100 protein-coding genes, 1 tRNA gene, 1 pseudogene and 1 other annotated feature are annotated in these 98795 nt (G+C 39.4%); of the genes and pseudogenes, 85 read left to right on the forward strand and 17 right to left on the reverse strand.

What is annotated here, in order from left to right; translation table 11 throughout:
* The 11 genes from D8793_RS07570 to D8793_RS07620 form a co-directional block, all read left to right on the forward strand.
* Nucleotides 1-917 (forward strand): HNH endonuclease (locus D8793_RS07570; RefSeq protein WP_221765966.1); only part of this gene is annotated, 917 nt, incomplete at its 5' end.
* Nucleotides 914-2614: an AAA family ATPase gene (locus D8793_RS07575; protein WP_125372177.1), complete on the forward strand. Its 1701-nt coding sequence runs from the start codon at nt 914-916 to the stop codon at nt 2612-2614. The genes D8793_RS07570 and D8793_RS07575, both read left to right, overlap by 4 nt.
* 66 nt (nt 2615-2680) lie before the next feature.
* Nucleotides 2681-3535: a metallophosphoesterase family protein gene (locus D8793_RS07580; RefSeq protein ID WP_125372179.1), complete on the forward strand. Its 855-nt coding sequence runs from the start codon at nt 2681-2683 to the stop codon at nt 3533-3535.
* A 36-nt stretch (nt 3536-3571) separates the two neighbouring features.
* Nucleotides 3572-4003, forward strand: a complete 432-nt coding sequence (locus D8793_RS07585; protein WP_125372181.1) for an SMI1/KNR4 family protein — start codon at nt 3572-3574, stop codon at nt 4001-4003.
* Between the two features lie 121 nt (nt 4004-4124).
* Nucleotides 4125-4571: a hypothetical protein gene (locus tag D8793_RS07590; RefSeq protein WP_125372183.1), complete on the forward strand. Its 447-nt coding sequence runs from the start codon at nt 4125-4127 to the stop codon at nt 4569-4571.
* Nucleotides 4572-4580: 9 nt separating this feature from the next.
* Complete coding sequence (locus D8793_RS07595; RefSeq protein ID WP_125386887.1) at nt 4581-5027, forward strand: hypothetical protein; 447 nt, start codon at nt 4581-4583, stop codon at nt 5025-5027.
* Between the two features lie 116 nt (nt 5028-5143).
* Nucleotides 5144-6739, forward strand: a complete 1596-nt coding sequence (locus D8793_RS07600; RefSeq protein WP_125372187.1) for a hypothetical protein — start codon at nt 5144-5146, stop codon at nt 6737-6739.
* A 220-nt stretch (nt 6740-6959) separates the two neighbouring features.
* The gene (locus D8793_RS07605) at nt 6960-7565 is read left to right on the forward strand and encodes a nitroreductase family protein (protein ID WP_125372189.1); all 606 of its coding nucleotides are present in this window, start codon (nt 6960-6962) and stop codon (nt 7563-7565) included.
* Between the two features lie 47 nt (nt 7566-7612).
* Nucleotides 7613-9013 (forward strand): dipeptidase PepV, encoded by a 1401-nt coding sequence (gene pepV, locus D8793_RS07610; protein WP_125372191.1) that lies wholly within the window; start codon nt 7613-7615, stop codon nt 9011-9013.
* A gap of 55 nt (nt 9014-9068) precedes the next feature.
* Nucleotides 9069-9653: a uracil-DNA glycosylase family protein gene (locus tag D8793_RS07615; protein ID WP_125372239.1), complete on the forward strand. Its 585-nt coding sequence runs from the start codon at nt 9069-9071 to the stop codon at nt 9651-9653.
* 12 nt (nt 9654-9665) lie between these two features.
* Nucleotides 9666-10154 carry a prolyl-tRNA synthetase associated domain-containing protein gene (locus D8793_RS07620; protein WP_125372198.1) on the forward strand — a complete coding sequence of 163 codons (489 nt, stop codon included), beginning with the start codon at nt 9666-9668 and terminating at the stop codon, nt 10152-10154.
* 151 nt (nt 10155-10305) lie between these two features.
* Here the strand turns inward: D8793_RS07620 and D8793_RS07625 are convergent, their stop codons facing one another.
* Nucleotides 10306-10725: a DUF6556 family protein gene (locus tag D8793_RS07625; RefSeq protein ID WP_061422777.1), complete on the reverse strand. Its 420-nt coding sequence runs from the start codon at nt 10723-10725 to the stop codon at nt 10306-10308.
* 166 nt (nt 10726-10891) lie between these two features.
* Nucleotides 10892-13525 (reverse strand): pyruvate, phosphate dikinase, encoded by a 2634-nt coding sequence (gene ppdK, locus D8793_RS07630; protein WP_125372200.1) that lies wholly within the window; start codon nt 13523-13525, stop codon nt 10892-10894.
* Nucleotides 13526-13709: 184 nt separating this feature from the next.
* Between ppdK and D8793_RS07635 the strand changes: the two genes are divergently transcribed.
* The 12 genes from D8793_RS07635 to D8793_RS07690 all read left to right on the forward strand — a co-directional run bounded on the left by D8793_RS07635 (nt 13710) and on the right by D8793_RS07690 (nt 24068).
* A complete protein-coding gene (locus D8793_RS07635) occupies nt 13710-14345 on the forward strand; it encodes a CBS domain-containing protein (protein ID WP_125372204.1) in 636 nt (211 codons plus the stop codon).
* A 5-nt stretch (nt 14346-14350) separates the two neighbouring features.
* Nucleotides 14351-15181: a pyruvate, water dikinase regulatory protein gene (locus D8793_RS07640; RefSeq protein ID WP_185761065.1), complete on the forward strand. Its 831-nt coding sequence runs from the start codon at nt 14351-14353 to the stop codon at nt 15179-15181.
* Between the two features lie 120 nt (nt 15182-15301).
* The gene (locus D8793_RS07645) at nt 15302-16444 is read left to right on the forward strand and encodes a cysteine desulfurase family protein (RefSeq protein WP_125372208.1); all 1143 of its coding nucleotides are present in this window, start codon (nt 15302-15304) and stop codon (nt 16442-16444) included.
* A gap of 3 nt (nt 16445-16447) precedes the next feature.
* On the forward strand, nt 16448-17662 hold the full coding sequence (gene thiI, locus D8793_RS07650) for a tRNA uracil 4-sulfurtransferase ThiI (protein WP_125372210.1): 1215 nt from the start codon (nt 16448-16450) through the stop codon (nt 17660-17662).
* Between the two features lie 76 nt (nt 17663-17738).
* Complete coding sequence (locus tag D8793_RS07655) at nt 17739-18338, forward strand: hypothetical protein (RefSeq protein WP_125372213.1); 600 nt, start codon at nt 17739-17741, stop codon at nt 18336-18338.
* Nucleotides 18339-18443: 105 nt separating this feature from the next.
* Nucleotides 18444-18531: a sequence feature (ribosomal protein L21 leader region), on the forward strand.
* 35 nt (nt 18532-18566) lie between these two features.
* A complete protein-coding gene (gene rplU / locus D8793_RS07660) occupies nt 18567-18881 on the forward strand; it encodes a 50S ribosomal protein L21 (RefSeq protein ID WP_005591928.1) in 315 nt (104 codons plus the stop codon).
* A 15-nt stretch (nt 18882-18896) separates the two neighbouring features.
* Nucleotides 18897-19241, forward strand: coding sequence for a ribosomal-processing cysteine protease Prp (locus D8793_RS07665; RefSeq protein ID WP_005590407.1), 345 nt, complete (start codon nt 18897-18899; stop codon nt 19239-19241).
* 17 nt (nt 19242-19258) lie between these two features.
* A complete protein-coding gene (gene rpmA, locus D8793_RS07670) occupies nt 19259-19552 on the forward strand; it encodes a 50S ribosomal protein L27 (RefSeq protein ID WP_005590406.1) in 294 nt (97 codons plus the stop codon).
* Between the two features lie 161 nt (nt 19553-19713).
* Nucleotides 19714-21696: an NACHT domain-containing protein gene (locus tag D8793_RS07675; protein ID WP_125372215.1), complete on the forward strand. Its 1983-nt coding sequence runs from the start codon at nt 19714-19716 to the stop codon at nt 21694-21696.
* Between the two features lie 103 nt (nt 21697-21799).
* Nucleotides 21800-22105 (forward strand): rhodanese-like domain-containing protein, encoded by a 306-nt coding sequence (locus D8793_RS07680; protein WP_125372218.1) that lies wholly within the window; start codon nt 21800-21802, stop codon nt 22103-22105.
* A gap of 20 nt (nt 22106-22125) precedes the next feature.
* Nucleotides 22126-23778, forward strand: coding sequence for an FAD-dependent oxidoreductase (locus D8793_RS07685; RefSeq protein ID WP_125372220.1), 1653 nt, complete (start codon nt 22126-22128; stop codon nt 23776-23778).
* On the forward strand, nt 23775-24068 hold the full coding sequence (locus D8793_RS07690) for a rhodanese-like domain-containing protein (protein WP_125372222.1): 294 nt from the start codon (nt 23775-23777) through the stop codon (nt 24066-24068). The genes D8793_RS07685 and D8793_RS07690 overlap by 4 nt, the downstream gene beginning before the upstream one ends.
* 201 nt (nt 24069-24269) lie before the next feature.
* On the opposite strand, the gene D8793_RS07700 is transcribed toward D8793_RS07690, so the two are convergent.
* Nucleotides 24270-24524 (reverse strand): metal-sensitive transcriptional regulator, encoded by a 255-nt coding sequence (locus D8793_RS07700; protein WP_005590397.1) that lies wholly within the window; start codon nt 24522-24524, stop codon nt 24270-24272.
* 270 nt (nt 24525-24794) lie between these two features.
* On the opposite strand from D8793_RS07700, the gene D8793_RS07705 reads away from it, so the two are divergent.
* The 3 genes and pseudogenes from D8793_RS07705 (at nt 24795) to D8793_RS07715 (ending at nt 27427) form a co-directional block, all read left to right on the forward strand.
* On the forward strand, nt 24795-26759 hold the full coding sequence (locus D8793_RS07705) for a peptide ABC transporter substrate-binding protein (RefSeq protein WP_125372224.1): 1965 nt from the start codon (nt 24795-24797) through the stop codon (nt 26757-26759).
* A 123-nt stretch (nt 26760-26882) separates the two neighbouring features.
* Nucleotides 26883-26954, forward strand: a tRNA-Arg gene (locus D8793_RS07710).
* A gap of 57 nt (nt 26955-27011) precedes the next feature.
* Nucleotides 27012-27427 (forward strand): annotated as a pseudogene (locus D8793_RS07715) (NUDIX hydrolase).
* 47 nt (nt 27428-27474) lie between these two features.
* Here D8793_RS07715 and D8793_RS07720 read toward each other — a convergent pair.
* Complete coding sequence (locus D8793_RS07720; protein ID WP_005591942.1) at nt 27475-28461, reverse strand: L-lactate dehydrogenase; 987 nt, start codon at nt 28459-28461, stop codon at nt 27475-27477.
* A 206-nt stretch (nt 28462-28667) separates the two neighbouring features.
* Between D8793_RS07720 and gyrA the strand changes: the two genes are divergently transcribed.
* The 12 genes from gyrA (at nt 28668) to radC (ending at nt 38593) form a co-directional block, all read left to right on the forward strand.
* The gene (gyrA, locus tag D8793_RS07725) at nt 28668-31118 is read left to right on the forward strand and encodes a DNA gyrase subunit A (RefSeq protein WP_221760778.1); all 2451 of its coding nucleotides are present in this window, start codon (nt 28668-28670) and stop codon (nt 31116-31118) included.
* A 13-nt stretch (nt 31119-31131) separates the two neighbouring features.
* Entirely contained in the window at nt 31132-31872 is a 741-nt protein-coding gene (locus D8793_RS07730; protein WP_125372231.1) for a class A sortase, read from the forward strand.
* Between the two features lie 751 nt (nt 31873-32623).
* Nucleotides 32624-33040, forward strand: a complete 417-nt coding sequence (locus tag D8793_RS07740; protein WP_125383846.1) for a ubiquitin carboxyl-hydrolase — start codon at nt 32624-32626, stop codon at nt 33038-33040.
* A gap of 85 nt (nt 33041-33125) precedes the next feature.
* Nucleotides 33126-33542 carry a ubiquitin carboxyl-hydrolase gene (locus tag D8793_RS07745; RefSeq protein ID WP_125383847.1) on the forward strand — a complete coding sequence of 139 codons (417 nt, stop codon included), beginning with the start codon at nt 33126-33128 and terminating at the stop codon, nt 33540-33542.
* 286 nt (nt 33543-33828) lie between these two features.
* A complete protein-coding gene (locus tag D8793_RS07750) occupies nt 33829-34254 on the forward strand; it encodes a ubiquitin carboxyl-hydrolase (RefSeq protein WP_125371919.1) in 426 nt (141 codons plus the stop codon).
* Nucleotides 34255-34491: 237 nt separating this feature from the next.
* A complete protein-coding gene (locus D8793_RS07755; protein WP_125371921.1) occupies nt 34492-34908 on the forward strand; it encodes a ubiquitin carboxyl-hydrolase in 417 nt (138 codons plus the stop codon).
* A gap of 315 nt (nt 34909-35223) precedes the next feature.
* Entirely contained in the window at nt 35224-35652 is a 429-nt protein-coding gene (locus D8793_RS07760; protein ID WP_125371923.1) for a ubiquitin carboxyl-hydrolase, read from the forward strand.
* Complete coding sequence (locus tag D8793_RS07765; protein ID WP_260471107.1) at nt 35649-36896, forward strand: lipase; 1248 nt, start codon at nt 35649-35651, stop codon at nt 36894-36896. Before D8793_RS07760 ends, D8793_RS07765 begins: the two co-directional genes overlap by 4 nt.
* Entirely contained in the window at nt 36881-37048 is a 168-nt protein-coding gene (locus tag D8793_RS12205) for a hypothetical protein (RefSeq protein ID WP_260471108.1), read from the forward strand. Before D8793_RS07765 ends, D8793_RS12205 begins: the two co-directional genes overlap by 16 nt.
* Nucleotides 37030-37443: a hypothetical protein gene (locus tag D8793_RS07770; RefSeq protein WP_125371924.1), complete on the forward strand. Its 414-nt coding sequence runs from the start codon at nt 37030-37032 to the stop codon at nt 37441-37443. Before D8793_RS12205 ends, D8793_RS07770 begins: the two co-directional genes overlap by 19 nt.
* A 17-nt stretch (nt 37444-37460) precedes the next feature.
* Nucleotides 37461-37775 (forward strand): hypothetical protein, encoded by a 315-nt coding sequence (locus D8793_RS07775; protein WP_015605011.1) that lies wholly within the window; start codon nt 37461-37463, stop codon nt 37773-37775.
* Nucleotides 37776-37909: 134 nt separating this feature from the next.
* On the forward strand, nt 37910-38593 hold the full coding sequence (gene radC / locus D8793_RS07780; RefSeq protein WP_045497468.1) for a RadC family protein: 684 nt from the start codon (nt 37910-37912) through the stop codon (nt 38591-38593).
* On the opposite strand, the gene D8793_RS07785 is transcribed toward radC, so the two are convergent.
* From D8793_RS07785 to D8793_RS07810, 6 genes are all read right to left on the reverse strand, one after another.
* Nucleotides 38590-39282, reverse strand: a complete 693-nt coding sequence (locus D8793_RS07785) for a gamma-glutamyl-gamma-aminobutyrate hydrolase family protein (protein ID WP_125371926.1) — start codon at nt 39280-39282, stop codon at nt 38590-38592. The genes radC and D8793_RS07785 overlap by 4 nt on opposite strands.
* A 24-nt stretch (nt 39283-39306) precedes the next feature.
* Complete coding sequence (locus tag D8793_RS07790) at nt 39307-39954, reverse strand: redox-sensing transcriptional repressor Rex (RefSeq protein WP_005590387.1); 648 nt, start codon at nt 39952-39954, stop codon at nt 39307-39309.
* Nucleotides 39955-40087: 133 nt separating this feature from the next.
* Nucleotides 40088-40435: a DUF1831 domain-containing protein gene (locus D8793_RS07795; RefSeq protein WP_125371928.1), complete on the reverse strand. Its 348-nt coding sequence runs from the start codon at nt 40433-40435 to the stop codon at nt 40088-40090.
* A 1-nt stretch (nt 40436) separates the two neighbouring features.
* Nucleotides 40437-41549: a cysteine desulfurase family protein gene (locus D8793_RS07800; protein ID WP_125371930.1), complete on the reverse strand. Its 1113-nt coding sequence runs from the start codon at nt 41547-41549 to the stop codon at nt 40437-40439.
* 11 nt (nt 41550-41560) lie between these two features.
* Nucleotides 41561-42517, reverse strand: a complete 957-nt coding sequence (locus D8793_RS07805) for a ribose-phosphate diphosphokinase (RefSeq protein ID WP_081105361.1) — start codon at nt 42515-42517, stop codon at nt 41561-41563.
* Between the two features lie 78 nt (nt 42518-42595).
* Nucleotides 42596-43156, reverse strand: coding sequence for a CYTH domain-containing protein (locus tag D8793_RS07810; protein WP_125371932.1), 561 nt, complete (start codon nt 43154-43156; stop codon nt 42596-42598).
* A gap of 95 nt (nt 43157-43251) precedes the next feature.
* On the opposite strand from D8793_RS07810, the gene yjbM reads away from it, so the two are divergent.
* From yjbM to mutY, 5 genes are read left to right on the forward strand one after another with little or no spacing between them, the layout of a single operon-like run.
* A complete protein-coding gene (gene yjbM, locus D8793_RS07815; protein WP_125371934.1) occupies nt 43252-43923 on the forward strand; it encodes a GTP diphosphokinase in 672 nt (223 codons plus the stop codon).
* Nucleotides 43907-44725 carry an NAD kinase gene (locus D8793_RS07820; RefSeq protein ID WP_005590379.1) on the forward strand — a complete coding sequence of 273 codons (819 nt, stop codon included), beginning with the start codon at nt 43907-43909 and terminating at the stop codon, nt 44723-44725. The genes yjbM and D8793_RS07820 overlap by 17 nt, the downstream gene beginning before the upstream one ends.
* On the forward strand, nt 44722-45615 hold the full coding sequence (locus D8793_RS07825; protein WP_125371936.1) for an RluA family pseudouridine synthase: 894 nt from the start codon (nt 44722-44724) through the stop codon (nt 45613-45615). Before D8793_RS07820 ends, D8793_RS07825 begins: the two co-directional genes overlap by 4 nt.
* 19 nt (nt 45616-45634) lie before the next feature.
* On the forward strand, nt 45635-46609 hold the full coding sequence (pta, locus tag D8793_RS07830; protein WP_125371938.1) for a phosphate acetyltransferase: 975 nt from the start codon (nt 45635-45637) through the stop codon (nt 46607-46609).
* Nucleotides 46610-46665: 56 nt separating this feature from the next.
* Nucleotides 46666-47829, forward strand: coding sequence for an A/G-specific adenine glycosylase (gene mutY / locus D8793_RS07835; RefSeq protein WP_125371940.1), 1164 nt, complete (start codon nt 46666-46668; stop codon nt 47827-47829).
* Between the two features lie 790 nt (nt 47830-48619).
* Here the strand turns inward: mutY and D8793_RS07845 are convergent.
* The 5 genes from D8793_RS07845 to D8793_RS07865 all read right to left on the reverse strand — a co-directional run bounded on the left by D8793_RS07845 (nt 48620) and on the right by D8793_RS07865 (nt 52777).
* Nucleotides 48620-48967 (reverse strand): DUF6568 family protein, encoded by a 348-nt coding sequence (locus D8793_RS07845; protein ID WP_125371944.1) that lies wholly within the window; start codon nt 48965-48967, stop codon nt 48620-48622.
* 111 nt (nt 48968-49078) lie between these two features.
* Entirely contained in the window at nt 49079-50797 is a 1719-nt protein-coding gene (locus D8793_RS07850) for a phospho-sugar mutase (protein WP_125371946.1), read from the reverse strand.
* 192 nt (nt 50798-50989) lie between these two features.
* Complete coding sequence (locus D8793_RS07855; RefSeq protein WP_125371948.1) at nt 50990-51553, reverse strand: ECF transporter S component; 564 nt, start codon at nt 51551-51553, stop codon at nt 50990-50992.
* Nucleotides 51537-52088, reverse strand: a complete 552-nt coding sequence (gene coaC / locus D8793_RS07860; RefSeq protein ID WP_125371950.1) for a phosphopantothenoylcysteine decarboxylase — start codon at nt 52086-52088, stop codon at nt 51537-51539. Before coaC ends, D8793_RS07855 begins: the two co-directional genes overlap by 17 nt.
* Entirely contained in the window at nt 52085-52777 is a 693-nt protein-coding gene (locus D8793_RS07865; protein ID WP_125371952.1) for a phosphopantothenate--cysteine ligase, read from the reverse strand. The genes coaC and D8793_RS07865 overlap by 4 nt, the downstream gene beginning before the upstream one ends.
* A 207-nt stretch (nt 52778-52984) precedes the next feature.
* Here D8793_RS07865 and D8793_RS07870 point away from each other — a divergent pair, with 207 nt between their 5' ends.
* The 38 genes from D8793_RS07870 to D8793_RS08055 all read left to right on the forward strand — a co-directional run bounded on the left by D8793_RS07870 (nt 52985) and on the right by D8793_RS08055 (nt 91055).
* Entirely contained in the window at nt 52985-54655 is a 1671-nt protein-coding gene (locus tag D8793_RS07870; protein ID WP_125371954.1) for a formate--tetrahydrofolate ligase, read from the forward strand.
* A gap of 133 nt (nt 54656-54788) precedes the next feature.
* Nucleotides 54789-55331, forward strand: coding sequence for a hypothetical protein (locus D8793_RS07875; protein WP_125371956.1), 543 nt, complete (start codon nt 54789-54791; stop codon nt 55329-55331).
* Complete coding sequence (locus D8793_RS07880) at nt 55328-55939, forward strand: DUF5052 family protein (RefSeq protein WP_125371958.1); 612 nt, start codon at nt 55328-55330, stop codon at nt 55937-55939. The genes D8793_RS07875 and D8793_RS07880 overlap by 4 nt, the downstream gene beginning before the upstream one ends.
* Nucleotides 55940-55942: 3 nt before the next feature.
* Complete coding sequence (locus D8793_RS07885) at nt 55943-56596, forward strand: DNA alkylation repair protein (RefSeq protein ID WP_125371960.1); 654 nt, start codon at nt 55943-55945, stop codon at nt 56594-56596.
* A gap of 198 nt (nt 56597-56794) precedes the next feature.
* Nucleotides 56795-56920, forward strand: coding sequence for a hypothetical protein (locus D8793_RS12210; RefSeq protein WP_260471109.1), 126 nt, complete (start codon nt 56795-56797; stop codon nt 56918-56920).
* On the forward strand, nt 56910-57173 hold the full coding sequence (locus tag D8793_RS12215) for a hypothetical protein (RefSeq protein ID WP_260471111.1): 264 nt from the start codon (nt 56910-56912) through the stop codon (nt 57171-57173). Before D8793_RS12210 ends, D8793_RS12215 begins: the two co-directional genes overlap by 11 nt.
* Nucleotides 57174-57258: 85 nt before the next feature.
* On the forward strand, nt 57259-58335 hold the full coding sequence (locus D8793_RS07900; protein ID WP_125371964.1) for an aspartate-semialdehyde dehydrogenase: 1077 nt from the start codon (nt 57259-57261) through the stop codon (nt 58333-58335).
* A gap of 79 nt (nt 58336-58414) precedes the next feature.
* The gene (gene dapA, locus D8793_RS07905; protein WP_005590358.1) at nt 58415-59350 is read left to right on the forward strand and encodes a 4-hydroxy-tetrahydrodipicolinate synthase; all 936 of its coding nucleotides are present in this window, start codon (nt 58415-58417) and stop codon (nt 59348-59350) included.
* Nucleotides 59351-59404: 54 nt separating this feature from the next.
* The gene (locus D8793_RS07910; protein WP_125371966.1) at nt 59405-60004 is read left to right on the forward strand and encodes a hypothetical protein; all 600 of its coding nucleotides are present in this window, start codon (nt 59405-59407) and stop codon (nt 60002-60004) included.
* Between the two features lie 238 nt (nt 60005-60242).
* Nucleotides 60243-60743, forward strand: coding sequence for a GNAT family N-acetyltransferase (locus tag D8793_RS07915; protein WP_125371968.1), 501 nt, complete (start codon nt 60243-60245; stop codon nt 60741-60743).
* Nucleotides 60744-60757: 14 nt separating this feature from the next.
* On the forward strand, nt 60758-61096 hold the full coding sequence (locus D8793_RS07920; RefSeq protein ID WP_015604984.1) for an ATP cone domain-containing protein: 339 nt from the start codon (nt 60758-60760) through the stop codon (nt 61094-61096).
* Nucleotides 61097-61399: 303 nt separating this feature from the next.
* Nucleotides 61400-62608, forward strand: coding sequence for an acyl-CoA dehydrogenase FadE (gene fadE, locus D8793_RS07925; RefSeq protein WP_005590354.1), 1209 nt, complete (start codon nt 61400-61402; stop codon nt 62606-62608).
* A 94-nt stretch (nt 62609-62702) separates the two neighbouring features.
* Nucleotides 62703-63551, forward strand: a complete 849-nt coding sequence (locus D8793_RS07930; protein WP_048764395.1) for a 3-hydroxybutyryl-CoA dehydrogenase — start codon at nt 62703-62705, stop codon at nt 63549-63551.
* Between the two features lie 17 nt (nt 63552-63568).
* A complete protein-coding gene (locus D8793_RS07935; RefSeq protein WP_045497409.1) occupies nt 63569-64747 on the forward strand; it encodes an acetyl-CoA C-acetyltransferase in 1179 nt (392 codons plus the stop codon).
* 283 nt (nt 64748-65030) lie between these two features.
* Nucleotides 65031-65810, forward strand: a complete 780-nt coding sequence (locus tag D8793_RS07940; RefSeq protein WP_125371970.1) for an enoyl-CoA hydratase/isomerase family protein — start codon at nt 65031-65033, stop codon at nt 65808-65810.
* Between the two features lie 16 nt (nt 65811-65826).
* Nucleotides 65827-66552, forward strand: coding sequence for a CoA transferase subunit A (locus D8793_RS07945; RefSeq protein WP_125371972.1), 726 nt, complete (start codon nt 65827-65829; stop codon nt 66550-66552).
* A 1-nt stretch (nt 66553) separates the two neighbouring features.
* Entirely contained in the window at nt 66554-67207 is a 654-nt protein-coding gene (locus D8793_RS07950) for a 3-oxoacid CoA-transferase subunit B (RefSeq protein ID WP_125371975.1), read from the forward strand.
* Nucleotides 67208-67391: 184 nt separating this feature from the next.
* The gene (locus D8793_RS07955) at nt 67392-68306 is read left to right on the forward strand and encodes a LysR family transcriptional regulator (RefSeq protein ID WP_185761060.1); all 915 of its coding nucleotides are present in this window, start codon (nt 67392-67394) and stop codon (nt 68304-68306) included.
* 12 nt (nt 68307-68318) lie between these two features.
* The gene (locus tag D8793_RS07960; RefSeq protein WP_125371979.1) at nt 68319-69431 is read left to right on the forward strand and encodes an acyl-CoA dehydrogenase family protein; all 1113 of its coding nucleotides are present in this window, start codon (nt 68319-68321) and stop codon (nt 69429-69431) included.
* Nucleotides 69432-69434: 3 nt separating this feature from the next.
* Nucleotides 69435-70349 carry an MBL fold metallo-hydrolase gene (locus tag D8793_RS07965; RefSeq protein WP_048764406.1) on the forward strand — a complete coding sequence of 305 codons (915 nt, stop codon included), beginning with the start codon at nt 69435-69437 and terminating at the stop codon, nt 70347-70349.
* Between the two features lie 105 nt (nt 70350-70454).
* Nucleotides 70455-71306 carry a ribosome biogenesis GTPase YlqF gene (gene ylqF, locus D8793_RS07970; RefSeq protein ID WP_125371981.1) on the forward strand — a complete coding sequence of 284 codons (852 nt, stop codon included), beginning with the start codon at nt 70455-70457 and terminating at the stop codon, nt 71304-71306.
* Complete coding sequence (gene rnhB / locus D8793_RS07975; protein WP_125371983.1) at nt 71293-72060, forward strand: ribonuclease HII; 768 nt, start codon at nt 71293-71295, stop codon at nt 72058-72060. The genes ylqF and rnhB overlap by 14 nt, the downstream gene beginning before the upstream one ends.
* Before the next feature lie 28 nt (nt 72061-72088).
* On the forward strand, nt 72089-72652 hold the full coding sequence (locus tag D8793_RS07980) for a sugar O-acetyltransferase (RefSeq protein ID WP_125371985.1): 564 nt from the start codon (nt 72089-72091) through the stop codon (nt 72650-72652).
* Nucleotides 72653-72757: 105 nt separating this feature from the next.
* Nucleotides 72758-73600, forward strand: coding sequence for a DNA-processing protein DprA (gene dprA / locus D8793_RS07985; RefSeq protein ID WP_125371987.1), 843 nt, complete (start codon nt 72758-72760; stop codon nt 73598-73600).
* Nucleotides 73601-73684: 84 nt separating this feature from the next.
* Nucleotides 73685-75778, forward strand: a complete 2094-nt coding sequence (gene topA, locus D8793_RS07990) for a type I DNA topoisomerase (RefSeq protein ID WP_125371989.1) — start codon at nt 73685-73687, stop codon at nt 75776-75778.
* A gap of 39 nt (nt 75779-75817) precedes the next feature.
* Nucleotides 75818-76318 (forward strand): phosphoribosylanthranilate isomerase, encoded by a 501-nt coding sequence (locus D8793_RS07995; RefSeq protein ID WP_125371991.1) that lies wholly within the window; start codon nt 75818-75820, stop codon nt 76316-76318.
* A complete protein-coding gene (locus D8793_RS08000) occupies nt 76315-77250 on the forward strand; it encodes a hypothetical protein (RefSeq protein WP_125371992.1) in 936 nt (311 codons plus the stop codon). Before D8793_RS07995 ends, D8793_RS08000 begins: the two co-directional genes overlap by 4 nt.
* Nucleotides 77251-77350: 100 nt before the next feature.
* Nucleotides 77351-78685 carry a methylenetetrahydrofolate--tRNA-(uracil(54)-C(5))-methyltransferase (FADH(2)-oxidizing) TrmFO gene (gene trmFO / locus D8793_RS08005; RefSeq protein ID WP_125383852.1) on the forward strand — a complete coding sequence of 445 codons (1335 nt, stop codon included), beginning with the start codon at nt 77351-77353 and terminating at the stop codon, nt 78683-78685.
* Between the two features lie 115 nt (nt 78686-78800).
* Entirely contained in the window at nt 78801-79625 is an 825-nt protein-coding gene (locus tag D8793_RS08010; protein WP_125371996.1) for an alpha/beta hydrolase, read from the forward strand.
* A 26-nt stretch (nt 79626-79651) separates the two neighbouring features.
* Nucleotides 79652-80392 (forward strand): esterase family protein, encoded by a 741-nt coding sequence (locus tag D8793_RS08015; RefSeq protein WP_125371998.1) that lies wholly within the window; start codon nt 79652-79654, stop codon nt 80390-80392.
* A gap of 27 nt (nt 80393-80419) precedes the next feature.
* On the forward strand, nt 80420-81586 hold the full coding sequence (locus tag D8793_RS08020; protein ID WP_125372000.1) for an ATP-grasp domain-containing protein: 1167 nt from the start codon (nt 80420-80422) through the stop codon (nt 81584-81586).
* A 393-nt stretch (nt 81587-81979) separates the two neighbouring features.
* On the forward strand, nt 81980-82948 hold the full coding sequence (locus tag D8793_RS08025) for a thiamine pyrophosphate-dependent dehydrogenase E1 component subunit alpha (RefSeq protein WP_125372002.1): 969 nt from the start codon (nt 81980-81982) through the stop codon (nt 82946-82948).
* Nucleotides 82949-82967: 19 nt separating this feature from the next.
* Complete coding sequence (locus tag D8793_RS08030; RefSeq protein WP_125372004.1) at nt 82968-83960, forward strand: alpha-ketoacid dehydrogenase subunit beta; 993 nt, start codon at nt 82968-82970, stop codon at nt 83958-83960.
* A gap of 448 nt (nt 83961-84408) precedes the next feature.
* A complete protein-coding gene (locus D8793_RS08035; RefSeq protein WP_125372006.1) occupies nt 84409-85452 on the forward strand; it encodes a dihydrolipoamide acetyltransferase in 1044 nt (347 codons plus the stop codon).
* Nucleotides 85453-85499: 47 nt separating this feature from the next.
* Nucleotides 85500-87203, forward strand: a complete 1704-nt coding sequence (gene lpdA, locus D8793_RS08040) for a dihydrolipoyl dehydrogenase (protein ID WP_125372008.1) — start codon at nt 85500-85502, stop codon at nt 87201-87203.
* Between the two features lie 59 nt (nt 87204-87262).
* Nucleotides 87263-88252: a lipoate--protein ligase gene (gene lplA / locus D8793_RS08045; RefSeq protein WP_061453648.1), complete on the forward strand. Its 990-nt coding sequence runs from the start codon at nt 87263-87265 to the stop codon at nt 88250-88252.
* A 159-nt stretch (nt 88253-88411) separates the two neighbouring features.
* Complete coding sequence (locus D8793_RS08050; RefSeq protein WP_125386891.1) at nt 88412-90421, forward strand: DUF1430 domain-containing protein; 2010 nt, start codon at nt 88412-88414, stop codon at nt 90419-90421.
* A gap of 1 nt (nt 90422) precedes the next feature.
* Nucleotides 90423-91055 (forward strand): ABC transporter ATP-binding protein, encoded by a 633-nt coding sequence (locus D8793_RS08055; protein WP_125372012.1) that lies wholly within the window; start codon nt 90423-90425, stop codon nt 91053-91055.
* A gap of 79 nt (nt 91056-91134) precedes the next feature.
* On the opposite strand, the gene xerS is transcribed toward D8793_RS08055, so the two are convergent.
* Nucleotides 91135-92205 (reverse strand): tyrosine recombinase XerS, encoded by a 1071-nt coding sequence (gene xerS / locus D8793_RS08060; RefSeq protein WP_125372014.1) that lies wholly within the window; start codon nt 92203-92205, stop codon nt 91135-91137.
* Nucleotides 92206-92418: 213 nt separating this feature from the next.
* Here xerS and D8793_RS12040 point away from each other — a divergent pair, with 213 nt between their 5' ends.
* The 3 genes from D8793_RS12040 (at nt 92419) to D8793_RS08070 (ending at nt 95139) form a co-directional block, all read left to right on the forward strand.
* A complete protein-coding gene (locus tag D8793_RS12040) occupies nt 92419-92760 on the forward strand; it encodes a S24 family peptidase (protein WP_221760779.1) in 342 nt (113 codons plus the stop codon).
* 69 nt (nt 92761-92829) lie between these two features.
* Nucleotides 92830-92961, forward strand: coding sequence for a S24/S26 family peptidase (locus D8793_RS12220; RefSeq protein WP_260471110.1), 132 nt, complete (start codon nt 92830-92832; stop codon nt 92959-92961).
* A 141-nt stretch (nt 92962-93102) separates the two neighbouring features.
* Nucleotides 93103-95139 carry an AlwI family type II restriction endonuclease gene (locus D8793_RS08070; protein WP_125372016.1) on the forward strand — a complete coding sequence of 679 codons (2037 nt, stop codon included), beginning with the start codon at nt 93103-93105 and terminating at the stop codon, nt 95137-95139.
* A 152-nt stretch (nt 95140-95291) separates the two neighbouring features.
* Here D8793_RS08070 and D8793_RS08075 read toward each other — a convergent pair whose 3' ends face one another.
* A complete protein-coding gene (locus D8793_RS08075; protein ID WP_125383856.1) occupies nt 95292-97427 on the reverse strand; it encodes a Dam family site-specific DNA-(adenine-N6)-methyltransferase in 2136 nt (711 codons plus the stop codon).
* Between the two features lie 170 nt (nt 97428-97597).
* Between D8793_RS08075 and D8793_RS08080 the strand changes: the two genes are divergently transcribed.
* On the forward strand, nt 97598-98795 hold a 1198-nt coding region (locus D8793_RS08080), incomplete at its 3' end, for an AlwI family type II restriction endonuclease (RefSeq protein ID WP_125386893.1).

A 98795-nucleotide genomic window follows, 5' to 3' on the forward strand; every position in this document is an offset into this window, starting at 1 on the left:
TAAGGGATACAAAAGAATTTATCAAGTTGATTAAAAATAATTTGGAATATGAATTTTTAGAAGCTCTTAAAGAAAGTTTTCCAGATAAAGTAGATTTTTTTATTGAAATGATAATCTCACAGAAATCGTTTAATGATTTAGCGAAAAATCATATATTTGATGGTATTTACACAATAAAATTAAACAAAAGTTTGTGTAACTATGCTATTGAGAAGTATAAAGAAAAGTTAGAATACCGCTATAATCAAATAAATAAAAAAACTTTGGTGAGAATAACAGGCATAACTGTTTGTCCATATTGTAATCGTAATTTTATTAATGTAACCGAGGAGGCTAATACAAGTCAGTTAGACCATTTTTTCCCTAAGAATGAATATCCTCTATTCGCTTTATGTTTTTATAATCTGATTCCTTCTTGTTATGGTTGCAATAATAAAAAGAGTACGAGTAAATTTTGTATCTCTCCCTATGATGAAAGTATAACTGATATTGATGAATTGTTGAAATTTTCTTTTAATATAAAGTCTTCAGATTTTATTAATAATTCAGAAAGTATTGATATTATAATCAAGGATGACATATTGGAGGAGGAGTTAAAACAATTAGAAAGCAAGGATAAATTAAGTGTCAGACAGAAATTATTGAAGGATAAATATGTGATTGATACAAGAAATCTATACAAACTACATGCGGATATAGTTCAAGAGTTGCTATGGAAGCATGAAATTTATAATAAAGATTATAAATCAGGTTTATATCAAATATTTGCGGATTCAGGTAAATATTTTTCAGATTCTGAAATAGATAGAATGATAGTTGGTTATTATACAGACAAAGAAAATTATGGGAAAAGACCACTTTCAAAAATGGTTACGGATATTAGTAAAGAAATTGGATTAATAGGAGAAAAAGAATGAAATTAATTGCTTTGGTGATTAAACAGTATGATAAGCTTTTTAAGAATCAAATTTTCAATTTTTCAGACGAATATAAAGTTGATTTTAACTTTGAAACGAATGAACTTAAAATTGATAAAAATCCAGAGTATATTGAAAACTTTTATGGAGAGTCTATTTATAATATTTCACCAATAGTTGGGATAAATGGTGTGGGAAAAAGCACTATTTTAAATCTGATAGGCTATTATCATCGTGCGGAAGATCAAAATAAAGATATAAATCAATTTTTCTATGTGTATTTAGATACAAATGGAAAGTTTTATCTAAGAGATAAAAATTATGATTTATCGTCAATTACTATAGAAGGTCTAGCAACAGATCAAGTTGATATAAATGGATACTGTGATGCTCAAAAGAGAGATAAGTTGATTTATATCATGAACGAAGATAGACGTCCAATTGGAAGTTACGGAGGTTACCCATTATTAGAAACTAGCTTAAAACAATCTTTCGAATGGTATATTTTGAATGGTATCTTTGAAGCTTATGAAGAATTATATTCCCGAAACTTAGTATCTTCATCATATAAATTTAGTTTTGAAGTTAATAAGTATGATATTCCAGATAAATATTTAAATGGTTGGGAAAAGAGAAAGTTTTTCTCCTGTCTCATTTTGAAAACGATTGTGAATATTTGTGATGAGTTTAACTATTGCTTAAGCGATGAAGAAATTGAAAGATACTCTATAGATGGTAATTATCAGACCTTATTTGATAAAATGAAAAAAGAAACAGAAGAAGAAAAGAAAGACTTTCTAAATTCATTAGTCAATTTTCTAAACTATTTAGAACAATTTATTAATGAGTACAAGATAAAAGAATACAGTGATATTGTGGGAAGTCAGATAGTTGAGATTGAATATGGAGGAGGGAATTTTGATAATCGACTCGAATTTGAAAAACTATATCTAGACTATGAAAAACTATATCTAGACTATGAAAATCTAAAAAAACAGGCAATACCTTTGAAGGGCGATGGTTTTAAAGCAATATATGAATTTTATTATAATATGTCTACTGGTGAAGTAAATATATTAAAAGTGATGAGTTATGTGAAGTGGTTACAAATGAATTCCTCTCAAGGGACATGTCAATTAGTAGTGGATGAATTAGAATCGGGTATGCACCTTGAATGGTCTAGAAGCTTAATAAACTTTTTAGCCAACTATATAAATGAAATCAACAAAGTAGGAGGAATGAACTTCCAACTCATCTTCACAACTCATTCCCCTTACATGCTTTCGGATATTAAACCAGGAAATGTGATTATGCTTGAAAAGAATCAAGAAACTGGATATTCAGAAGGTAAAGTTCTTCAAAACACTTTCGCTAAGAATATCCAAGAAATCATGAAGGAAAATTTGATTGATAACATTTATGGTGATTTTGCCTTAGCAAAGATTAATTCTATGATTGATAGACTAAACGGAGAAGAGAAACAGGAAGGAAATGAAGAAGAACTATTAAAAGAAATTCATTTGATTAGCGAGCCTATTCTTCGTAATAAATTATTAGAGATGTATGATAAGAAATACAATACCTCAGAATTTAGTATTGAAAAACAACTACAGAAGTTGAATCTGAATGAGGAACAACGCCAACAGGTCAGAGCAATGATTGAAGCAAATATAAGTGGTGCCAATACGGATAAATAAGTTTGTAAAAAAATAGTTTGAATTATCAATACAATCATTTGAAAATGAACAATAGAAAGTAATAATATGAAACACAGAATCGCGATTTTATCTGATATACACGGGAATACCACGGCCTTGAAGGCAGTTCTGTCAGATGCTAAAAGACAGGAAGCGACAGAATATTGGCTTCTAGGGGATATTTTTCTCCCTGGTCCGGGGGAAAATGACTTGCTAGCCTTGTTAAAAGACCTGCCTATCACAGCGGCTGTTCGAGGAAACTGGGATGATTGTGTCCTAGAGGCCTTAGATGGGCAATATGGCTTAGAAGACCTACAGGAAGTCCAGCTCTTGCGTATGACCCAGTTTTTAATGGAGCGAATGGATCCTGAAACGATTGTCTGGCTACGAAGCTTACCTTTGCTAGAAAAGAAAGAAGTTGACGGACTGCGTTTTTCGCTCTCACATAATTTGCCTGCCAAAAACTATGGGAGTGACCTACTGGTTGACAATGATACGGACAAATTTGACCGGCTACTGGATGAGGAGACAGATGTGGCAGTTTACGGTCATGTCCACAAGCAGTTGCTTCGCTATGGCAGCCAAGGGCAACAGATTATCAACCCAGGTTCAATTGGCATGCCCTATTTTGATTGGTCGGCCTTGAAAAATCACCGTGCTCAGTATGCCTTGCTAGAAGTTGAAGACGGGGAACTGGTGAATATCCAATTCCGAAAAGTCGCCTATGACTACGAAGCAGAGTTAGAATTAGCCAAAGAAAAAGCTCTCCCTTTCATCGAAATGTACGAAGAATTACGACGTGAAGATAATTACCAAGGGCATAATCGAGAACTATTGGCTCACTTAAATGACAAGTATGGTTACGTAGAGGATGTTAGGCAATTTTTTCAGATAAGTGAACCAAAAGAAAATGGAAGTTGAAGAGAGATGGCATTGAATTTGGAAGGACGAGCTTAGATGTTTGAGAAGATTAAATTAGATCCGTTGAACCAGTTTTATCCAGTGAATCTAGATAAGATTAGGGATAGTGAATCAAAGCTGGGCATTCAAATCCCTGAGCTCCTACAAGAATTTTATGCAGAAGTCGGATATGGCTTTCTAAAAAGCAAGGTGGACAATATAAATCGTATCATGGATCCAGAGTCAGTATTAGACTTTAGATTGAAGCAGCATGATTTTGAGTTTTATCCAGATATTGAAATCTACAATCAATTTGAGGATGATAAATTAGTTTTCTTTGAAGGCAATGAAGTAGCACTTCTATCTATCGGATTTGCTACTGAAAATAAAGGGAAAATCTACTATTATGATAAGGAAATTGCTCTTAATTTAGTAGAGCTTCTAGACCGGCTTATGGAAGATGATACCTTCTATTATGACTTGATATAGCTGGATTTTTTTGGCGAACAGAAATCAATACCGATTCTATAATCGTGTTGAAGAAGTCGAGCGCTTTATGAATAGTGTCCACTAACTTGAAAAGCTAAAAGAATTAGATAGGATGAATACAATGACACAATTTGAAGACAAATTTATGGAAGTTCAGGCTAGCATGATTTCGTTAGCACTGGAATATGTACAAGATCAGGCAGAGAAAGTATATATTTATTGCATTTCTGAAGAAGCATTACTTTCTTTTGATGTTTTTTATAAAATTAATGGAGTTTTTGTCGAATTACACAGGGTTAACACTGTTTTGGATACTAAAGTAGATGATTCTGATAATATGATGTTTTCAGTATTACGATACGGTAATGAAGATATACAAAAATTGATTGATGTTTGCCAAGAATATAATCGTGAACATCCAACTGAAATGTGGTTAATTTATGATGCTCAGAAAAATAGTCTTGACAGTCGTTATAGCTATGAAGGACGTTATGACAAGGATGAAGAATTGCTTCCACGTCTAGAGTTTGAAAAATGGTTTGAGGAAGTAAAAAGCAAGCAATTGTAGGAGAATAAGATGACACAATTTGAAGATAAATTTATGGAAATTCAGATTGACATGGTTTCATTAGNTATGGAATATGTCCAAAATCAAGCAGATAAAATTTTTATTTATTGCGTTGCGGATGGTTTTTATAGCTTTGATGTATTTTTTAAAACTAATAATCATTATCTGGATAGAGATGAGATTGCGAGTTACCTTCCTAATGAAATAGATAGTTCAGATGAAATTCAGTTTAGTCTATTAACAATAGGGGCACAAGATATAGAAAGAATGGTGAAGATTTGCCAAGAATATGGTCGCGAGCACCCAACTGAAATGTGGTTGATTTATGATGCACAGAAAAACAGCCTTGACAGTCGCTATAGCTATGAAGGGCGTTATGACAAGGACGAAGAATTGCTTCCACGTCTAGAGTTTGAAAAATGGTTTGAGGAAGTGAAGAAAAGCACTCAAGCTTAATGCTTACGACAATCTCAAGCTGAATGATAGAAAAGCAGAGGCAAAATGCTTTCCATGCGACCAAGTGTGTGAGGGGGCTGTTTTGAAAAGTAAAACAAAAAGAAAGTTGAAGACAGATGGGGCTGAATTTTGACAAGCATAAAGAACATTTGGAGAAGGATATTCGTGCAGAGCTCCAAAAAAAATTTGGATCTAATTTTGAAATAGAAGGCATCTCTGATATTGTCTTGAGTTCATATTGTCCGACTTTTCTCTTTAAAATCAATCTAGAAAATTATAAAGAAAAGTTGGATATTTTAGTAGACGGCAGCGATTTACACTTGAAGTGGGGTGAAAAACCTACATACGGGATACAATACAAGTATCTCCCAGAAACGTTGGGGGAAGGACTGGGAAGAATAAAAACCTACCTAGATCAACCAGAACAGATTTTTCTGGAACCTCTTACTCCTGAAAATGATTATCTGAAGATACGAGCTATTGAAGCGATGATTGAAAATATTTTCGATGGGAAAACGGAAACGGATAAGTGGGAAAAACCTGTCGAAAAGGGCGAAGATTATCGAGTCATTATTACAAGCATACTACCTAGCTACAAAGCTTCTTTTACTCTGGAGCTGCTAGAACAAGATTTCATTGTGAGAGATATTGTCCCCTTAGATGCTAGTGTAGGAAGTCAGGAATTGTTGCTTGATTGTCCAGTCCAGTTAAATTCCTATAATTTATCATCTTTTCTAAGCAAGTGTAAGACTTATTTAGAAGAACATTTAGAAAAAGACAAAACTGGCATGAGTCTTTCTACGGCTTCTATGTCTGATTTGGAGCTGATTTTAAAGGCTCCTCTGAGTCTGGATACGGTTGATACAAAGGTTTTAGAAATACAGAAAATGATAGAAGAGCTGTTTTTAGGTAAGATTGAATTTGACAAAACGACGAAGGAAATGGAAGGCGACTACCTTTATAGGGCTTATTTCTTTGTAAGATCTAGATTTTATCGAGTTTCTTTCACGATTACGTTGATTGGACAGCACTTTTACATCATGGTGTCACTTCCAGATCATCCAGAACTAAGAAAGAAATGGCCGTTACGCGGGTATCCCTACAAACTAACCGAAGCAAATCTGAGGCTAGTCTTAAAAGAAGTGGTGGCGTATGGTCTAAAACATAAGCCACAGACTGAAAATGAGGTGGTTCAGGAGATTCAAGCAAGTCAAGAAGTAACTGAACCTACAGCAAAAATTCAGACTCAAGAGAGAGAAGCTAAAGACGGTGGCAAAGAGCAGGCAGATAAACGGGCTTACTTAGGATTGAGAAAGCTCTGGAAACTGCAGGTCTTTATTTTCTTTATCTTGATGATTATAGCTTTTGGTTTAGAGGTTTATATGGCTAGGTCAGGCTATAAAGCCTTCAAAATGAGGATTCAGTTTAGTTGGGTATCTATGCATAGTTTTTCGTTTCTCTTTCTTAGCATGTATGGTTTTTTGACACTCTATCCCAATGGGATGAAGATAAATGAATTTTTGCAGCAGTATCCTCGTTGGAAAGGTTTCCCGACCAAAGGAGTCTCTCTTCCAGAAAAAGAGACTTTGTGGACGATATTTGTCTTGTTGCTGGTTCTACTGTTTGCAGCTATTGATTTTTCCGTGCGGAAACCTGAACCAAAAGTTGAAATTCCTGAGTTAAATCAAGAACTATATAGAGGCTTTGAGTAGTAAAGAAACTCAAGTTGTAGTGATTTGAAAAAGTGCTGAAGAGAGTCAAGTAGTCAGAATGGAGAAAACGTAACTTCTACAAGGGAATAATCTTATCAAGTGGCAAGGGCAGAAAGCTTTATTTGATAGAGAATGAAAGAATCCATTGTGAAAAACCTCTGCAAGCTCTTTCAATTTGTGGTAAAATAAGAGTAACAGAAATTAGAAAAGGAAACCAATTATGAAATTTCTTGAATTAAACAAAAAGCGTCATGCGACTAAGCATTTCAATGACAAACCGGTGGATCCTAAGGATGTCCGTACAGCTATTGAAATTGCGACCTTGGCACCAAGTGCTCATAATAGTCAGCCGTGGAAGTTTGTAGTAGTACGAGAGCGAAATGAAGCTTTAGCGGGTATTACTTTTGGCTCTAACCAAGATCAAATCAAGGAAGCTCCAGTGACAATTGCCCTCTTTACAGATACGGATTTGGCTAAGCGGGCACGCAAGATCGCGCGTGTCGCTGGGGTAAGAAATTTTTCTGATGAGCAGCTGCAATTTTATATGCAAAATTTGCCAGCTGAGTTTGCTCGCTATAATGATCAGCAAAAGAGTGATTACTTGGCCCTTAATGCGGGTTTGGTTGCTATGAACCTTGTTTTGGCCTTGACTGACCAAGGTATTGGCTCAAATATCATCCTAGGCTTTGATAAAGCAAAAGTTAACCAAGTTTTGGAGATTGATGAGCGTTTCCGTCCAGAACTCTTAATTACTGTTGGTTATACAGATGACAAGCTAGAGCCTAGCTATCGTTTACCAGTTGACGAGATTATCGAAAAGCGTTAATAAAGTAAAAAATAGTTTGAATCGAAGTGTTTTATAGAGGTGAGAAAATGACAATTGATTTTAAAGCAGAAGTTGAAAAACGTAGAGAAGCTCTGTTGGCGGACCTGTTCAGCCTTTTAGAGATTAATTCAGAGCGGGATGATTCTAAGGCAGATAAGGAGCATCCTTTTGGATCTGGTCCTGTAAAGGCCTTGCATAAATTCTTGGAAATTGCTGAACGTGATGGTTACCCGACTCAAAATGTGGACAATTATGCTGGTCACTTTACTTTTGGTCAAGGAGAAGAAGAACTGGGAATCTTTGCCCATATGGATGTGGTACCTGCTGGAAGTGGTTGGGATACAGACCCTTATACACCGACGATTAAGGATGGCCGTCTCTATGCTCGTGGTTCTAGTGATGACAAGGGACCAACTATGGCATGTTACTACGGTTTGAAAATCATCAAGGAATTGGGCTTGCCTGTTTCTAAGCGCGTGCGCTTTGTAGCGGGGACAGATGAAGAGTCTGGCTGGAAAGACATGGAGTATTACTTTGCTCATGTAGGCCTGCCTGAGCCTGATTTCGGCTTCTCGCCAGACGCTGAATTTCCGATTATCAATGGTGAAAAAGGAAATATCACAGAGTACCTGCATTTTGCTGGTGAAAATGCTGGCGCAGCACGCCTGCATAGCTTTACTGGTGGCTTGCGGGAGAACATGGTTCCTGAGTCTGGTACAGCTGTCTTGTCAGGTCACTTGCCAAATCTAGTTGATACATTGGAGAGGTTTGCTAAGGAAAATGGATTAGACTTTACTTGTGAAGAACTAGCTGGTGACCAAGTCACTGTGACCATTATCGGTAAGTCTGCTCACGGTGCTTCTCCTCAGTCTGGTGTCAATGGTGCAACTTATTTAGCCAAATTCCTAACGCAGTTTGACTTTGCGGGTCCTGCTAAGGATTACCTAGATGTGGCTGGAAATATTCTCCTAAATGACCATGAGGGTAAGAACTTGAAGATTGCTCATGTGGATGAGAAGATGGGAGCTCTGTCAATGAATGCGGGCGTTTTCCGTTTTGACGAAAACAAGGCTGACAATACAATTGCCCTCAATATTCGCTATCCTAAGGGAACTAGTCCAGAAGCCATTCAAAATGTTTTAGAACAGTTGCCGGTGACTAAAGTGACCTTGTCTGAGCATGGACATACTCCTCACTATGTACCGATGGAAGATCCGTTGGTGCAGACCTTGTTAGCTGTTTATGAAAAACAAACTGGACTGAAGGGTCATGAGCAAGTTATCGGTGGTGGTACCTTTGGACGCCTCTTGAAACGTGGTGTTGCTTATGGTGCGATGTTCCCAGACTATATCGATACTATGCACCAAGCCAATGAATTTATCGATGTGGAAGATCTATTCCGCGCGGCTGCTATCTATGCGGAAGCTATCTACGAATTGATCAAATAAGATAAGAACTCATTTGGCTATGCCAGGTGAGTTTCTTTTCAAGGAAGGAAATATGATGCGGACAATAGAAGATATTACTAAGGCCATTATAGCTGACCCACAGAATAAAGCTTTCACAGAGCAGGGCATTAATCCACTCTTTGCGGCGCCTAAGAATGCTCGGATTAACATTGTTGGTCAAGCACCGGGACTGAAAACTCAGCAGGCAGGGCTTTACTGGAAGGACAAGAGTGGTGACCGCTTGAGAGAATGGCTGGGTGTCGATGAAGAGACTTTTTATCATTCTGGCTACTTTGCGGTTTTGCCCATGGATTTTTATTTTCCGGGACATGGGAAGTCTGGAGATTTACCACCTCGTAAGGACTTTGCGGAAAAATGGCATCAGCCTATTTTAGAGCTTTTGCCAGATATTGAGCTGACCATTTTGATTGGTCAGTTTGCACAGAAATATTATCTGCATCAAAAAGGAAATGTCAAACTGACCGAGACGGTCCAGCATTATCAAGACTACCTACCCGATTTTTTTCCCTTGGTTCATCCATCGCCCCGCAACCAAATTTGGATGGCGAAAAATCCTTGGTTTGAGGCAGAAGTGGTGCCAGAATTGCAAGCATTAGTACAAAAGATTATTCATCAATAAAGGAGGAAAACTATGGATGCTTATCAACAAGTCGCTAACAAGTTGCAAGAGTTGGGGATCCCCTTTGATGTGGTGGAGCACCCACCTGCATTTACCACAGAGCAAGCCGACTCCTATATCGAAGGAATCGAGGGGGTTCGGACTAAGACCATGTTTTTGACCAATAAGAAGAAAACTCAATATTATCTGTTGATTATGGATGATCAAAAGAGTCTAGATATGGACTTGTTTAAAGACTTGGTCTCAGCCAACCGCATTCGCATGGCTTCAGCGGATTCTCTCTTTGAAAAAATGCAGCTACCACCAGGAACGGTATCGCCTTTTGGCCTTCTGAATAATCCTGAGCGGGATATTCAAGTTTATTTTGATAAGGACATTGTATCAGAGGATATCATGACTTTCCATCCCAATACCAATGAAAAGACGATTTTTCTCGCAACCCGAGATCTTTTTAAGTTCTTGACTCATCTGGGCTATGATTATCAAATTTTGGAACTTTGATTTCTGGAAAAGCTGTGGGGCTTCTTGGCCTTGCAGCATTTTTCTTGACACAAAAACGTTAGGAAAATTATTATTCTTCTCAAAGATAAAGAGAGAAATGGAAAAAAGCCTGAGTAAAATTCAGGCTTTCTTGGATAGATTGGATAAAGTTTTAGTTGGATGCTTGAGTGCTGGACTCTGTTGTTGTATGCTGGTCTTGGCTTGTCGAACTGCTGTCAGTGGAAGGAGTTGTATGGCTCGTATTCGTTTCTGCGCTTGAGGAGCTTGATGATGTTTCGGTCTCAGTAGCAGCAGAAGTTTCTGTTGGAGTCGAGCTAACAGATGTCGATTCCTTTTCTACTTCCTTGATAATGGTAGTAGTCGTTGTCGAGTTGCCTGTATCAGTTTTTGATTTTGAGTCATTGTTGTTCATAAGGTTCATGATGGTAAAGCAAGCAATGACGATTGAAAGAAGACTGGCAATTGTAGCAATAGTCTTTTGTAGGGCGGAAAAGCCAGTTTTGATATGCTGACTAGCTGGTTTTCGATTTGAAGTGCTGTTATTTTTTTCTTTGCGAGAATAGTTTTCCATGTAAAAGTCGCTCCTTTTCGTTCTTAATTTATTATACGTCTTTTATTTAGAAAAGTCTTCCAAAAATCTGAATTTTTTAAATGAAAACGCACACAAAAGAATGAAGGACAACAGCTCTAAAAGGCGGAGAGATAAGCCTCTTAGAGCTGTTTGTTTTATTAAAATGTTAGAGCTGCTTTGGAGTTGTTTCAGAGGCAAGGGCAGCTTGGGCTACAGCTAGCCGAGCTGCTGGGATTCGATAAGGGGAGCAGGAGACATAAGTGACTCCGATTTCTTGTAAGAAAGGAATGGAAGTCGGATCACCGCCAACTTCGCCACAAACTCCGATGGACAAGGTTGGATCTACTTGGCGAGCTTTTTCAATCGCCAATTTCATCAATTGGCCGACACCTTCTTGGTCAAGGCTTTGGAAGGGATCCTGGGTGAGCAACTTTTTCTCTTTATAATCATTGAGGAATTTTCCGATATCATCCCTTGAAAAGCCAAAAGTCATCTGCGTCAAGTCATTGGTTCCAAAGCTGAAGAAGTCGGCTTCTTGAGCCAGCTGATCAGCAATGAAGCAGGCTCTTGGCAGTTCGATCATGGTACCAATGTCATATGGGAATGGAGAGCATTGATGCTTTTTGAAAATCCATTCGATATGCTTGATGAGCAGCTCTTTAAGATAGACAAGCTCTGATTTTGTAGCAATCAGCGGAATCATAATTTCAGGACGAACTGGATTTCCTTCTTGCTGCAGTCGAATGGCGCTGCTAAAGATAGCTTCTATTTGCATCTTATAGATATCTGGCAAGGTAATTCCCAAGCGACAGCCGCGATGGCCTAGCATAGGATTTGTTTCTTGCAATTGCGTGATTTTTCTTTCTAGTTGACTAGCTTTTTTATTGAGCTTTTCAGCCAGCAGGGCAATCTCTAGTTGGTCTTTAGGGAGAAATTCGTGCATTGGAGGATCCAGTAGGCGAACAATCATGGGCTTTTCGCCAACAGTCTGGAACATCTGATAGAAGTCTTCGGCTTGGTAATCGAGTAGATGGGCAAGTGCCTCCCGTCTTTCTATCTCATTTTCGGCCAGAATTAATTTCCTCATTTGCAAGATTCTTTCCTCACCGAAAAACATATGCTCGGTTCTTGCTAGTCCAATGCCTTGCGCTCCGAAGCTAATAGCGGTTTGCAAATCTTGAATCGTTTCAGCATTGGCGCGGACTGTAAGTTTAGCTACTTCATCAGCCCAAGTCAGGAAGAGCTGCAGATCCTGATCATTTTCTACAGAGACCGTCGGGATTTGCCCCAGATAAAGAAAACCAGTCCGACCATCTACGGATAGAATATCTCCTTCATTGAGCAAGATATCTCCGCACTGGATGGTCTTACTATCTTCTTGGACAAGTAGATTTCCACATCCTGCTACACAGCAGGTTCCCATTCCTCGGGCGACAACTGCCGCGTGTGAGGTCATTCCACCTTGGCTAGTGACGATTGCTTGGCTGACAATCATTCCTTCTATGTCTTCGGGAGAAGTTTCTTGGCGGACCAGCACAACTTTTTCGCCAGCTTCATGTAGTTCTTTGGCTCGCTTGGCAGTAAAGACAATTTTTCCTGTTGCAGCACCGGGACTGGCTGGCAATCCTTGCGCTAAAATTGTCGATTGCTGGAGCTTATTTTCATCAAAGACTGGGTGAATCAGTTGATTGATATGAGTAGGGCTAATCCGACGAATGGCCTCGCACTTTTCTATTTTGCCTTCTTCTACTAATTGCAGAGCGATTTTCAAAGCAGCCTTGACTGTTCGCTTACCATTGCGGGTTTGCAGGATATAGAGCTTGCCCTTTTCGATTGTAAATTCGATATCCTGCATATCTTTGTAGTGATCTTCAAGGATGTAGGCATATTCTTGAAAAGCAGCATAGGCTTCTGGCATCTTTTCTTGCAGATGTTGAATGGGCTCGGGTGTGCGAATACCAGCCACGACATCCTCTCCTTGGGCATTTAAAAGAAATTCGCCAAAGAGGCCCTTTTGACCAGTTGCTGGATTTCGAGTGAAGACGACTCCAGTTCCGCTTTCTTGATCAAAGTTGCCAAAGACCATGACTTGAATATTAACGGCGGTTCCTAAATCTTCTGGAATCTGATTGAGCTTGCGATAGACTTGGGCCCGTGGGTTATTCCAGGAGCGGAAAACGGCCTTGATAGCAGCGAAGAGTTGTTCCTTAGGATTTTGAGGAAAAGTCTGATAATGTTCACGGTAGAGTTGCTTGTACTGATCGATGAGAGCTTGGTGCTCTTCCAAACTAAAGTCGTTGGCAATCTTACCAGCATTCTTCTCAAAATAGGAGAGCAACTGATCGAAGTCCTCTTTTGGAATTTGGAAAACGACATCTGCATACATCTGGAGCAGCCTGCGATAGCAATTATAGGCAAAAGCCATATTGGTTTTGGAAGCCAAGGTTTGGGTTCGCAAGTCATTTAATCCTAAGTTTAAAATCGTATCCATCATGCCAGGCATAGAAAACTTAGCACCACTACGCACAGAGACTAGCAGTTGCTCCTCTTCGTTCCCTGAAAAGTATTGTCCGGTTTTTTGCTCCAGTTCAGAAATAGCCTGCAAAACATTCTCTCTTAATGTTTCTTCAAAAAAGGAGGGCTTATTTAAAAAATGCATACAGGCTTCCGTCGTAATGGTGAATCCTGGCGGAACTGGCAGTCCTAAATTAGTCATTTCAGCCAGATTGGCCCCTTTGCCACCCAAAAGAGCATTTTGCTCGGCTCGTCCTTCCTCAAAGGAATAAATCCATTTCGTCATATCTTACCTCCAAATAGACAAAAATGTGTCATATATATCTTGTTTATATTCTAATATACATCACATATATTTGTCAATGGAAAAGATCGTTATATTTCATTGATATAAGATAAAAATATGATATAATATTACAGAAAAAGATGAAAAATAGAGTATTCTATCTCTAAAAAGGAGACATATTGCATTGGAATTATCAGCACGCCAAAAGCAGATTGTTGACATTGTCAAGAAAGAGCAGCCAGTCAGCGGAGAAAAGATTTCAGAACTGATGGAGATTTCTAGAGCAACTTTACGCTCAGACCTGTCCTTTTTGACGCTGGTTGGCATTTTAAAAGCGACGCCAAAGGTCGGCTATACTTATTCAGGAAATGATTTAGAAACCTTATTTTTCTTTGACACTTTCCGCAAGAAAGCGGAAGATATTATGGTTTCTCCCGTTTTGGTGTCTCAAGACACTTTCATCCAGGATGCGGTGATAAGGCTCTTTATGTATGACGTGGATGTTCTTTATGTCATTGATGAAAAGAAGCTACTCTTAGGAATTGTCTCGCGCAAGGATTTGCTACGAGCGGCTTTATCCAGTAGTATCGGAACAACGCCTATTGCAGTTTGTATGACGCGGATGCCTCATCTTAGAACCTGCCATAAGGATATGAATATACTAGAGGTGGCCGCTCTTTTGCAGGATTTTGCCATTGACTCCCTGCCTGTGGTAGAGAAAGATAATGAGCGCAAGATTTTAGGAACGGTGACTAAGACAGCTCTGCTGAACTATATCATTCAGGAAGCGCGCCAAGCGGAAGTAAAGAGACAGGAGTAGTGACAATGAAGAAAGAAATTATTGTATATAGCATTTCGGATTCTTTAGGAGGAACCTCGCAGCGACTCTTGTCAGCTGTAAGTGCGCAGTATCCAGATTTGATATTTAATAATAGCTACCGTTTTCCTTTTATAGATAAGGAGCAAGAATTGCTGGAAATTTTGCAAGATGCTTTAAAAGATGATGCCTTGGTCATCAGTACCTTGGTAAATGGAGAATTAGCTAGACTAGCTAGAGAATTTAGTCAAAACCATAATCTGGCCTACATTGATCTCATGCATCCTTTCTTTGAAATCATAGGAGAAAAGACTGGGATTAGCCCGATTGAGATACCAGGAACCTTGCACCGTTTGGATACGGAATATTTTAATAAAATATCAGCGATTGAGTTTGCTGTAAAGCATGATGATGGAAAATCTCCGCAAGGATTTTTGGAGTCGGATATAGTTCTACTAGGGGTTTCACGGACTTCAAAAACTCCTCTCAGCATTTTTTTGGCCAATAAGGGCTACAAAGTTTCCAATTTGCCTTTGATTCCAGAAGTTCCGCTTCCTCAAATTTTAGACAAGGTGGATGAGCATAGGATGATCGGTCTGGTCTGTGAGCCAGAAAAATTAGTCAAAATTCGTAGCAACCGTCTTAATTCGTTGGGCTTGTCCCACTCGACCAGTTACACAGATTTGGAAAAGATTTATCAGGAATTAGACTATTCCAAAGAAGTCTTTAGAAAATATCAGACGGAGGTCATCAATATTACAGATAAATCAATTGAAGAAACAGCTTTCCTGATTGAAGATTATTTAAAAAAGTTAGATATAATGAGTGAGGCAAAGTAATCGTCTTCAGGGCTGGTTCCTAAATTTATCAGGTAGGAACTGCGCCCTTTTCTTGTTCCTAGGCTCGTTTCGTGTTACAATAGGAGTATTGATTTTTACTGATAAAAACAGAGGAAAAAGATGATTTATTTAGATAATTCAGCGACAACCAAGCCCTATCCAGAGGCGCTGGCTACCTATACAGAAGTGGCTTCTAAAATCTGGGGCAATCCATCCAGTCTGCACAGTTTAGGTAGTCAGGCCACCCGTCTCTTAGAAGCTTCTCGCCGGCAAATAGCAGAGCTTTTAGGTAAGTCTTCGTCGGAGATTTTTTTTACGTCTGGAGGGACAGAAGGGGATAACTGGGTGCTTAAGGGAGTTGCTTTTGAAAAGATTCCTTTTGGCAAACACATTATCGTATCTAACATCGAGCATCCGGCGGTTAAAGAATCAGCCCTCTGGTTGCAGAGTCAGGGATTTGAAGTCGATTTTGCTCCAGTTGATAAGGCAGGTTTTGTTGAGGTAGACAAGCTAGCGGAGCTGATTCGACCAGACACCACTCTGATCTCGATCATGGCTGTCAATAATGAAATCGGCAGTATTCAGCCCATTCAGAAAATATCCGAACTGCTAGCAGACAAGCCGACTATTTCCTTTCACGTGGACGCTGTGCAGGCTGTTACGAAGATTCCGACAGGTGCTTATCTGACGGATCGCGTGGATTTTGCAACATTCTCCAGTCATAAATTTCACGGCCTTCGGGGCGTAGGCTTTGTCTATATCAAGTCTGGCAAGAAAATCATCCCGCTCTTGACTGGTGGCGGCCAGGAGTCGGATAAGCGATCAACGACGGAAAACTTAGCCGGCATTGCAGCCACAGCCAAGGCTCTGCGTTTATCCATGGAAAAGCAAGAAGTATTTGCCCAGCGGACGGCTCAGATGAAGAAGATTCTCCTTGAAGAGCTGCAGAAGTATCCAGATGTGGTGGTCTTCTCAGACATGGAAAATTTTGCGCCTCATATTCTGACCTTTGGTATCAAGGGAGTACGAGGTGAAGTCGTCGTCCATGCGTTTGAAGACTACGAGATCTATATCTCGACGACCAGCGCTTGCTCTTCTAAGGCTGGTAAGCCAGCAGGTACGCTGATTGCTATGGGGGTCGAAAAGTCTCTCGCTCAAACTGCTGTCCGTATCAGTTTGGATGCTGACAACGATATGAGCCAGATGGAGCAGTTCTTGACAACTTTTAAAATCATTTACGAAAAGACCAGAAAAGTAAGGTAAACAATGCAATATTCAGAAATTATGGTGCGCTATGGTGAGCTTTCTACCAAGGGCAAGAACCGCATGCGCTTTATCAACAAACTCAAACGTAATATTCAGGCTGTTTTGTCAGTCTATCCGCAGGTCCATGTCAAGGCTGACCGTGACCGGACCCATGTCTATCTGCACGGAACAGACTATCAGCCTGTCGCTGAGTCGCTCAAGCAGATTTTTGGGATTCAGAATTTCTCGCCATCTTATAAAATCGAAAAATCGGTACCAGCCCTAATCGAAGCTGTTCAAACCATAATGAAGGAAGTTTATCAAGAGGGCATGACCTTTAAAATTTCCAGCAAGCGCAGTGATCACAGTTTTGAACTGGATAGCCGCGAGCTTAATCAGACACTTGGGGATGCTGTTTTTGAGGCCATCCCAAATGTTCAGGTCAAGATGAAAGCGCCGGATATTGATCTTCGCGTTGAGATTCGTGAAGAAGCGGCTTATATCTCTTATGAGACGATTCGTGGTGCTGGGGGACTGCCAGTTGGCACTTCAGGAAAAGGCATGCTTATGCTGTCTGGTGGGATTGACTCACCAGTGGCTGGTTATCTGGCTCTCAAGCGCGGTGTGGATATCGAGGCGGTTCACTTTGCTAGTCCGCCTTACACCAGTCCAGGCGCGTTGAAAAAAGCTCAAGATTTGACGCGAAAACTGACCAAGTTTGGTGGCAATATCCAGTTTATCGAAGTTCCTTTTACGGAGATTCAGGAGGAGATTAAAGCTAAGGCTCCAGAAGCTTACCTGATGACACTGACTCGTCGCTTTATGATGCGTATTACAGATCGGATTCGTGAGGAGCGGGGCGCTCAAGTCATTATCAATGGAGAAAGTCTAGGTCAGGTGGCCAGTCAAACCATCGAGAGTATGCAGGCTATCAACGCTGTAACCAATACACCGGTTATCCGTCCTGTTGTGACGATGGATAAGCTGGAAATAATTGAGATTGCGGAAAAAATCGATACTTTCCAAATCTCTATCCAGCCCTTTGAAGACTGCTGTACTATTTTTGCGCCTGACCGGCCTAAAACCAATCCAAAAATCAAGAATGCTGAGCAGTACGAAGCTCGTCTAGATGTTGAAGGCTTGGTAGAACGCGCTGTTGCAGGCATCATGATTACAGAAATCAGACCACAGGCAGAGACTGATGAAGTTGACGAGCTAATTGAGGACTTGTTATAAGAGTTTACGGAGTATCTTTCTGCTAAAAGAATCTGGAAGCTATTTCCATTGATACTGAAGATAAAAGGGGATATTTATGAACGAGTGGGATTATTTCTTGAGTGGGCTCATGCGAGCATTGTCTTGGAAAGATGGACAAGATAATGCTTTGCTGTTTGGAATTCCCAGTTGGACTTATTTTATTGGTCTCTTAGTTCATTTCCAGATTTTCCTAAGCTTGTATGCTCTCTTATTTTGGGGATATCATAAAGATATTAAGGAAGCTGGCTCTGTCAAGAAGGCTATGAGAAATAAATGGAATACCATACGTCAAAGCCAAAAAAGTAAGGGCAGAGCTATTTTTGTCACAATAATTGGCGTTCTTCTTATGTTTTTTATCTTTCCTGCTTATGAAGGCTATCGAATTGCCAATGGTATTTGGCGCTATCATTACTTTACTAATCAGATAACCGAGCTAAAATCGGCTTTAGTGACTGGTGTTGATACCGAGACCGGAGGAAGTAAGTCTACCTATTCTCGTATTACCTTTACTATTAACGTTGATGGAAAAGAGCGAGAGGTCAATGTTTCAGATAGTAATAAAAGTCTTGCCAGATCAGCTAAAAAACATTTGAAGCCTCCGATAGCTATTGAGGTTTATGTCAATCAAGAAGGGCAGATTGTATATTTTAAATAAATGGAAGTACAGAATGAGGATATTTAGTGGAAAATCCGTTTTCATTAAATAAAATTACTTGCAAAAGGTTAGTAGAAGTGCTATACTAAGAATGTTGACTATGCACGGCCTGTGCAACCGCTCGAACATCGTTGCCCACATAGTGAGTATAAAGTGGTTCGTCCCACGATGCTAGGCGAGTCTTCACAAAAATACGGGGAAACCCCAAAAAATCATAGGAGGTGCATAATGAGCACATACGCAATCATTAAAACTGGCGGAAAACAAGTTAAAGTTGAAGTTGGTCAAGCTATCTACGTTGAAAAATTGGATGTTGAAGCTGGTCAAGAAGTGACTTTTAACGAAGTTGTTCTTGTTGGTGGTGATAAAACTGTTGTCGGAACTCCACTTGTTTCTGGAGCTACTGTAGTTGGAACTGTTGAAAAACAAGGAAAACAAAAGAAAGTCGTTACTTTCAAGTACAAACCTAAAAAAGGTAGCCACCGCAAACAAGGTCACCGTCAACCTTACACTAAAGTTGTCATCAACGCAATCAACGCTTAATTTACAGGAGAACACATGATACAGGCAGTCTTTGAGAAAGCCGAAGATGGCGAGCTGAGGAGTGCGGAAATTACTGGACACGCCGGAAGTGGCGAATACGGCTTTGATGTCGTGTGTGCATCGGTTTCTACGCTTGCCATAAATTTCATCAATTCAATTGAAAAATTTGCAGGCTATGAACCAATCCTAGAATTAAACGAAGAAGAAGGCGGATATTTACGAGTAGAGATCCCTATGGATATTCCGCCGCATCAGAGAGAAATGACTCAGCTTTTCTTTGAATCATTTTTCTTGGGAATGGCAAACTTATCGGAGAACTCTTCTGAGTTCGTCCAAACCAGAGTTATCACAGAAAACTAACACGGAGGAAAAACACTATGTTAAAAATGAATCTTGCAAGCTTGCAACTTTTCGCCCACAAAAAAGGTGGAGGTTCAACGTCAAACGGACGTGATTCACAAGCAAAACGTCTTGGAGCTAAAGCAGCTGACGGACAAACTGTAACTGGAGGATCTATCCTTTACCGTCAACGCGGTACACACATCTACCCAGGTGTTAACGTTGGCCGCGGTGGAGACGATACATTATTCGCAAAAGTTGAAGGTGTAGTACGCTTTGAACGTAAAGGTCGCGATAAGAAACAAGTATCAGTTTACCCAATTGCGAAATAATTCATTATTGATAAAAATCCCTGTCTCAAGATTGGGATTTTTATTTTTGGAAAAAATGGAATCGTTTCCTTTTGTGAAATCATTTTAAAAGAAATTGTTGTTACATGCAATGTTTTTTTTGTATAATAGAGTTGTTATAAGGATATTCTAAGGAGGGCAATATGGGATTTCTAAGCGGACCTATTTCAGCTTTGTTAAATAATACGTTGATTCAATTAAAAGATGAATTGGTGGACTTTGGTGTAGATAATTGGGAAAAATTTGAAACTGGATTTAATAAAAGTTTTACCTCCTATTTTGAGGGTTCATTTAAGAGAGTGAAGAATATTCCATTTGTGCTAAGCGGTACAAATAATATCGATTTGCTTTCTATTTTTCAGCCCACTTATCTAAAATCAGAAATAAATGATGTGAGATGTTATACTGCTGATTTAGATAATATTTTAAAAGAATCGGATAATGCTTGGATTTATGGATATGGTGGCATTGGTAAGTCAACCATGCTGAAGTACTTTTTTCTTAAGGAGATTGAAAAAGCTACGAGCAATAATAATCAAAGAATTCCCATTTATATTGAATTGAGGAAATATAATTTTGATTCGAAGAAAAGAAGGGAATTTTTAAATTTTATATATGAAGAAGCTAAAGTATTAGGGTTTGATTTAGAATTTAAGTATTTTGAATATATGGCAGAAAAAGGGCGCTTTATTTTTCTTTTGGATGCTTTTGATGAAATATCTTCAAATAATATGGAACAAGCTGCGACAGAGATAGAAGAATTAGCCACTAAATATTCTAATAATCCAATCTTTGTGACTAGCCGAAAATTACCTTTTAATCATATAAATAATGCCTCTTTATTTCATCCCTACGAAACGAATGGCTTAAGTAAAGACGAAGCGATAGCCTTAATAAGGCGTATCAGTAAATTGCCTATAGCAGAGTTAAAAGAAGAGGTGTTTGAACGGTTTATCAAGAGTTTGGAAGAACAGTTATATGATGAATATCTATCATTTGCAGAAAATCCAATATTGCTTTTTTTGATGCTACAAATGTTTGAAAGAAATGCAAGTTTTCCGACTGAAAAAGCTACATTTATCAAAGATTCTTACCGACTGCTCTATAAAGAACATGATCATTCAAAATTAGTTGCTCTAACTAGAGAGTTTAAAACCGACTTACCTGAGTCTACGATGATGCGAGTGATTTCTTATCTCTGTTTTCTCACTTATTTTGAAAATAATGGAGGGAAATCAGAGTTTACAGAAAGTGAGATTCTTTCTTTGCTAAATAGGGTATTAAATAACGAAGGCTTATCTTTGACAAGGGCAGAAGATTTGCTTGCTGATTTGATAACTTGTCTATGTATCATACATAAAGAGGGACAATCTTACTATTTTGTTCATAATATTTTCCAAGAATTTTACGCTGCCAACTATTTATATGATTTGGATAATGAAGTTCAAGAACAATTTTTTAAAGATAATTTTCTTGCTGAAGATATGAATCTTCGTTTGATTGAAACTACTATAGAATATTATGCTGAATTGGATAAAGAATTTAATAAGAAAAAGTTAAACTACAATCTCTTTCTGCCTGTTTTAGAAGAATTAAAATGTAGAAATGAAGGAAGAAACTTTGTTGAATTGGATACGATTTCATACAGAGTGAGACTATCTCCTAAAGGTGAGGGGGACATTATTTTCTATGATCTGAGTTTTTATGTTTTAGATTATTTTATGGATTATACTAAAATAGGTTATTTGTCAGTGCAAGATAAAAATCTGCCTTTGCCTGTGCAATTACCTAAATTTAAAATCAGAGAGCTACCTTTTATATATTCCGAAAATTATAGTAATTTAACGGATGAAGAGTATTTTCAACTGCGTGCTAAAATTGATAATGAACTCCAAAACGTAAAATTAAAAAGTGAAGCAATGGAACTTATGGAAAAGTATAAGCTAGACTTGATTAATTTCTCTATTGACTATAGTACGATTTGTAAAGACGCTGCATGGTATGAAGTCTTCAAAAAAAGTAGTGCTTATGAATGTTTAAATTTCATTGAAGACTGGGTAACAAAGACAAGAACCGAAAAAGAAGCGGACAAAAGAAAAATCCCAATTTTGAATTTTAAAAAATAAATCGGCAATATCTGCTGATTTATTTAGTTTTGAAATCGTTTCCTTGACATTTTCTCTTCTTAGTGTTTTAATATACCCTATAGGGGTATAAAGGAGAAAAAATATGTTTCATTTTTTTACAAAGATAGATAGTATTTCAACGGATGAGTTGGAGAAGCGGTTGAAGTCCAATATCCAACTAATTGACGTACGGACGCCATCCGAATTCCGTAGAGGACATATCAAAGAGGCTCAGAATGTTCCTTTGAGCCAAATTGGTCAATTTGCACCAGCAAAAAAGGAGACGATTTACGTCATCTGCCATTCAGGCATGCGGAGCAAGATGGCAGCGAAAAAGCTGAAGAAAAAGGGCTATGATGTCATCAATGTCCGCGGTGGTATGAGCGCTTGGACAGGTAAAACCATTTAAGTAGAAGGGGTTATTAAATAATGAAAATTATTATCATTGGTGGAGTTGCAGGCGGTATGTCTGCGGCAACACGTTTAAGACGGCTGATGGAAGATGCTGAAATTGTGATTTTTGAAAAAGGTCCTTTTGTATCTTTTGCGAACTGCGGCCTGCCTTATTATATTTCTGGTGAAATTGCTGAGCGAGATGCTCTCTTGGTTCAAACACCTGAAAGTCTCAAGGCACGCTTTAACTTGGATGTGCGACCTTCTCATGAGGTGGTGAAGATTTCACCTGAAGAGCACACGGTGACGGTAGCTCATGACGGTTCAGAGTTCACAGAGCAATATGACAAGTTGATTCTTTCACCGGGAGCGAAGCCTTTTATTCCTGAGATTGAAGGACTTTCAGAAGCAACTAATGTATTCACTTTGCGCAATGTTCCAGACTTGGATCAGATCATGTTAGCCTTGGATGAAGAGCCGCAAGAGGCTGTTGTCATCGGTGCTGGATTTATCGGTCTGGAAACGGCTGAAAATCTACGCAAGCATGGCTTGAATGTAACAATCGTAGAAAAAGCGCCGCATGTTTTGCCACCACTTGATGAGGAAATGGCAGCTTTTGTTCAAGCAGAATTAGTCGATAAGGGAGTGAAGGTCATCACTTCTCAGTCAGCTACTCGCTTCGAAGAAAATGGCAAAGTAATCGTCTTGGAAGATGGTCAAAAATTGGCTTCAGATGTGACCATTCTCTCTGTCGGGGTCCAGCCTGAAAATAGCTTAGCCAAGGCAGCAGGCATTGAGACAGGTCTTCGTGGGGGAATCTTAGTTGATGAACATTATGAGACGAGTCAGAAAGATATCTTTGCAGTCGGCGATGCTATCCTTGTCAAGCAGGAAATCACTGGTGAAGATGCCCTGATTGCCCTAGCTTCGCCTGCTAATCGACAAGGACGTCAGGTGGCAGATGTGCTTGCTGGCTTGGAGCGGAAGAATAAGGGAAGCATTGGCACAGCTATTGTGCGTGTCTTTGACATGACAGCCGCTTCGACAGGCCTGAACGAGCGTTTCCTTCAGCAAAATCACTTGCCTTATCAAGCGATTCATGTCAGTGGTAAGGATCATGCAGGCTACTATCCAGGTGCGACTGACTTGACCTTGAAATTGCTCTTTGAGCCAAAAACTGGAAAAATCTATGGTGCTCAAGGTGTGGGCGAAAAAGGCGTTGATAAGCGGATTGATATTCTGTCGACAGTTATCAAGGGCAATCTCACGATTTTTGATTTGCCAGAGCTGGAGTTCACCTATGCACCACCTTTTGGCTCAGCCAAGGATCCGGTCAATATGCTGGGCTATGCAGCGATGAATCTAGCGGAAGGCTTGAGTGAAAATATCCAATGGCACCAGCTGGAAGACGAGTTAGCAAGCGGAAAAGTCTTTTTAGATGTCCGGACACTTAATGAGTTTCAGCAAGGACGCCTGAAGGCGGACAAGACAGTCCATATTCCTCTGAATGAACTCAGAGAACGCTTGGCTGAGCTGGATAAGGAAGAAGAATATATCGTAAGCTGCCACAGCGGTCTGCGCAGCTATATTGCCGAGCGAATCTTAAAACAAGCAGGATTTGCAGTGAAAAATCTAGACGGAGCTTATGCTTTGTACAAAATGGTAAAACCAGAAGGAGTAGAAAAATGAAAACTATATCAGCAGCTGACTTAGAAAAGCAGTATCAATCTGAAAAATTGGCTATCGTAGATGTGCGCGAAAGGCATGAATTTCAAGCGGGTCATATCCCAAATGCTGGAAATCTTCCGCTCAGTGAGTTGGAAACTGGCTATAAAAAGCTGGATCCTGACTACAAATACTATGTCATTTGCCAAGGAGGAGCGCGTTCGGCGACTGCTTGCCAATTTCTTGCCATGCAGGGCTTTGATGTGACCAACGTATCAGGTGGCATGAACGCTTGGTCTGGAGAGATGGAATAAAAGATAAAAAGAGAGTGGGACAGAAATCGGTAATTCGTTAGAATTCGATTTCGTCGTCCCACCTCCGCACAGTTGAGTAGGGCTGTAAAAGCTGATGAAATCAGCCTAGTAGAGCCCACTCAACCACTGCGTCTTGCTCGACAATCCAAAGACAATTGAGAGGCTAGGACTTTTGTCCCAGCCTCTTTTTTTCTGTTCTTCTTATTTTCGATTTACCAGAAAATGAATAGCTTTCTCTATTCTTTCCCTTTGTTTTTTCGGATCATCAGCTGGATTTTCTAGGCAATCCGTTAAATTCTCAGTGATAACCATCTCAATAACACGGTCAACGCTGGAGCGGACGGCTAATAACTGTGTGAGAATATCTGAACATTCCCTGTCCTCTTCAATCATTTTTTGAATGCCTCTTAACTGGCCTTCAGAGCGTTTGAGGCGGGTAATATAATTAGAATTCACTGTGATTTNCTCGTTTGTTTACATTGAGTTTATTATATGCTTAATCTGTATATTTGTCAATTGGATTGGTTGGAGGTAGTTTTCAGAAATTTTCCATAATCACTCTCTGATTATTCTATTTACTTTTTATCAGAATTCTGGTATAATAGCTTATGTTATAAAATATAACATAGAAATTGAACTAAGAGAATACTAAATAAAATAAGGGCTTATCTTTATTTCCGATCCTCTTATTCTTAGACTTTTCTCTCAATTTTTGGAGGTGTATTTATGAAAGTATCAAAAATGCTTTTAGCTACTGGAGTGGTACTCAGTGCAGGAGTATTCTTGTCAGCATGTGGCAAATCTTCATCCAGCACAACTACATATTCTTATGTTTATGCCAGTGATCCAGATAGCTTGAACTACCTGACCACTAACCGTGCAACTACATCAGACGTTATTACAAACCTTGTGGATGGTCTCTTGGAAAATGATGAATATGGAAATCTAGTTCCTTCTCTTGCAGAATCATGGACAGTTTCTCAAGATGGCCTGACTTACACATATAAGCTTCGTAAGGATGCTAAGTGGTTCAATGTTGATGGCGAAGAAGTCGCAAGTGTGAAAGCTCAAGACTTTGTGACTGGACTTAAATATGTGGCTGACCAGAAGTCTGAAGCCCTTTACCTGATTCAAGACTCGATTAGTGGCTTGGATGCCTATGTCAAAGGCGACGAAAAAGACTTTTCAAAAGTCGGAGTGAAGGCAGTAGATGATTATACTGTTCAATACACGCTGACACGCCCAGAGCCTTATTGGAACTCTAAAACTACGAATAATATCTTGTTCCCTGTCAATGAAGAATTTTTGAAGTCTAAAGGAAAAGATTTTGGTTCTGTTGATCCATCAAGTATTCTTTACAACGGTCCTTTCCTTTTGAAATCTTTGACTTCTAAATCGTCTATGGAATTCGTTAAAAATCCAAATTATTATGATAAAGACAAGGTCAGTCTAGAACATGTTAAATTAACCTACTATGATGGATCGGACCAAGAATCTTTAATTCGCAACTTCAGTGATGGTGCTTATAGTGGTGCTCGTCTCTATCCGAATACTTCAGGATACGCAGCAGTTAAAAAGAAATATGCGTATAATATCCTTTATAGCCCACAGGATGCGACCTCATATTACTTTAATTTCAACTTCAACCGTCAATCTTACAATCACACTTCCAAAACAAGTGATGCTCAAAAGAATGCAACAAAAGAAGCAGTTTTAAATAAGGACTTCCGTCAGGCCGTCAATTTTGCCCTTGACCGGACTTCTTATGGTGCGCAAAGTAATGGTAAAGATGGAGCTACCAAGCTGTTGAGAAATACGCTTGTCCCTCCAACATTTGTTCAAATTGGCGATCAAACTTTTGGCCAAGTAGTTGCTTCTAAATTAGTGAATTATGGTACAGAATGGGAAAATATCGATCTGACAGATGCTCAAGATGCTTATTATAATCCAGAAAAAGCTAAGGCAAGATTTGCTAAAGCTAAGGAAGCTTTAGAGTCTAAGGGAGTTCAATTCCCAATCCATTTAGACCTTCCTGTAGACCAGGCTGACAAGGTGGGTATCCAATGGGCAAGTTCAGTAAAACAATCAATTGAATCAACCTTGGGTGCAGAAAATGTAGTGATTGACCTGCAGAAGATTAGTGTGGATGATTTGAACAACATCACCTATTTTGCAAATACTGCAGCTCAAAAGGACTATGACTTCTATACAGGGGGCTGGTCAGCTGACTATCAAGACCCATCTACCTACTTAGATACTCTAAATGTAAATAATGGCGCTAGCTTGCAAAACTTTGGTTTTGAGCCAGGTCAAGATATGGACAAGATGAAAGAGTTGGGCTTGGACACTTATACTAAGATGTTGGAAGAAGCAAATGCTGAAACAACAGATGTGAAAGTTCGCTATGAAAAATATGCGGATGCACAAGCTTGGTTGCTTGATAGTGGGATTATCATGCCGACCATTTCAGGAGGCGGTAGTCCTTCTGTAAGTAAGTCCAAACCTTTCAGTCGTGCCTATTCACTCGTTGGAATCAAGGGATCTCCCTTCAACTTTAAATATACGAAGCTCAGAAGTGAGATTGTAACGACCAAAGAATATGAAGAAGCTAAGAAGAAATGGCAAGAAAAAACGTTGGAATCTAACAAAAAAGCCCAAGAAGAGCTAGCAGATCATATTGAAAAGAAATAAGAGATTAAAAGATTAACTTTCAAAGAAAGTTAATCTTTTTGATTTGATCTAGATTAGAAATTTCGTAAAAGGAGCCATTTAGACTTGTTTTTTTGTGAAAAATTGGTTATAATGAATGAGTTGCCACCCTTAGTGTAATGGATATCACGTAAGATTCCGGTTCTTGAGATGGGAGTTCGATTCTCTCAGGGTGGATGACTGAAGCTCGGACTCGTGAGAGTCCTTTTTTGTTTTCTAAGAGAGGAGACAGCTATAGTGGTGAAGTTAATCGCTCATACCTTGATTGAGAAAGACGGAAAGTATCTGCTGATCAAACGCTCTAAAATAAAGCGCGGCCTTCCTAATGTTTATCCATGCCATTGGGTATTCCTGGCGGAAGCGTAGAAGAGAACGAACTACCCAGAGAAGCAGCTCTACGTGAGGCTATGGAAGAGGTTAATCAAAAGATTCGGATTGATAAGATCATTCATGAAGATAGTCAGTTTGACTCAAGAAAAAATGCTGTTTTTACACGCTTGGTTTATGAGGCTAAGATTATGGAGCAGCGCGATATCCTATTGGATCCAGAAGAGCATACAGACTTTATTTGGCTTTCTTCTTTGGAGGACTTAGAGGGAGAGCTGATTGTTCCTTATTTAATTGATATTTTTGCCGATAGATCCACATAAAACAACAAAAAAACATCCCCTTTTTTATCAGGAGATGTTTTTTCTGATTAGTTTTTAGATGCTTCTTGGAATTCTGGATTTTTCCAAGCTTCGTCAATAATTGCTTGCAATTCTTTAGCAGATGCTTGCATTTTTTGAGTTTCTGCATCGTTCAATGGGATATTTACTGGACGAACGATACCGTGTGCACCAACAACTGCTGGTTGACCGATGAAGACATCTTTCACACCGTATTGGCCTTCTTGGAAGACTGAAAGTGGAAGTACAGCATTTTCATCGTCAAGGATAGCTTTTGTGATACGAGCAAGGGCTACAGCGATACCGTAGTATGTAGCACCTTTCTTGTTAATGATTGTGTAAGCAGCATCACGAACACCTTCGAACAATTCGATCAATTCAGACTCTTGAACATTTTGAGTATCTTTAAGGAATTCTTCAAGGTTTACACCTGCGATGTTTGCATGTGACCAAACAGCAAATTCTGAATCGCCGTGCTCACCCATGATGTAGGCGTGAACTGAACGAGCGTCAACATCCAATTTTTCAGCAAGTGCTTGACGGAAACGGGCTGAGTCAAGTGAAGTACCTGAACCGATAACGCGTTCTTTAGGGAAGCCTGAGAATTTCCAAGTTGAATAAGTCAAAACGTCAACTGGGTTAGCAGCAACAAGGAAGATACCATCGAAACCTGATTCAACAACTTGTGTTACGATTGATTTGTTGATGGCAAGGTTTTTACCAACGAGGTCAAGACGAGTTTCACCTGGTTTTTGAGGCGCACCCGCAGTGATAACAACAAGGTCAGCGTCTGCACAGTCAGAGTATTGAGCTGCGTAGATCTTTTTAGGTGAAGTGAAGGCAAGGGCGTGGCTAAGGTCAAGCGCATCACCTACAGCTTTTTCGTGTAATTGTGGAATTTCGATAATTCCAAGCTCTTGTGCAATTCCTTGGTTAACAAGCGCGAAAGCGTAAGATGAACCTACGGCACCGTCACCAACAAGGATGACTTTTTTATGTTGTTTAGTAGCAGTCATTTCTAAACATCTCCTTATTATTTTTGGGGTTTTCCCCATACAATTACATTCTACCACTTTTGATACAGTTTGTCACGGCTCACCGTGGGATTTTGACCCCTAAATGGCTATGTAAACGTTTTTATATTCGGTTTTAAATACTGAATATATAGCAAAAATGTGGTATAATGAGATAGTGATTTAATATTGAAATGAGGCATTTTTTAATGCAAGATAGAAACTTAGTAGATGTCAATTTGACCAGCGAAATGAAGACCAGTTTCATCGATTATGCAATGAGTGTTATCGTGGCTAGGGCTCTTCCAGATGTTCGCGATGGTCTTAAGCCGGTTCATCGCCGGATTCTTTATGGCATGAATGAGCTAGGCGTTACGCCTGATAAGCCTCACAAGAAATCAGCTCGTATCACAGGGGATGTCATGGGTAAATATCACCCGCATGGTGACTCCTCTATTTATGAAGCAATGGTGCGGATGGCACAATGGTGGAGCTATCGTTACATGCTGGTAGACGGCCATGGAAACTTCGGTTCGATGGACGGAGACGGGGCCGCTGCCCAGCGTTATACAGAAGCACGTATGAGCAAGATTGCTCTGGAGATGCTTCGTGATATTAATAAAAACACTGTTGACTATATTGACAACTATGATGCCAGCGAGAGAGAACCGGTAGTTCTTCCTGCTCGCTTCCCTAACTTACTCGTAAATGGAGCGACAGGGATTGCTGTTGGGATGGCGACTAATATTCCGCCACATAATCTTGGTGAGTCTATTGATGCGGTTAAGCTGGTCATGGACAATCCGGAAGCAACGACTCGGGATATTATGGAAGTCCTGCCTGGTCCAGATTTTCCTACAGGTGCACTGGTTATGGGTAAGTCTGGTATTCACCGGGCTTATGAAACGGGGAAGGGTTCGATTGTTCTTCGTTCTCGCACTGAAATCGAAGAGATGAAAAATGGCCGTGAGCGAATTGTCGTAACCGAGTTTCCTTATATGGTGAATAAGACTAAGGTCCATGAGCATATTGTTCGTTTGGTGCAGGAAAAACGCATTGACGGTATCACAGCTGTTCGTGATGAGTCCAACCGTGAAGGGGTCCGTTTTGTCATTGAGGTTCGTCGTGATGCTTCTGCTCATGTCATTCTAAATAACCTTTTCAAGTTGACTCAGATGCAGACCAATTTCAGCTTCAATATGCTGGCCATTCAAAATGGTGTGCCGAAGATTCTGTCTCTGCGTGAGATTTTGTTGGCCTACATTGAACACCAAAAAGAAGTGGTGACTCGACGGACGGCTTTTGATAAAGAAAAGGCGGAAGCGCGAGCTCACATCTTGGCTGGTTTGCTGATTGCGCTGGATCACATTGATGAAGTGATTCGCATTATCCGTAATAGCGAAACGGACGCAGAAGCCCAGGCTGAATTGATGGCTAAGTTTGAACTTTCTGAGCGCCAGAGTCAGGCTATCCTTGACATGCGTCTGCGTCGTCTGACTGGTTTGGAACGTGATAAGATTCAGTCAGAATACGACGAACTGATTGATTTGATTGCGGACTTGGCTGATATCTTAGCCAAGCCAGAGCGAGTTGTCGCTATTATCAAGGAAGAGTTAGACGAGGTCAAACGTAAATTTGCTGATGTCCGCAGAACTGAGCTGATGGTGGGAGAAGTTCTTTCTCTTGAAGATGAAGATTTGATTGAGGAAGCGGATGTTTTAATTACCCTATCTAATAAGGGCTATATCAAACGTCTGAATCAGGCAGAATTCACTGCTCAGAAACGTGGTGGCCGCGGTGTTCAAGGAACGGGTGTTAAAGATGATGACTTCGTCAAAGAGCTGGTTTCAACGAGTACCCACGATAGATTGCTCTTCTTTACCAATAAAGGCCGAGTTTATCGGCTCAAAGGATATGAAATCCCTGAGTACGGCCGTACAGCTAAGGGCTTGCCAGTGGTCAATCTCTTGAAACTGGATGAAGGAGAGACTATTCAGACCATTATTAATGTCCAGCAAGACAGTAGCGATCATTCCTACCTCTTCTTTACGACCCGTCTAGGTGTGGTTAAACGAACCAGCGTAACAGAGTTTGCTAATATCCGTCAGAACGGTCTTAAGGCTTTGAATTTGAAGGATGAAGACGAGTTAATCAATGTTTTTCTGACGGACGGTGCTGCAGACGTTATCATTGGTACTAAGTTTGGTTATTCTGTCCGCTTCAATGAGACAGCTGTTCGGAGCATGAGCCGTAGTGCGACTGGTGTTCGTGGGGTCAATCTGCGGGACGGCGACCAGGTCGTTGGAGCAGGTGTGATTACTGAGGGCGATGAAGTGCTTGTTATCACTGAAAAAGGCTATGGTAAGCGAACTCTTGCCAGTGAATATCCAACCAAGGGACGTGGTGGTAAAGGGATTAAAACAGCCAATATCACTGATAAGAACGGCCCTCTCGCTGGTCTGATGACCGTCACTGGCGAAGAAGATTTGATGATTATCACCAATACAGGTGTCATTATCCGAACAAGCGTGGCCAATATTTCTCAGACAGGTCGTTCAACTATGGGAGTGAAGGTTATGCGTCTGGATCAAAATGCACAGATTGTTACCTTTACAACGGTTGCGCCTGACGCAAAAGACGATGAGGAAGAAGTAGAATAAGAGGAGAATGAATATGAAAAAATCTAAGAAGAAATTCAAGCTCAGAAATTTCATCATTAACTGTGCGGTTTTCCTTTTATTTCTGGTTGCCTTAGCGCTGATTTTCAATTCTTCTATCCGAAATATGATCATGGTTTGGCACACAAATCAATACCAGGTTAGCAAGGTTTCCAAGGAAGAAATCAAGCAAAATAAGGCAGTCGAGTCGAGTTTTGAGTTTAGCGAAGTTCAATCTCTTTCGACAGAAGCGGTGATCAATGCTCAGTGGCAGGCTCAAAAACTACCAGTTATCGGTGGCATTTCGATTCCTGAAGTGTCGATGAATCTGCCAATTTTCAAAGGTTTGGATAACGTTGGACTATACTATGGCGCTGGCACTATGAAAGAAAATCAACAAATGGGACAAGGAAATTATGCCTTGGCCAGCCACCATGTCTTTGGAATTACTGGAGCTAGTGATATGCTCTTTTCGCCTCTAGATCGTGCCAAAATAGGGATGAAAATCTATATCACGGATAAGGATAAGATCTATACCTATACGATTTCTAGTATAGAAAGTGTTGCACCAGAGCGCGTGGATGTCATCAATGACACAGATGGAGTTGCTGAAATCACTTTAGTCACATGTGAGGATGCAGCAGCAACCAGTCGAACCATTGTTAAAGGAACGCTTGAAAGTACGATTGATTATGACAAAGCACCAAAAGATATTTTAGATGCTTTTAGTCGATCTTATAATCAAATGCAGCTATAATAAGAAATATTGTAAAACGAAGTAACTTTTGTTACTTCGTTTTTTGATTGATGAAACTAAAATGATATACGAACAGATACTAGAACGCTTTCAAAGAATATGCCTTCTTTATTAGATTGTGCTATACTTATGTTAGTATGGTACTCTTTTAGTCAAGAAAGGAAATTATCATGAAAATATATAAATCATTTTTAATATTTTTTATAGCATTTATATGTTTAGGAAGTATCACTGCCTGTAGCCAGTCCAAAACAGCAGAAAAGAAGTTTGATTTCATAATGACAGCAGAAGATAAAAAGAGACTTCATAAAGAAGAAGAGCAAATTGCTTTGTATTTGGTGAATCATTATGAAGATGTGAAAAAAATAGAATTTGTAAATTTTTATAAAGGTGGTTTTGGGACGGGGGATTCTATATCTGTTAAGATAAATTCAAATAATTATATAAAACCAATTACTTTAGGAGATCCAAGTGGCGAGTATATTATTAGCTATAATCCTGAGAACTTTCATCTGANTGAAAAGAATCCGCCAACTCAATTAGATAATCTAAAAAATATTGAGATTAAATATTATGAGGAGATAGAAAGGTGATCTCCATTTCAGATAAAAATCATAATAAATTAGCAAAAGAGGCTTACAACTTGAACCAAAGAACGAACAAATTTGCTTGATATATGATTGTTTTTATTAAAATATGCTATAGGTAGCATAGTTGAAGATTTTGAGATTTATAAAGAAAAGGAGTATTTATGAAAATATCTAAGTTACTTTTGATAGTATTTATTGGGTTTCTAGGGATAGGAACACTCAGTGCCTGTAGTCAGCAGAAAAAAACAGGACGGAAAGAGAAAGTTACTATGACAAAAGAAGAAAAAAAGGAACTTCGTAAAGAGGAAGAGAAAATAGCTTTCTATTTGGTGAATCATTACGAGGATGTGAAAAAGATTAAGTTTGATAAATTTCACAGGGGAGGATTTGGGATAGCAGATTCAATAAGTGTTATTGTCAATGATGATAGTTATATAAAACCAATTATATTTAACGATGATAGTGAAAGATATTCTGTTGATTATGATCCGAGTGATTTTCATTTAATAAAAAAGAAAAATTCTACGGAATTAACCAGTCTTGATGGGATTGAAGTGATATATTATGAGGAAAAGTAAATTGATTATAGAAAGATAATATAATTGAGTTATGAAATCGTCAATTTCAAGTTATTGATGACGCTGCATAAAGGAAGGAGTATTTATGAAAATATCTAAGTTACTTTTGATAGTATTTATTGGGTTTCTAGGGATAGGAACACTCAGTGCCTGTAGTCAGCAGAAAAAAACAGGACAGAAAGAGAAAGTTACATTGACAGAAGAAGAGAAAAAAGAAGTTCAAAAACAAGAAAAAAATCTAGCTTTGTTTTTAGTGAATAACTATGAAGGGATTAATAAAATTGAGTTCACAGATGTCTCTAGAAAAGAATTTGCCCAGTCTAGAAGTGTTTTTCTAAAAGTGAATGATAATATTAGTATTAGTTCGTTTTTAGATGACAATTATGATAATGGTTATAGTTTAGTCTATAAAAAAGGTGAGAAGACTTTAATGAAAAAGGAAAAACCGACTGATTTTGAGACACTTGAAGGAATTGAAGTAATATATAATTTAGGTACATAATATGTCGAAAATTACTGAAAAAGATTATAAAGAATTAGCACGTAATGTGTATAAATTTTATCTAGAAGAATATAAAAGTGAACAGTAGATACAAATTGGAGATCCAACTGATATAAACGATCGAAATCCCAAGTTATTCTATGATAGTATGTAAGATTTGGTTCGATCTATCTTGAAAAGTTTTGCATATTATATAAATGCTCGCTTTATTTATGATTTTTTGGCTACATTATAGCCAGATTAGTATGGTTAAGAATTTTGAACTCTATAAAGGAAAGGAATATTTATGAAAATATCTAAGTTACTTTTGATAGTATTTATTGGATTTCTAGGGTTGGGAATACTCAGTGCCTGTAGTCAACATAAAAACGGTCAGAAGGAGGAAGTAACATTGACAGCAGAAGAGAAAAAAATAATCAGAAAACAAGAAGAGGCTCTTGCTTTATTTTTGGTCAATAATTTTGAGGATATTAAAAAAATAGAATTTATAAGTATAGTAAAGGGTGGTTTTGGAACTTCTGATGTGGCATATATGAAAATTAACGATAAACTTCTTGTGGATTCTAGTCTGCAGGACACATATGATATTCATCATTATTCTTTAGGTTATCATCAAAGTTCAAAATTTTTAGTAAGAAAAGAAGTTCCTTCTTCATTTTCGAATATAGATGAGCTGAAAGAGAGAGTGATTTATTATGAGGGAAGAAAATGAATAGTGTAACTGATGAAGTTTACAAATAAATAGCAAAAAAGTTTTACAAATTAGCTCCTAAAAACAATGAAGATTCGCAAAGAAATTAGGTCAAATTTTTTATGTCAACAGTTGAATACCGAGTCATTAATGCTTCTGTAGATGTAAACGCCTGCTTGTTCTATAATCATTTTGCTATAATATACCTATGTTAGTATAGTTGAAGATTGTATGTTCTATAAAATAAGGAAATATTATATGAAAATACTTAAGTTACTTTTGATAGTATTTATTGGATTTTTGGGGTTGGGAACTCTCAGTGCCTGTAGTCAACAGAAAAAAAACGGACAGAAGGAGATGGTTACATTGACGACAGAGGAAAAAAAGAAACTTCGTAAAGAAGAAGAGAAAATCGCTTTGTACCTGGTAAATCATTATCAAGATGTGAAAAAAATAGAATTTGTAAATTTTCATAAAGGTGGTTTTGGGACGGGTGATACAATCACTATAAAGGTCAATGATAGTAGTTATATTTTACCAACAGAGTTAGAAAGTAAAGATGGATATTATTCAATAGGATATGATCCAAAAGACTTTCATTTGATAGAGAAGAAACCTCCAACACAGTTAACTAGTTTAGACGGAGTAGATGTTAGTTATTACGAAGATTATTAAATTGCGCGTTGACTGATAAAGATTACAACATAATATCTAAAAAAGTCTATAATTTGGATCCGAAAGAATATAAAGCAGAAGAACAATTTAGTGTGGGAAAGGAATCTGACGTTAACGGTCGAAATTCCGAGTCATTGATGCTATTGGTTACTCTATTGAGTTAAACTATAATAGTATGTAAAATTTAGTNTCATCCATAATAAAAGTGATAAAAAATGTAAACGCTTGCTTGGTTTATATTCTTTTTGATATAATATATTATAATCGTGTTAGGATAGTTGATGATCTTGTGTTTTATAAAGGAAAGGAGTATTTATGAAAATATCTAAGTTGCTTTTGATAGTATTTATTGGATTTCTAGGTTTGGGAACACTCGGTGCCTGTAGCCAGCAGAAAAAAACAGAACAGAAGGAGGAAGTAACATTGACAGCAGAAGAGAAAAAGATAATTAGAAAACAAGAAGAGGCTCTTGCTTTATTTTTGGTCAATAATTTTGAAGATGTTTATAAAATAGAGTTTGAAAGTATTTCAAAAGGCGGATTTGGTAGACCTAGATTCATTTATTTCTCGGTAAACGATAAAATAGAAGTTTCAACAGACTTAAAAGATAGTTACGATATACAGAATTATGGCTTGATCTATCATAATAGCTCAGAGGAACTGAAACGTAAGGAAGTTCCAACTAGTTATACAAAATTATCGGAAACCCAAATAAATGTTATACATTATGGAGAGAAGAAATGAACATAACGGATGCGGATTATAATAAAATTGCAACATATGTTTACGATATTGACCCAGTAGATAATCCGGATAAGCAATTATCAGTTGGAGAAACGATTAACGTTAATGGTCGAAAATTCCGAGTCATTGATGCTATTGGGAACTCTGCTGAACCAACGGATAATAGTATGCAAGCTATGGCTGTTGCTCCTGTTGATGATCAAGGGAACGTAGACTACAGTCAGGTAGTGGTTTCTTATGTTGGCACCAATTTTGGAGACAAAAAAGATGTTCTCAATGACCTTGAAAATCTAGGTATGGGTTTTACGGATAAAATGATAACAGGTCTCCCCTCGATTTCAGGGATGGGCAAAGGCATTCTAGAAGGACATTTTAACGATAGTGTTAAAAAGGAAGTTGTCGAAAACATTGTAGATGTTCAGTCAAAAACAGCATTAGAGTTTGCCCAGCGAGTAGAGAAAAAGGTTCGTAAAGAAAATCCCAATGCCATTATAACAACGAATGGTCATTCTTTGGGAGAGTCTATGGCACTTTATACTGCCTTAAAAATGGGATGGAATAATGTTGGCTTTAATGGTCCAGATATTCATAATATTGTTTCGGAAGAAGAAATAGCCTATATGCAGGCGCATCCAGAGCAATTTCGTAATTTTAGAAATCCAAATGATATGTTTTTGGGGAACATTTTGGGGAATAAAACAGGCGTTGCCATTTATGTCAATATGACAGATGCTAGTTTTGTTGATGAATCTTTACGAATTTTACAAGATGATAAACTTTCTTGGAAAGAAAAGGCAGATAAGATCTATAGTCTAGGGGATAAATATCATAGTTATAATACTTGGAGATTTAATAATAAAGGTCAACTCATTGATGAAAATGGCAATGTTGTGACCAATACTGCAAAAGGAAATGCGAATGCCCTCATCCTAGAAACAAAAACGAGAATGTTGCGGTATTATGGCATGAAAAGCTTACTTACAGAAAGCGGAGGTGGCTTAAGTAGCAACGAACGAATTTTTCTAGACAGTGAGCAGGCTACCATTGGTGCAAATGCTCTTGTTAATGCTGCTCAGCAAGTTTTGGATCAGATTAAGATTGAGAAACAAAGAGGAGTAGAAGAAGTTGAGTCTTTATTTGAAACGACCAAGTCTCCGTTTATGGTCAGTAGTCTCAGTCCTGATGAGATTAGATCGGCTTTTGCAGCTGGTGGTGTCACACATGTAGTGTGGTCGGAAATGTAGAAATCTCTCTACAAAATAAGCTCAACAAAGCGAGTCAAATATTAGATGAAATGACTAAATTGAAAGATAAAATTGCAGCTGGTATAAACAAAAAACTCGAAGAAGACATAGCTTTAGCAGGGGAATTCAATCAATGGAGAAATTTGAAGTAGCACAACGTGAAGTCGAAAAGAAAACTAAAGAATTAGAAGAATTGGAAGAGCGGCATCGAGAAAAGTTGCAAGAATTTGAGGAAAGAAATGATTATTTTCAAACTGCGCGTCGTGCCATACAAAATATTCTTGATGAAAAGTACGAAGAAACGTTACATTATTTGAAATCTACTGATGCGGATCAGGATTTTTATAGGATTCTTAATAGAGAGATGGAATCTTACCAAATGTTATCGGAAGATGCCTTGACGGAGGCGCAAAAAATATTGGAATTAGAATCTTTAAAAGAGAGTGATAATTTCCGACGAGAAAGACGATATCTAGATGATAAGTTAGAGGAGGCTTATCTGCGTAGGAGAATAGCCGCAGATGACAATAATAAAACTAGAGAGTAAAAGGAAGTGATGCTAAAATGGCAACAACATTGACTGAGGATATTACAGGTGTATTTACTGTAGGAAATTTCGATGATTTAGGAACTCGTCTGCTTGCTATTCAAAAACAGATTGAAAAATCTTTGATAACAAATGTTTATGCTCCACATATTCTTAGTAAAAGTGATGGTATTAAGACCAAATCTAAGGAAGCGATTAGTAAAGTTGCAAAGGAAGGAAAGTTGGCTATCAAGGGGATTAATGATACTTTAGATAGTGCCATCAAGGGACAATGGTCTACATCCGTTAGAGAGGCTGTTACAACAGCAAGCAACAAATATGATAAGATTTAGCAATTAATAATAAATAGCCTAAATAAATGAACTCGCCTAATCGATAGATTTTGTGTCTAACCTTTTGGTATGTAGTTCATTTATTTAGGTTCTTTTTTTTACTTAATAGCGAATTAATAAGTAAGGAGGTTGATATGTATCGTATTTCATTGCAGGATGACATAAGTATGATGCCGCGTGAACGGCTGATAAGAGAAGGAGCGGATAAACTTAGTAATCAGGAATTGTTATCTATATTTTTGCGAACAGGCAGCAAAAAAGAAACTGTCTTTCAAGTTTCTCAAAGGATTTTATCATCGATTTCTAGTTTGAATGATTTGAAATATCTGACTTTGCAAGAATTGCAGACAATTTCAGGAATTGGCCCTGTGAAGGCTGTTGAGTTGCAAGCCATTATTGAGCTTGGCTGCCGTATCAATAAGGCTGAAGTTCTGGAGAGGGAGCAAATCCTTGGAAGTCAAAAACTGGCTCGTAAAATGCAGGTAGAATTGGGAGATAAAAAGCAGGAATGTTTAGTCGCTATTTATCTAAATAGTCAAAATCAGATCATCCATCAGCAGACAATCTTTGTAGGAACGGTAACTAGAAGTATTGCTGAGCCGCGCGAGATTTTGCATTATGCGCTCAAACACTTGGCGACATCTATTATACTTGTGCACAATCATCCTTCTGGAGTGACTTTACCAAGTAAGAATGACGACGAAGTTACCAAACACATGAAAGAAGCTTGTGAGCTAATGGGGTTGGTTCTTTTAGATCATTTAATTGTTTCAAAAAATGATTATTATAGTTATCGTGAAAAAACGGATTTGATCTAAAGTTTGTGAACCACATAATCAAACAAGGCTAAATCCCCCGTTCTTGTGGGAAATAGAAATTCTGGATGCCACTGTACACCAAGAAATGGACTTCCATCAGTTGAGGTAACAGCCTCAATGACCTTATCCCGAGGATCGTAGGCTATGACTTCTAGATTTTTCGCTAGATCCTTGATACTTTGATGATGGAATGAGTTGATTTGACAAGTAGGTCCGTATAATTCATGGAGGATGGAGCCATTTTTAGTGACCATAGTCTGTGTGGTGTATTGAGCAGTGCTATCTTGCCAGTGATTCTCGATGTCTTGGTGAAGTGTGCCACCCATAGCAACATTGTAAAGCTGAGTACCACGACAGACGCCAAAAATAGGCTTGTTTTGCTTCCGTGCTTCTCGGATGAGAGCTAGTTCAAATAGATCCCTTTGAAGCAGATAATCATCACTTTCGATAGTCTGTTCTTCTCCGTAGAAATGAGGCTTGACATTTTGTCCACCGGTAAGGATCAGTTTATCGATCATAGTGATATAGGTGTGAGCTAAGGCTTCATCACCAATTGGCAAGATAATTGGGATTCCTCCAACTTTATTGACTCCCTCGATAAAGCCAGTTGAAGTATAACTAATATGAATAAATTGATCGTTAGGAATATCCCTTTGGTTTCCTGTTATACCGATAATCGGTTTTTTCATAAAGTGTCTGTTTCCTTTCTTACCTTACTCATCATCTTTTCTCATGAAGTAGAGTAAGGTTTGGAGTTCGCTGGTTAGGTCCACATATTGTACAACCACATCTTTGGGGACAGATAGGTGCACTGGGGAGAAGCAAAGAATTCCCTTGATACCAGCATCAACCAAGACGGATGCGACTTCTTGTGCCTTAACGCTCGGAACTGTCAGAATGGCAGTCTTTACGTTTCCTTCTTGGACCTTTTCTTTTATTTGAGAAATTCCATAAATAGGAATTCCATCATTTGTGGTGGTCCCGACGTCAGAATAATCATCTGTATCAAAGGCCATTACAATCTTCATTTTATTCCGTTCATGAAAGCGGTAGTGTAAAAGAGCACGGCCCATATTTCCGACACCAACAATCATGACATTTGTAATCGAGTTGTCGTTGAGAAGATTGGCAAAGAAATTCATTAGTTTCTTGACATCGTAGCCAAAACCTCTACGACCTAACTCACCGAAGTAAGAAAAGTCACGCCGAACAGTCGCAGAGTCGATTCCAATCGCCTCTGCGATTTGTTTTGAATTGGCCTTTTCAATATTTTCTGCATTAAATCGTTTGAAAATCCGGTAGTAGAGGGAGAGCCGTTTAGCAGTAGCACGTGGAATAGAATTGCTTTTTTCAGTTTTCACAAAATCACGACCTTTCTATCTTCTATTCTATAGAAAGCTTGTGAAAAAATCAACTAATTTGATGAACAAAATATTATTATACTAATAAAGATAGATAAAATAATAGAAATAAGCAAAATTCTTAGAATTTCGCTTATTGGGGTGTTTTTTCAAAAATATCTCTTTCAACTAAACTATCCATCAAGAAATAGAATTTTTGCTGAATAATATGGTGTTTTTCTGATTTGAAGATATTAACTAATCTTAGACCAGACTTGTCCGTAATATTGATTTTAACTCCGCTTAGATCTTTATTGATGATAATCTTAAGCAAGAATCCATCGCCACTATTGGGAACCGCTTCAAGTAAACGAGAAAGCTCGTAATTACCAACTTTTGTTTCAGCAAATGTATTGTCCCGTAAGGTAAATTTCTTAACATTTGGATGGAGTGAGTAGGTGAAGTCGCAGTTTGCTAAGCTAACAGATGTTTGAAAAGCCATCTTATCCTCCTAGTATTTCTTTTAGTTTTTGACTGAATAGTTTGATTTCTTGGATGCTAGTTTGATCTGATACACTGATGCGAATGGATTCTTTTAGGCGCTCAGAGTTAGAGCCATATAAGGCTTGAAGGACATGGCTGGGCTGAACAGCACCAGCTGTACAAGCAGAGCCAGTCGAGATTGAAAAGCCATTAAGGTCCATTTGAAGCAAGATAAGATCATTCTTTCGGTTTGGAAATCCGATATTGATAACATAAGGCAGGCTAGGCTGACTTTCGTTTAGGTAGTAGTCTATATCCGCTATGTTGTTCAGTAAAGTATCTTTTAACTGCTGGGCATGCTCAAGATTTTCCTCTAAGTGGGCAACATTTTCAGAAAGGGCAGTTGCCATCCCGACAATAGAAACGAGGTTTTCTGTACCCGCTCGATGCTTGTTTTCTTGATCACCGCCATGCATGAAATTATCAAAATCCATCTGGTCAGCATAGAGAAATCCCACCCCTTTTGGACCATGGAATTTATGAGCTGAGGCACTCAGGAAATTGATTCCCCATTCTTCAGGATAGATGGGGAGCTTGCCGACGGCTTGGACTGCATCAACGTGAAAGGCAGCAGGATGCTCCTTTAGTAATTCCCCAATTTCTTGAATCGGCAAAATATAGCCTGTTTCATTGTTGACAGCCATTACTGAGACAAGGATAGTATCTGGTCTGAGGGCATTCTTGATATCTTCAGTTCGGATTTGCCCATCTACTGGCTGAATAATAGTGACTTCAAAACCAAAGTGCTCCACCAAGTATTCAACGGGCTCTAAAACAGCATGGTGTTCAATGGCCGTAGTGATAATATGCTTGCCTTGATTCTGATGACGCAGGGCATAGCCCTTAATAGCAGTGTTATTGCTTTCAGTACCACCTGAGGTGAAGAGGATATTTTTGCTTTGTGTGTGTAGAACCTTGGCAATATCTTCGCGAGCCTGTCTGAGCAGCTTATTGGCTTCTCGACCGTGGCTGTGGGTACTGGATGGATTGCCGAAGATTGTCATTGCCTGAGTCATAGTCTCAATTGCAGCAGGTGACAAGGCAGTCGTAGCAGCATTATCTAAATAAATCACAAATTTATCCCTTATTTCTTTTGAAAAGCAAAAAGTGGGCTGACTGGTTTTCTCTCTTGAATACGCACGATAGCATCGCCAATCAACTCGCTAGCTGTAATATAGTGAACATTCTTCGGAGTCTTTTCTTTCGTATCAACAGAGTCAGTCACCAAGATTTCTCGGATAGGAACACTGTCTAGTAAGTCTGCAGCTTCATCTGCAAATAAACCATGACTTGAGACAGCATAGATTTCGACAGCACCTTCACGTTCAACGATTTTAGCAGCTTCTGAGAAGGTACGACCGGTATTCAAGATATCGTCAATCAAAATAGCTTTTTTACCTTCAACTTCACCGATGATATAGCCTTCAGAGCGTCCTGCTTCATCTTCACCATAGTCGATGATGGCGATTGGAGCGTCAAGATATTCTGCCAAGCTACGAGCGCGTTTCACGCCAGAATTTTTCGGGCTAACGACGACAACATCCTCGCCAGTTAATCCCATATTGCAATAATGTTCGGCAAACAATGGAATGGTGAAGAGATTGTCAACAGGAATATCAAAGAAGCCTTGTACTTGGACAGCGTGAAGGTCAAGTGAGATGACTCTATCTACGCCAGCTCCAACGAGCATGTTGGCCACGAGTTTTGCAGTGATTGGCTCGCGAGGAGCGGCCGTCCGATCTTGGCGGGCATAACCAAAATAGGGCATAACCACAGTTACGGTATTGGCACTTGCTCGTTTACAAGCATCAACCATAATCAATAACTCCATCAAGTGATTATTGACTGGGAAGCTGGTAGACTGGATGATATAGATATCATAGCCACGAACACTCTCCTCAATGTTAATCTGAATCTCGCCATCAGAGAATTGGCGGGAAGAAAGCTTGCCTAAAGGTACTCCGGCAGCTTCAGCAATCTTCTCAGCAATTGAGTGATTGGAATTGAGGGAGAAAAGCTTCATATTTTTTTTGTCTGACATTAGAATGACCATCCTCTTTTTGTCTCTTTAGATTTATAAATATTATTTTACCAAAAAAATGAGATTATTTCAGCATTTTTAAAAGTTTTCGGCAAATCTGGCAATCTTACTTTTACCAGGCTTGTATTGGATTTGATTTTCTTTTAAAAAGTCTTTGAACTTTTGTTCTCCCTCTTCAATATCGTTGATCTCTAATTCTAACTCGAAATCTTTTTTACCAAAGTAACGACTTTCGTCCAAGGCAAAAAGGCCGATTGCATCTTGTTTTTCATATCGAATATTTTCAAGTGTTCCGAGTATTGTTAGTTTGTCAACTGGGATTCCCTTTTCTTGCAGTTTGTCTAGGATTTCTCCCTGAGGAAATTGCAAATTTTCTGTAATTTCCTTAAATTCATCTTCGGACAAGGCTTGGTTGTATTCGAAATTTCCAAGTTCTTGAGGAATTTTCAGAGTAAACTCAGCAGCGTCAGGAGTGGTTCGGACTCGCAGGGCCATACGAGCTTCACGAAGAGCAAAGTCAGCCAAATCAATATAATAGTTGATTTGGAAAATTGGCTGGACATGATCAAAGAAGGTCAGAAGTCGTTTATGTTCGTCTTCTGTTAGCATTGTTTTGTATTCAATTTCTAAATGGTTCATTTTTTAATCCTTTTCTTTATCTGAAAGCGATTTTATGTTATAATAACAACTGTGTTTATTTTATACAAAAAACGAATAGATGACAAGGTATGTATATGACAATAGATTGGGAAGATTTTCTGGATCCATATATTCAGGCGGTTGGTGAGTTGAAAATAAAGCTTCGTGGCATTCGCAAACAGTATCGCAAACAGCAACGACATTCACCGATCGAGTTTGTAACTGGTCGCGTAAAACATATTGAAAGCATCAAGGAAAAAATGGAACTTCGAGGGATAACTGAGGAAAACTTAGCCCAAGAGATGCAGGATATTGCTGGTTTGCGTGTCATGGTTCAATTTGTAGATGATGTGGATGAAGTTTTAGAAGTTTTGCGAAATCGGACAGATATGCGTATCGTTCAGGAGCGTGATTACATCAAAAACAAAAAAGATAGTGGTTACCGTAGCTACCATGCCATTGTTGAATATCCAGTAGATACGATTAATGGAAATAAAGTTATCTTGGCAGAAATTCAGATTCGTACCTTGTCCATGAACTTTTGGGCAACGATTGAGCACTCTTTAAACTATAAGTATAAAGGAGAATTCCCAGAGGAAATCAAACGGCGCTTGGAGATAACGGCCAATCTGGCCTACCAGCTAGATGAAGAGATGGGAGCCATTCGCGATGCCATCCAAGAAGCACAAGCACTCTTTGATCCTCTGCACCGCAAGCTAAATGACGGTGTTGGAAATAGTGACGATACAGATGAAGAATACAGGTAAAAAAATAGCGATAATCCGCAATCGCAAAAGGCAGAGTGAGGAAGTTTTTCAAACTCTGATGCAAAAATTGCGGAAAGCAGGCTTTATCCTGACACCCAAAAATCCAGATATCGTGATTTCTGTCGGTGGTGATGGGATGCTGCTATCAGCCTTTCACAAGTATGAAGAGCAGCTGGATAAGGTGCGCTTTGTCGGTGTCCATACCGGACATTTGGGTTTTTATACAGATTACCGAGACTTTGAAATCGATAAATTAGTGGAAAATCTGAAATTAGACACAGGTGCCAAGGTCTCTTATCCGATTTTAAATGTCAAGCTGACCTTTGAAAATGGGGAAACGCGGACGATTCGCGCACTCAATGAAGCAACGATTAAACGTTCCGACAGAACCATGGTAGTTGATGTGGTCATCAATAATGTCCATTTTGAGCGTTTTAGAGGCGACGGGATTTCTGTCTCAACGCCTACTGGAAGCACAGCCTACAATAAATCATTGGGAGGAGCTGTTCTACACCCAACGATTGAAGCCTTGCAAGTGACAGAGATTGCTAGCCTCAACAATCGTGTGTATCGTACTTTAGGTTCCTCAGTTATTGTTCCTAAAAAAGATAAGATTGAGCTCCTACCGACTCGTAATGACTACTATACCATAGCGGTTGATAATCAAACATTTTCTTATAAAAATATTGTCCGTATTGAGTACCAAATCGATAATCATAAGATTAACTTTGTAGCTTCGCCTAGCCATACCAGCTTTTGGAATCGCGTGAGAGACTCCTTTATCGAGGAGTGCCAAGAATGAGATTTGAATTTATTGCGGATGAGCATGTCAAAGTCAAAACTTTTTTGAAAAAGCATGAAATTTCAAAAGCCCTCTTGGCCAAAGTGAAGTTTGCAGGTGGCAATATTTTTGTCAATGGTCAATCTCAAAATGCCATTTATTTGCTGGATATTGGTGATAAGGTGACAGTAGATATCCCTTCTGAGAAGGGATTTGAAAGCCTAGAAGCCGTGGATCGTGATTTGTCGCTCGTGTATGAAGATGAGCATTTTCTGGTTTTAGATAAACCTGCCGGAGTAGCTAGTATTCCTAGTGTCAACCATTCGAATACGATGGCAAACTTTGTTAAGGCTTACTATATTCGGCAAGATTATGAAAATCAGCAGGTTCACATTGTGACGAGATTGGATCGCGATACCAGTGGACTCATGCTCTTTGCAAAACATGGCTATGCTCATGCAAGACTGGATAAGCAACTGCAGAAAAAAATGATTGAAAAGCGCTATTACGCGCTCGTTCAGGGGAGCGGTGAGCTTAAATCAGAGGGCGATATTATTGCACCAATTGGCCGTGACCCTGATAGCATCATCACCAGATGTGTGACAAAGGATGGCAAGTATGCCCATACCAGCTACAAGGTTGTGGAGCAGTTTGGCGATATCTATCTGGTAGATATTCGCTTGCACACTGGACGAACCCATCAAATTCGTGTGCACTTTGCCCATCTTGGCTTCCCACTCCTTGGAGATGATCTCTATGGCGGGACTTTGGAAGCGGGAATTAACCGTCAGGCCTTGCATTGTCACTCTTTATCTTTTTATAATCCATTTTTGGAAAAGCAGCTTCAATTGGAATCCCAGTTGCCGATTGATTTCCAGAATACTATTACATTGTTAATAAAAAATACTTAAAATTTTAAAGGAGAAACTCATGGAAGTTTTCGAAAGTCTAAGAGACTCAGTTGTTGGTAAAAATGTTCGTATCGTATTGCCAGAAGGGCAAGAACCGCGTATTCTTCAAGCGGTTAAACGCATAGTCAAAGAATCAGAAGTTACACCAGTTCTTTTGGGGAATCCAGATAAGATCCGTATTTACTTGGAAATCGAAAATATTATGGACGGATATGAAGTCATAGATCCTAAAAACTATGACAGAATGGAAGAAATGGTAGCTGCTCTTGTGGAACGTCGCAAGGGCAAAATCAGTGAAGAAGAAGCTCTTGAGCTTTTAAGAACAGACGTTAATTATTTTGGGGTGATGCTAGTCTATCTCGGTATCGTAGATGGTATGGTTTCTGGCTCTATCCACTCTACAGCTGCTACAGTGCGTCCAGCCTTGCAAATCATTAAAACACGTCCAAATGTAACAAGAACTTCAGGTGCCTTCCTCATGGTGCGTGGTTCAGAACGTTATCTTTTCAGCGACTGTGCCATTAATATCAATCCTGACTCAGAAGCCTTGGCAGAAATTGCGATTAACTCAGCCGTGACAGCTAAAATGTTTGGCATTGATCCTAAGATTGCCATGCTGAGCTATTCAACGAAAGGTTCTGGCTTTGGAGAAAGCGTTGATAAAGTGGTTCAAGCGACTAAGTTGGTCCATGACTTGCGCCCAGACTTAGAAGTTGACGGGGAATTACAATTTGACGCTGCCTTTGTACCAAGCACAGCAGCCTTGAAAGCTCCAGGAAGCAAGGTTGCAGGTAAAGCGACTGTCTTTGTCTTCCCAAGCATTGAAGCAGGAAATATCGGTTATAAAATGGCAGAGCGTTTAGGTGGATTCTCAGCAGTCGGTCCAGTTCTTCAAGGATTGAACAAGCCAGTAAATGACCTTTCACGCGGATGTAATTCAGATGACGTTTATAACTTAACACTGATTACAGCTGCACAAAGTGTTGACCAATAAAATAACTAAAAAAGATGAGTAATTCATCTTTTTTAGTCTGTTTAAGTATGAGAGAAATGTTAGATTTAAAAAAATTTGGAATTGAAATGTGGGAAGAGGAGAAAATTGCCTCTTTTCGCAAGAAATTATTGACTTGGTATGATGAACATAAACGTGATTTGCCTTGGCGTAGGTCCAATAATCCTTATCATATCTGGGTTTCTGAGATTATGTTGCAGCAAACACGTGTGGATACGGTGATTCCTTACTATGAGCGCTTTCTTGACTGGTTTCCAACTGTTGCCGACTTAGCTCAAGCGCCAGAGGAGAGATTACTCAAAGCTTGGGAAGGATTGGGCTATTATTCGCGGGTGCGAAATATGCAAAAGGCTGCCCAGCAGATAATGACGGATTTTGATGGAGAATTTCCTGATAGCTATGATGGAATTGCTAGCCTCAAAGGGATTGGACCTTATACGGCTGGTGCCATTGCTAGTATTGCCTTTGGCTTAGCTGAGCCTGCGGTGGATGGCAATGTCATGCGGGTGCTGAGTCGCTTGTTTGAAGTTGATTTAGATATTGGGCAACCAAGCAATCGTAAGGTCTTTCAGGCTATGATGGAGATTCTGATTGATCCGGATAGACCCGGAGATTTCAATCAAGCACTGATGGATCTGGGGTCAGATATCGAAGCTCCTGTTAATCCTCATCCAGAAGATAGTCCAGTAAAAGAGTTCAGTGCAGCTTATTTGCACGGAACCATGGATAAATATCCCATTAAAGCACCTAAAAAGAAGCCAGTTCCGGTCTATCTTCAGGGCTTGATTATCGAAAACGAACAAGGCCAGTTCTTGCTTGAAAAGAATGAGGCTGCTGGCTTGTTATCAGGTTTTTGGCATTTTCCCTTGATTGAAATCGAGGAATTTCAAACTGAAAATCAGATGTCCTTGTTTGAGGTGGCTGAAAATCAGCCCAGTCTGGATCTGTCTCCTCAAGAAAGCTTTGAGCAGGATTATGATTTGATTGTCAATTGGCAGCAGCAGTCCTTTCCAAAGGTGCAACATGTCTTCAGCCATCGCAAGTGGCATATCCAGCTGGCTTACGGTCGGGTTAAGGATAGCCAGCACGCAGCTGATGGAGAAGTCTTGTGGCTACATCCAGAAGAATTTGAGAAGTACCCCTTTGCCAAGCCCCAGCAGAGGATGTGGGAGGCTTTTAGGAACGTAAAAGATGGAAACTAGAGTCAATAGTCTGTTGTACTCGATTAAATTTACGAAGAATAGGAAATCACTAAAATATGTCCCATACCTCCAGTCCTCCAGATAAAACTTTTATTGGACGTCGTAGCAGACTTGCTGGTGTCATTTATTTTATATTAGGAGCTTTGAATTTCTTACATTGCCTTCTTTATTTTCAGTGGATATTTTCCCCAACTGCGAGAACTGACTTCATCATTATTCTAATTTTTATAGGTTTAAATATTTATTTTTTGACTCGCGAGTTCATCTATAAATGCTTCCATTGGTGTGGCTATCATGCCTTACCTGAGTTAGCTAAGTTCGGGAGCGGACGCTATTCCTTTCACTTGCCTGTCTTCGAAAGACATACCGAAAACTATAAAGTCTATTACAGTAAAAGATCAAAGAAACATCAATTTCTTTTCTTTGTGAGCTATATTTTATATGTGAATTTAATTTTAGTAGTTCTTTTGCTCTTCTCATGTGCATACTGGGATATGTTCATTGAGAGTTCCTCGAAATTTCAAGATTGGCATGCTTTTCTATTTATCTTTTTAATAATCATCCTGTATATCTGTATTGAAGCTTTATTTAAAAAATATAAACATTGGTTTAAAAATTATTTTAAACTAGATGATAGAATAGTAGAACACGGCTTTCCGATATATACTTTGAAAGAAAAATAAAAGACAAACAATATAGTTTGTCTTTTTTGTTTTTAAAATGACTTATAGATCTTCTCGCTCTGTAAGGCGTGAGACAAATAAACTACCCTTTAAATGGGAACTTATACTTAAATCCCAACAAAAGCTTTAATCTCATCTGCAGTCATAGAAGAATCACAACGAACAGATACTTGGCCGTCTTGAACATGAACGAAACCAGGAACCGTTGGGATGCTGTATTCAGAGCGGAAGGCTTGAAGTTTTTCTAATTCGCTGGCTTCTTCGCTATTGATAAAGAAAATATGCGCCTTGGTATCAGCGACAACGCCAGCAAGAGTAGCAGCAAATTTACGGCAGTAAGGGCAAGTTTTGCGACCAACGAAGAAAGTTGCAGTTTCTTTGTCAGCAATCGCTTGACGAGCGCGGTCAACAGTTGTGAGTTCTAGGTCTTTAATATTTTGAGCAAATTGTTCCATAAATAATCCTCATTTCTTTTGATAAAACTAGTATGCCATAAAGTTCTTAAAATTGCTTAGATTTGATACGAAAAAAAGATGAGATTGCTTGGTCTCATCTTTTATAGGTCTTTATTTTACAAAAGCATTGATTTCCGCTTCGATATTTGCAATCTTAGCTTGTGAATCTTCATTGCTATCACCGACAACGGCAATGTAAAACTTGATTTTTGGCTCTGTTCCAGATGGGCGGACAGCAATCCATGAACCATCAGCCAAGGTGTATTTCAGCACATCGCTTGGAGGAGTTGTCAAGTTTGTAACAGTACCATCTGTAGCAGTAGCAGTTTGAGCCTTAAAGTCTTCTACGACAGTAATAGCTGTTTGGTTCCATTCTTTTGGAGCATTGTTACGGAACTTAGCCATGATAGCCTTGATTTGCTCAGCACCATCAACACCTGAAAGGGTAACAGAGATCGTCTTTTCTGCGTAGTAGCCGTATTCTTTATAGATTTCTTCGATACCGTCAGCCAGAGTCAAACCACGAGAACGGTAGTAGGCCGCAAGCTCAGCAACGACAAGAACAGCTTGGATTGCATCTTTATCACGTACGAATGGTTTGATCAAGTAACCAAAGCTTTCTTCAAAACCCATCATGTAAGTGTGATTGTGTTTTTCTTCAAATTCTTGGATTTTCTCTGCGATAAATTTGAAACCAGTCAAGACATTGAACATGGTTGCGCCATAACTTTCGGCAATCTTAGTCACCAGGTCAGTGGAAACGATAGACTTGCAGAGAGCTGCGTTAGCTGGCAGAGTTCCTGCACTCTTATGAGCTTCCAAGATGTATTTAGCCATGATAGCACCGATTTGGTTACCTGAAAGGTTGAGGTAGCTACCATCTTTTTGAAGAACTTCCACACCAACACGGTCAGCGTCTGGGTCAGTTGCAACCAAGACATCTGCACCAACCTTGCGACCCAATTCCTCAGCTAAAGCAAAGGCTGCTTGGCTTTCAGGGTTTGGAGACTTAACAGTAGAGAAGTCTGGATCAGCTACAGCCTGAGCCTCAACGACTTGCACAGAGTCAAATCCAGCTTGGGCAAGAGCACGACGAGCCAGCATTTCACCAGTACCGTGCAGTGGAGTATAGACAATCTTCATGTCCTTGCCGTATTCATCAATCAGTTTTTGGTTGATATTGACATCTTTAACTTCCTTGAGGTATTCAGCATCAATAGCATCGCCAATCACTTCAATCAAGCCAGAAGCTTTTTCAGCTTCCACATCAGCAACCTCGATAGCAAAAGGATTTTCAATAGCACGGATGTAGTCAGTCAATGCATCTGCATCATGCGGAGGCATTTGTCCGCCGTCTTCACCATATACCTTGTAGCCGTTAAATGGAGCAGGGTTGTGGCTGGCTGTAATCATGATACCAGCGAAAGTTCCCAAATGACGTACCGCAAATGAAAGTTCTGGAGTTGGGCGTAGACTTTCGAAGACATAGGACTTGATACCGTGTTTAGCCAAGACTGTAGCAGATTCAAAAGCGAATTCTGGTGAGAAATGACGAGAGTCGTAAGCGATCGCAACACCGCGTTTTTTGAACTCATCTCCTTTTTCTTCAATCAAGCGTGCCAAACCTTCAGTTGCTTGGCGGACAACATAGATATTGATACGGTTGGTACCAGCGCCGATCAAACCACGCATACCAGCAGTACCAAACTCAAGGTTTGTATAAAAGGCATCTTCCTTAGTTTTTTCGTCCATACCTTCTAACTCTTTCCGAAGATAGTCAGGAAGTTCAGCGAAGTCAAGCCATTTTTTGAAGTTTTCTTGATAGGTCATAGATGGAGTCTCCTTTATATTTTAAATAGAAAATCACCGCGTCTTTAAGGATAAGCTGCAAGATTCTCTTGTTTGTTTAATCGCTTTCATTGTAACATATTTTCATAATTTTTGAAAGTGCTGACTTAAAAAATAATGAAATCCTTTGAAAAAGTGAACAAAAATAGAGTAAAAAAATAATCACTTAAGTGATTATTTTTTTAGTTTTTCAAGTGCTGGAACGATTGCAACTGTAAGGAGAGCGGATATAATCATTTCTGAGATTGAATTGGCTGATAAAACCAGCGCAAGCATGGCTCTGATGTCTCCATTGTAAACAGATGAAAATAGAATGAAAATTCCTCCGAGAACGAAGATGGTGTTAGTCATTGAGCCCACGGCACCAGCTAAAACTAAACCTGGCTTGTTTTTCATCCATTTGTAGACAAAATACGGAGTAATTCCGATTAGAATACGTGGAACCATAGCAATTATCAATGAATTGATACTACCGTTTTCTACAAAGGGACTAAAAAGGTAGCTAGTTGGCAGCAGGACAACGGTGTTGGTCACCACACTGATTACCCCCATCAGAGCTCCAAGAACAGCTCCAATTCGCGGTCCGTAGATAATACTAGCGATAATGACTGGGATATGAATAATGGTCGGTTTAATCGGAACCGGTAGTAGGTTGAAAATAACAGAGCTCAGCAGATGGAGCACTAACATAATAGCAAAAAAGATAGCAATTTGTGCGATACTAGATTGTTTTTTCATTTATAATTTCCTTTACTTTTTCTATAATAGTATTGACATCAGCTAGAGCGCCAGCTCCATGGTCTCCGCAAGCTAGAATAGCTTCACGTGGTTCAATAATCTCCCAGCCAAATTCTTTTAATCTTTCCAAATTGTGCTGAGTCAGTGGATTTTCATACATCTTGGTATTCATGGCTGGCGCAATGACCTTTTTGACATGAGATGGAAGGGCAAGGGCTGTAGCGGTTACCATATTGTCTGCAAGACCGTTAGCTAGTTTAGCGATAGTATTGGCTGTGGCAGGAGCGACTAAAAAAAGATTCGTTTCTTTGCCGATTTCAATATGATTGACTTTGTCTGGCCTCGGCTCGTCCATAAGTTCAAGGGCGACAGGATTCTTTGATAAAACCTGTAAGGTAAGCGGAGTGATAAAGTGACTAGCAGCTTCCGTCATGAGAACAGATACACCATAGCCTAGCTTACCCAGCTGGCTCGTAATATCTGCTGCCTTATAGGCTGAAATACTGCCTGTGACAGCGAGAGTAACATGGGTCATGAACTGTCTCCTTTCTGGATATGGCTTAACAATTGTTCAGCAATTTCTTCCTTGGAGAAAGCTTCAGTGACAGTATTTGCACCAAGGAGGTAGGCGTGGTGTTGCCCGCTTGAAATCTCCGTTAAATCATTGGCTACAATTAGTTCTGCTTGATTTTTTTCAAGGCTGGCTCTAGCAGTAGCCAGTAGCTCTTCTTTAGAGACGCCTACTAAGAGCTTAAAGCCGATCAATCGAATATTGGGATTCCATTCCTTGACCTTACCGATGATTTTAGGATTTTTCTTGAGGAAAAGTACCTGATAGTCATCGGCAGATGAAATCTTACTTTCAGAATTACTTTTTTCCAGAAATTCAGCCAAATCTGAACTGGCAAGAACCTCCTCAAATCCTGCCATATACACTGGTTTATAGTCAGAAACAGCCATTGAATGAATGAGCACATCATGAGCCGGTACCAGCTCTTCCATGGCTGTCAGGAGCTGCTCCGTATCTTCGATCATCTTAATCGTTAGGTTGTCATGCGGTGCAGGTTTAACAGCTTTAGCCGTTGTCAGCAGAGTCACCGAAGCACCCTCTGCCAAACAATGCTCAGCTATCATTTTTCCAAGTCGACCAGTCGAATGATTGGTGATAGAGCGGACTTGGTCGATTTTTTCACTTGTTCCGCCAGAGGTAATCAATATATTCATAGCTTTATTCTACAGGAAAAAACGAATTTAGTAAAATAAAATTAACTTAATGCTCAATTTAGCCAAACTTATTTTTTTACTAGAAAAGATGCATCATGCAAAAATATTTAAAGTAATTACCGAACATTATGTTGCTATTGGAGTTTAAATGTGCAGTTTTGTATCATATTTGTTATAATAGTTTTATCAAATTAGAGGAGTTCCTTAATGAAAACAGATATCGAAATTGCTCAGAGTGTTGAATTACAGCCTATTGTGGATGTAGTAAAAAAGATTGGCATTGATTATGACGACTTGGAGCTGTACGGAAAGTACAAGGCCAAGCTCAGTTTTGACAAAATTCGTGAGGTAGCGAAAAATCCTGTCGGCAAGCTGATTTTGGTAACAGCAATCAATCCAACGCCAGCTGGCGAAGGTAAGTCTACCATTACCATTGGACTGGCTGATGCGCTTAATAAGATTGGCAAGAAAACCATGATTGCTATCCGCGAACCGTCTTTGGGGCCAGTGATGGGTATCAAAGGAGGAGCAGCTGGTGGCGGTCACGCGCAGGTTCTACCGATGGAAGACATCAACCTGCATTTTACTGGTGACATGCACGCCATTACGACTGCGAATAATGCTCTGTCTGCTCTTATCGACAATCATTTGCATCAGGGAAATGCTCTGGGAATCGATCAACGTCGCATTATCTGGAAACGGGTTGTTGACCTGAATGACCGGGCCCTTCGCCATGTAACGATTGGATTGGGAAGTCCAGTTAACGGTATTCCACGCGAAGATGGCTTTGATATCACGGTTGCTTCTGAAATCATGGCGATTCTTTGCTTGGCAACGGATATTGAAGATTTGAAAAATCGCTTGGCTAACATTGTTATTGGTTATCGCTATGACCGCACGCCAGTCTACGTTCGTGATCTTGAAGTAGAAGGGGCTCTGGCTCTGGTCTTGAAAGATGCGATTAAGCCAAATCTGGTACAGACTATTTACGGAACACCAGCCTTTGTCCACGGCGGACCGTTTGCCAATATCGCCCATGGCTGTAACTCGGTCTTGGCGACTAGTACAGCGTTGCGCTTGGCTGATTATACAGTGACTGAAGCTGGCTTCGGTGCAGACCTTGGCGCTGAGAAATTCCTCGATATCAAGACTCCGAACTTACCAACTTCTCCAGATGCAGTAGTCATTGTCGCAACCCTTCGTGCTCTTAAGATGAATGGCGGCGTTGCGAAAGATGCTCTAACAGAAGAAAATGTAGAAGCAGTCAGAACTGGCTTTGCTAACCTTAAACGCCACGTTGAAAATATCCGCAAGTTCGGTATTCCAGCAGTAGTAGCCATCAATGAATTTGTCTCTGACACGGAAGCTGAAATTGCTACGCTCAAGGAACTCTGTGCAGAAATCGGGGTACCTGTTGAGCTTGCCAGTGTCTGGGCTGATGGCGCTGAAGGCGGTGTGGCTCTGGCTGAAACTGTTGTCAAAACTATTGACGAAAAACCAGCACACTATACTCGTCTTTATGATAATGACTCAACTATCGAAGAGAAGATCGAGAAAATTGTCACTGAAATCTATCGCGGTTCAAAAGTAAACTTTGAGAAAAAAGCGCAGACTCAGATTCGTGAAATTGTCAAGAATGGCTGGGACAAGCTGCCAATTTGTATGGCCAAAACGCAGTATAGCTTTTCTGACAATCCTGCAGCTCTTGGTGCACCAGAAAATTTTGAAATTACCATTCGTGAGTTGGTACCAAAACTTGGGGCAGGCTTTATCGTGGCTTTGACAGGAGATGTCATGACCATGCCAGGATTGCCAAAACGTCCTGCGGCACTCAATATGGATGTGGCAGCAGACGGTACAGCGATTGGTCTGTTCTAATTGAATTTAAGATATAAGAAGAGGTTGGGCTAAATAGCGCTGGGCCTCTCTTTTTTAGACTTAAATTCCAGATATTTTGATATAATAAAGCCATATTCCCATCACCTAGTTTTTGCTCATAGGAGGATGAACATTGAAAAAAAGAAGTCTAAAACAGGAATTAATTTATCTGGCCTCAGGGGAATCGATAAGCGTCGTGTTGTTCTGTATCGTGTATGTTCTGTATACGAAACCAGAGAGTCGATTTGCTACATCCAGTGCCGTCCTTTATTTCCCACTGTTAATTCTTAATCTGATATTGGTTCAAGGTTCCCTCTATTGGCTTAACTGTTTGAAACGAATCCAAAAGAAGAAGGCCTTGAAAACTCAACTGCTTGCCCCTCTTTATAAAGGGCTAAAAGCGCTGGATTTTATGCTGCTGCTTGCATATATACCGATTTGGATCTGGTCTTTTAGAGTGAGTAGTAGCAGTAATATCATTATTGGAGTTTTACTTTGGTTGTTTGCCATCATTGAATTTGTTAATTATTTTCACTATCGCCTGTCTTACTATGCAATGGGTGGTCTAGGACTGCAAGTGATGAGACCTCTCAAGTTATTATTGACGGGAAAAGCAGCCAAATCACAAATTGCAAAAGAACTTTCCTTATACGAAAAAAATATGGAGCATAAATGATGAAAAAGAAATACCTATTAATAGCTCTTTTGAGTATCGGTCTTTTGACCTTGACTGGTTGTCAGTCCGTTGAAAAGTGGTTTAAAAATGCCAAGGAGGAATGGCTGGGGCTGGAGATGACGGTTCGCACCTATGATGAAAATTCCCAACTCATAGACCAGATGTCAGGGAAGTCCCTGTCCATCTCGCGTAACGAGGAGTTTGACTCAGTTGATGCAGAAGGAAATTCCAAAGAAGACTCATCTGTGCTCAAAATCACCTTGGGTAAGTATGAGATTGATCATGTGGGTTCTTCCTTGATTGCAGAAGAAAAAGGCTTGAAAGATGTCTTTGCTCAATATCAAAAGACTGCAGATGTTGAGGAGAATAGCCATGCAGTCCCTGTTTTAAATCGTATGATTTCTGCTTTTAAAAACGACTTTAACGGCAAGAAGAAGGTCATTCTGATTCGCTCTCAAAATGGCACTCCACTGGCAGCTTATGCTGGGGATCGTGTCTCTCTTGATAAATCTGATGCCCCCAAAACTTCTGAGTTGCTGATTGATGGCAAGCGCCTCGTGATTTACCGCTGCGACTACACTATTTATGACCGTGAATTGCTGGAGTAAGCTATGAATGTAGAGGAATTACTTGAAAATTTAAAAGCAGCAGCTAGCCCCGATGATGCGGTTGCTATGAAAGCCTATATGAAAAATAAATTTGAGTTTTTAGGAATCAAGACTCCGGCTAGGAGGAAACTCGCAAAGATTTTTTTCAAACAGCAGACTGACTCCGTCATTGATTGGGTTTTTATAAATGGAGCTTGGAATAATCCCTATCGAGAATTGCAGTATGCTGCGCTAGATTATCTGGAAATTTGCAAGAAGCTCTTGACCCCAACTGATTTGCCACATTTGAAAAAGTTAGCCCAGACAAAATCTTGGTGGGATACCATTGACTTTTTAGACCGCTTGGTCGGATCTATCATTGCCCGATTTCCAGAAACAAAAGAGATTATTTTATCCTGGAGTTGCGATAAAGATTTTTGGTTGCGGCGATTAGCCATTGATCATCAGCTATTGCGAAAAGAAGAAACAGACACGGAGCTGTTGGAGAAAATTTTAGTGAATAATCTAGGCCAAACAGAATTCTTTATTAACAAGGCCATCGGCTGGGCGCTGAGAGATTATTCCAAAACCAACCCAGACTGGGTCAGAGATTTTATTGAGCGGCATCAGGCAGAAATGGCTGCACTGAGTATTCGAGAGGGAAGTAAGTATCTGTGATGGTTGACCAATCTTTATGGCTTGACATTTTCTACGCTATAGCTTATGATAGATAAGTGCGATGAGTCGATATGCAGATTTTCTGCAAATTGAAGCATGGGAGGTCATAAACGCAGGAGCGGACCTTGATCAGTTGTGTGAACCTGCTGATCACACGAAAGTGCCCTTATCCCCAGTCTACGGATTGGGGATTTTTTTATGTCTCTTAGAGAGGCAAAACAATTAGTCGCAGCCGAGCTTAGAGACATAGATACTGAGACGGTCGACGTCGTGAGTGCTATTGCTCTTGATGAAACGAGTCCACAGGAAGAAGTTGAGTCGTAGAGCAATGGATGCAGTTTTGTTCGTGAGAACAAAATCTGTAAACCTTGAAACCTCTCTTAGATTGGCAAGACCGCTGGTCGAAGCTGATCTAAGAGACATTGATACTGAGACGGTTAGCGTCGTGAGTGCCATTACTCCTGATGAAACTACTCTTAGAAATGCAAGACAGTTATCCGCGGCTGAGCTTAGAGACATTGATATTGTGGAGGTCAACATTGTGAGAGCTGCATATTTCGACAAAATAAGGACATAATCCTTTAGAAATATTTGCATTTTTCCTTAAAAATAGTATAATACTAGAATATACAAAATTTTTAGAAAATTCAGAGGTGGATTGTATGGGATATACAGTTGCTGTAGTTGGTGCCACTGGTGCTGTTGGCGCTCAAATGATTAAAATGCTGGAAGAATCAACACTTCCAATTGATAAGATACGTTATTTGGCTTCTGCTCGTTCAGCTGGTAAGGTTCTTCAGTTCAAAGGACAAGATGTCACCATCGAAGAAACAACAGAAACTGCCTTTGAAGGCGTGGATATCGCTCTTTTCTCAGCTGGTGGCTCTACTTCAGCAAAATATGCTCCGTATGCAGTTAAAGCTGGTGCAGTCGTAGTGGACAATACCTCATATTTCCGCCAAAATCCTGATGTGCCTCTGGTTGTTCCAGAAGTCAACGCTCATGCACTAGATCAGCATAAAGGGATTATTGCTTGTCCTAATTGCTCAACTATTCAGATGATGGTGGCCTTGGAGCCTGTCCGTCAGCAATGGGGCTTGGACCGTATCATTGTTTCAACTTACCAAGCAGTGTCTGGTGCTGGTATGGGAGCCATTCTCGAAACGCAACGTGAACTTCGTGAAGTGTTGAATGATGGTGTTGCCCCACGTGATTTGCATGCGGAAATCTTGCCTTCAGGTGGTGACAAGAAACACTATCCTATCGCTTTTAACGCTCTTCCACAAATCGATGTCTTCACTGACAATGATTACACTTACGAAGAGATGAAGATGACCAAAGAAACCAAGAAAATCATGGAAGACGATAGCATCGCAGTTTCAGCAACATGTGTGCGTATTCCCGTCTTGTCAGCTCACTCTGAGTCTGTTTACATTGAAACGAAAGAAGTGGCTCCGATTGAAGAAGTCAAAGCAGCCATTGCAGCTTTCCCAGGTGCCGTTCTTGAGGATGATGTAGCTCATCAAATCTATCCTCAAGCAATTAACGCAGTTGGTTCACGCGATACTTTTGTAGGTCGTATCCGTAAAGACTTGGATGCAGAAAAAGGAATCCATATGTGGGTTGTTTCAGACAACCTTCTTAAAGGAGCAGCATGGAATTCTGTTCAAATCGCAGAGACATTGCATGAGCGTGGTTTGGTCCGTCCGACGGAAGAAGTTGTTTTTGAATTAAAATAAACTGTCTGAAAATACGTGACAGGTCGAGGATTGAATTTCTGTCATTCAATCCTCTTTTCATACAAAGAGAGGTAAGTCTATGGCATACGCAGATTTGAAGAATTGTAAAATTATCACCGCTTTCATTACGCCTTTTCATGAAGATGGCTCCATCAATTTTGAGGCCATTCCGGACTTGATTGAGCACCTTTTGGCCCATCATACAGATGGGATTTTGCTAGCTGGAACGACTGCAGAGAGTCCAACCCTGACCCACGATGAAGAGTTGGAATTATTTGCGGCTGTACAAAAAGTTGTCAAGGGGCGTGTTCCTTTGATAGCTGGTGTCGGTACCAACGAAACGCGCGACTCCATTGAATTTGTCAAAGAAGTAGATGCATTTGGTGGTTTTGCGGCTGGTTTGGCCATTGTCCCCTATTACAATAAACCGTCTCAAGAAGGCATGTATCAGCACTTTAAAGCCATTGCGGATGCTTCAAACCTGCCTATCATTATCTACAATATCCCAGGACGGGTAGTGGTTGAAATGACGCCTGAGACCATGCTAAGACTGGCAGAACACCCAAATATTATTGGCGTGAAGGAATGTACCAGTCTGGCGAATATGGCCTATTTGATTGAACATCGTCCAGAGGAGTTCCTGATTTATACTGGTGAGGATGGCGATGCCTTTCATGCTATGAATCTGGGGGCTGATGGGGTTATTTCCGTTGCTTCTCACACAAATGGTGATGAAATGTTTGAAATGCTGGATGCTATTGAACACAATGACATCAAAAAAGCGGCTGCTATCCAACGAAAATTCATCCCTAAAGTCAATGCGCTTTTCTCTTACCCAAGCCCAGCTCCAGTCAAGGCAGTGCTCAATTACATGGGCTTTGCAGCAGGTCCAACCCGCTTACCGCTTGTGCCAGCTCCTGAGGAAGATGCTAAGCGTATTATCAAGGTCGTGGTTGATGGCGACTATGAAGCGACGAAAGAGACTGTTAAAGGGGTCTTGAGACCAGATTATTGATCGGCAAATTTGCTTTAGATTTTATATAGAGTAAGTAAGGTGTGATGAAATAATATGACAGAAAAGCATAGTCAACGAATCGAGGAGTATAAGGCAAAGCGTAGTCTGGAAAAGCTTGAGGGGAAGATAGTTTACGACAAGCCAATTATTCGAACTGGTGATAAGGCAAGTTTTTATGGCGCAGGTCTAATTTTGTTAGGGTTTGGTTTGGGGGCTCTTTATCTACTTCTTAACCTTATAACAGATTGGGATTTAAAACTTTTCTCTCTCATCTGGGAAACACTTGCTGGATTAGGGATTGTTGTCAATCTTTTTGGAGCGTTTAAAATTGGTCGATTAGAGTTACATACTGTGTCAATGATAGCAGACAAAGAGAAGAATTTTGACATCGAAAGAGCTTTTAATCTTTATAATGTTATCCACAAACCGACTAAGAAAGTTTTGCTTCAATACGATAGTGAGGATGATAGTTTGATTTCTCTAAACGCTGGGGGTGATTTATTAGTTGAGCTCCTAAAGAAAGTTGAGGAAGAGAAATTGCCTTTTAATAAGATTAACAAAACTCTGAAATTAGAAGAAGTATCTGAAAATCATTGGAAAATGCATTATCGTTACAAGAAACAAGACATTGTATTAGAGCAAAGTAGTATATAGTATATGTCTTATTGCCTAGTCCTATTAACTTGATCTAGAAGGACTAATCTTTATAATTCTCTGAAAAATATTTCAAAAGGATTGCAGTTGAATGGCGCCTCAAATGTTAGATAGAATTCTAAGAACAGAGGTTCGGTTCATTTCTGCAGTCCTTTTTCTAAATGTTTCATTCTTTTTGAAAAAAACAAGAAAAAATTGTATAATGATAGGGTAAGTTATTGCTTAAGAGGTGATGATAATGCAGGTTCGTAAGGCAAGTAAGGCTGATTGGCAACTAATCCAAAAAATATGTAGAGAAACTTGGCTGACTACCTATAAAGATATTTATTCCTCTTCCTACATAGAGCGAGTCTTTGACATTTTCTATAGCCAAGAACGTTTGCTGAAGGACTTGACAGAACTTTCTCCTGAATGGAATGGCTATTGGCTGGCAGAAAGAAATGGGCAGGTGCTCGGTTGTATTGGTGGTGGAATGAGTGAGGACGGCAGAGCCAATGTTTATGTTCTCTACGTCTTGCCGCAGGCTCAACGTTTGGGAATCGGCCATGCATTACTGGAGACCTTGACAAGTTATCAAAAATCACAATATCAGGCTAGAGAGCAAGCCGTTACAGTAACGGAAGGAAATGTTATCGGTCTTCCATTTTATGAAAAAGAAGGTTTTGTCTTTGAATCTGCCACTGTAAATTGGATTGATAGCAGTCAAGCCAGAGATTTACACTATATCAGAAATATATAAATAAGGAGTATTTTATGAAAGTCATTAAACGCAGTGGGGAAGTCGTTGACTTTGACCCTGATAAAATCTATCAAGCGGTATTAAAAGCAGCTCAAACTGTTTATGTCTTGACAGACGACCTCCGTCAAAATCTGGCCTTGGTGACAAAAAAGGTCGTGTTAGATTTGGAAGAAGCTAAGGTTGAGCGGGCCACAATCAGTATGATTCAGTCTATGGTTGAAAACCGTCTCTTGGGAGCAGGCTATATCACTATTGCTGAGCATTATATTTCCTATCGCTTGCAGCGTGATTTGGAGCGTAGTGGTTACGGTGACCATATTGCTGTCCATTTGCATTTTGAGCAAATCCGATAACAATGCTGAAAAGGCCAGATGGGCTTTTTCTTTTTCAAAACTCAATATAAAAATTCAGTTTAAAGTAGATTTCTCTTCAAAATTTGTAACCGTATTCAAAGATTTTTTCCTAGTTTTTATTAGAAAAAGACCTTTCAAAGCTAGTTAAATCAATATGTATAATCTGGACTTATGCTCTTCTTAATCTTTCTTAAGTAGACACTAGGACATATTAGATATAAAATGAAAGCGTCAACAAATACTGAGCTACAAAAATGAAAGCGCTCTTATATAAATAAAAACTAGACAAAAGGAGTCAATAAAATGGCAACTAAAGAAGAAATTTTACGTGAACTATACCCTGAGGATCTTTTCCACTATGCCGATGGCTTGACATTGGGAGAAGCGGAAGTATTACAAGAAACTCGTCGTTTGATTGAAAAACATCTTCGTCCAGTCATTAATGAATATTGGGAAGCGCCTGATTTCCCATTTGAAGAATTCTATGCAGTTGCTAAAGGCGCTCAAATCATGAACAACCCTAAATTGTTCGAAGGTCGCGAAGGCAACTACAAACCATCAGAACTTTACATCGCATTCTTGTATTTGGAATTAGGCCGTTTCGATGCGTCTATAGCGACTTTCTTCACAGTTCATGGTGGACTTTGCTACAACACAGTTTTGCTTGGTGGTGACGAGCGCCAACAAAAAGAATTCCTTCCTAAATTAGCTGCATTTGACTGGCAAGGATGTTTCGCTTTGACTGAGCCGTTGTCAGGTTCTGACATTGCTGGAGGTCTTGCGACAACAGCTGAGCGTGTTGGCGATAAATGGATTTTGAACGGAGAAAAACGTTGGATCGGTGGATCAGATACAGCTGATGTGGTTCCAGTATTTGCTCGCGACGTTGAAGATGGAAAAGTAAAATGTTTCATCGTTCGTAAAGGAGCTCCTGGATATCATGCAGAACCAATCCCTCACAAGACAGCTCTTCGTTGCGTACGTAATGGACACATTACTATGAAGAACGTTGAGGTTCCAGATTCAGACCGTTTGGTAAACATCAATGGATTTGGCGATGTAGCTCGCATCTTGACATTCACTCGTGCTGACGTTGCTCACATTGCAACTGCTATCACTTGTGGCTCATACGTAGCAGCTCTTAAGTATGCTAAAGATCGTCAACAATTCAAACGTCCAATTGCTGCATTCCAAATCGTACAAGAAAAACTGGCTAGAATGCAAGCTAACGCAGTGGCAGTACTTTCATACTCAGCTCGTATTGCTGAAATGCAAGAAGCAGGTAACGAATTGATGTTGAACTCTGCACTTGCTAAGATGCACAACTCATTGGTAATGCGCGAAACAGTTGCACTTGCACGTGAAACATGTGGTGGTAACGGAATCACTCTTGAAACTGATGTAGCTCGCTTCTTTGCAGATGCGGAAGCAATCTACACCTATGAAGGTTCTCATGAAGTGAATGCTTTGATCGTAGGTCGTGAAATTACTGGTATTGGAGCATTTGTATAATAATGAATTTGGAACGATTGCTCAGCATTTGCTAGTAATCGTTCCGATTCTTTCTTTTTGAAGTTTATATTTTGATAGTAAATAGGAGAAAAAAATGAGTATTTCAAAAGTGATGATTATCGGATCAGGTCAAATGGGAAGCGGTATTGCACAAGTCTTTGCTCAATCAGGTTTCACAGTTTATCTCAATGATATCAAGGAAGAGTTTGTTCAAAGAGGGCTAGATGGTATTACTAAGCAATTGTCTCGTTCTGTTGAAAAAGGTCGTTTGTCAGAAGAAGATAAAAACAGCATTTTGGCAAATCTGATTCCTTCTACATCTTATGAAGATGCTAAACATGTTCAATTGGTTATTGAAGCGGCTACTGAAAATCGCGACATCAAATTGAGCATTTTTAAACAGTTGGATGAGTTGACTGACCCTCAAACTATTTTGGCTTCAAACACTTCATCTCTATCTATTACTGATATTGCAGCTGCGACAGTTCATCAAGAACGTGTTATTGGTATGCACTTCTTCAACCCAGCACCAGTTATGAAATTGGTTGAAGTTATCCGTGCGCTTCAAACGTCAGATGAAGTTGTAAAAGCTGTCCGTGAATTGACTGAAAAAATCGGTAAAACCGCTGTAGACGTGAAAGATTCTTATGGTTTTGTTGTGAACCGTGTCTTGATTCCAATGATCAATGAAGCTATTTTCATCTTGGGTGAAGGTGTTGCTTCAGCAGAAGAAATTGACGAAGCAATGAAACTAGGTGCTAATCACCCAATTGGCCCATTGGCATTGGCTGACTTGATCGGTCTTGATGTCTGCTTGGCTATCATGGGAGTATTGAACAATGGATTTGGAGATCCTAAGTATCGTCCTGCTCCACTTCTGAAGAAGATGGTTGAAGCTGGTAAGCTTGGTCGCAAGACTAAAGAAGGATTCTTTAAATATTAAGATATAAGGAGCAAGAAATGAAAGAAGCAGTTATTGTAGCAGCAGTCCGTACACCTCTAGGTTCTTTTGGTGGAACTTTAAAAAATGTTTCGGCTGTTGATCTAGGTAGTTTAGTTATTAAAAGTGCTATTGAACGAGCAAATTTGAAACCAGAACAAGTTGATGAAGTTATCATGGGGAATGTTCTAGGTGCAGGTCTTGGTCAAAACGTAGCTCGTCAAATGAGTGTTAACGCAGGTGTCCCAGTAGCTTCTCCAGCTTTCACTATTAACAAAGTTTGTGGCTCTGGTTTGAAAGCAGTTCAATTGGCGGCTCAAGCTGTATTGTGCGGAGATGCTGATATCGTTGTAGCTGGAGGGGCTGAAAACATGAGCCAAGCTCCTTATGTCCTTCCAAACCAACGTTGGGGCGCTCGTATGGGAGACTCTCAAGTAGTAGACACTATGCTCCGCGATGGCTTGACAGATGCCTTTGAATCTTTCCATATGGGAATTACAGCTGAAAACGTTGCTGAACAATATGGCATTACACGTGAAGACCAAGATAACTTTGCTGTGCAATCTCAAAAACGTGCAGTTGCAGCGATCGAAGCTGGTCGTTTCAAAGAAGAAATTGTTCCTGTTGAAATTCCACAACGTAAGGGTGATCCTATCGTATTTGATACAGATGAATTTCCAAGGAAAGATGCTTCTCTTGAAGGATTGGGAAAATTGCGTCCAGTGTTCAAGAAGGATGGTACCGTAACTGCTGGTAATGCTTCAGGTATTAACGACGGTGCAGCAGCAGTTGTTGTTATGAGTGCTGATAAGGCTAAAGAATTGGGCGTTCCAGTTTTGGCAACGATCAAATCTTACGCAAGCGCTGGATTAGATCCAAAAGTTATGGGTTGTGGTCCGATTTACGCATCTCGCAAAGCCCTTGAAAAAGGCGGATTTACAGTGGAAGATTTAGATTTGGTTGAATCCAATGAAGCATTTGCAGCGCAAGCATGTGCCGTTGGTAAAGAATTGAATCTTGATCCTGAAAAAGTCAATGTAAATGGTGGTGCGATTGCTCTTGGTCACCCAATCGGTGCTTCAGGCTGCCGTATTTTGGTAACACTTTTGCACGAAATGCAAAAACGTGATGTTAAACGTGGTCTTGCTACCCTTTGTATCGGTGGTGGTATGGGTACAGCGGTCATCGTAGAACGCTAGAATCTAGTTCATTTTTGAAGTTTTCCATTTGCTTCTACTATATAAACAAGTCCTATCGATGAGCCGTTTTTTGCAAGCAAGCCTTGATAGGGCTTGTTTTATTTTTCGAAAAATTAATTTGAATATCAAAACTATAAGCTTAGCTTATTGATGTATAAATGATGATTAAGTAGACGAAGTGTGAGAAATGGTATATCATAATAATGTAAGCTCTTACATTTTTGGTTTAAGTATTTGTTGACACCATACTTAGTCATTCAATTTTATAAGTAGGAGCATAAAAATGAGTAAAACTGTTTTATTAGAAGTTAAAAATGGGATTGGATATATCACTATCAACCGTCCTGAAGCTTTGAACGCCTTGAGTTCTCAAGTTTTGGCTGATTTGAATGAAGTTCTTGATCAAGTTGAGAAAAGCGAAGAAATTCACGTTGTCATCGTAACTGGAGCAGGAGAAAAAGCATTCGTCGCCGGAGCAGATATCAAGGAAATGGATTTGATGTCACCTATTCAAGCATTTGAATACATGACATTTGCAAATGATACATTTACTCGCCTTTCAGATTTACGCCAACCAACGATTGCAGTCATCAATGGTTATGCACTCGGTGGTGGTATGGAGCTAGCACTTTCAACAGATATCCGTATTGGATTTGAAAAAACAGTGGTTGGCTTCCCAGAAGTTGGCTTGGGTATTATTCCAGGATTTGCTGGTACTCAACGGATGTCTCGCTTGATTGGAACTAGCCGTGCCAAAGAACTTATCTTCACTGCTCGTACAGTGAAAGGTCAAGAAGCCTATGACTTAGGTATTCTTAACAAACTGGTTCCTGCTGAAGAATTGTTGTCTTCAGCTGAAGAATTAGCCGCAGCCATCATGAAGAATGCACCGTTAGCTGTTGAAAAAGCAAAACATGTCATTCAAGTTGGTGCGGAACTTCCTCTTAAAAATGCAATCCGTCTGGAAACAGAAGCAGAAGCCTTGCTCTTCTCTACAGAAGACAAACTAGAAGGAATGCGTGCTTTTGTTGAAAAACGCAAAGCTGTTTTCAATCGTAAGTAAAAGAGGAGGTATCAGCATGAAATCAGTTGTATCATTATCAGACGCTATTTCTAAGGTCAAATCGGGTGATATCGTTGGAATTTCTGGATTCCTCGGTGTCGGTGAACCTTTTGAATTGATTGAAGAATTAGTAAAACAAAACCAGCAAGACTTGACTTTGGTATCAGTGGTAACATCTCATCCTGGTAAAGAAGTTGGGGTTGGACGACTTTGTGAAAATCACCAAGTAAAAAAATATATTGCAGCCCACATAGGAACATCTGCAGCAGCTCAACGTGAGTATTTTGAAAAGACGATGGAAGTCGAATTTACACCGATGGGAACTGTTGTCGAGCGTCTCCATGCAGCTGGAGCTGGCTTAGGAGCTGTCTTGACCCCGACAGGAGTCGGAACAATCTTAGAAAAAGATTATGAAAAAGTGGAACGTAATGGCCTTGAATACTTGGTCTATGATCCACTTAAAATTGATGTTGCCTTAATCAAAGCGACTAAAGCTGACAAATACGGCAACTTGTATATCGATGGCACTACGAAAAACATTTCCTTGCAATTAGCACTCGCAGCAGATATTGTCATTGTTGAAGCGAATGAAATTGTTGAAGCTGGCGAAATTCATCCGAACGATATTTATATTCCGGGCATCCTTGTTGACTATGTCGTCCAAAGCTTGACTCCAGAAGAACACCATAAGATGATGGGTGATCTTTGGACAGAGACTAAAAAATTGGCGGGGGTGAACTAATATGAAAGCAAAAGAAATTATTGCAAGACGTGTTGCACAAGAATTTAAAGATGGAGATGTTGTCAATCTAGGATTTGGTATTCCAAACGCATCTGCTGACTATATTCCTGACGGAGTAAACGTTATTCTTCAGGCTGAAAATGGAGCGCTTCGCTTTGGTGAAACACCAACGAAAGATACTTACAATCCAAACTTAGCAAACTCTGGAGGAGCGCCAATTACTCTCTTACCTGGAGCAGCATTGTTTGACTTGCAGACTTCCTTCGCGATCATCCGTGGTGGACACGTTGATGCGACCGTGCTAGGAGCTTTGGAAGTCAGTCAAGATGGTAGTATCGCTAACTGGATTATTCCAGGTAAATTTGCACCAGGAATGGGTGGAGCTATGGACTTGTTGGTTGGAGCAAAACGTGTTATCGGTGCAATCCAGCATACTACTGCTGATGGCCAATCTAAACTTTTGCCAGAGTGTACTTTGCCACTTTCTGCCAAAGGAGTTCTTGATCTAGTCATTACAGAGTTGGCTGTCTTTGGTTTCCAAGATGGTAAGTTCCTCTTGAAAGAACTTGCACCTGGCGTTACCTTAGAGGAAGTGCTTGAAAAGACAGCAGGAGAAGTAATTGTTTCAGAAGACTTGAAAACGATGTCAATATAATAAGGTTAGTAAGCAATTAATCTCCTCTTTCTCTGAAAGTGTGTTACTATGTGTTTATAACAACTTGAGCGATGATTAGTTTTTAATCAGAATACTAGCAACTGGTCATCATAGTTTCGAGGGCCAGTTGCTGTTTTATTTATGGCAAATTACCTCGTAAAATTTGAAAGATGGGAGACGAAAAGTGGATATAATTCAAATGACTTACTTTATCAATATCGTCGAATGTGGATGCAATCTTTCTATCGCAGCTAAGAAAATTCATATCAGCCAGTCAGCCTTGAGTCAGTTTGTCACAAATTTTGAATCAACGGAAGGAGTCCAGCTCTTCAATCGCAGAAATGGGAGATTAGAGAGTCTGACGGAAGCTGGTGGTAAGATTTACCGCTTTGCCACAGAGATTGTCAACCGTCATGAAGAGATGCAGTCAATGATTCATATGGAAGCTCTTAAACAAAAAGGTACCTTTAACTTGGGAATTCCGTCATTGATTTTACGTGTATATTTTTCTAGTATTTTACCAAAGTTTTTACAAGGCAATCCGCAAGTCAACATTCAAGTTACTGAGGATGGAAGTAATGAATTGCGCCAAAAGTTGGTTACGGGTGATCTGAATTTTGCCGTAGTAATTGAACCTACCAACTTAGATCCCAAGAAATATGAACAGTATATCATCCAAGTTGATGAATACGTGGCTTATATGGATAAGAATCATCCTTTGGCGGACAAAGAATTATTGGAGTGGAAAGATATAGCTCAGTACGGTTTAGCGACCTTTAATAAATCATTTACAACCTACGATTTAATCACTGAAAAATTAAAGAGTAAAAAGATAAAAGCAAATTTTGCCTATTTATCATCGACATGGGATTTCTTGATAGAGTCAACTTATCAAAACGATATGATTGCACTGTTACCTCGTCCTTTAGAATATTTTGTCGATAAGAATAAATTCAAGGTTGTGCGCTTTAAGGATCCGGTTCCTTTCAACATTTGGTTCTGTCGGCCTTATAAAGCAAGCTACAATGAGGTAGAAGCATACGTATATGAAGAGCTTTTAAAAGGTTATTATCAGCCTCTTTCTGAGCCACATCCATAGGGGGGAGAATTGATGATGAAGTCCAGCACCAAAACAGCAGCATTGAGTTCATATGTAAATACAGCTATTAGAGACTACATGAAAAATCATGATGAGTCAGTCGACTTTCCTCAGGAGATTTGGGAAGTAATGACGACGGATTTGGATATTTTTTCACCGATTTTGTCAGAAGATGACCAGGCTTTGGCTTCTGATTTTATCAGCTCTATTCGAATCATTTCGAATGAGTTTCCAGCTCTTTCAACTATATTGCTGACCCAAGGTTGTTATGGTGTTTATCCGATTTTGAAGTTTGGTACGGGGCAACAGAAAGAGTGTTATCTGGACAAGTTGGTAAAGGGAACTTGTAAAGCAGGTCTTGGATTTTCTGAGTCTAAGAATCTAAATAGTTTGGCAGATTTGGAGACCTATGCGATCAAGACAGAGACAGGTTGGCAACTTTCGGGAGAAAAAGCCAAAGTGTCAAATAGCAGCATTGCGGACGTTCTCTTGGTATTAGCTAAAGTAAGGGAAACTGGAAAGCCTGATTCTTACGGCTTCTTCATTGTGGAGACGAATGCTTCGGGTGTACTCATTGGTGAGCAGATAGAAAAGCAAGGTTTACTAGGACTTCCTCTAAGTTCTGTTACCTTGGACAAGGTAAACCTGCCTGAAACTGCCTTATTAGGCGGAGTCTTGGCTGGAAATAAACAATTTAATAACATTATAAAGAATATGCAACTTGGCTTGAGTGCGGTTGCTTTAGGGGTGGCCGAAGGTGCTTTTCATAAGGGTCTTGAGTTTGCACGTGTAAAAAGAGGATTCGGCAAGCGACTGATGGATGTTGAGTTGCATCAGTACAAGTTCGCAGATCTGTACAATAAAATTTGTGCTGCAGATGCTTATTTCTCATCCTATCCTAATCAAATAGAAGAAGATTCCAAGTTTGTTGCACGGATAAAGCTATATATGACTAAGGTGGCGCTAGAGGTTACAGATGAAATTCTCCGTCTTATCGGGCCTCTACAAAAATTTGATCATGTGAATATCAAACGCTATTTTAAAGATGCTGAAATTATTGAGAATTATGGACGGTCAGGGAATTCGATCAGAAAAGAAATCGCAGAAAGATGGTTAAAGGAGTAAAAAATGACAGAACTCAAATTACAAGAGTATCAGTTTGGGGAAATGAAGCTGACTTGGTTGCGTGGAGCGGATAAGCTCACAGATGCAGGTACCTTATTTGGCCCTGTACCAAAGGTTGTTTGGTCGCGTTATTATCCAACAACAGAAGAAAATATGATGGCTGAACTGACAGATCCGATTTTGATTCAATACAAGGGGCAAAATTATTTAATTGATGCGAGTTTTGATACGGCTAAGCTTTCTGATAAACAACGTCGCAATCTAGGTATTCTTTCTGAGAGCCGTGTTGAAGAAAGTTTGGCTCTCTTGGGATTAAAACCGGAAGATATTTCTCATATTTTAATGACGCATATGCACCATGATCACTCTGGCGGTTTGACTAGACTAGATGAGAACAATCAGCTTGTTTCAAAATTCCCAAATGCAAAGATTTTTGTAAATGAGATGGAATGGTACGAAATGCGAAATCCTAATAGTCGGACAAGGGGAACTTATCTGAAGGAAAATTGGGAGCCAATCCAAGATCAGGTTGAAACCTTTACTGAATATCTGAACGTCATTCCAGAAATTCAAATGGTTCATACAGGTGGTCACAGTAATGGTCACAGCATCATCTTACTCAAACAGGGCGAGGAAACCATGATTCATATGGCTGATCTGGTGTTGACTCATGCCCATCGGAAACCTCTGTGGGTTGCTGCAGTAGATGATTATCCGATGCGCTCAATTGTTGCCAAAGACAAATGGCTCAAAGAAGCTTTTGAAAACCACTATAAGTTTTTCTTTTACCACGATCAATTTTTCGCAGTTGCTGAGTTTGATCAGACTGGCGAGGAATTTGTTGATTATGTGACTAGGATTCGTGAACCGCGAGTTCCATTCACAGATAAGCAGGATCGCAAACCGTCATTTTTATAAGAATAGAGAATCGCTTCTGTCAGTTTGAGGGAGCGATTTTACTATTTTATTCTCTATTTTTTTGGTATAATGAGATACTAGAATATTGTAAGAAAGAGGTTTTTAATGGCAACGATTCAATGGTTTCCGGGGCACATGTCCAAGGCTCGGAGACAGGTTCAAGAAAGTATTAAATTTGTAGATTTTGTGACGATTTTGGTGGATGCGAGGTTGCCCTTGTCCAGTCAAAATCCCATGTTGACTAAAATTGTTGGGGATAAGCCTAAGTTGTTGATTTTAAATAAAGCCGACTTAGCGGATCCAAACTTAACCAAGGAATGGCAGGCCTATTTTGAAAGTCAGGGAATCAAAACGTTGGCTATTAACTCTAAGGAACAATCTGCAGTTAAAAAAGTGACCGAAGCAGCTAAGAAATTAATGGCTGATAAGCTAGCTCGCCAGCGGGAAAGAGGAATTCAAATCGAAACCTTGCGGACCATGATTATCGGGATTCCCAATGCTGGAAAGTCAACGCTGATGAACCGGCTAGCTGGTAAGAAAATTGCTATAGTCGGCAATAAACCAGGGGTCACCAAAGGTCAGCAGTGGCTCAAGTCCAATAAGGATTTGGAAATTCTAGACACACCGGGGATTCTTTGGCCAAAATTTGAAGATGAAATGGTGGCTTTGAAACTCGCTTTGACGGGCGCTATCAAGGATAATTTGCTACCCATGGATGAGGTCACGATTTTCGGACTCAATTATTTCAAAGAGCATTATCCCAAGGCACTGCAGGAGCGCTTTAAGCAGCTGGATTTAGAGCTGGAAGCGCCAGATATGATTATGGATATGACCAAAAAACTGGGCTTCAGAGAGGACTACGATCGTTTTTACAGTCTCTTTGTCAAGGAAGTGCGTGATGGGCGCTTAGGTCGCTATACACTGGATACATTGGAGGAATTGGATGGCCACGATTAAGGAAATCCAAGAGCAACTGGCTCAAGTTTCTGATTTGCAGGATCCGCTTTTTAAGACTTTAAAGCAGGATGAGCGAAGCAGTGTTCAAAAGCTCTTACTCAAGCGCCAAAAAGAAATCCAAGCAGAGCTAGATGAAGACTTACGCCTAGAGTACATGCTGCGCTATGAAAAAGAACTCTATAGTCAAGGATTTCAGGCGATTGCTGGCATTGATGAAGTCGGACGAGGTCCCTTAGCTGGTCCAGTAGTCGCAGCAGCAGTCATTCTGCCTCCTAACTGCAAAATAAAAGGTCTGAATGACAGTAAAAAGATTCCCAAGAAAAAACATGAGGAAATTTATCAAGCAGTGCTAGATCAGGCTTTAGCCGTTGGCTTGGGCATTATGGACAATCAAACGATTGATCGAGTCAATATCTATGAAGCGACTAAGCTAGCCATGATAGAAGCTGTAGCCCAGCTAAAAATTAAGCCAAATTACCTCTTGATTGACGCGATGAAGTTAGACTTGCCCTTGCCCCAGCAGTCCATTATCAAGGGTGATGCTAATTCTCTGTCCATCGCTGCGGCTTCTATCGTAGCCAAGGTGACGAGGGACAAGATGATGGCGGAATTTGATCAGATTTATCCAGGCTATGACTTTGCCCAAAATGCCGGCTATGGCACCAAGCTACATCTGGAAGGACTGGAAAAATACGGTATCACACCGATTCACCGCAGAAGCTTTGAACCGATCAAATCTATGACAAGTTCATAAGAAATCCTAATCTTTTGAGGAGACAAGTATGACTAGCGAATACCAAAAAATGATTGCGGGAGAGATTTACCGACCACAAGACGAAGATTTAAGAAAAATTAGAGCCCGATCCAAAGAATTTCAATATCGTTTTAACCAAGAGCAAGACAGCGACAAGAGAAGTGCTATTATCAAAGAATGGTTTGGCAGCACAGGGGAGAATCTTGCTATGAAGCCAGATTTGGTTTGCGACTACGGAATTAACATTCATTTAGGAGAAAATTTTTGTTCTAACTGGAACCTGACTATGCTGGATGTCTGTCCTATTACCATTGGAAAGAATGCCATGCTGGGTCCCAATTGCCAGTTTCTGACACCGCTGCATCCGCTTGATCCAGTGGAACGAAATTCCGGTATTGAATACGGGGCGCCGATTAAGATTGGTGACAATTTCTGGGCTGGTGGTGGCGTAACGATTCTGCCAGGCGTGACGCTGGGAGATAATGTCGTAGTTGGAGCTGGTGCAGTGGTGACTAAATCATTCAGCGATAACGTAGTCCTAGCCGGCAATCCTGCTAAGATTATTAAGGAAATTCCTGTTCATGAAGAATAGAAGAACTCAACCATTTTCTCAAGCATTAATCGAATAAGAAACAAGGAACTGTATTGCAGTTCTTTTTTTGAACTTTTTTACGAATAAGAAAGTGAGGTGATAAAAATGAATAATTTTGAAATTTATAAAATGAAAAAAGCTGGCTTAACCAATCAACAGGTCTTAAATATCTTGAGATATGCAGAAAATAAAGAGGGAGAGCTATCTTTGCGAGACAAGGCCGTCGTCTCTGAGTGCCGCAATCCCGCACTCTTTATGGAAAAGTACAAGCGACTTGATCTACCAGCTTTGAAAGAAGAATTTGAACGTTTTCCGTCCTTTTCAATCTTGGATGATGTGTATCCTTGGGATCTATGCGAGATTTACGATGCACCGACTTTGCTATTTTATCAAGGAAATCTAAACTTGCTAGAAATGCCCAAGATAGCCATTGTCGGTAGTCGAGACAGCAGTAAGCAGGGCAATGCTGCTGTGCAGAAAATCATCAAGGAGTTGAATAATGAGCTGGTTATCGTCAGCGGTTTGGCTCGTGGGATTGATACCGTGGCCCACATGGCTGCCCTGCAAAATGGTGGCCAAACTATTGCTGTCATTGGGACGGGACTAGATGTCTTCTATCCCAAGGCCAATCAAAAACTGCAGGCTTATATTGGCAAAAATCATTTATTGCTGACGGAGTATGGGCCGGGTGAGCAACCCTTGAAATTTCATTTTCCAGAGCGGAATCGTATCATCGCTGGTCTCTGTCGAGGCGTCATTGTGGCGGAAGCAAAGATGCGCTCAGGCAGTCTGATTACTTGTGAGCGGGCAATGGAAGAGGGGCGGGATGTCTTTGCCATTCCAGGGTCAATTTTGGATGGGAAATCTGACGGTTGCCATCATTTGATTCAAGAGGGGGCAAAGTGCATCACATCAGGTTCTGACGTCCTTTCTGAGTTCAAATTTTAAAATAAGTTTTCCTATAGAAATAGTTACGAGTTGACATCTATCAAAAAATAGTTTACACTCTATGAGATTTATTTCTTATAGAAGGTGTCTAATTTGGTAACAAAAACAAAGAAAAAGTCTGCGGTCAAGAAGAATCTTGTCATCGTAGAGTCGCCTGCCAAGGCAAAAACAATAGAAAAATATCTGGGACGAAACTATAAGGTTCTGGCCAGTGTGGGGCATATTCGCGACCTGAAAAAGTCTACCATGTCCGTCGATTTTGAGAACAACTATGAGCCACAATACATTAATATTCGTGGTAAAGGTCCTTTGATTAATGACTTAAAAAAGGAAGCAAAGAAAGCCAAGCAAGTCTTTCTGGCGAGTGACCCGGACCGCGAAGGAGAAGCTATTTCTTGGCATCTGGCTCATATTCTTGATCTAGATGAAAAAGAGAAAAACCGTGTCGTCTTCAATGAAATCACAAAAGATGCGGTCAAGAATGCTTTTAAAGAGCCGCGTCAAATTGATATGGATTTGGTCAATGCCCAGCAAGCTCGTCGGGTTTTGGACCGTTTGGTTGGTTACTCCATTTCTCCGATTCTTTGGAAGAAAGTTAAAAAAGGCCTGTCAGCTGGTCGGGTGCAGTCTGTCGCCCTCAAGCTGATTATCGATCGGGAAAATGAAATCAACGCCTTCAAACCAGAAGAATACTGGACGATTGACGGAACTTTCAAGAAAGGAACTCGTCAGTTTCAGGCCAGCTTCTATGGTATGAATGGTAAAAAGATGAAGCTGACCAACAACGATGAGGTCAAAGAAGTTCTGTCTCACCTCAAGGGTGATAACTTTACAGTCGACAGTGTCGAAAAGAAAGAGCGTCGACGCAATGCTCCGCTGCCCTACACGACTTCCTCTATGCAGCAGGATGCCGCTAATAAGATTAATTTCCGAACTCGTAAGACCATGATGGTGGCTCAGCAGCTCTATGAAGGGATTAATATCGGTTCTGGCGTACAAGGTCTGATTACGTATATGCGTACCGACTCGACTCGTATCAGCCCAGTAGCGCAGAATGAAGCAGCTAGCTTTATTACGGATAAATTTGGTGCTAAATATTCTAGACATGGCAGTAAGGTGAAAAATGCTTCGGGTGCCCAAGATGCCCATGAGGCTATTCGTCCTTCCAGCGTTTTCAATACTCCAGAAAGCATCGCAAAGTATCTGGATAAGGATCAGCTTAAGCTCTATACGCTGATTTGGAACCGTTTTGTAGCCAGTCAAATGACAGCAGCAGTCTTTGATACAATGAATGTTAAGCTGGGGCAAAATGGTGTCCAATTTGCTGCCAACGGCAGTCAGGTCAAGTTTGATGGCTATCTGGCTATTTACAACGACTCTGACAAGAATAAAATGTTGCCAGATATGGAAAAGGGTGATACCGTCAAGCGTGTCAATACCAATCCAGAACAGCACTTTACGCAACCACCTGCACGTTATTCTGAAGCGACTCTTATCAAAACTTTGGAAGAAAATGGTGTTGGCCGGCCGTCTACCTATGCACCGACCATTGAAACCATTCAGAAACGATATTACGTTAAACTGGTTTCCAAGCGCTTTGAGCCGACAGAATTGGGTGAGATTGTTAATTCTCTGATTGTCGAATTCTTCCCAGACATCGTAAATGTGAAATTTACAGCCGAAATGGAAGCAAAACTGGATGATGTAGAAGTTGGCAAAGAGCAGTGGCAGAAGATTATTGATGAATTTTACAAACCTTTTGAAAAGGAAGTGGCTAAAGCTGAGTCTGAAATGGAAAAAATCCAAATCAAGGATGAGCCAGCCGGTTTTGACTGTGAAGTCTGTGGCAGTCCCATGGTCATCAAGTTGGGGAGATTTGGCAAATTCTATGCCTGCAGCAATTTCCCAGATTGTCGTCACACTCAGGCTATCGTCAAGGAAATCGGCGTGACCTGCCCACAGTGCCAAAAAGGTCAAGTTATCGAGCGTAAGACTAAACGAAATCGCATTTTCTACGGCTGTGATCGTTATCCAGACTGTGATTTTACATCTTGGGACAAGCCCGTTGGACGCAACTGTCCAAAATGCGACCACTATCTAGTTGAAAAGAAAGTTCGCGGTGGTGGTAAGCAAGTGGTCTGCAGCAATGGCGACTATCAAGAAGAAAAAGTGAAATAGTTGTATTGTTCAATCTATTTAAAAAATAAGGAACAGGCTATGATGGATAAATTTGCAGAGTTTCTCAAAATCGCGTCTCAACTGAATAAGATGGGAATTATTCCACTGCTGATGGGTTCTCTAGGTCTGGAACAGGTTACTGGAAAGGACTGGCAAGCGCGCGATATCGACATTCACGTTCACGGTGATGAGCGTGGCTGGGAAGCACCTGATGAAGAGCGTATTTACGATATGGATAAGATTGAACCCATGATGGAGCGCTTGGGCTATCGTTTGGTCGACCTGCACGAGCATGAATTCCAAAAAGAAGATTTGTCTGTTGAGTTTGGGGTCATGGAGACTTTGGAGTCCTTCTCAGGTGTGCCAATAGCGGAGCTGACTCGGAGAGAAGTTGAAGATGTTGAGTTTCTACTTCCGACTCCAGAGCAATTTCTGGCGATCTACCGTGCCTCTTCCCAAGATTCTTACCGAAATGATAATAACAATCATAAGGATTTTGCTAAGATTGCTTATTTAGAGGAGATGTTAAAAGCAAAGTGATTAAGAAAATAATTAGTGTACTGTTTTCCATTCTCGCATTATTTATCTTGTCTGCATGTAACAACAGAGTCGATCGTGATTTAGCTAAAACAGCTATTTCAAACATTCGTTCTGTAGTAGAAGCTGCAGGGTTAGAAGCAGAAGGATACTCGACAGCTGATACCTTTGGATATTATGGATCTCCGTTTTACGTTGAAGGAAATAAGAAATTTGTTGATGTCTATGTGGATTTTGAAAAAGATTACGTTGAGAGCACTCCAGTCCTTAAATACAATCCGAGGCTTAAAGAAGTTGAAAAGAAAAAATTCTTTGGTTTTTCCAAGAAAACAGTCTACCGTTTAGAAATGGAGTATGTTTCTGGTGATGACAACTATGATCGGCTTAAGGAAGCTTATAATATATTACTTCAAAGTGGTAGCTTAACTTCAACATATTTAAGCGATGATGCGATTAGAAAACTTTATATTAAAAACTCAATTGAATTGGACAAATTTGACTCGAGTTATTCATTGGTGCCCAAAAAAGAATATAGCGGTAATCCGAGAACTCATCTTGAAGAGCAAGAGAAAAGGGAAGCGATTTTGAAGAGGGATGTCAAAGAACTAACTCCGTTAATCAAGGACTTAGGCCCAAGTAGAGTCAACAATCTCAATGAAGAGACTCTTGTTCGCAATCGCGATACTCTCTTAAAAAGAGTCGCTAATAATCGTTCGACTTTTAGCATTAGAATACAAATCGATATAGATCAGGTACGAAAACAAAACCTACAAGTAACTAATGAAGATATTGACAATTGGACTGATTCTGATTTTGAATACTTACTTGCTCAAATACTTCAAATCGATAAACTACCTAAGAATACTGAAGTACGTTTTATTATGAAATATGGAAGCAAACTGAATTGGAAGACATTCAGTTTTGATAAAGAATAATTTTGGAAAGACATTCAGGAATCCTCCTGTCTGTCTTTTTTACTATCTTTTTGTTATAATGATCAGAGTGAAAATCTAGAAATATCCAAGGGAGAGTATCATGTCATCATCCTATATCAATGTTATCGGTGCTGGTCTGGCTGGCAGTGAAGCAGCTTACCAGATTGCTAAGCGTGGAATCCCAGTCAAACTCTATGAAATGCGAGGTGTCAAGTCAACGCCTCAACACAAGACTGCAGATTTTGCAGAATTGGTCTGCTCTAACTCTCTAAGAGGAGATGCGCTGACCAATGCAGTTGGTCTGCTCAAGGAAGAAATGCGGCGGTTGGACTCGGTCATTTTAAGATCGGCAGAAGCGACTCGGGTGCCAGCAGGTGGTGCTCTAGCGGTTGATAGAGAAGGCTTTTCGCAGATGGTGACTGAGCTAGTATCCAATCATCCACTGATTGAAGTCATGCGCGAGGAAATCACCGAAATTCCAGAGGAGGCCATTACAGTCATTGCGACAGGACCCTTGACCAGCGATGCTTTGGCAGAAAAAATCCACGCGCTCAATGGCGGCGACGGATTTTATTTCTACGATGCAGCAGCGCCTATTATCGATGTCAATACCATTGATATGACTAAGGTCTATCTAAAATCCCGCTATGACAAGGGGGAAGCAGCCTATCTCAATGCACCTATGACCAAGCAAGAATTTATGGATTTCCATGAGGCTTTGGTCAATGCGGAGGAAGCACCACTTAATTCCTTTGAGAAAGAAAAATACTTTGAAGGCTGCATGCCTATTGAAGTTATGGCCAAGCGAGGCATTAAAACCATGCTTTATGGTCCGATGAAGCCGGTTGGCTTGGAATACCCAGATGATTACCAAGGCCCTCGGGATGGTGAATATAAGACTCCATACGCTGTGGTGCAGCTTCGTCAGGACAATGCAGCGGGCAGTCTTTACAATATTGTCGGTTTCCAAACTCATCTCAAGTGGGGAGAGCAAAAGCGTGTCTTTCAAATGATTCCTGGCCTTGAAAATGCAGAATTTGTCCGCTATGGTGTCATGCACCGTAACTCCTATATGGACTCTCCAAATCTGCTGGAACAGACTTTCCGCTCTAAGAAACAGCCCAATCTTTTCTTTGCAGGTCAAATGACTGGAGTTGAAGGGTACGTAGAGTCAGCAGCTTCAGGTCTAGTTGCTGGTATTAACGCTGCTCGACTCTTCAAGGGAGAAGAAGCACTTGTCTTTCCAGAAACAACAGCTATTGGAAGTCTGCCTCATTATGTTACTCATGCTGACAGCAAGCATTTCCAACCCATGAATGTCAATTTTGGGATTATCAAAGAGCTTGACAGCCCTCGAATTCGTGATAAGAAAGAGCGCTATGAGAAGATTGCTGAGCGGGCCTTGCAGGATTTACAGGCTTATCTGGATAAATAATCTATTTTCTATCATTATCTAATAAAAATCATTAAAAAGTTAGGAATTTCCTAACTTTTTTGCTTAATTTGTGTTATAATAAATAAAAATTTTGAAAATAGAAAGTTTTCTGAAAATGAATAAATCCTATTTCTATCTTGATATGAAAACTCATGAGTTGGTGGTTCCTTACACCAAACAAAAGCGGCGCGTGCGAGTGCTGCTTCCTAAAAATTATGAACAAGATACTGAAAAGACTTATCCTGTCGTTTATTTTCACGATGGTCAAAATGTCCTTTATAGCAAGGAGTCCTTCAGTGGCCATTCTTGGAAAGTAATCCCGACAATCAAGCGCAATCCCGATATTGAAAAAATGATAGTCGTGGCCATTGACAATGATGGGCCGCGTCGGATGAATGAATATTCAGCATGGAAGTTCCAAGAGTCCAATATTCCTGGAATGCAATTTGGTGGTAAGGGCACAGAGTACGCTGAGTTCGTCATGGATGTCGTCAAACCTTTTATTGACGAAAACTATCGGACGAAGCCTGACCGCCAGCATACAGCTATGATTGGTTCTTCATTGGGTGGCAATATTACCCAGTTTATTGGCATTGAATATCAGGATCAGGTCGGCTGTCTGGGCGTTTTTTCATCAGCCAACTGGCTCCATCAGGAAGCTTTTGATCGCTATATAGAACGCCAGAAGTTGCACTCTGACCAGCGAGTTTTCATCTATGTTGGAACAGAGGAAGCAGATGATACTGACAAGACTCTCATGGCAGGCAATATCAAACAAGCCTACATTGATTCTTCGCTCAGTTATTACCGTCAGCTGATTGCTGCTGGTGTGGAGCTGGATAATCTCCACATCAAAATCCAGTCAGGAGCGATTCACAATGAAGTGGACTGGGCGGAAAATCTGCCCGACTGTTTCCGCTTTATCAGTGAAAAGTGGTAGAAAAAGAAGCAAAAAGGAGAAAAGAAATGCATGTAGAATTTTTAAGTCATTGGAGCGGTCATTTGAACCGTGAAATGTATGTCAATCGTTACGGTCATGCTGGCATTCCAGTGGTAGTCTTTGCTTCATCAGGCGGTTCTCACAATGAATATGCTGATTTCGGCATGATTGAAGCCTGCTCTTGGTTCATCGAGACAGGGAAGGTGCAATTTTTTACCTTAAGTAGCGTAGATAGCGAAAGCTGGCTGGCGGACTGGAAACATCTCCATGACCGTGCGGAGATGCACCGTGCTTATGAGCGTTATGTTATTGAAGAAGCAATTCCCTTTATCAAACACAAGACAGGTTGGTTTGACCCAATGATGACGACAGGTTGCTCTATGGGCGCTTATCATGCCGTCAATTTTTTCCTCCAGCATCCAGATGTTTTCAACAAAGTAATCGCCCTCAGTGGTGTCTATGATGCACGTTTCTTTGTTGGTGACAATTTGAACGACGAAGCCATTTATCAAAACTCGCCAGCTGACTATATCTGGAACCAAAATGATGGTTGGTTTATTGACCGCTATCGACAGGCTGATATTATTGTTTGTACCGGTTTGGGCGACTGGGAGCAGGATGGTCTTCCTTCATTCTATACACTGAAAGAAGCCTGCGAGCACAAACATATTCCAGCTTGGTTTGCTGAATGGGGCCATGATGTATCCCATGATTGGATTTGGTGGCGCAAACAGATGCCTTATTTCTTGAGCCAGTTAAATCTCTAAAATGTGAAGTAGAAAGGAAGTCTTACTATGAATTATATTGTTATTTCACCTTATTATCCAGAAAATTTCCAGCAGTTTACTATTGAGCTGGCTAACAAGGGCATTACAGTGCTTGGTATCGGACAGGAGCCCTATGAGCAGTTAGGTCCAGGACTTCAGCACGCCTTGACTGAGTATTTTCGTGTTGACAATTTGGAAAATCTGGACGAAGTGAAACGTGCGGTAGCCTTCCTTTTCTACAAACATGGACCGATTGACCGCATTGAATCCCACAATGAATACTGGCTGGAGCAAGATGCCCAATTGCGGGAACAATTTAACGTTTTTGGGGCTAAGCCAAATGACCTGAAAAAGACCAAATTCAAGTCTGAAATGAAGAAACTCTTCCAGAAAGCTGGCGTGCCAGTCGTTCCAGGTCAGGTTGTTAAAAAACTATCGGATGTGGATCAGGCTGTCAAAAAAATCGGCCTGCCTCTGATTGCCAAGCCAGACAATGGGGTAGGAGCTGCAGCCACGTTTAAGATTGAGACAGCTTCGGATGTCGAGCATTTTAAAGAAGAATGGGATCAGGAGACTGTCTATTTCTTTGAAAAATTTGTGACTTCTAGTGAGATTTGTACGTTTGATGGTCTGATTGATTCAGAAGGAAATATAGTCTTTTCAACGACTTTTGATTACGCCTACACACCGCTAGACCTCATGCTTTATAAAATGGATAATTCTTACTATGTCCTCAAGGAGATGGATCCAAAACTTCGTGCTTATGGCGAGGCTATTGTCCAAGCATTTGGCATGAAAGAGCGCTTTTTCCATATCGAGTTTTTCCGTCAAGATGGTGATTATATAGCTATCGAATACAATAATCGTCCAGCAGGCGGCTTTACCATCGATGTTTATAACTATGCTCACTCAATCGATCTCTATCGTGGATACGCAAATATTGTTGCGGGTGAGCCTTTCCCTGAGTCAGACATGGAGCCGTTATTCTGCTTGGCAACATCTCGTCGCGCAAGCTCACATTATACCTATTCAGAGGCGGAGTTGCTAGAGAAATATCGAGATAACTTTAAAGTCAAAAAAGACATGCCAGCAGCCTTCGCAGAGTTGCAAGGAGACTACCTCTACATGCTGACCACTCCAAGTCGGGAACAGATGGAAGAGATGATTGCGGACTTTGGAAAGAAAGCAGAATGATCTTTTATAGTAAATAGTTTCCTTACAGCGGTGAACATCCACTCAGCATATATAATAGTGTTGCGGAAATAGAACGAGAATCTAGTTTTGAATCTATTGAACCATTCAAAAAAATCTAAACATAATAGTTTGTGAAATTGTTGTTTTTATTTCATCAATCAGCGTATCCATGGGATATGCTGATTTTTCTTTGTGAAAAAATTTGAGCAAAACCTTTGACAGTGCTTACAATATTCGTTAGAATAGAAGGGAAATAAATAATGCTTATACCCTGTATCATTCGGAATGATAGGACAGCTAGAGCGCTTGGGATATTCATAATATCCTAGTACAACTTAAATAGTTGCAGCTGCCTGTACATACGATTGAATGGGGTTTTAGAAAGGCAAATAAATGGCAACCTTAGATAAATCTCTCTTATTAGAGATGTTCCGTAAGATGGAAGAAATCCGTCGCATGGACTTAAAAATTGCTCAGTTAGTGAAAAAGGGGAAAGTACCCGGTATGACTCACTTTTCTGTTGGAGAGGAAGCTGCTAACGTCGGAGCGATGCTGGCTCTTAATCCAGATGATCTGATTACCTCAAATCACCGTGGACACGGGCAAGCTATTGCCAAAGGGATTGACCTCAACGGAATGATGGCTGAAATCCTCGGAAAATACACTGGAACCTGTAAAGGAAAAGGTGGTTCTATGCACATCGCTGACCTTGATGCGGGTAACCTCGGTGCCAATGGTATCGTAGGTGGTGGTATGGGAATCGCTGTTGGTGCGGCCCTCAGTCAGCAGATGCAACATACTGGTAAAATCGTCGTCTGCTTCTTTGGAGATGGTGCGACCAACGAAGGTGTCTTCCACGAAGCAGTGAACATGGCTTCTATTTGGAAACTTCCTGTTATTTTCTACTGCATTAACAACGGTTATGGGATTTCTGCGGATATCAAGAAAATGACCAATGTGGAGCACATTCATCAACGTAGCGCTGCTTATGGAATTCCTGGAATGTTTATCGAAGATGGAAATAATGTTCTGGATGTCTATGAAGGCTTCCAAAAGGCTGTCGAGCACGTTCGTAGTGGTAAAGGACCAGTCTTGATCGAAAGTGTAACCTATCGTTGGTTAGGACATTCATCTTCTGATCCGGGTAAATACCGTACTCGTGAAGAAGTAGACGAATGGAAGAAAAAAGATCCCATTGAAAATCTTCGAAACTACTTGCTAGAGAATGACATTGCAAGTGAGGAGGAACTAGAAGCTATTCAAACTAGTGTCAAAGAAGCGGTAGAAGCATCTGTCAAGTTTGCAGAAGAAAGCCCACTCCCACCGCTTGAATCTGCTTTTGAAGATATTTACGCAGACTAAAGAGAGGAGAAAAAAGAAAATGGAAACTAAAACAATGTCATTTCGTGACACCATTATCCTCGCTATGTCTGAGGAAATGCGTCGCGATGAAAATGTACTCTTGATGGGTGAGGATGTCGGAGTTTTCGGTGGAGATTTCGGAACATCTGTTGGTATGCTGGAAGAATTTGGACCTGAGCGTGTACGTGACTGTCCGATTTCAGAAGCAGCGATTTCTGGAGCGGCAGCAGGAGCAGCCATGACAGGACTTCGTCCAATCGTTGATATGACCTTTATGGATTTCTCAGTCATTGCCATGGACAATATCGTCAACCAAGCCGCTAAAACACGTTATATGTTTGGTGGTAAAGGTCAGGTTCCAATGACCATTCGCTGTGCGGCTGGTAACGGAGTTGGTTCTGCCGCCCAGCACTCGCAATCTCTAGAGTCTTGGTTTACTCATATTCCTGGACTGAAAGTTGTGGCTCCAGGTACACCTGCGGACATGAAAGGACTTCTCAAGTCTTCTATCCGTGATAACAACCCAGTTATCATTCTTGAGTACAAATCAGAATTTAACCAAAAAGGGGAAGTGCCAGTTGATCCAGACTACACAATCCCACTTGGAGTTGGCGAAATCAAACGTGAAGGAACAGATGTAACAGTAGTTACTTACGGTAAAATGCTTCGTCGTGTCATGCAGGCGGCTGAAGAATTGGCAGAAGAAGGTATCTCTGTAGAAGTCGTTGACCCACGTACATTGGTGCCACTTGATAAAGAAATTATCATCAACTCTGTTAAAAAGACTGGTAAGGTTGTTCTCGTCAACGATGCCCACAAAACAAGTGGTTATATCGGAGAGATTTCAGCGATTATTTCTGAATCAGAAGCATTTGATTATCTAGACGCACCAATCCGCCGTTGTGCCGGAGAAGATGTGCCAATGCCTTATGCACAAAACTTAGAAAACGCAATGATTCCGACTGTTGAAAGCATCAAAGACGCTATTCGGAAGACATATCATAAAGAATAAGGTATAATAAAGAAAAGGCTTTCTCATGGATTAGATTACATAGATTATTTTATGTAATCTAATCTTGTGTAGAGGTCCTAATAAGTACTTTTAATATTTATATTTAGTGTGGGCTAAGAGCTCAGAAAAAAGATAATTTACCTTGGTTTTATCGAAGCCAGTGTCGATTTCCTATTTTTCAATCGCTTTTAATGCCCTTTGTATTATGTAATTGAATTCGGACGGAGGTCTGCGAAAAAAAAAGATAGATTTCCTTGTGTTCATCGAACACATCGTCAATCTCCTATTTTTTCCTTGCCCTCTTCGTCCTTAATATCTTAGATTAGAACACGGGCTAAAAGCTCGGAAAAAAGATAAATCTCCTTGACTTCATCGAAGTCTGCGTTGATTTCCTATTTTTCGGTCGCTTTTAAACGCCCTTTGTATCATAAATAGAATTGGAGAGGTCATGGCTGATGACAAGCTAAGAGCGACTCCTGCGGCTAGAAAGTTAGCGGATGATCTAGGGATCAACCTCTATGATGTTTCTGGCTCAGGTGCAAACGGTCGTGTCCACAAAGAAGACGTGGAAACTTATAAAGACACAAACGTGGTTCGCATTTCGCCACTTGCAAAACGAATTGCCCTCGAACATAACATTGCTTGGCAGGAAATCCAAGGAACAGGTCATCGTGGTAAGATTATGAAGAAGGACGTTTTGGCCTTGCTTCCTGAAAATATCGAAAACGATACCATCAAGTCTCCTGCTCAGATCGAAAAAGTGGAAGAAGTTCCGGACAATATCACTCCTTATGGTGAGATTGAGCGTATTCCAATGACACCAATGCGTAAGGTTATCGCCCAACGTATGGTTGAATCTTACTTAACTGCGCCAACCTTCACGCTCAACTACGATGTCGATATGTCAGAAATGTTGGCGCTTCGTAAGAAGGTTCTTGATCCAATCATGGAAGCAACTGGTAAGAAAGTAACGGTTACAGACCTTCTTTCTCTCGCTGTTGTTAAGACACTGATGAAGCACCCATACATCAACGCTTCATTGACAGAAGATGGCAAGACCATTATCACTCATAACTATGTTAACCTTGCGATGGCAGTTGGTATGGATAATGGATTGATGACACCTGTTGTCTTTAATGCTGAAAAAATGAGCTTGTCAGAGTTAGTTGTAGCCTTCAAGGATGTGATTGGACGGACATTGGATGGCAAATTGTCTCCAAGTGAGCTCCAAAATTCAACTTTCACAATCAGTAACTTAGGAATGTTTGGTGTTCAGTCCTTTGGTCCTATCATTAACCAACCAAACTCAGCAATCCTCGGGGTTAGCTCAACAGTTGAGAAACCTGTAGTTGTCAATGGTGAGATTGTCATTCGCCCTATCATGAGCCTAGGATTAACCATTGACCACCGTGTCGTAGATGGTATGGCTGGTGCTAAGTTTATGAAAGACTTGAAAGCCTTGATTGAGAACCCAATCTCAATGTTGGTTTAAAAAAATACAGTATTGATTTTTAGAGATATAGATAAAGGAAGTAAGACATGGCCTTAGAAGTAATTATGCCAAAAGCCGGCGTGGATATGACAGAAGGACAAATCGTCCAATGGAATAAAAAAGTCGGTGAATTTGTAAAAGAAGGAGAAATCCTTTTGGAAATCATGACTGACAAAGTCAGCATGGAATTGGAAGCCGAAGAAGATGGATACTTGATTGCCATCCTTAAAGGAGATGGTGAAACTGTCCCAGTAACGGAAGTCATTGGCTACCTTGGTGAAGAAGGGGAGAACATCCCAACAGCTGGAGCTGCAGCGCCAGAAGCTAGTCCTGCACCTGCAGCTAGTGCCTCAAACGACGACGGTAAGAGCGATGATGCCTTTGATATCGTTGTGATTGGTGGAGGTCCTGCTGGTTATGTTGCAGCGATTAAAGCTGCCCAACTCGGTGGGAAGGTTGCCCTTGTTGAGAAATCAGAACTCGGTGGAACCTGCTTGAACCGTGGATGTATCCCAACTAAGACCTACCTTCACAACGCTGAAATCATTGAAAACATCGGTCATGCAGCAAATCGTGGTATCGTCATTGAAAATCCAAACTTCACCGTTGATATGGATAAACTCCTTGAAACCAAGTCTAAAGTTGTCAATACCTTGGTAGGTGGTGTTGCAGGACTCCTTCGTAGCTACGGAGTTACTGTTCATAAGGGAATTGGTACAATCACTAAAGACAAGAATGTCTTGGTTGATGGCTCAGAATTGCTTGAAACTAAGAAAATCATCCTTGCTGGTGGTTCAAAAGTCAGCAAGATCAACGTTCCTGGTATGGAATCTCCACTTGTGATGACCAGCGATGATATTCTGGAAATGAACGAAGTACCAGAAAGCCTTGTTATCATAGGTGGTGGGGTTGTCGGTATCGAACTCGGTCAGGCCTTCATGACATTTGGGTCAAAAGTAACTGTTATCGAAATGATGGATCGTATTGTACCAGCTATGGATGCTGAAGTTTCCAAGAATCTTCGCTTGATTCTTGAGCGTAAAGGAATGACTATCTTGACAGGTACAAAATTGGAAGAAATCATCGAAGAAAATGGTCAACTTCGTATCAAGGTTGAAGGAAAAGACGATATCATCGCAAGCAAAGCTCTTCTTTCAATCGGTCGTGTGCCAGACCTTGAAGGTATTGGCGATGTTGAGTTTGAATTGGATCGTGGACGCATCAAGGTCAACGAATACATGGAAACTTCTGTTCCAGGTATCTACGCACCAGGTGACATCAACGGTACGAAGATGTTGGCGCATGCAGCCTTCCGCATGGGTGAAGTTGCCGCTGAAAATGCCCTCAAAGGAAACCATGCTGTTGCCAAATTGAACTTGACTCCTGCAGCCATCTATACTCTTCCTGAAGTAGCAGCAGTAGGTCTAACTGAAGAACAAGCACGTGAGAAATACGATGTTGCCATCGGTAAATTCAACTTTGCTGCTAACGGTCGTGCCATTGCATCTGATGCTGCTCAAGGTTTCGTAAAAGTTATCGCCGATAAGAAATACGGAGAAATCCTTGGTGTGCACATCATTGGTCCTTCAGCTGCAGAATTGATCAACGAAGCGTCAAGCATCATCGAAATGGAAATCACTGTTGAGGAAATGCTGAAGACCATCCACGGACATCCAACCTACTCTGAAGTTATGTACGAAGCATTTGCAGATGTACTAGGAATGGCCATCCATTCACCTAAGAAAAAATAAATCGAAGATAGTTCAGACTGGAAAGGTATTTTCCAGTCTCTATCGTATAAAGGGATATCATGAAATATATTATCAATCATTCAAACGACACTGCCTTTAATATCGCCTTGGAAGAATATGCCTTTAAACACCTTTTGGATGAGGATCAAATCTTCCTACTTTGGATCAATAAACCATCTATCATTGTCGGGCGTCACCAGAACACTATCGAAGAAATTAACCGTGATTATGTTCGAGAAAATGGCATTGAGGTAGTCCGCCGTATCAGTGGTGGTGGAGCTGTTTACCACGATTTAAACAACCTCAACTACACCATTATTTCAAAAGAAGATGAAAACAAGGCCTTTGACTTCAAGAGCTTCTCAACTCCAGTTATCAATACCTTGGCTCAACTAGGCGTTAAAGCTGAGTTCACAGGCCGTAATGACCTTGAGATTGATGGGAAAAAATTCTGTGGCAATGCCCAAGCCTATATCAATGGGCGTATCATGCACCACGGATGCTTGCTCTTTGACGTCGATTTGTCAGTCCTAGCAAACGCCCTCAAGGTTTCAAAAGATAAATTTGAATCAAAAGGTGTGAAATCCGTCCGTGCCCGTGTAACCAATATTATCGATGAATTACCAGAAAAAATCACAGTTGAAGAATTCCGTGATCTGCTATTGGAATACATGAAAAAAGAGTACCCAGAGATGACTGAATACGTCTTTTCAGAAGAAGAATTGGCGGAAATCAATCGTATTAAGGATACTAAATTCGGTACTTGGGACTGGAACTATGGGAAATCACCTGAATTTAACGTCCGTCGTGGAACAAAATTCACCAGTGGTAAGGTTGAAGTTTTTGCCAACGTCATTGAATCAAAAATCCAAGATATCAAGATTTATGGAGACTTCTTTGGTATCGAAGACGTTGCAGCTGTAGAAGATGTCCTTCGTGGAGTGAAATACGAACGCGAAGATGTCCTTAAAGCTCTAGAAACTATTGATATTACACGCTACTTTGCTGGTATCAGCCGTGAAGAAATCGCTGAAGCAGTAGTAGGATAAAACTATAAGAGATTCGCTTTTGCGGATCTCTTTTTTGAACTCAGTTTTACCTATAAATAGTTTCTAATATATTGCTTTTATGGTATTATATAGATGGATAAAGTCGTTTGAAAAACTTGAAGTATCTCTCTTCAATCTCTCTTTAGAAAGTGTGATCTTATGAAACGAGTCTTTATTATCTTTTCTAATCTTTTTGTCACCAACTTTCTTCTTTGGATTGCCTTTATCTCACCAAATACGCTCATCCACCGAAGCCTCCCTGTGGTAGGAGTTCTTAAACAAGAAAGAAATATCACCAATGAGGAGCTTTCAGCTAACTTAGATCAGTTAGCAAAGGAAAGCAATAGTGTAATCGCTCGCCAGATTCAACAAACGGATTCGCAAGGTCAGATCAAGTTCTCCTATGATATCTACGGAGAGGGAGAGCTTCCAAAGGGCATCAAAAAAGCAGATAAAGAAGTCGCTTCTAAGAAAAGCTTACTTACCAATTACTATATACTCTCAGGGAAGTTACCACTCGAAAAGTTGGATCAAAAACTACACGAACTTGGTTTCTCAAAGACTTTCATGAATAAGCCTAATTTCTTGCAGAGTTTTATGGCATTTTTTGGTTCCGGTTCCCAATCCTTAGCCTTGGTTATTTTTATTCTTAGCTTTAGTGCATTGGCCATTATTCAAAAAACACTTGAATTGAGGAGTGCAGGGATTCGTTATATTGCAGGGATGAGACGGTACCAACTCTTTGGACGTTCTCTCGTGGAAGACAGCAGAGAGCTGCTTTTAGGATGTATTGGAGCCAGTGCCTTAGGATCCATTTTGATTTATTGCTTACAATTAACCCCCTTTGCCTATTCCTTCATCATTTCAAGTAGTATCATTTATAATACGCTCTTGCTCATCGTATCTGTTCTCCTGTCCTTTATATTTGTATTCAGCATCCAGACGGTGCACTTGGTTAGCCTTTTAAAAGGGAAAATTCCAGTAAAAAGGATTTTAGTTTTTCTCTTTACCTGTCAATTTCTCGCTGTTGCTCTCATTGGCCTTGCTATCCATCGGGTCAGTATCTATGGTTCTGTCTGGCAGACTTACCAAGAGGGGAAAGTGGCTTGGTCTAAAGAGACGAATTGGGTTCAAATTGGTGTAAATCGGGAGGATTTTTCACAGAATACAAACAAAGAGATGCAAAATGAAAACAGAGCCAAATGGTCTAAGCTAATCGAGTCTGGCATTGAAAAAGGCGGTCTCTTGGTCTATCATCATCTCGTATCTTTTAATTCAAAAGGCCTCATGAACGATCCTAGAACAGGGAGAAATCTTTCAATCACAGATTACGATCCTCTTGCCAATACCCTGTATGTCACTCCAAATTATCTCGATATCCAAAGGATCTCGGTTTCCCCTGAGGAAAAAGAGCGCTTGAATCACTTGCAAGCTGGAGAATTTGGACTCTTGCTCCCTGAAAAGTTGAAGGGTCAAGAAGAGGAGTTGAAAAAACTCTATGAAGATTATCTGACTCCTAGAGATGAACAAGGAAAGAGCCAGTTGCCTATGAAAGCACGGGTGACCTATCTTCCTAACAACCAAAAACGCTTTATTTATAACAATACACCTATGAACTATCAGCAATTCTTGACCGATCCGATTTTGGTTGTTGTTCGACCTAGAAGCTTTGGTGGCTACGACAATCCTTATTTCTCTCAACTCAATTCTTATCTGTATTTTGATGGACTTGAAAAAAGCAAGAAGCTAGTAGCTGAGAATGGGCTCGAAAAAAATGTGAGTCAATACGACTATGCAGCAGCTGTCTATCAGCAGATGATGCAATCCATTCAATTAGAGAACCTCATGGCCATTGCTGGCGGTATCTTCGGAATGGCGACCTCCATTCTACTCTTTAACACCATGAATTTCCTCTATTTTGAAGAGTTTAGAAGACCGATATTCCTGAAGAAGATTGCGGGTATGGACTTTTTGAAAATTCACCGAAGCATGCTCATATCAGAGATTGTCATGCTGCTATTAGGTAGTGTCCTGATTTTCTTTCTCACACAGGAATGGTGGATCGCTCTTGTCGCGCTCTTATTATTTGCGACCAATGCATGGCTGATTCTCCTTTACCGCTCGCATAAAGAGGACCATTTCTTGCCCATTATTCTGAAAGGAGCCTAATATGATCAAAATAGAACACCTGACAAAATCATTTGGAGAACGGATTGTCTTTCAGGGTATCAATCTGCAATTTGCAGCAGGAAAGGTCTACGCCCTAATCGGAAATAGTGGTTGCGGCAAAACAACCCTACTCAATATCCTGGCTAAGCTAGAACCTTATGATAAGGAAAGCATCAGCTACCGAGGGCAAGAGCTTAAGCAAATCAAATCTCATCACTTTTTCAAAAATGAATTAGGCTATCTCTTTCAAAACTTTGGTCTTCTTGAAAACGAAACCGTAGCTGCCAATTTAGAACTTGGATTGATTGGTCAAAAATGGACTAAACAAGAGAAGAAGCAGCGAGAAGAAGAAGTCTTAGAAAAGGTGGGATTGGATTATCTCGCACTCAATCAAAAAGTCTATGAATTATCAGGTGGAGAAGCGCAACGTGTCGCCTTAGCCAAAGTCATCCTCAAGGACCCTCCCCTGATTTTGGCAGATGAACTGACTGCAGCACTCGATCCAGAAACTTCACAAGAAATTATGAACTTACTGTTATCATTGAAAAAGCTAGACCGCTTGATGATTCTTGCGACGCATAACCCAGCGATTTGGGAAAAGGCTGATGAAGTGATTCGGTTAAATACTATTTAAGTTAAATAAAAATGCTCTATGAACAAAAAATCATAGAGCATTTTTACTGTTGTGTGTGTCATAATTTTAGTTCTGTAAACTATAGCTTATCCAAAGCATTCTTTTGCTCATCATTAACAATGTGGGTGTAAAGGTCGGTGACTTGTGTACTAGCATGCCCCAGCTGGTGACTGACGAGAACTTGAGATTTGGTTGCATCGTATAAACGTGTAGCAAGCGTGTGGCGGAGTTTGTGAGGTGTCACTCGCACCTTGAAGTCCTCGGAATACTTGGCCACCATTTTTTCGACACTGGAAGCATCGATTCGATTAGGAGTGCCGCGGTATTCAGTCAAAAAGAAGGCTAGATCTGTCTTTTCGGCCTTGTATCGCTTACTCCGAATGCTCAAATACTCTTCTAAATAGGGCTTGGCAAAAGCAGCGACATTGACAGAGTCCCTTTTCCCACCCTTCCTTGTCACTTCAATGACCATCATTTTGAGATTGATGTCTTTCAGGTCCAGATTGACAGCTTCAGACAGACGAACACCAGAGGCTAACAGCAAGGCAATGATGGCTAAATCTCGTTCTTTGTTCTTGTTGAAGGAGGATAGCGCACGGTTAGAGAGCTTCTTGGGGTATTCCCTATCAATATACTGGAGAAATTCCTCCGTCTCATCCCCTAAAAAGAGCTTCTGTTTAATATTCTCAGCACGAGCAGCCAGAGTTTCTTTTTTCTTCTTAGTAGCAACCTTCTTCATCACATTTCGATAGAAGTAGGGCTCACCCTGCTCGTTTTCCACTTCCTCGGTTAAATATTTGTAGAGGCTGGACAAAGCTGAAAGAGTCCGGTTGATGGTTGTCTGGGAAACACCGTTTTGGGTCGTATTAGCATTGAGAAGCGGCCGCTCTCGCAGATAAAGAATAAAGGCCTCCATGTCTTTCTTGGTCATGTTTTCCAAGACAGAAAGAGGAATCTCAGCAATCTCTGAAGCGTCAGATATACCAGAGTCTAAAACCCAGCGAAAAAATCGATCGTATTCTTTAAGATATTCATACAAGGTCGTAAAACTATAAGGTACTGCCAGCTTGGATTGGTAGTATTCTAGAACGTACCAGGGCATGATTTGCTTCAGCTTATCAATTCGTTCCAATAAAATCTCGCGTTTCATTCCATATTCCTCATGATTTTTCTATAAAAGAAGTATAACATATCTAGGTATATTTTTCAAGAAAATTATAGTTTTTCGGAAAGATGATAGGGGGAGGTTTTTAAGTAACCAAAAATTTTTTTTAAGCCATTTATACTCAATTATGTACTTTATTTAAGTGAACACTGGAAATTTTGACTACTCTCAATTCAGACGAAAATGTACTTTATTTAAGTGAAAACTAAAAATTTTTCAAATGTACATTTTGACAACAAAAAACACTCCAATATCAATTTAATGATCATTAGAGTTGTTTTTAGCTTGTTTGATTTTAAAGTTATCGTCTATTCCTCAGAATTACTTGAAGAACAGGAAAAATTCGACAACAAAGTAGTCGATCTATTCAGTTATAAAACCTATAAAGGTCTTTCTGCTGGAACTGGCTACTCCTACTTTGGAGATGGAGATTATACTCTTACTTATTCAACTGAAAATATCCCTCATGATTTTGCGTCTTGGGTTGTAGGTGACTCAATGGAGCCTGATTTACTTGATGGCGATGTAGTATTTGATTAAGCAATCAACAAATATTGAGGGCGGACAAGTTTATGCGGTTGAGTTTAACAATCAAACCTATGTAAAAAAGTGTATATTCATAAAACCTATCTACGACTTGTTTCAATAAACAAGAAGTATGACGATATTTATGCGCCTTATGAGGAAAATCCTCGTATAATTGGGAAGATCGTTGGGCATTTTAAGCCTGTAGAGAATTAGATTTCACTTATCGTATCCTCTTCAGTAAGATAATATTACAAAAAAACTACAGGCATGCTGAAGTTTTTTTATTTATGTTTATAAAATTATAAAATACTGGTGTATAATAAAGATATAATAATCTGTTCTAGAGGTGATTCAATGCGATTAGATAGTCCACAAAGTATTTTTAATATGGGAGATACTTCGATTCGAGTAAAGCAATTAGTTGAGGTTAATAAGCTTATTTTAAAGCATGTTAAAGAATACATGGGCAATACTCGTATATGGGAGCGAAATACTACTTTACAAGAGGATTTTTACAAGAGCTTTATTGATGAAATTGTTCGACTTGAAGAAGATGACGGCTTAGAACTGTTTGTGGATTTTAAACGTGCTAAAAACTATACAGTTAATACTAATCGACTTGGTTTACGAGGAAGAACTTTAACAAGCGGATTAGTAAAAACTGGACTCATTACTTCTAATAGAAAAATAAGTGATGTAGGAAGAGCTTATTTTAATAATAATTTAGCTGAACCTGATTCGATAGAGAAAATTCTAGGATTATCTGAAGATAACTTAGTTTATCTAAGACAATTTCTAAAATTAAGAATTTATTCTTCTGAATCCGATAATTACTTCTATAGTTTTAGATTTGCTGTGTTATTTTTAAGCAAATATGATAATGTACCTCAACAAAACTTCTTAAAATTAATTGAATCAATTAAACCTGAACAAAGTGAGGAAGAACTACTCTCCATAATTTCTGAATACCATGAAACATCAACAAATAATGAAACATTTGAAGATTTTTACAAGAGAACTTTCGTTAACACTTTACGCTCTAATGAAGAGTTAGAAGCTGTCAAATCTATGTTTGATAAACAAGATTTATCTGATGATAACTTTGTCAGATATTTTAACAACAGAGATAGCAGTAAAACATCTTTGTTGTACAAAGAATTTGTACTGCTGCTTCTTAACTTTATAGAGAATCCTAACGCTTCGTTGTTAGCTAATATACAGAAACTTTCTAAAGATGAGAGAATAAAAAAGGCGTTTGGAGAAGGAAGAATTCCATTCAAATTAAAACCTAAAATGAGTGTTATAGATTTTTTACAAGAAAACAATGAGAATCCTTTACTAAGTGGAGATGGGTATCAAATTTATCTTCAATTTGTATTCAGTAAGCACAATGATCTTATTAGAGAATATTCTGATATGTGCCGAAGAGCTTTTCAAGCCACTGGATTAGTTAGTTTTGATAATGGATTAGTGAATTTAAATAGTAAATGGGTTATTCTTCCGTTGCTTAAATTGTTGGATAAAGAATTTAATTTGACAGGTTATGAAAGTTACGAAGATTACGAACTAAACGAAAATAGTGTTTGGTTTGCTAATATGACTACTAAAGAAATTCTAAATATTTCAGAATTCAATATACAAAACCTCTACACTATTCTTGGTCAACAATTTGGCACAGACGATTTTTCAAAAATAAATAATCACATAGTTCGTAAACGAGAATTGGAATATAGGGATTTTATTGAAACACACTTCCCTGTTGAAAAAGTGATAAAAATTCTTGAATATATAAAAGTTCGAGATGATGAGAAAGTATTCGATTTGGTTACAGAAAACGCAACAGTCCCCACTATTTTCGAATATATATTGACTATTGTTTGGTATTACATTTCTAAACACAAAACGTTTTGTTTGCATCAAATTTTTCAAGTGTCTTTAGACGGAAATAAGTTACCATTGACTCATAGAGGTGGCGGAGCAGGTGACATTGAAATTATTACAGAAGAATATTCTCTGCTTATTGAAGCTACTTTGATGGATTTAAGTTCTCAAAAACGAGGAGAGATGGAACCTGTTATTCGACACAGTATAAATTTTGCCCTTGAAAATAATAAATCACAGACAATTTTTATTGCAAATGAATTAGATGACAATGTTATAAATGTTTTTAGAGCAACTCAATTTATTCAATTCAATGGAACATTAAAGACAGGGATTGTTAATGGTTTAAAGATATTTGGTCTGACTACTGAAGAGTTGATAATCATTCTTCAAAAAGGTATAAATGATATTGACTTACTTAATACTATAACTAACCATTCTAGTACCATGCCAACTACTATTTCAAATAATTGGAGGCAAGAAATACTTGATGATATCTTTTCAAAATAATAGAGTGGTCGCTTTACAAATAATATAAAACGTCTTCATAAGACTCATACAAGGAAACTGTTAAACGCATAACATTAGATATACAATTATCTAATGTTATGCGTTTTTATAATTGTAGAATTTTCAGACTTATTTTTGCTTAGTCCGCTTCTTTAGTAATTAGTGATTAACACTTCTACGGTATCTTTTGATTTGGCTCTAGACTGATAATTAGAATTGTTATAGTTGAAATCTAAATAATGAATATTATATTTTTCAGCCCAATTTTTTAATAGAGTGTTAGTCTTACCTTTATGAACAGTAACATTGGACAGGGCAAATTTTACTCCCTTATTTGTCAAAATATCCAATGTGTTCAATAATTCTTTTTCACTATTAACGCTCCACCCTCCATTTTCATTATACGCTGCGGTCGAAATTAAATATGGAGGATCTAGATACACGAAGTCGTCTTCTTCAAATGATTGTTGAACTAAGAAATCTTTGAAATCTAATGAAGAAAAAATAATTTTCCTTTTTTTTAATTCAGACATAAAATTTTGTAATTTTAAAGACATCTTTTGATTAAAGTCTCTTTTACCTGTCGGTGTATTGAACTCACCCTTTTTATTAAACCGAATTTGGTTATTAAACCCATATACAATTAAAATATAAAATATAATTGGATTGAGCTCTTTTCTAAAGTACCCATTGTTAAAATCTTCTCTCAATTTTTGATAAGCAATTTTGTTAACTTCTTTTAGTCCAATTGAAGAGGTAGTGTTGTAAAAGTCATACCCATTTTTTTTGGTATTTGACAGTCCGTACTTATCAATAATTTTTTCAATTTTCTTTGATAATTCATTGTAGTCAGCTTCACTTAGATAACGATATAAATCAATAACCTTTTTATTGATATCATTTACGAAGTATTGATTTGCTTCAACATTTATAGCTATATTAGCACCCCCAACAAAAACATCATAGAAATTATTTATATTTTTTGGAAAAAGAGGTAGCAATTGAGGCAGTAGTTTAAACTTTCCACCTGTGTAATTAATAGCAGATTGATTTGTATTTACGATTTTCTTACTTTCTTTATTTGATTTAAATACTTCGCATAGATACAGTAATTCTTTATGATCATTAATTTTAGTTTTTCCTGTAGTAAAAACTTTAAACGGAGTTTCAAAGATTTTAACATTCCCCTTTTTACTCAGAATACTGATTATTTCTTCATTAGAAATTTTTGCATTAGAACGTCCACTTCCTTTTTTAGCCATATTATTATACGAGACAAGAATGTATTTTGAATCAATGTCGTTGATTAGATTTTCGAAAGCTTTGGGTGCTTCTGAAGTCGAATATTTAGATTTTATATGACTTCTATCAATCATTTTTAACGCAACCCCAGCAAGTTCAGGTTTTTCCCAGTCAATAATATTCTCCAAAAGATGATACGCATCCCCATATTGTCTTGAGTTATACGGGGTGTCAATATAGACCAAATCAGCCTTGATATGTTTGACAAGCTCATTGGCGTCGCAATTATAAATTTCATTAAATTTATTAATGTTATTTTCTGGCACTTTTAAATGAATCGAATTAAATGTATCCATTTTTCTTCTGAAAGCATCGTAATGCCCTACCGTATTAGCAACTTTATCCATTGCGTATAATAGTGATGTAAGTAAAAAGGCTTTTTCCCTTTCATTAACATCATAAGTATCAATTTTTTGTCTAATAGCTCCAATTTTCTTAGCATTTTCATTAGAAAAATACTTTCCTCCAAAGTTTTGTGATACATAATTTTCTTTAACTGGTTTTAAATTATTAAGCTCATCAATTAATTTGACTATCTTTTCATAGTTAACTTCTTGGTTTCCGAACCAAGTTTTAAAACAAACATAGTTGGAGTGTAGTATATCATTTATGATGATTTTTTTTCCTTGTTTTCTAAATAGCTCAGAAACAACGCCAATCCCACCAAATATATCTGCTACTATATTCACTCCAGTGGTATTTTCATTTACTACTTTTTCTATAAAATTGAGCATTTTTTGTTTAGAGCCTAAGTATCTCCGATTTTCAATTTTTAAATAACTGTCATCAACAGCTTGTTCTTTATTGTTAATCTGCGTTTTCTGTTCAATAATATTGTGAATATTTTCTAAATCTTCCTCTGACCATATATACCAGTTTCGAAAATCTTTTTTAGGTGCTGGTAACAGTCCTTCTTTTATCCAATTATGAAGAGTTTGGCGAGTTATTCCTAAAGTCTCTTCAACAGATTTTGTTGTTAATGACATTTTTTCTCCTTATGCAACTACGCATCTACGTTTTTTTACAGCCTTATCTATTATATCACACTATGAATATTCTAGTATATACAAGGTAAAAAAATTATATACTTTGTATCTCTACTCTATCTTATTATCTATTATTTTGATACAATATATTCATTAGCGAGGTATTTTTTATGGCAAAGTATAGTTATTCTAGTTTTATTTGGAGTTTGGGAAATACATCCTTTAGGCAAAGCTCTTTGCCCCTAAAACTTGAGTTGGGATGTCGTGCACTTCAAAATGTCAGGCTTAAACATCCAACTGCTAAATGGAATTCCCTCTACTCAAATTTTCTTGATGAGATGAATAAATTTGATATTATTAACTATGGAGGAACCTTACCTGACAAAGATGCAAGAGCTATTAGTTCTTTTATAGAACAACTTGGGTTTTGCAATAAAAAAAGGTATTTATCGTCGGTTGGAAATAAAATTTTAGAACTATCTAAACCTCACAAAATCCAAAAAAATGAATTAAATATTTCAGAGTTTGGTTATTTATACTTCTTACAGCTAGTAAAAAAATCTTATCCATTCTTAAAAAAATATTCAATTAATCCATTTATAGCTACATTAGTAACTTTACTTAAAAATGATAGCATAACTGAAGATGAGTTTAAATTTTTTGTGATGACAACCATTGATAATGATAAAATTCTAAAAATTTCTAAAACCATCAAAAATTATAGAACATCTAGTAACCCCCAAAAATTTATTTATAATTATATTATTGATTTATTATTTTCAATGGATAATTATAAAAAAATATATCAAGATTTTGTTGTAAATAATTCGGTTTCCGACACAGAAATTCGTTTTTTGGGGATAAATAGGAATGGTTCCCAATATGAAATACCTATTGAAAATCTTTATGTTTTATTAAGAAATTGTAATAAACATAGTTCTAGACCTACTTTTACGCAAATTGCTGATATCATTGCAACAATTAGTAATAGATCGAGCTGGAAGAAATTTTTGAAAGGTGAAAGCACAAAACAAAGTGAACAAAAACTTTTTTTAAAAAAGCTACTAGATAAGGTATCTAAAATGAACGAAAAAGATTTTAGAGAGTGGTTTTTATATAATTGGCATTTTATTAAGACAGAAAATTTATTGAAAGAGTATTTAGATTTAAACAAAAGGGTTTTATCAGCAACTGAAATTTTTTCATTCTCTAATGGTTTAAGTTTAAATTTATTCTCAAAAGCGTACTTTCAGGATAAAATAGATGATTTAATTGATTGTGCTAAAAAAAGCTCTAGCGTCAGCATTTATGATTATATTCCCCTAAATAATCTTTTTGGTGGTGTTTTAGTAACAGACCCTTCAACAG

The sequence above is a fragment of the Streptococcus cristatus genome (assembly GCF_003943465.1).
GTDB classification, from domain to species: Bacteria; Bacillota; Bacilli; order Lactobacillales; family Streptococcaceae; genus Streptococcus; species Streptococcus cristatus_C.

Coding starts and splice junctions, on each gene's coding strand:
- D8793_RS07575 (WP_125372177.1), top strand. CDS start 914: ATGAAATTAATTGCTTTGGTGATTAAACAGTATGATAAGCTTTTTAAG.
- D8793_RS07580 (WP_125372179.1), top strand. CDS start 2,681: ATGAAACACAGAATCGCGATTTTATCTGATATACACGGGAATACCACG.
- D8793_RS07585 (WP_125372181.1), top strand. CDS start 3,572: ATGTTTGAGAAGATTAAATTAGATCCGTTGAACCAGTTTTATCCAGTG.
- D8793_RS07590 (WP_125372183.1), top strand. CDS start 4,125: ATGACACAATTTGAAGACAAATTTATGGAAGTTCAGGCTAGCATGATT.
- D8793_RS07600 (WP_125372187.1), top strand. CDS start 5,144: ATGGGGCTGAATTTTGACAAGCATAAAGAACATTTGGAGAAGGATATT.
- D8793_RS07605 (WP_125372189.1), top strand. CDS start 6,960: ATGAAATTTCTTGAATTAAACAAAAAGCGTCATGCGACTAAGCATTTC.
- pepV (WP_125372191.1), top strand. CDS start 7,613: ATGACAATTGATTTTAAAGCAGAAGTTGAAAAACGTAGAGAAGCTCTG.
- D8793_RS07615 (WP_125372239.1), top strand. CDS start 9,069: ATGCGGACAATAGAAGATATTACTAAGGCCATTATAGCTGACCCACAG.
- D8793_RS07620 (WP_125372198.1), top strand. CDS start 9,666: ATGGATGCTTATCAACAAGTCGCTAACAAGTTGCAAGAGTTGGGGATC.
- D8793_RS07625 (WP_061422777.1), bottom strand. CDS start 10,725: ATGGAAAACTATTCTCGCAAAGAAAAAAATAACAGCACTTCAAATCGA.
- ppdK (WP_125372200.1), bottom strand. CDS start 13,525: ATGACGAAATGGATTTATTCCTTTGAGGAAGGACGAGCCGAGCAAAAT.
- D8793_RS07640 (WP_185761065.1), top strand. CDS start 14,351: ATGAAGAAAGAAATTATTGTATATAGCATTTCGGATTCTTTAGGAGGA.
- D8793_RS07645 (WP_125372208.1), top strand. CDS start 15,302: ATGATTTATTTAGATAATTCAGCGACAACCAAGCCCTATCCAGAGGCG.
- thiI (WP_125372210.1), top strand. CDS start 16,448: ATGCAATATTCAGAAATTATGGTGCGCTATGGTGAGCTTTCTACCAAG.
- D8793_RS07655 (WP_125372213.1), top strand. CDS start 17,739: ATGAACGAGTGGGATTATTTCTTGAGTGGGCTCATGCGAGCATTGTCT.
- rplU (WP_005591928.1), top strand. CDS start 18,567: ATGAGCACATACGCAATCATTAAAACTGGCGGAAAACAAGTTAAAGTT.
- D8793_RS07665 (WP_005590407.1), top strand. CDS start 18,897: ATGATACAGGCAGTCTTTGAGAAAGCCGAAGATGGCGAGCTGAGGAGT.
- rpmA (WP_005590406.1), top strand. CDS start 19,259: ATGTTAAAAATGAATCTTGCAAGCTTGCAACTTTTCGCCCACAAAAAA.
- D8793_RS07675 (WP_125372215.1), top strand. CDS start 19,714: ATGGGATTTCTAAGCGGACCTATTTCAGCTTTGTTAAATAATACGTTG.
- D8793_RS07680 (WP_125372218.1), top strand. CDS start 21,800: ATGTTTCATTTTTTTACAAAGATAGATAGTATTTCAACGGATGAGTTG.
- D8793_RS07685 (WP_125372220.1), top strand. CDS start 22,126: ATGAAAATTATTATCATTGGTGGAGTTGCAGGCGGTATGTCTGCGGCA.
- D8793_RS07690 (WP_125372222.1), top strand. CDS start 23,775: ATGAAAACTATATCAGCAGCTGACTTAGAAAAGCAGTATCAATCTGAA.
- D8793_RS07705 (WP_125372224.1), top strand. CDS start 24,795: ATGAAAGTATCAAAAATGCTTTTAGCTACTGGAGTGGTACTCAGTGCA.
- D8793_RS07720 (WP_005591942.1), bottom strand. CDS start 28,461: ATGACTGCTACTAAACAACATAAAAAAGTCATCCTTGTTGGTGACGGT.
- gyrA (WP_221760778.1), top strand. CDS start 28,668: ATGCAAGATAGAAACTTAGTAGATGTCAATTTGACCAGCGAAATGAAG.
- D8793_RS07730 (WP_125372231.1), top strand. CDS start 31,132: ATGAAAAAATCTAAGAAGAAATTCAAGCTCAGAAATTTCATCATTAAC.
- D8793_RS07740 (WP_125383846.1), top strand. CDS start 32,624: ATGAAAATATCTAAGTTACTTTTGATAGTATTTATTGGGTTTCTAGGG.
- D8793_RS07745 (WP_125383847.1), top strand. CDS start 33,126: ATGAAAATATCTAAGTTACTTTTGATAGTATTTATTGGGTTTCTAGGG.
- D8793_RS07750 (WP_125371919.1), top strand. CDS start 33,829: ATGAAAATATCTAAGTTACTTTTGATAGTATTTATTGGATTTCTAGGG.
- D8793_RS07755 (WP_125371921.1), top strand. CDS start 34,492: ATGAAAATACTTAAGTTACTTTTGATAGTATTTATTGGATTTTTGGGG.
- D8793_RS07760 (WP_125371923.1), top strand. CDS start 35,224: ATGAAAATATCTAAGTTGCTTTTGATAGTATTTATTGGATTTCTAGGT.
- D8793_RS07765 (WP_260471107.1), top strand. CDS start 35,649: ATGAACATAACGGATGCGGATTATAATAAAATTGCAACATATGTTTAC.
- D8793_RS07770 (WP_125371924.1), top strand. CDS start 37,030: ATGGAGAAATTTGAAGTAGCACAACGTGAAGTCGAAAAGAAAACTAAA.
- D8793_RS07775 (WP_015605011.1), top strand. CDS start 37,461: ATGGCAACAACATTGACTGAGGATATTACAGGTGTATTTACTGTAGGA.
- radC (WP_045497468.1), top strand. CDS start 37,910: ATGTATCGTATTTCATTGCAGGATGACATAAGTATGATGCCGCGTGAA.
- D8793_RS07785 (WP_125371926.1), bottom strand. CDS start 39,282: ATGAAAAAACCGATTATCGGTATAACAGGAAACCAAAGGGATATTCCT.
- D8793_RS07795 (WP_125371928.1), bottom strand. CDS start 40,435: ATGGCTTTTCAAACATCTGTTAGCTTAGCAAACTGCGACTTCACCTAC.
- D8793_RS07805 (WP_081105361.1), bottom strand. CDS start 42,517: ATGTCAGACAAAAAAAATATGAAGCTTTTCTCCCTCAATTCCAATCAC.
- D8793_RS07810 (WP_125371932.1), bottom strand. CDS start 43,156: ATGAACCATTTAGAAATTGAATACAAAACAATGCTAACAGAAGACGAA.
- yjbM (WP_125371934.1), top strand. CDS start 43,252: ATGACAATAGATTGGGAAGATTTTCTGGATCCATATATTCAGGCGGTT.
- D8793_RS07820 (WP_005590379.1), top strand. CDS start 43,907: ATGAAGAATACAGGTAAAAAAATAGCGATAATCCGCAATCGCAAAAGG.
- D8793_RS07825 (WP_125371936.1), top strand. CDS start 44,722: ATGAGATTTGAATTTATTGCGGATGAGCATGTCAAAGTCAAAACTTTT.
- pta (WP_125371938.1), top strand. CDS start 45,635: ATGGAAGTTTTCGAAAGTCTAAGAGACTCAGTTGTTGGTAAAAATGTT.
- mutY (WP_125371940.1), top strand. CDS start 46,666: ATGTTAGATTTAAAAAAATTTGGAATTGAAATGTGGGAAGAGGAGAAA.
- D8793_RS07845 (WP_125371944.1), bottom strand. CDS start 48,967: ATGGAACAATTTGCTCAAAATATTAAAGACCTAGAACTCACAACTGTT.
- D8793_RS07850 (WP_125371946.1), bottom strand. CDS start 50,797: ATGACCTATCAAGAAAACTTCAAAAAATGGCTTGACTTCGCTGAACTT.
- D8793_RS07855 (WP_125371948.1), bottom strand. CDS start 51,553: ATGAAAAAACAATCTAGTATCGCACAAATTGCTATCTTTTTTGCTATT.
- coaC (WP_125371950.1), bottom strand. CDS start 52,088: ATGACCCATGTTACTCTCGCTGTCACAGGCAGTATTTCAGCCTATAAG.
- D8793_RS07865 (WP_125371952.1), bottom strand. CDS start 52,777: ATGAATATATTGATTACCTCTGGCGGAACAAGTGAAAAAATCGACCAA.
- D8793_RS07870 (WP_125371954.1), top strand. CDS start 52,985: ATGAAAACAGATATCGAAATTGCTCAGAGTGTTGAATTACAGCCTATT.
- D8793_RS07880 (WP_125371958.1), top strand. CDS start 55,328: ATGATGAAAAAGAAATACCTATTAATAGCTCTTTTGAGTATCGGTCTT.
- D8793_RS07885 (WP_125371960.1), top strand. CDS start 55,943: ATGAATGTAGAGGAATTACTTGAAAATTTAAAAGCAGCAGCTAGCCCC.
- D8793_RS12210 (WP_260471109.1), top strand. CDS start 56,795: ATGTCTCTTAGAGAGGCAAAACAATTAGTCGCAGCCGAGCTTAGAGAC.
- D8793_RS07900 (WP_125371964.1), top strand. CDS start 57,259: ATGGGATATACAGTTGCTGTAGTTGGTGCCACTGGTGCTGTTGGCGCT.
- dapA (WP_005590358.1), top strand. CDS start 58,415: ATGGCATACGCAGATTTGAAGAATTGTAAAATTATCACCGCTTTCATT.
- D8793_RS07910 (WP_125371966.1), top strand. CDS start 59,405: ATGACAGAAAAGCATAGTCAACGAATCGAGGAGTATAAGGCAAAGCGT.
- D8793_RS07915 (WP_125371968.1), top strand. CDS start 60,243: ATGCAGGTTCGTAAGGCAAGTAAGGCTGATTGGCAACTAATCCAAAAA.
- D8793_RS07920 (WP_015604984.1), top strand. CDS start 60,758: ATGAAAGTCATTAAACGCAGTGGGGAAGTCGTTGACTTTGACCCTGAT.
- fadE (WP_005590354.1), top strand. CDS start 61,400: ATGGCAACTAAAGAAGAAATTTTACGTGAACTATACCCTGAGGATCTT.
- D8793_RS07930 (WP_048764395.1), top strand. CDS start 62,703: ATGAGTATTTCAAAAGTGATGATTATCGGATCAGGTCAAATGGGAAGC.
- D8793_RS07935 (WP_045497409.1), top strand. CDS start 63,569: ATGAAAGAAGCAGTTATTGTAGCAGCAGTCCGTACACCTCTAGGTTCT.
- D8793_RS07940 (WP_125371970.1), top strand. CDS start 65,031: ATGAGTAAAACTGTTTTATTAGAAGTTAAAAATGGGATTGGATATATC.
- D8793_RS07945 (WP_125371972.1), top strand. CDS start 65,827: ATGAAATCAGTTGTATCATTATCAGACGCTATTTCTAAGGTCAAATCG.
- D8793_RS07950 (WP_125371975.1), top strand. CDS start 66,554: ATGAAAGCAAAAGAAATTATTGCAAGACGTGTTGCACAAGAATTTAAA.
- D8793_RS07960 (WP_125371979.1), top strand. CDS start 68,319: ATGATGAAGTCCAGCACCAAAACAGCAGCATTGAGTTCATATGTAAAT.
- D8793_RS07965 (WP_048764406.1), top strand. CDS start 69,435: ATGACAGAACTCAAATTACAAGAGTATCAGTTTGGGGAAATGAAGCTG.
- ylqF (WP_125371981.1), top strand. CDS start 70,455: ATGGCAACGATTCAATGGTTTCCGGGGCACATGTCCAAGGCTCGGAGA.
- rnhB (WP_125371983.1), top strand. CDS start 71,293: ATGGCCACGATTAAGGAAATCCAAGAGCAACTGGCTCAAGTTTCTGAT.
- D8793_RS07980 (WP_125371985.1), top strand. CDS start 72,089: ATGACTAGCGAATACCAAAAAATGATTGCGGGAGAGATTTACCGACCA.
- dprA (WP_125371987.1), top strand. CDS start 72,758: ATGAATAATTTTGAAATTTATAAAATGAAAAAAGCTGGCTTAACCAAT.
- D8793_RS07995 (WP_125371991.1), top strand. CDS start 75,818: ATGATGGATAAATTTGCAGAGTTTCTCAAAATCGCGTCTCAACTGAAT.
- trmFO (WP_125383852.1), top strand. CDS start 77,351: ATGTCATCATCCTATATCAATGTTATCGGTGCTGGTCTGGCTGGCAGT.
- D8793_RS08010 (WP_125371996.1), top strand. CDS start 78,801: ATGAATAAATCCTATTTCTATCTTGATATGAAAACTCATGAGTTGGTG.
- D8793_RS08015 (WP_125371998.1), top strand. CDS start 79,652: ATGCATGTAGAATTTTTAAGTCATTGGAGCGGTCATTTGAACCGTGAA.
- D8793_RS08020 (WP_125372000.1), top strand. CDS start 80,420: ATGAATTATATTGTTATTTCACCTTATTATCCAGAAAATTTCCAGCAG.
- D8793_RS08025 (WP_125372002.1), top strand. CDS start 81,980: ATGGCAACCTTAGATAAATCTCTCTTATTAGAGATGTTCCGTAAGATG.
- D8793_RS08030 (WP_125372004.1), top strand. CDS start 82,968: ATGGAAACTAAAACAATGTCATTTCGTGACACCATTATCCTCGCTATG.
- D8793_RS08035 (WP_125372006.1), top strand. CDS start 84,409: ATGGCTGATGACAAGCTAAGAGCGACTCCTGCGGCTAGAAAGTTAGCG.
- lpdA (WP_125372008.1), top strand. CDS start 85,500: ATGGCCTTAGAAGTAATTATGCCAAAAGCCGGCGTGGATATGACAGAA.
- lplA (WP_061453648.1), top strand. CDS start 87,263: ATGAAATATATTATCAATCATTCAAACGACACTGCCTTTAATATCGCC.
- D8793_RS08050 (WP_125386891.1), top strand. CDS start 88,412: ATGAAACGAGTCTTTATTATCTTTTCTAATCTTTTTGTCACCAACTTT.
- D8793_RS08055 (WP_125372012.1), top strand. CDS start 90,423: ATGATCAAAATAGAACACCTGACAAAATCATTTGGAGAACGGATTGTC.
- xerS (WP_125372014.1), bottom strand. CDS start 92,205: ATGAAACGCGAGATTTTATTGGAACGAATTGATAAGCTGAAGCAAATC.
- D8793_RS08070 (WP_125372016.1), top strand. CDS start 93,103: ATGCGATTAGATAGTCCACAAAGTATTTTTAATATGGGAGATACTTCG.
- D8793_RS08075 (WP_125383856.1), bottom strand. CDS start 97,427: ATGTCATTAACAACAAAATCTGTTGAAGAGACTTTAGGAATAACTCGC.